Origin of the sequence: Acinetobacter sp. 826659 (assembly GCF_000588515.1) — a bacterium.
Taxonomy (GTDB): domain Bacteria; phylum Pseudomonadota; class Gammaproteobacteria; order Pseudomonadales; family Moraxellaceae; genus Acinetobacter; species Acinetobacter pittii.
Window position 1 is genome coordinate 346,027 of sequence record NZ_JFYD01000001.1, and the last position, 115,343, is coordinate 461,369.

At 38.4% G+C, this 115,343-nt stretch carries 105 protein-coding genes (2 of these 105 only partly in view); 52 read left to right on the forward strand and 53 right to left on the reverse strand.

Features of this window, described 5'->3' with window-relative positions:
* The 6 genes from J663_RS01670 to J663_RS19530 form a co-directional block, all read left to right on the forward strand.
* Positions 1-96: the 3' end of an aldehyde dehydrogenase family protein gene (locus J663_RS01670; protein WP_002119354.1), read on the forward strand. 1,416 nt of this gene lie to the left of the window's left edge; 96 of the gene's 1,512 nt are visible here — the last part of the coding sequence; its start codon lies beyond the left edge, outside the window; it ends in the stop codon at positions 94-96.
* A 220-nt stretch (positions 97-316) separates the two neighbouring features.
* The gene (gene eat, locus J663_RS01675) at positions 317-1,753 is read left to right on the forward strand and encodes an ethanolamine permease (protein ID WP_033847432.1); all 1,437 of its coding nucleotides are present in this window, start codon (positions 317-319) and stop codon (positions 1,751-1,753) included.
* Between the two features lie 13 nt (positions 1,754-1,766).
* Positions 1,767-3,152, forward strand: coding sequence for an ethanolamine ammonia-lyase subunit EutB (locus J663_RS01680; protein ID WP_033847434.1), 1,386 nt, complete (start codon positions 1,767-1,769; stop codon positions 3,150-3,152).
* Positions 3,153-3,162: 10 nt separating this feature from the next.
* Complete coding sequence (gene eutC / locus J663_RS01685) at positions 3,163-3,978, forward strand: ethanolamine ammonia-lyase subunit EutC (protein WP_033847436.1); 816 nt, start codon at positions 3,163-3,165, stop codon at positions 3,976-3,978.
* Between the two features lie 166 nt (positions 3,979-4,144).
* Complete coding sequence (locus J663_RS01690) at positions 4,145-4,867, forward strand: glutamine amidotransferase (protein ID WP_005073676.1); 723 nt, start codon at positions 4,145-4,147, stop codon at positions 4,865-4,867.
* A gap of 146 nt (positions 4,868-5,013) precedes the next feature.
* Positions 5,014-5,127, forward strand: coding sequence for a hypothetical protein (locus J663_RS19530; RefSeq protein ID WP_079284197.1), 114 nt, complete (start codon positions 5,014-5,016; stop codon positions 5,125-5,127).
* A 77-nt stretch (positions 5,128-5,204) separates the two neighbouring features.
* Here the strand turns inward: J663_RS19530 and J663_RS01695 are convergent, their stop codons facing one another.
* The gene (locus J663_RS01695; RefSeq protein ID WP_033847438.1) at positions 5,205-6,932 is read right to left on the reverse strand and encodes a glutamine--tRNA ligase/YqeY domain fusion protein; all 1,728 of its coding nucleotides are present in this window, start codon (positions 6,930-6,932) and stop codon (positions 5,205-5,207) included.
* A gap of 167 nt (positions 6,933-7,099) precedes the next feature.
* On the opposite strand from J663_RS01695, the gene J663_RS01700 reads away from it, so the two are divergent.
* The 3 genes from J663_RS01700 to nfsB all read left to right on the forward strand — a co-directional run bounded on the left by J663_RS01700 (position 7,100) and on the right by nfsB (position 9,152).
* Positions 7,100-7,609 (forward strand): peptidylprolyl isomerase, encoded by a 510-nt coding sequence (locus tag J663_RS01700; protein ID WP_002122280.1) that lies wholly within the window; start codon positions 7,100-7,102, stop codon positions 7,607-7,609.
* Positions 7,610-7,624: 15 nt separating this feature from the next.
* Positions 7,625-8,344, forward strand: coding sequence for a UDP-2,3-diacylglucosamine diphosphatase (locus tag J663_RS01705; RefSeq protein WP_033847440.1), 720 nt, complete (start codon positions 7,625-7,627; stop codon positions 8,342-8,344).
* A gap of 154 nt (positions 8,345-8,498) precedes the next feature.
* Positions 8,499-9,152: an oxygen-insensitive NAD(P)H nitroreductase gene (gene nfsB, locus J663_RS01710; RefSeq protein ID WP_033847442.1), complete on the forward strand. Its 654-nt coding sequence runs from the start codon at positions 8,499-8,501 to the stop codon at positions 9,150-9,152.
* Between the two features lie 41 nt (positions 9,153-9,193).
* On the opposite strand, the gene J663_RS01715 is transcribed toward nfsB, so the two are convergent.
* The 5 genes from J663_RS01715 to tsaE form a co-directional block, all read right to left on the reverse strand.
* Positions 9,194-10,051, reverse strand: a complete 858-nt coding sequence (locus tag J663_RS01715; protein ID WP_033847443.1) for a DMT family transporter — start codon at positions 10,049-10,051, stop codon at positions 9,194-9,196.
* Between the two features lie 141 nt (positions 10,052-10,192).
* Positions 10,193-10,705 (reverse strand): RNA chaperone Hfq, encoded by a 513-nt coding sequence (gene hfq, locus J663_RS01720; RefSeq protein ID WP_033847445.1) that lies wholly within the window; start codon positions 10,703-10,705, stop codon positions 10,193-10,195.
* A gap of 93 nt (positions 10,706-10,798) precedes the next feature.
* Entirely contained in the window at positions 10,799-11,743 is a 945-nt protein-coding gene (miaA, locus tag J663_RS01725; protein WP_033847447.1) for a tRNA (adenosine(37)-N6)-dimethylallyltransferase MiaA, read from the reverse strand.
* A gap of 6 nt (positions 11,744-11,749) precedes the next feature.
* Positions 11,750-13,699, reverse strand: a complete 1,950-nt coding sequence (gene mutL / locus J663_RS01730) for a DNA mismatch repair endonuclease MutL (protein ID WP_033847450.1) — start codon at positions 13,697-13,699, stop codon at positions 11,750-11,752.
* The gene (gene tsaE, locus J663_RS01735) at positions 13,692-14,165 is read right to left on the reverse strand and encodes a tRNA (adenosine(37)-N6)-threonylcarbamoyltransferase complex ATPase subunit type 1 TsaE (RefSeq protein WP_032005511.1); all 474 of its coding nucleotides are present in this window, start codon (positions 14,163-14,165) and stop codon (positions 13,692-13,694) included. Before tsaE ends, mutL begins: the two co-directional genes overlap by 8 nt.
* Positions 14,166-14,285: 120 nt before the next feature.
* Here tsaE and J663_RS01740 point away from each other — a divergent pair, with 120 nt between their 5' ends.
* The 3 genes from J663_RS01740 (at position 14,286) to J663_RS01750 (ending at position 16,155) form a co-directional block, all read left to right on the forward strand.
* Complete coding sequence (locus J663_RS01740) at positions 14,286-15,194, forward strand: pseudouridine synthase (protein ID WP_032052246.1); 909 nt, start codon at positions 14,286-14,288, stop codon at positions 15,192-15,194.
* Positions 15,195-15,304: 110 nt separating this feature from the next.
* Entirely contained in the window at positions 15,305-15,613 is a 309-nt protein-coding gene (locus tag J663_RS01745) for a type II toxin-antitoxin system RelB/DinJ family antitoxin (protein WP_005068595.1), read from the forward strand.
* A gap of 98 nt (positions 15,614-15,711) precedes the next feature.
* Positions 15,712-16,155 carry a GNAT family N-acetyltransferase gene (locus J663_RS01750; RefSeq protein ID WP_002122286.1) on the forward strand — a complete coding sequence of 148 codons (444 nt, stop codon included), beginning with the start codon at positions 15,712-15,714 and terminating at the stop codon, positions 16,153-16,155.
* On the opposite strand, the gene J663_RS01755 is transcribed toward J663_RS01750, so the two are convergent.
* Together J663_RS01755 and J663_RS01760 are read right to left on the reverse strand one after the other, a co-directional pair.
* Positions 16,148-16,852, reverse strand: a complete 705-nt coding sequence (locus J663_RS01755) for a pseudouridine synthase (RefSeq protein ID WP_017480869.1) — start codon at positions 16,850-16,852, stop codon at positions 16,148-16,150. The genes J663_RS01750 and J663_RS01755 overlap by 8 nt on opposite strands.
* A 102-nt stretch (positions 16,853-16,954) precedes the next feature.
* Positions 16,955-17,173, reverse strand: a complete 219-nt coding sequence (locus J663_RS01760) for a hypothetical protein (protein WP_002122273.1) — start codon at positions 17,171-17,173, stop codon at positions 16,955-16,957.
* A 250-nt stretch (positions 17,174-17,423) separates the two neighbouring features.
* On the opposite strand from J663_RS01760, the gene J663_RS01765 reads away from it, so the two are divergent.
* Positions 17,424-17,876, forward strand: a complete 453-nt coding sequence (locus tag J663_RS01765; protein WP_017480868.1) for a DUF441 domain-containing protein — start codon at positions 17,424-17,426, stop codon at positions 17,874-17,876.
* Positions 17,877-17,936: 60 nt separating this feature from the next.
* Here the strand turns inward: J663_RS01765 and J663_RS01770 are convergent, their stop codons facing one another.
* Both J663_RS01770 and J663_RS01775 read right to left on the reverse strand, forming a co-directional pair.
* A complete protein-coding gene (locus J663_RS01770) occupies positions 17,937-18,857 on the reverse strand; it encodes a LysR family transcriptional regulator (RefSeq protein ID WP_032052247.1) in 921 nt (306 codons plus the stop codon).
* Between the two features lie 287 nt (positions 18,858-19,144).
* Complete coding sequence (locus J663_RS01775) at positions 19,145-19,942, reverse strand: DUF4198 domain-containing protein (protein WP_033847456.1); 798 nt, start codon at positions 19,940-19,942, stop codon at positions 19,145-19,147.
* A 213-nt stretch (positions 19,943-20,155) separates the two neighbouring features.
* Between J663_RS01775 and J663_RS01780 the strand changes: the two genes are divergently transcribed.
* Positions 20,156-21,355 carry an MFS transporter gene (locus tag J663_RS01780; protein ID WP_033847457.1) on the forward strand — a complete coding sequence of 400 codons (1,200 nt, stop codon included), beginning with the start codon at positions 20,156-20,158 and terminating at the stop codon, positions 21,353-21,355.
* A 26-nt stretch (positions 21,356-21,381) separates the two neighbouring features.
* On the opposite strand, the gene J663_RS01785 is transcribed toward J663_RS01780, so the two are convergent.
* From J663_RS01785 to J663_RS01815, 7 genes are all read right to left on the reverse strand, one after another.
* Entirely contained in the window at positions 21,382-22,365 is a 984-nt protein-coding gene (locus J663_RS01785) for an ion transporter (protein ID WP_017385423.1), read from the reverse strand.
* A 116-nt stretch (positions 22,366-22,481) separates the two neighbouring features.
* Positions 22,482-22,916, reverse strand: coding sequence for a hypothetical protein (locus tag J663_RS01790; RefSeq protein WP_033847460.1), 435 nt, complete (start codon positions 22,914-22,916; stop codon positions 22,482-22,484).
* A gap of 229 nt (positions 22,917-23,145) precedes the next feature.
* Positions 23,146-25,785, reverse strand: a complete 2,640-nt coding sequence (locus J663_RS01795; protein WP_033848021.1) for a bifunctional aconitate hydratase 2/2-methylisocitrate dehydratase — start codon at positions 25,783-25,785, stop codon at positions 23,146-23,148.
* A 253-nt stretch (positions 25,786-26,038) separates the two neighbouring features.
* Positions 26,039-26,401, reverse strand: a complete 363-nt coding sequence (locus J663_RS01800) for a hypothetical protein (RefSeq protein ID WP_080759586.1) — start codon at positions 26,399-26,401, stop codon at positions 26,039-26,041.
* Between the two features lie 134 nt (positions 26,402-26,535).
* Positions 26,536-27,771, reverse strand: coding sequence for a lactonase family protein (locus tag J663_RS01805; RefSeq protein ID WP_033847462.1), 1,236 nt, complete (start codon positions 27,769-27,771; stop codon positions 26,536-26,538).
* 271 nt (positions 27,772-28,042) lie between these two features.
* A complete protein-coding gene (locus tag J663_RS01810) occupies positions 28,043-32,551 on the reverse strand; it encodes a translocation/assembly module TamB domain-containing protein (protein WP_033847464.1) in 4,509 nt (1,502 codons plus the stop codon).
* A 26-nt stretch (positions 32,552-32,577) separates the two neighbouring features.
* Positions 32,578-35,313, reverse strand: a complete 2,736-nt coding sequence (locus J663_RS01815) for an autotransporter assembly complex protein TamA (RefSeq protein ID WP_017385429.1) — start codon at positions 35,311-35,313, stop codon at positions 32,578-32,580.
* A 166-nt stretch (positions 35,314-35,479) separates the two neighbouring features.
* Between J663_RS01815 and J663_RS01820 the strand changes: the two genes are divergently transcribed.
* Both J663_RS01820 and coq7 read left to right on the forward strand, forming a co-directional pair.
* Positions 35,480-36,802 (forward strand): MFS transporter, encoded by a 1,323-nt coding sequence (locus J663_RS01820; protein WP_081404557.1) that lies wholly within the window; start codon positions 35,480-35,482, stop codon positions 36,800-36,802.
* Positions 36,803-36,805: 3 nt separating this feature from the next.
* Entirely contained in the window at positions 36,806-37,441 is a 636-nt protein-coding gene (gene coq7, locus J663_RS01825; RefSeq protein ID WP_002119684.1) for a 2-polyprenyl-3-methyl-6-methoxy-1,4-benzoquinone monooxygenase, read from the forward strand.
* Between the two features lie 45 nt (positions 37,442-37,486).
* Here coq7 and J663_RS01830 read toward each other — a convergent pair whose 3' ends face one another.
* Positions 37,487-38,035: a DUF2799 domain-containing protein gene (locus J663_RS01830; RefSeq protein WP_005073618.1), complete on the reverse strand. Its 549-nt coding sequence runs from the start codon at positions 38,033-38,035 to the stop codon at positions 37,487-37,489.
* A 407-nt stretch (positions 38,036-38,442) separates the two neighbouring features.
* Here J663_RS01830 and J663_RS01835 point away from each other — a divergent pair, with 407 nt between their 5' ends.
* On the forward strand, positions 38,443-39,867 hold the full coding sequence (locus J663_RS01835) for a glutamine synthetase family protein (protein WP_033847466.1): 1,425 nt from the start codon (positions 38,443-38,445) through the stop codon (positions 39,865-39,867).
* Between the two features lie 77 nt (positions 39,868-39,944).
* On the opposite strand, the gene J663_RS01840 is transcribed toward J663_RS01835, so the two are convergent.
* The 9 genes from J663_RS01840 to J663_RS01880 form a co-directional block, all read right to left on the reverse strand.
* Positions 39,945-40,661 carry a response regulator gene (locus J663_RS01840; protein ID WP_033847467.1) on the reverse strand — a complete coding sequence of 239 codons (717 nt, stop codon included), beginning with the start codon at positions 40,659-40,661 and terminating at the stop codon, positions 39,945-39,947.
* A gap of 11 nt (positions 40,662-40,672) precedes the next feature.
* Positions 40,673-43,327, reverse strand: a complete 2,655-nt coding sequence (locus J663_RS01845; protein ID WP_033847468.1) for a sensor histidine kinase — start codon at positions 43,325-43,327, stop codon at positions 40,673-40,675.
* Positions 43,328-43,365: 38 nt separating this feature from the next.
* The gene (gene kdpC, locus J663_RS01850) at positions 43,366-43,971 is read right to left on the reverse strand and encodes a potassium-transporting ATPase subunit KdpC (RefSeq protein WP_033847469.1); all 606 of its coding nucleotides are present in this window, start codon (positions 43,969-43,971) and stop codon (positions 43,366-43,368) included.
* Between the two features lie 13 nt (positions 43,972-43,984).
* On the reverse strand, positions 43,985-46,024 hold the full coding sequence (gene kdpB, locus J663_RS01855) for a potassium-transporting ATPase subunit KdpB (RefSeq protein ID WP_081404558.1): 2,040 nt from the start codon (positions 46,022-46,024) through the stop codon (positions 43,985-43,987).
* An 8-nt stretch (positions 46,025-46,032) separates the two neighbouring features.
* Positions 46,033-47,742 (reverse strand): potassium-transporting ATPase subunit KdpA, encoded by a 1,710-nt coding sequence (kdpA, locus tag J663_RS01860; RefSeq protein ID WP_033847472.1) that lies wholly within the window; start codon positions 47,740-47,742, stop codon positions 46,033-46,035.
* Between the two features lie 258 nt (positions 47,743-48,000).
* Entirely contained in the window at positions 48,001-48,438 is a 438-nt protein-coding gene (locus tag J663_RS01865; RefSeq protein WP_000993399.1) for a 2-amino-4-hydroxy-6-hydroxymethyldihydropteridine diphosphokinase, read from the reverse strand.
* Entirely contained in the window at positions 48,395-48,775 is a 381-nt protein-coding gene (gene folB, locus J663_RS01870; protein ID WP_033847474.1) for a dihydroneopterin aldolase, read from the reverse strand. Before folB ends, J663_RS01865 begins: the two co-directional genes overlap by 44 nt.
* Before the next feature lie 15 nt (positions 48,776-48,790).
* Positions 48,791-50,089, reverse strand: coding sequence for an ABC1 kinase family protein (locus tag J663_RS01875; protein ID WP_002119658.1), 1,299 nt, complete (start codon positions 50,087-50,089; stop codon positions 48,791-48,793).
* Positions 50,090-50,147: 58 nt separating this feature from the next.
* Positions 50,148-50,924, reverse strand: coding sequence for a HesA/MoeB/ThiF family protein (locus J663_RS01880; protein ID WP_004791496.1), 777 nt, complete (start codon positions 50,922-50,924; stop codon positions 50,148-50,150).
* A 169-nt stretch (positions 50,925-51,093) separates the two neighbouring features.
* Between J663_RS01880 and J663_RS01885 the strand changes: the two genes are divergently transcribed.
* Positions 51,094-51,672 carry a flavin reductase family protein gene (locus tag J663_RS01885; RefSeq protein WP_033847479.1) on the forward strand — a complete coding sequence of 193 codons (579 nt, stop codon included), beginning with the start codon at positions 51,094-51,096 and terminating at the stop codon, positions 51,670-51,672.
* 90 nt (positions 51,673-51,762) lie between these two features.
* On the opposite strand, the gene J663_RS01890 is transcribed toward J663_RS01885, so the two are convergent.
* On the reverse strand, positions 51,763-52,899 hold the full coding sequence (locus J663_RS01890; protein WP_033848027.1) for an acyl-CoA dehydrogenase family protein: 1,137 nt from the start codon (positions 52,897-52,899) through the stop codon (positions 51,763-51,765).
* Positions 52,900-52,918: 19 nt separating this feature from the next.
* Positions 52,919-53,689: a 3-hydroxyacyl-CoA dehydrogenase gene (locus J663_RS01895; protein WP_033847481.1), complete on the reverse strand. Its 771-nt coding sequence runs from the start codon at positions 53,687-53,689 to the stop codon at positions 52,919-52,921.
* 169 nt (positions 53,690-53,858) lie between these two features.
* Here J663_RS01895 and J663_RS01900 point away from each other — a divergent pair, with 169 nt between their 5' ends.
* From J663_RS01900 to J663_RS01910, 3 genes are all read left to right on the forward strand, one after another.
* Positions 53,859-54,887 carry an AraC family transcriptional regulator gene (locus tag J663_RS01900; RefSeq protein WP_033847482.1) on the forward strand — a complete coding sequence of 343 codons (1,029 nt, stop codon included), beginning with the start codon at positions 53,859-53,861 and terminating at the stop codon, positions 54,885-54,887.
* A 242-nt stretch (positions 54,888-55,129) separates the two neighbouring features.
* Positions 55,130-56,104, forward strand: coding sequence for an aliphatic sulfonate ABC transporter substrate-binding protein (locus J663_RS01905; RefSeq protein WP_033847484.1), 975 nt, complete (start codon positions 55,130-55,132; stop codon positions 56,102-56,104).
* A 3-nt stretch (positions 56,105-56,107) separates the two neighbouring features.
* Entirely contained in the window at positions 56,108-56,947 is an 840-nt protein-coding gene (locus J663_RS01910) for an ABC transporter permease (RefSeq protein WP_033847485.1), read from the forward strand.
* Between the two features lie 2 nt (positions 56,948-56,949).
* Here J663_RS01910 and prmC read toward each other — a convergent pair whose 3' ends face one another.
* From prmC to J663_RS01925, 3 genes are all read right to left on the reverse strand, one after another.
* Positions 56,950-57,765: a peptide chain release factor N(5)-glutamine methyltransferase gene (gene prmC, locus J663_RS01915; RefSeq protein WP_033847487.1), complete on the reverse strand. Its 816-nt coding sequence runs from the start codon at positions 57,763-57,765 to the stop codon at positions 56,950-56,952.
* The gene (prfA, locus tag J663_RS01920; protein WP_033847489.1) at positions 57,765-58,853 is read right to left on the reverse strand and encodes a peptide chain release factor 1; all 1,089 of its coding nucleotides are present in this window, start codon (positions 58,851-58,853) and stop codon (positions 57,765-57,767) included. The genes prmC and prfA overlap by 1 nt, the downstream gene beginning before the upstream one ends.
* Before the next feature lie 289 nt (positions 58,854-59,142).
* Complete coding sequence (locus J663_RS01925; protein WP_033848029.1) at positions 59,143-59,982, reverse strand: type 1 glutamine amidotransferase domain-containing protein; 840 nt, start codon at positions 59,980-59,982, stop codon at positions 59,143-59,145.
* 119 nt (positions 59,983-60,101) lie between these two features.
* Here J663_RS01925 and J663_RS01930 point away from each other — a divergent pair, with 119 nt between their 5' ends.
* The 5 genes from J663_RS01930 (at position 60,102) to J663_RS01950 (ending at position 64,210) form a co-directional block, all read left to right on the forward strand.
* On the forward strand, positions 60,102-61,004 hold the full coding sequence (locus J663_RS01930; protein ID WP_033847490.1) for a LysR family transcriptional regulator: 903 nt from the start codon (positions 60,102-60,104) through the stop codon (positions 61,002-61,004).
* Positions 61,005-61,196: 192 nt separating this feature from the next.
* The gene (locus J663_RS01935) at positions 61,197-61,616 is read left to right on the forward strand and encodes a glycine zipper domain-containing protein (RefSeq protein ID WP_033847492.1); all 420 of its coding nucleotides are present in this window, start codon (positions 61,197-61,199) and stop codon (positions 61,614-61,616) included.
* A 236-nt stretch (positions 61,617-61,852) separates the two neighbouring features.
* On the forward strand, positions 61,853-62,359 hold the full coding sequence (locus tag J663_RS01940; protein WP_017480838.1) for a hypothetical protein: 507 nt from the start codon (positions 61,853-61,855) through the stop codon (positions 62,357-62,359).
* Between the two features lie 133 nt (positions 62,360-62,492).
* Entirely contained in the window at positions 62,493-63,497 is a 1,005-nt protein-coding gene (locus J663_RS01945; protein WP_033847494.1) for an LLM class flavin-dependent oxidoreductase, read from the forward strand.
* Positions 63,498-63,646: 149 nt separating this feature from the next.
* On the forward strand, positions 63,647-64,210 hold the full coding sequence (locus J663_RS01950) for a hypothetical protein (protein ID WP_033847495.1): 564 nt from the start codon (positions 63,647-63,649) through the stop codon (positions 64,208-64,210).
* Between the two features lie 39 nt (positions 64,211-64,249).
* Here J663_RS01950 and pgaD read toward each other — a convergent pair whose 3' ends face one another.
* The 5 genes from pgaD to J663_RS01975 all read right to left on the reverse strand — a co-directional run bounded on the left by pgaD (position 64,250) and on the right by J663_RS01975 (position 71,442).
* Positions 64,250-64,708, reverse strand: coding sequence for a poly-beta-1,6-N-acetyl-D-glucosamine biosynthesis protein PgaD (pgaD, locus tag J663_RS01955; RefSeq protein WP_033847497.1), 459 nt, complete (start codon positions 64,706-64,708; stop codon positions 64,250-64,252).
* Entirely contained in the window at positions 64,705-65,952 is a 1,248-nt protein-coding gene (gene pgaC / locus J663_RS01960) for a poly-beta-1,6-N-acetyl-D-glucosamine synthase (protein ID WP_014207132.1), read from the reverse strand. Before pgaC ends, pgaD begins: the two co-directional genes overlap by 4 nt.
* Complete coding sequence (gene pgaB, locus J663_RS01965; RefSeq protein WP_033847499.1) at positions 65,952-67,778, reverse strand: poly-beta-1,6-N-acetyl-D-glucosamine N-deacetylase PgaB; 1,827 nt, start codon at positions 67,776-67,778, stop codon at positions 65,952-65,954. The genes pgaC and pgaB overlap by 1 nt, the downstream gene beginning before the upstream one ends.
* Positions 67,778-70,216 carry a poly-beta-1,6 N-acetyl-D-glucosamine export porin PgaA gene (gene pgaA / locus J663_RS01970; protein ID WP_033847501.1) on the reverse strand — a complete coding sequence of 813 codons (2,439 nt, stop codon included), beginning with the start codon at positions 70,214-70,216 and terminating at the stop codon, positions 67,778-67,780. The genes pgaB and pgaA overlap by 1 nt, the downstream gene beginning before the upstream one ends.
* A gap of 389 nt (positions 70,217-70,605) precedes the next feature.
* Positions 70,606-71,442, reverse strand: a complete 837-nt coding sequence (locus J663_RS01975) for a pyruvate, water dikinase regulatory protein (protein WP_002119749.1) — start codon at positions 71,440-71,442, stop codon at positions 70,606-70,608.
* Positions 71,443-71,589: 147 nt separating this feature from the next.
* Between J663_RS01975 and ppsA the strand changes: the two genes are divergently transcribed.
* The 12 genes from ppsA (at position 71,590) to alr (ending at position 84,009) form a co-directional block, all read left to right on the forward strand.
* A complete protein-coding gene (gene ppsA, locus J663_RS01980; protein WP_171072105.1) occupies positions 71,590-73,977 on the forward strand; it encodes a phosphoenolpyruvate synthase in 2,388 nt (795 codons plus the stop codon).
* A gap of 64 nt (positions 73,978-74,041) precedes the next feature.
* Positions 74,042-74,797, forward strand: a complete 756-nt coding sequence (locus J663_RS01985; protein WP_002119677.1) for an RDD family protein — start codon at positions 74,042-74,044, stop codon at positions 74,795-74,797.
* A 316-nt stretch (positions 74,798-75,113) separates the two neighbouring features.
* Entirely contained in the window at positions 75,114-76,166 is a 1,053-nt protein-coding gene (gene cyoA, locus J663_RS01990) for a ubiquinol oxidase subunit II (protein WP_002119579.1), read from the forward strand.
* Positions 76,167-76,169: 3 nt separating this feature from the next.
* Positions 76,170-78,161 (forward strand): cytochrome o ubiquinol oxidase subunit I, encoded by a 1,992-nt coding sequence (gene cyoB / locus J663_RS01995; protein WP_005068497.1) that lies wholly within the window; start codon positions 76,170-76,172, stop codon positions 78,159-78,161.
* 4 nt (positions 78,162-78,165) lie between these two features.
* Positions 78,166-78,786, forward strand: coding sequence for a cytochrome o ubiquinol oxidase subunit III (gene cyoC, locus J663_RS02000; protein ID WP_002119759.1), 621 nt, complete (start codon positions 78,166-78,168; stop codon positions 78,784-78,786).
* Positions 78,786-79,115: a cytochrome o ubiquinol oxidase subunit IV gene (locus J663_RS02005; RefSeq protein WP_000094534.1), complete on the forward strand. Its 330-nt coding sequence runs from the start codon at positions 78,786-78,788 to the stop codon at positions 79,113-79,115. Before cyoC ends, J663_RS02005 begins: the two co-directional genes overlap by 1 nt.
* Positions 79,116-79,125: 10 nt before the next feature.
* Positions 79,126-80,004, forward strand: a complete 879-nt coding sequence (cyoE, locus tag J663_RS02010) for a heme o synthase (protein WP_033847502.1) — start codon at positions 79,126-79,128, stop codon at positions 80,002-80,004.
* A 181-nt stretch (positions 80,005-80,185) separates the two neighbouring features.
* Positions 80,186-80,569: a 30S ribosomal protein S6 gene (gene rpsF, locus J663_RS02015; RefSeq protein WP_002119610.1), complete on the forward strand. Its 384-nt coding sequence runs from the start codon at positions 80,186-80,188 to the stop codon at positions 80,567-80,569.
* 11 nt (positions 80,570-80,580) lie between these two features.
* Entirely contained in the window at positions 80,581-80,808 is a 228-nt protein-coding gene (gene rpsR / locus J663_RS02020; RefSeq protein ID WP_000090661.1) for a 30S ribosomal protein S18, read from the forward strand.
* An 8-nt stretch (positions 80,809-80,816) separates the two neighbouring features.
* Positions 80,817-81,263: a 50S ribosomal protein L9 gene (rplI, locus tag J663_RS02025; RefSeq protein ID WP_000382591.1), complete on the forward strand. Its 447-nt coding sequence runs from the start codon at positions 80,817-80,819 to the stop codon at positions 81,261-81,263.
* A gap of 197 nt (positions 81,264-81,460) precedes the next feature.
* On the forward strand, positions 81,461-82,906 hold the full coding sequence (gene dnaB, locus J663_RS02030) for a replicative DNA helicase (protein WP_002119718.1): 1,446 nt from the start codon (positions 81,461-81,463) through the stop codon (positions 82,904-82,906).
* A 32-nt stretch (positions 82,907-82,938) separates the two neighbouring features.
* Entirely contained in the window at positions 82,939-84,009 is a 1,071-nt protein-coding gene (alr, locus tag J663_RS02035; protein WP_081404559.1) for an alanine racemase, read from the forward strand.
* A gap of 59 nt (positions 84,010-84,068) precedes the next feature.
* Here the strand turns inward: alr and J663_RS02040 are convergent, their stop codons facing one another.
* From J663_RS02040 to J663_RS02055, 4 genes are read right to left on the reverse strand one after another with little or no spacing between them, the layout of a single operon-like run.
* Positions 84,069-84,803 carry a proteasome-type protease gene (locus J663_RS02040; RefSeq protein ID WP_002119721.1) on the reverse strand — a complete coding sequence of 245 codons (735 nt, stop codon included), beginning with the start codon at positions 84,801-84,803 and terminating at the stop codon, positions 84,069-84,071.
* A gap of 16 nt (positions 84,804-84,819) precedes the next feature.
* Positions 84,820-85,599 carry a transglutaminase family protein gene (locus J663_RS02045; RefSeq protein ID WP_033847505.1) on the reverse strand — a complete coding sequence of 260 codons (780 nt, stop codon included), beginning with the start codon at positions 85,597-85,599 and terminating at the stop codon, positions 84,820-84,822.
* Positions 85,600-85,601: 2 nt separating this feature from the next.
* The gene (locus J663_RS02050) at positions 85,602-86,198 is read right to left on the reverse strand and encodes an alpha-E domain-containing protein (protein ID WP_033847507.1); all 597 of its coding nucleotides are present in this window, start codon (positions 86,196-86,198) and stop codon (positions 85,602-85,604) included.
* 22 nt (positions 86,199-86,220) lie between these two features.
* The gene (locus J663_RS02055) at positions 86,221-87,771 is read right to left on the reverse strand and encodes a circularly permuted type 2 ATP-grasp protein (protein WP_014207140.1); all 1,551 of its coding nucleotides are present in this window, start codon (positions 87,769-87,771) and stop codon (positions 86,221-86,223) included.
* Positions 87,772-87,996: 225 nt separating this feature from the next.
* Here J663_RS02055 and J663_RS19455 point away from each other — a divergent pair, with 225 nt between their 5' ends.
* Positions 87,997-89,004, forward strand: coding sequence for a helix-turn-helix transcriptional regulator (locus tag J663_RS19455; RefSeq protein WP_017385459.1), 1,008 nt, complete (start codon positions 87,997-87,999; stop codon positions 89,002-89,004).
* Between the two features lie 377 nt (positions 89,005-89,381).
* On the opposite strand, the gene mnmG is transcribed toward J663_RS19455, so the two are convergent.
* Positions 89,382-91,262: a tRNA uridine-5-carboxymethylaminomethyl(34) synthesis enzyme MnmG gene (gene mnmG, locus J663_RS02065; RefSeq protein ID WP_017385460.1), complete on the reverse strand. Its 1,881-nt coding sequence runs from the start codon at positions 91,260-91,262 to the stop codon at positions 89,382-89,384.
* A gap of 232 nt (positions 91,263-91,494) precedes the next feature.
* Between mnmG and J663_RS02070 the strand changes: the two genes are divergently transcribed.
* The 11 genes from J663_RS02070 to J663_RS02120 all read left to right on the forward strand — a co-directional run bounded on the left by J663_RS02070 (position 91,495) and on the right by J663_RS02120 (position 101,961).
* Positions 91,495-91,725, forward strand: coding sequence for a hypothetical protein (locus J663_RS02070; protein ID WP_002119672.1), 231 nt, complete (start codon positions 91,495-91,497; stop codon positions 91,723-91,725).
* A gap of 154 nt (positions 91,726-91,879) precedes the next feature.
* Complete coding sequence (prmA, locus tag J663_RS02075; protein ID WP_017480823.1) at positions 91,880-92,785, forward strand: 50S ribosomal protein L11 methyltransferase; 906 nt, start codon at positions 91,880-91,882, stop codon at positions 92,783-92,785.
* 12 nt (positions 92,786-92,797) lie between these two features.
* Positions 92,798-93,643 (forward strand): zinc-ribbon and DUF3426 domain-containing protein, encoded by an 846-nt coding sequence (locus tag J663_RS02080; RefSeq protein WP_002119660.1) that lies wholly within the window; start codon positions 92,798-92,800, stop codon positions 93,641-93,643.
* A gap of 376 nt (positions 93,644-94,019) precedes the next feature.
* Positions 94,020-94,289 (forward strand): DNA-binding transcriptional regulator Fis, encoded by a 270-nt coding sequence (gene fis, locus J663_RS02085; protein WP_001086304.1) that lies wholly within the window; start codon positions 94,020-94,022, stop codon positions 94,287-94,289.
* 85 nt (positions 94,290-94,374) lie between these two features.
* Entirely contained in the window at positions 94,375-95,949 is a 1,575-nt protein-coding gene (gene purH / locus J663_RS02090; RefSeq protein WP_025465553.1) for a bifunctional phosphoribosylaminoimidazolecarboxamide formyltransferase/IMP cyclohydrolase, read from the forward strand.
* Between the two features lie 123 nt (positions 95,950-96,072).
* Entirely contained in the window at positions 96,073-97,359 is a 1,287-nt protein-coding gene (gene purD / locus J663_RS02095) for a phosphoribosylamine--glycine ligase (protein WP_002119643.1), read from the forward strand.
* 487 nt (positions 97,360-97,846) lie between these two features.
* Positions 97,847-98,719: a MetQ/NlpA family ABC transporter substrate-binding protein gene (locus J663_RS02100; protein WP_017480821.1), complete on the forward strand. Its 873-nt coding sequence runs from the start codon at positions 97,847-97,849 to the stop codon at positions 98,717-98,719.
* 75 nt (positions 98,720-98,794) lie between these two features.
* Positions 98,795-99,820 carry a methionine ABC transporter ATP-binding protein gene (locus tag J663_RS02105; RefSeq protein ID WP_002119636.1) on the forward strand — a complete coding sequence of 342 codons (1,026 nt, stop codon included), beginning with the start codon at positions 98,795-98,797 and terminating at the stop codon, positions 99,818-99,820.
* Complete coding sequence (locus tag J663_RS02110; protein ID WP_002119707.1) at positions 99,817-100,512, forward strand: methionine ABC transporter permease; 696 nt, start codon at positions 99,817-99,819, stop codon at positions 100,510-100,512. Before J663_RS02105 ends, J663_RS02110 begins: the two co-directional genes overlap by 4 nt.
* A 152-nt stretch (positions 100,513-100,664) precedes the next feature.
* Positions 100,665-101,396 carry a hydroxyacylglutathione hydrolase gene (gene gloB / locus J663_RS02115; RefSeq protein ID WP_005068466.1) on the forward strand — a complete coding sequence of 244 codons (732 nt, stop codon included), beginning with the start codon at positions 100,665-100,667 and terminating at the stop codon, positions 101,394-101,396.
* 361 nt (positions 101,397-101,757) lie between these two features.
* A complete protein-coding gene (locus tag J663_RS02120) occupies positions 101,758-101,961 on the forward strand; it encodes a hypothetical protein (RefSeq protein WP_002119766.1) in 204 nt (67 codons plus the stop codon).
* Between the two features lie 160 nt (positions 101,962-102,121).
* Here the strand turns inward: J663_RS02120 and J663_RS02125 are convergent, their stop codons facing one another.
* Both J663_RS02125 and J663_RS02130 read right to left on the reverse strand, forming a co-directional pair.
* The gene (locus tag J663_RS02125; protein ID WP_002119617.1) at positions 102,122-103,420 is read right to left on the reverse strand and encodes a dicarboxylate/amino acid:cation symporter; all 1,299 of its coding nucleotides are present in this window, start codon (positions 103,418-103,420) and stop codon (positions 102,122-102,124) included.
* A 455-nt stretch (positions 103,421-103,875) separates the two neighbouring features.
* The gene (locus J663_RS02130) at positions 103,876-104,436 is read right to left on the reverse strand and encodes a TetR/AcrR family transcriptional regulator (RefSeq protein WP_032004692.1); all 561 of its coding nucleotides are present in this window, start codon (positions 104,434-104,436) and stop codon (positions 103,876-103,878) included.
* 137 nt (positions 104,437-104,573) lie between these two features.
* Here J663_RS02130 and J663_RS02135 point away from each other — a divergent pair, with 137 nt between their 5' ends.
* A complete protein-coding gene (locus tag J663_RS02135; protein WP_033847508.1) occupies positions 104,574-105,776 on the forward strand; it encodes an MFS transporter in 1,203 nt (400 codons plus the stop codon).
* A gap of 56 nt (positions 105,777-105,832) precedes the next feature.
* On the opposite strand, the gene J663_RS02140 is transcribed toward J663_RS02135, so the two are convergent.
* From J663_RS02140 to J663_RS02160, 5 genes are all read right to left on the reverse strand, one after another.
* Complete coding sequence (locus J663_RS02140) at positions 105,833-106,285, reverse strand: GNAT family N-acetyltransferase (protein ID WP_033847510.1); 453 nt, start codon at positions 106,283-106,285, stop codon at positions 105,833-105,835.
* 27 nt (positions 106,286-106,312) lie between these two features.
* Positions 106,313-107,686 (reverse strand): PQQ-dependent sugar dehydrogenase, encoded by a 1,374-nt coding sequence (locus tag J663_RS02145; protein ID WP_033847511.1) that lies wholly within the window; start codon positions 107,684-107,686, stop codon positions 106,313-106,315.
* A 171-nt stretch (positions 107,687-107,857) separates the two neighbouring features.
* Positions 107,858-108,277, reverse strand: a complete 420-nt coding sequence (locus tag J663_RS02150; RefSeq protein ID WP_033847512.1) for a PH domain-containing protein — start codon at positions 108,275-108,277, stop codon at positions 107,858-107,860.
* 66 nt (positions 108,278-108,343) lie between these two features.
* Positions 108,344-110,173 carry a DUF1302 domain-containing protein gene (locus tag J663_RS02155; protein WP_081404606.1) on the reverse strand — a complete coding sequence of 610 codons (1,830 nt, stop codon included), beginning with the start codon at positions 110,171-110,173 and terminating at the stop codon, positions 108,344-108,346.
* A gap of 99 nt (positions 110,174-110,272) precedes the next feature.
* Positions 110,273-110,878: an RBBP9/YdeN family alpha/beta hydrolase gene (locus J663_RS02160; RefSeq protein ID WP_081404560.1), complete on the reverse strand. Its 606-nt coding sequence runs from the start codon at positions 110,876-110,878 to the stop codon at positions 110,273-110,275.
* A gap of 291 nt (positions 110,879-111,169) precedes the next feature.
* On the opposite strand from J663_RS02160, the gene J663_RS02165 reads away from it, so the two are divergent.
* The gene (locus J663_RS02165; RefSeq protein WP_033847517.1) at positions 111,170-112,180 is read left to right on the forward strand and encodes an AraC family transcriptional regulator; all 1,011 of its coding nucleotides are present in this window, start codon (positions 111,170-111,172) and stop codon (positions 112,178-112,180) included.
* A gap of 94 nt (positions 112,181-112,274) precedes the next feature.
* Here the strand turns inward: J663_RS02165 and J663_RS02170 are convergent, their stop codons facing one another.
* The 4 genes in view from J663_RS02170 to J663_RS02185 are tightly spaced (at most 14 nt apart) and all read right to left on the reverse strand, a layout consistent with a single transcriptional unit that may run on beyond the window.
* The gene (locus tag J663_RS02170; RefSeq protein WP_033847519.1) at positions 112,275-113,285 is read right to left on the reverse strand and encodes a YeiH family protein; all 1,011 of its coding nucleotides are present in this window, start codon (positions 113,283-113,285) and stop codon (positions 112,275-112,277) included.
* On the reverse strand, positions 113,278-113,586 hold the full coding sequence (locus J663_RS02175; protein ID WP_081404607.1) for a Rieske (2Fe-2S) protein: 309 nt from the start codon (positions 113,584-113,586) through the stop codon (positions 113,278-113,280). Before J663_RS02175 ends, J663_RS02170 begins: the two co-directional genes overlap by 8 nt.
* A 14-nt stretch (positions 113,587-113,600) precedes the next feature.
* Positions 113,601-114,257: a DsbA family oxidoreductase gene (locus J663_RS02180; RefSeq protein WP_033847523.1), complete on the reverse strand. Its 657-nt coding sequence runs from the start codon at positions 114,255-114,257 to the stop codon at positions 113,601-113,603.
* Positions 114,254-115,343 carry the 3' portion of an MFS transporter gene (locus tag J663_RS02185; protein WP_033847525.1) on the reverse strand. Its footprint extends 260 nt past the window's final position, so only the last 1,090 of its 1,350 coding nucleotides appear in the window; the start codon falls outside the window, past its right edge; its stop codon occupies positions 114,254-114,256. The genes J663_RS02180 and J663_RS02185 overlap by 4 nt, the downstream gene beginning before the upstream one ends.

The following is a 115,343-nucleotide window of genomic DNA, read 5'->3' on the forward strand; positions in this document are numbered from 1 at the left end:
ATTGGCCGTGAAAATCATAAGATGATGCTAGATCATTATCAACAAACTAAAAACTTGTTGGTGAGTTATTCAACTAAACCAATGGGCTTCTTCTAAGTTTCGCACCAAGTTGATACCAAATTATCAACACCAGAAAGAAGTAAGATGACTACTTATATAAGAAGCCAGTAATTTAGATTGCTGGCTTCTTTATTTACGATTGTTAAGCTTGAATTTTTATCATCTAGAATAAAAAAGCTCCATCTACTCTCTAAAGTGCTTCATTTAGGCATTGCTTTTGCATTGATTCATACAAACCCACTCGCAGGAGTATTGTATGAATCAACCAGAAACAGCTTCCGTCATTTCTTCAAGCACAGAAGTTTCATCAGCAGAATATTTTGCTCAGCGTCAACTCAAACAAGGTACGGTTGGTTGGTTACTCCTGATTGGTTTAGGCGTAGCTTATGTGATATCGGGTGATTTTGCTGGCTGGAACTTCGGCATTGCTCAAGGTGGTTGGGGTGGCATGTTTATTGCCACTGCCCTCGCTGCAATCATGTATCTGTGCCTATGTCTTTCTATGTCAGAAATGTCCACCATGATGCCAACAGCAGGTGGCGGTTATAGTTTTGCCCGTGCTGCCTTTGGACCTTTTGGGGGCTATTTAACAGGTACAGCCATTTTAATTGAATATGCGATTGCTCCTGCGGCGATTGCCGTATTTATTGGCGGTTATTGCGAATCTTTATTTGGCATTAATGGCTGGATGATTTACCTCGCCTGCTACGCTATTTTTATGGGCATACATCTGAAAGGTGCCGGCGAAGCCTTAAAAATTATGTTCGCAATTACCCTTGTCGCTGCTATTGCCCTTATTGTGTTTATTGTCGCAATGATTCCACACTTTAATGCACAAAATTTGTTTGATATCCCAGTTGGTACAGGTGTTGGCGCAAGTCTTTTTTTACCTCATGGCTATTTGGGTATCTGGGCTGCAGTTCCTTTTGCTATCTGGTTTTTCCTAGCAGTTGAAGGTGTGCCATTAGCAGCCGAAGAAGCAAAAGATCCAGCCAAATCCCTGCCACGCGGTTTAATCGGAGCAATGCTCATCTTAACGGCGTTTGCTATGCTCATTTTATTCTTAGGTGCAGGTGCAGCGGGTGCAAGTACTTTACAAAACTCTGGCGCTCCCCTCGTCGATGCTCTGGTTAAAGTTTATGGCACCAATACTTGGCTTGCGACTTTTGTTAACTTTGTGGGTTTAGCAGGTTTAATCGCGAGTTTCTTTTCAATTATCTATGCCTATTCGCGTCAAATTTTTGCACTCTCTCGTGCTGGTTACTTACCTACTTCACTCTCTTTAACCAATAAAAATAAAGCCCCTTATCTCGCAATTATTATTCCGGGTATTATCGGGTTCTTGCTTTCACTCACCAAAGAAGGCGATTCACTGATTTTAATTGCCGTGTTCGGTGCAACTATTTCTTATGTGTTGATTCTTTTGTCCCACATCAAACTACGCCTATCTAAACCCGACATGCCTCGTCCTTATAAAACTCCAGGGGGAATCGTTACTTCAAGTATTGCCTTGATTCTAGCAGTCGCTGCTGTAGTCGCAGGCTTCGTTGTCAATCCGAAAGTTTGGTTTATTGCTGCCGCTATTTATATCGTATTTATTGCTTACTTTTTATTCTATAGCCGCTATCATTTAGTTAAAGGTACACCAGAAGAAGAGTTTGCAAATATTAAAGCCGCAGAACAAGAACTATAAAAAGGATGCAACTATGAGTTATCGCAATATTGTCGCCAATCAACAGTATCACTTTGCTGACTTGAAGACCTTGATGGCAAAAGCAACGCCGTTACGTTCAGGAGATGAATTAGCAGGTGTAGCCGCCAGAGACGCAACTGAGCATGTTGCGGCACAAATGACTTTGGCCGATGTACCGCTTAAAGCGTTTTTAAATGAAGTTGTAGTCGATTACGAAACTGATGAGATTACCCGTTTAATTATTGATGAACATGATCTGGCAGCCTTTGCCCCTATTTCACACTTTACAGTAGGCGATTTTCGAAATTGGTTACTTGGTGAAGATGCGACTGCACAAAGCTTAAAAGCTTTAGCATCAGGTTTAACTCCAGAAATGGTGGCTGCAGTCAGCAAAATTATGCGCAATCAAGATTTGATTTATGTCGCCAGCAAATGCGAAGTGGTCACCCAATTTCGTAACACAATCGGTTTAAAAGGCCATCTTTCTACACGTTTACAACCGAACCATCCGACCGATGATGTGCTCGGTATTTCTGCCAGTATTTTAGATGGTTTAATGTATGGCAATGGTGACGCCGTGATTGGCATCAACCCCGCAACGGATAACTTGCATAATTTATCAGAGCTACTGAAGTTACTTGATCATGTGATTCAGGAATATCAAATCCCGACGCAATCTTGTGTACTCACACATATCAGCTCAGGTATTCAACTAGCTGAAAAAAATGTGCCAATTGATTTAATGTTTCAATCAATCGCTGGTACACAGCTGGCTAATGAAGGTTTTGGAATTTCACTCGATTTACTACAAGAGGGATATGAAGCCACGCTCGCACTTAAACGCGGAACCATTGGACAAAATGTTATGTACTTTGAAACGGGTCAAGGCAGTGCTTTATCCAGCAATGCTCATCACGGCGTTGACCAGCAAACATTAGAAACACGGGCTTATGCAGTGGCCCGTAAATACAATCCGCTTTTAGTGAATACTGTCGTCGGTTTTATTGGCCCCGAATACCTCTTTAACGGCAAACAAATTATACGTGCAGGCTTAGAAGATCATTTCTGCGGTAAGTTGCTTGGTGTGCCGATGGGCTGCGATATTTGTTACACCAACCATGCTGATGCTGACCAAAATGATATGGATGTTCTCCTTACTCTATTTGGCGCCGCGGGCATTAACTTCATTATGGGAATTCCGGGTTCAGATGATGTCATGCTCAATTATCAAACGACCTCGTTCCATGATGCCCTCTATTTAAGACAACTCCTCGGTTTAAAACCCGCTCCTGAGTTTTCAGCTTGGCTTGAACAGCAAGGTATTTTTAAACAGCAAAACTCTCAAATTTGTTGGGCAGACCACATGCCCGACCAATTCTCTCGTCTACTGATGAATTAGGGAGAACGTTATGAAACTTAATCGTGATATTCAATACCCTTCCTCTACCCATCAAGATCAGTGGGACAAACTTAAACAATTTACTGATGCACGCATTGCATTAGGACGCGCTGGTTGTAGCATCCCAACACGTGCCTTACTTGAGTTCCAGTTGTCTCATGCGCAAGCAAAAGATGCGGTTTATCAAGAGATGGATGTTTCTTATTTGTCCGAGCAATTAGCGCAAAGACAGTTGCAAAGTCTTCATGTCCAAAGTAACGCCCCTAATAAAGAAATTTATCTTAAACATCCAGATTTAGGTCGTCAGCTTTCAAACTCATCAAAAGAAGCCTTAATTAAGAAGTATGCAGAAAACACGCAAGAGTATGATGTTTGTATTGTGGTCGGTGACGGTCTCTCCGCAAGAGCGATTGAAGCGAATGCTATCTCATTCATTACAATGCTGAATGAACAAATTCAGCAAGAAAACTGGACTCTTGCACCCATTGCACTGGCAACAGGCAGTCGGGTTGCTCTTGGTGATGAGGTTGCTGAAATCTTTAAGGCACCCATGCTTGTGATGCTCATTGGTGAGCGTCCGGGTTTAAGCTCTCCTGATAGTATGGGAATTTACTACACGTTGAATGCATATTCAGGCTGCCTCGATGCTAAACGTAATTGTATTTCCAATGTCCGTTCAGCAGGCTTAAGTATTCCTGTGGCAGTACAACGGTTAATCGCTTTAATGAAAAAATCCAAACAACTTGGTTTCTCAGGAGTTAATCTAAAAGATGAGCATCAACTTTCAAATATAGAGTTTGAAGAAACTCAAAAGCTATTATTTTAAGCAATGGAATATGCAAAGAGATTTATTGGAAAATAGATAATCCATTGCATAACGATATTATCTTAACGAAAAATATCAATTTTCAGGTATTGACGATTTATACAGATATTTTCTTCTTTATATTTATCGCTATACTCCACCTATTGATCTTCTATGAATCATTTGTATGAACACAACAAACGCCTTCCCTAAAACTATTTATGCCATTCAGCATCTTGCTTTCGAAGACTTAGGTTCATTAGAAGATGTCTTTTATCAACTTGGATTTCGCGTCCGTTATTTTGAAGCGGGTGTTGACGATTTAACTGCTGCTTTTGCACACGATGGATTAACTATTATTTTAGGTGGCCCAATCGGAGTTTATGAAACTGAAGATTATCCATTTTTAAAAGACGAAATTGCTTTACTTAAACAACGTCTAGCAGCAGATAAACCTACACTTGGTATTTGTTTGGGTGCACAGCTTATTGCCCATGCGCTTGGCGCAAAAGTATATGCGGGGCATCAGAAAGAAATTGGTTGGGGACCACTGAGCTTAAGCCTACGTGCCAATCAGGTGTTATCTCCTTTGCTTAATAATGTCCATGTTCTACATTGGCATGGCGATACTTTCGACCTCCCTGAAAACGCGGTGTTATTAGCTAGTTCAGAGATTTATACCAATCAAGCATTTGAAGTTGGAAATAATATTCTCGCGTTGCAGTTTCATATTGAAACAACAGAAGAAAATTTTGAGAAATGGTTAATTGGCCATACATGTGAACTTCGTAATGCCAAGATTTCGATTCAGAAACTTCGCGAAGAAAACTTGCAATATGCCCAAGCACTCGAACATGCTGCATTTGAAGTAATTCAAAAATTTCTAAAACGCATTGGATATAGTGGTTAATCGCTTTTTACTACTATAAATAAGTTCAAATGCTTTTTTATTAACCAAAAGGTAGAGTAAAAATCTATCTTTTGGAACATTTTATATTAAATTAAGTCTAATGCTTCACGCTACTTTTACTCACAAATATAAATAGTTAAATCATTATGGAAATCCTGAAATTTATCAAAAGCTTTAATACGGTGAATACCTATTTATCGCTAGCGTCTATTCTTCTTCTAACAACAGTTATTTATTTTTATGTGATTAATCCTACTTAGCCATACGCAAAAGTAATCTTTAAAAGTAAATATCAACCTAAATAAAAAGCCCAACTGAGTTGGGCTTTTTATTTCTCTTACTTTTTCTCAGGCTTGAAGCTATCTTTCAAATCAAGAATACGGTTGAAAACCGGTTTCTCTGATGAATGATCATATTGATCAGCGACAAAATAGCCTTCACGCTCAAATTGGAAACGATCTTCAGGATTCGCTTGTGCCAAAGCTGGCTCAATGACAGCTTGTACCACTCTCAATGATTCAGGATTAAGATTTGCCAAGAAGTCATCGTCTGCATCAGGTGCGGCTTCGGTAAATAAACGATCGTAAATACGCACTTCAGCAGGAATCCCTTTAGTCGCAGATACCCAGTGAATCACGCCTTTAACCTTACGGCCTTCCGGATTCTTTCCTAGAGTTTCAGGGTCAATTGAACATTTCAGTTCAATCACTTCACCATTTGCATCTTTAATGACTTCATCACATTTAATCACGTAAGCATGGCGTAAACGCACTTCACCGTCAGGAATTAAACGTTTAAAGCCTTTTGGCGGTACTTCTTCAAAATCTTTACGATCAATATAGATTTCCTTAGTTAAAGGAATCACACGATCACCCATATCAACATTAGGATGGCGAGCATGCGTAAGATCCATATCTTCAGGTAAATTAGTTAAAGTCACTTTAAGTGGACTTAAGACAGCCATACCACGCGCAGCAGTATTTTCTAAAGATTGACGAATACAGAACTCAAGCATTGCAACATCAACAATACCGTCAGTTTTTGACACGCCTACACGCTTACAAAAATCACGTAAGCCTTCAGGAGTAAAGCCACGACGGCGCATACCGACTACGGTTGGCATACGTGGGTCATCCCAACCATTTACATACGCACCTTCCACCAATTTACGTAATTTACGTTTTGACGTAATGGTGTAATCCACGTTTAAACGTGAAGATTCGTACTGATGTGGAACAGCTTTAGATTTTACTTTTTCAACAATCCAGTCATAAAACGGACGGTGATCTTGGAATTCTAATGTACAAAGCGAATGGGTAATCCCTTCAATCGCATCAGACAATGGATGAGCATAGTCATACATTGGATAGATTTTCCATTTATCGCCAGTTTGGTGATGCTCTGAATGCAATACGCGATATAAAATCGGATCACGCATATGTACATTTGTACTTGCCATATCAATCTTGGCACGTAAAACCGCTTCACCCTCTTTAAACTCACCGCTACGCATTTTTGCAAAGCGAGCAAGATTCTCTTCAATAGATGCATCACGGTATGGAGAGTTTTTACCTGGCTCAACAAAGCTACCGCGGTTTAACTTAATTTCTTCTGGTGATTGTAAATCTACATATGCATCGCCTTGTTCAATAAGTTGAACTGCCCATGCATATAATTGATCAAAATAACCCGATGCATAGCGTGGTTCACCATTCCAGTTAAAACCAAGCCATTTCACATCGTTAGTAATACCGTCAACATACTCTTGTTCTTCAGCATCAGGGTTTGTATCGTCAAAACGCAAATTACACAAACCATTAAACTCTTCAGCCACACCAAAGTTCAAGCAAATCGCTTTTACATGGCCAATATGTAAATAACCATTTGGTTCTGGTGGAAAACGCGTTACGATCTGTTTTGCACGTCCTGTAGCCAAATCATCCGTAATGACTTGGCGAACAAAATCTAATCCAGCCTGTTGTTCTTGCTGCGCAGAATCGACAGAGGCATGAGTATTCGGTGTCGGGTTATTTGGCAGGTTCGAGACAACATCATTAGGCTTCATAGTGTATCAATCACTTCTTTGTAGATAAATTTCGAAAAATTTAAACGCTATCTTCATTTTTCACAAAGATTTTAACGTTTTTTACTTGCCTTGTAGTTTACAGTTTGCTTATGCTTCTCTCAACCAAAAACCCATGGTCATAAGCCCATGTTTAGGAGATTAATGTAATGAGTTTTCCTCAAGTCGAATTAAACACCAATAAAGGTCGTATTGTTCTTGAACTAAATACTGAAAAAGCACCAAAAACAGTAGCAAACTTTTTAGAATATGTACGTGACGGTTTTTATGACGGCGTTATTTTCCACCGTGTCATTGATGGCTTCATGATCCAAGGTGGCGGGATGGATGAAAACTTCAAAGAAAAAGCAACTCGTGATTCTATCGAAAACGAAGCTGACAATGGTTTAAGCAATGACGTTGGTACGATTGCTATGGCACGTACTCAAGCACCTCACTCTGCTTCTGCACAGTTCTTCATTAACGTAAAAAACAACTCTTTCTTAAACCATACCTCTAAAACTGCTCAAGGTTGGGGTTATGCTGTATTTGGTAAAGTTGTTGAAGGTATGGATGTTGTTGAAGCGATCAAAGGCGTTCGCACTGGCAACCGTGGTTACCACGCTGACGTTCCTTTAGAAAACGTGGTAATCGAATCTGCTAAAATTATTTCTGAATAATTTTAGGAATAAGCTGTGACCTATCTGTTTATCTCTGATTTACACTTGTCACCTGAACACCCTCGACTTGTTCGAGGGTTTTTAGATTTATTGGTGCATTATCAAAATAAACAAACACAGCTTTATATTTTAGGTGACTGGTTTAATGCTTGGATTGGCGATGATTACTCGGCACCATGGCTCGATGAAATTATTGAAGCATTAAAACACTTTAACAAAAAAGGAAATCGGGTTTACTTTCAAGTAGGCAACCGTGATTTTGCTTTAAATCAAGTATTCCTCAATAAGTTTAATGGTGTATTACTACCCGATATTTATTATCTCACTATTGCTGGACATCAGTACCGCCTAGAACATGGTGACGCACTATGTACAGATGATATTTCCTATCAAAGATTTAAAAAAATTATTAGAAATCCGCTCTTAGTCTCTTTTTTACGCCGTACACCACTGAGTTTTCGCACCAAACTGGTTAATGGTTTTCGAAAAAGAAGCTCCGCAGATAAACAGCAAAAAAGCTATGAAATTATGGATGTGAATGAACAAGCTGTTATTTCTGCTTTAGCAGATATAGATACACTTATTCATGGTCATACACACCGCCCTTCAATTCATAAATTACAACATAAGCAACGTATCGTACTTGGCGATTGGAGAGAGCATCAAGCCCAGATTTTGGAAATTGATCCTACTGACAATGCTCCACAGCTAAAGTTAATTGACTGGACATACTAATTTAGAAATATATATTTATAAAAAAATATTTAATTTCTATATTACTGCAATACATTTTTTATCAAATTAAAGAGCAAATATCTTTGAATAAAATAGCGTATGATGCCAAAGATTAAAGTCTCTCAATTGCAATAAGATTGATATGGAGTAAAGTATGGATTTATTAAATACGGTTAAAAGTCGCTACACAACAAAAGCATATGATCCTGAAAAGAAAATCCCTCAAGAAAAACTCAATAAATTATTAGAAATTTTACGTTTTACCCCTTCCTCAGTGAATATTCAGCCTTGGCATTTCGTAGTGGCAGATAATCTTGCAGCTAAAGAACGAATCGCAAAAGCACTAACAGGTAAATATGCTTACAATGCACCTAAAGTACTCGAATCATCACATACACTTGTATTCTGTACAAAAACAGACATTTCATCTGAGTACTTAAAACAATTGCTTGAACAAGATGATTTAAGTGGCCGTTTTAAAGATGAAAAAGCAAAATTAGGGCAAAAAGATACTCGCCATGGTTATGTCGAATTTTATAGAAATGAGCAGAAAAATTTATTTGGATGGATGGAAAATCAAACATTCATTGCTTTAGGACAGTTACTGTTTGCTGCCGGTTTAGAGGGCATTGATGCAACTCCGATGGGGGGATTTGATGAAGAAGTTCTAAATACCGAGCTCGGTTTAACTGAAAAAGGTTTACGAAGCTCTGTAATCGTTTCTTTAGGCTATCGCAGTGAAAATGACTTTAATGCCAAACTTCCTAAATCACGACTGCCAGATGAAGTAATTTTTACCTATTTATAATAAAACCTCTATAGTTCAAGAGATTCTATTCTCTTGAACTATCAAGCCATTGCGCTAGCTAAACACACTACTCCGCTTATTCCTAAAAGAATCCCCAAAATAGTAGGCCATTTTAATTTTTCTTTATATAAAATCACTCCGCTTAGAATTCCAAATAACACAACAAGAATATTCATGCTTGCAAAAACAATTGCAGGTGAATCTTTTAAAAGAATATGAGCTTTTACATATAAAGCAATATTTGAAAAATTGAGTATGCCTAATATTAACCCAGCTATCGTACTTTTAAACTGCCACTTTTGAGTCTTCTGTAGTAATAAATATGAAATCGACAATATAAAAGCTGTAATAAAAATAAGATTTAAAGTAAGTGTAAACTGAAGGCCTAAACTACTTGTATATTTTAAAAGAATATCTACTGCCGCATAACCACACCAAACACTTAATAAAGCAAGAATTGCTTTTCTAGATTGATGATTGGAAAAAGACTTCATTTGTCCAAATAAAACAAGTAAAACTGCAAGAATTCCTAAACCTATTCCCCATAGTTTTAATGCATTAAATTGCTCATGGAAAAAGAAATATGCTGCGAGCAAAGAAAGAACAACTGAAAGGCGCTGTGCAAGTTCAGTTTTAACAATTCCTGCATATTCTAATGATTTAGCAAGGCATAAAAAAATACTAGGTAAAATTACCCCCAAGGCAAGGATTAACCACCATGGAGTATGCACTATTGAAACATGTTGGATATCGGGCTGAAACCACAAAAAGCAAAGAAGACTAGCACTTGCATAGTTCCATGCAATCATCTGTAATGGCTGATAACCTTTTTTCTTTAAATTTTTTAATAGGATAGACACCAAGACACTGCTCAAAGCAGCAGCTAATATTAATATCATTAATTAAAGCCCTATCTATTTAAATATATTAGTCATCATGGCCAAATCGCTATCCATGACCGTTTAAATGCTTTGGATTAACTTTTAAATACACATAAAAAAACCAGTCATTATCTGACTGGCTTCTTTTTTAGATTTCAATTAACGATTATTTTCGTCGTCTTGACCATCTTCAAATTTAGAATCGTTGTCAAAACCACCTTGATGACCACCGAAGCCGCCTTGGCCGCCGAAGCCACCTTGACCACCGAAGCCACCTTGACCACCAAAGCCACCGCCTTGACCACCGAAACCACCTTGACCACCGAAGCCGCCTTGAGCGCCACCGAAGCCGCCTTGAGCGCCACCGAAGCCACCTTGTGTGCCGCCAAAGCCGCTACCTTGACCACCAAAACCGCCTTGAGTGCCGCCTTGTGCTGGGAAGCCTGTACCTTGTGCGCCTGCTGGACGTGGATTACGTGCTGGAACAACAGTTGAAATCGCGTGCTTGTAAACCATTTGACTTACAGTATTTTTTAATAAAACAACATATTGGTCAAAAGATTCAATATGACCCTGCAATTTAATACCGTTCACAAGGAAAATAGAAACAGGGATACGTTCTTTACGGAGAGAATTTAAGAACGGATCTTGTAAAGTTTGACCTTTAGACATTTTTAACTCCAAAAAAAATTTTTAAATCAGCGCAAAAAAACTATCTTTATTTTTCAACTAAAAATTATAAAAAGACAGTGTGCAAATTTTGCTTTATCCATAAGAGTTTCGCAAGTCTTCTTTCGCCTGCTTTATCGTCAAGTAAGTTTTAAAATCGTGTATTTCTTGCAAAGAACGTAACCACGTATATTGACGTTTGGCAAGTTGTCGTGTTGCAAATAAAGCTTTATCCTCCATTTCACGTTTACTTTTGAGACTTAAGTCACTTTTTAATAGAAATTCTAGTGCTTGTCGATAACCCACCGAACGCATTGAGGGTAAATTTTCATCTAAATCGTATTTTTCAATTAGAGCTTCAACTTCACTCAAAAAACCGATATCCCACATTTTGCTTAATCTTTGCTCAATGCGTTGATGTAATTCTACCCGATCTGGAAGTAAAGCGTAGTTATGAAATATGTATCGATATGGTACGTTTTTGGGTTGTTCTGCCTGCAATTTAGTGATTGGTTCACCCGTAATTTTATAAACTTCCAGAGCCCGAATAATTCGTTGCTTATCAGTTACATTAAACTTTATAGCGGCAGCAGGATCTACAGAAACCAGTTCATCATAAACCGCTTGCCATCCTTCGTTTAACGCTTTTTGTTCAATTGTTGCCCGAACTTCAGCATCAGCACTTGGTAAATTACCAGATAATCCTTCTAACAATGCCTTGAAATATAACATTGTCCCTCCTACTAAAATAGGAGTTTTCCCACGTGAATGCATGTCATCAATTAATTTGCAGGCATCATCAACAAACTGAGCAGCTGAGTAAACTTCAAGAGGAGTAATAATATCAATAAGATGATGAGGATAGAGTTCTTGCTCTTCACGAGTTGGTTTAGCCGTGCCAATATCCATATCTTTATAGACAAGAGCGGAATCAACAGAAATTAGTTCAAAATTTCCTCGCTCGTATAATTCACATGCCAAAGCGGTTTTCCCGCTCGCAGTTGGTCCCATTAAATTGATGACGGGCAATTGATTTGACATGTAAAACTACTCTCCTCGAGCAAATAATTTATCTAGTTGAGATAATGGAAATGCACGCCAAGTTGGCCGCCCATGGTTACATTGGCTCGCAAATTCGGTTTGTTCCATTTGACGAAGTAAAGCATTCATTTCTGAAAGGCTGAGTTGTCGATGTGCGCGCACTGCCCCATGACATGCCATTCCCGCTAACAACTCATCTCTTTTTTGAAGTAATCCTTGTGCTTCATCATTTGGATCTAAATCATTTAAAAGCTCTGGAATAAGATTTTCAAAATTAGCTTTTTGTAATATGGCTGGCACACCGCGAACAATAACTTGCTCATCACCATATAAATCAATTTCCAAACCTAAGCGCTCAAGCTGAGGTTTTAGTTCTTCGACCCTAACAGCTTGCATACGGCTAATAGAAATCACCTTAGGTATAAGCAGTTGCTGAGATGTCCAAAATTCAGGTTTATCCCAAGCATTTTTCATTTGCTGTAATAAAATACGTTCATGTGCCGCATGCATATCAACAATAATAAGCCCTTCTGTATTCTGAGCTAAAATATAAATTCCATGCAGTTGAGCAATTGCGATACCTAATGGAAATTCATCTACTTTAGCAACTGGCTCAACATCCTCATTTACCGAAAAACTAGCAGGTTGTTCGCGAAGTGGAGCTAAATAAGTTTTTAAAGCATTATTTAATTGAGCAGAACCATTATATTTTGGTGTTTGATCTGCATAGTGAATAGCTTGCGGACGACTAGCGTTAAAATCCGTTAATAATTCTGTCGGTGCATGCTGGGTTCGTGCTTCACTGTCTGAATTTAAAGTTTCATTTGCGCGGTGCAATGAAAATTGTTCTTGATATTTGGGCTGAGGTTGTACTGAATAATCTGAGCTTTCATCCGCTTTCATCGCTTGAGCTAGATCAGCACTCGCTGTCTGAAATTGTGCGAGAGTTTCTTTTGCGTAATGCCTTACAAACTCATGCACTTCTCTTTGATTTAAAAATCGAATCTCATGTTTGGTCGGATGAACATTGACATCAATATTCTCAGGATCAACTTCTAAAAAAAGTAAATAAGATGAATGCTGATGGCCATGTAAAATACCATCATAGGCCATGCGTAGCGCATGCGAAATTGTTTTATCTTTGACAATACGACCATTTACATAGACATATTGCATATCAGCCTGTGCACGTGCATCTGAGGGATGGCCTAGCCAACCCGATAAACGCATGCTAATACTTTCGGCATCAATCCAATATGCATTTTGAACAAATTGCGAACCTAATAATTGCTGAACTCGCTGAAAACGTAGTTCCCCACTATCTGCTATAGGTAAATTAATTCTAATATTATCATTGTGCTCAAGCACAAACCGTATATCGAAATGTGTTAGAGCCAGACGACGAACAATCTCTTCAATATGACCAAATTCTGTAGTTGGTTTTTTTAAGAATTTACGGCGCGCAGGAACATTAAAAAATAAATCCTGAACACGAATATGGGTGCCCTTTTGAGCAGCAACAGCTTGTACTTCTTGATGATCAAATGCTGTACCATTTACTTCAACTTGATGACCAATACCACTTTCATCTTGGCTACTAGTCAAAGTCAATCTTGAGACAGCAGCAATCGAAGCAAGAGCTTCCCCGCGGAATCCCAAACTCACAATAGCATGTAAATCCTCAGCAGTTTTAATCTTACTTGTAGCATGACGCATGACAGCAAGTGCTAAATCATCCGGGTGAATACCATGCCCATTATCAATGATTTCGATTAAAGTCGAACCACCTTGAGCAATCCTTACAATCAGTTCAGTTGCGCCAGCATCAATTGAATTTTCTAATAATTCTTTGACCACAGAAGAAGGTCGTTCAATTACTTCACCTGCTGCAATCTGGTTCGCTAACGCTGCGTCTAATGTATGAATACGACGTTGTGTTAGCTTTTTATCAGTCATGAAGCTGTTCCTGCAAAGTCTGATACAAATTTTCTGTTGGTAAAGTTAACATTACTAAACGAGTCAACTCATCATCTGACTTCTGAATGTCAATGATGATATCCGCTTGTGGAATTTCATCACCACCTTTAGAAGGCCATTCAAATAGAAATAACGCATCTGTGATATCTAAATAATCACGGATTCCCATTAATTCAAGTTCGTAGGGGTCATTCAAACGATATAAATCAAAATGAAAAATTTCTTTATCATTAATTTTATACGGCTCAACAAGCGTATAAGTTGGGCTTTTAACAGAACCTTTATGACCCAAAGCCTGTAAGAAATAGCGCGTAAGTGTGGTTTTACCCGCACCTAGGTCCCCAATTAAATAAATTACACCCGACTGAACATGCTGCGCCAAAGCTTGAGCTAAACGCTCAGTATCTTCTTCATGATTTAAGACCAATTTCAATGAATACGACATAGCACACATAACATGATTCAAAATAATCGATATGATAACATTGCCCTGCCTTAAAAGCCTACTTAAGCCCTAGAAGTTGGCTTTTTTTATATCAATTTTCTTAAATATTCACACTTTTTTATGTCTAGTCCAAACGAATTTCTACCGCCCATGATTGATGGAGTAAGTGCGAGTCAAGTCTATCTTCCTGTACAAACAGATGCTCAAACGATTTATGAGTATCTCTGTGGTCACTTTCCACATATTAAAACTGAAGAATGGGAACAAAGATTTCAGGACGGCCTTATATATGCAGCAAATGGGGATAAATTAACTTTAACCAGTCCGTATGTCGGCAACACCCATATTTTTTATTATCGCTTTCTTGCATATGAACCACATGTACCTTTTGAGCATCACATTTTATTTGAAAATGATGATTTACTGGTGGTCGATAAACCACATTTTTTAACAATTAGCCCGACAGGACAATATGTTCAAGAAACGCTTTTAGTACGGCTAAAAAAACAAACAGGCAATGAATTTTTAACCCCTATTCATCGCTTAGACCGCGAAACCGCGGGTGTTGTTCTATTTTGCAAACGTGTTGAATCGCGTGGTATATACCAACAATTATTTGCAGAGCGCCAAGTCAATAAAATTTATCACGCTATTGCAGCTTATAGAAAAGATTTAAATTTTCCTCAAACATTATATTTGCATTTAGATAAAGGCCATCCTTTTTATACTATGCAGGTTATAGAAAATGCGAAAGCCAATACCCAGACTGATATTGAGCTTATCGAGCACAATCAGATTTGGGCAAAATATCGCTTAACTCCTACAACGGGGAAACAGCACCAACTTCGAGTGCATCTTAATTATTTAGAAATTCCGATTAAAAATGATCCATTTTATCCAGTAGTTCAGCACAAAGCTGAAGATGACTTCTCGGAACCATTACAGCTTCTGGCTAAGCATATTTCATTTACAGACCCCCTCACAAAAGAGGGAATGTCTTTTAATTCCGAGTTTGAATTGACATTGTAATGTAACCGTAATGACAAAAAGATTATTTTTTATGCCAAAAAGCATTGAAATTACATTGCGATGGTTTAAAATAAATTCCTAAAAATTAAAATCATTTGGTTTTGTTATTCATGCGAAAAACAGAAGTTTATCAGGTTCGACTTGACTCCCAAGAAAAAAAGCAGGCTTTTGCTGTTTTTAAACAACTGGGAATTACCCCTGCCCAAGCAGTACGACTTTTTTTTAAACAGGTCGTATTAACTAAATCTATTCCTTTTGCTATCGAAAATCAGAATATTAATATGGAACAATTATTAAAACTGAGAAAAGCAAAAGCATCTTCATTAAACCAAAACTCATCAACTATAGCTGAAGATGATGACCATGAAGATTTATTTGAAGAGTTGAATGCACTTCTTGGTGAAAGCGACAAAACTTAACACTGTTGCATTTATAAACAAGTTTTAACGTCAAAAAGCTCTTTTTTTCGTTATGCTCTCTTTGTAAAAACATAATGATAAGTTACAAGGAGTGCCAAATGATCGTTAGACGAGCGACTTTTGAAGATTTAGAGCAACTCGCCGTTTTATTTGATGAATATCGCCAATTTTATGGGGCCTCTTCTAATTTTAATGAATCACTTCACTTCCTAAAACAACGTTTTGAGAATAGAGAAAGTGTGTTCTTCATTCATATTAAAGACGATAAAATTACGGGTTTTATTTTACTCTATTTAGGTTTTTCTTCAGTTGCTTGTTCAACTTACTATATTTTAGATGATGTATATGTTACGCCCGTTTTTCGTCGTCAAGGTTCTGCTAAACAGCTAATCGATACAGCAATCTTATTTGCAAAGCAAGAGAATGCTTTGCGGATTAGTTTGGAAACTCAAAGCAACAATCATGAATCTCATCGCTTATATGAACAAATGGGATTTATTCGAGATAGTGAGTTCCAAACCTTCCATTGTTTTCTCAAATGATATTTTGAGCAAGCTGTTTTTGTTGTTCAGATAAATAAACCCACTCACCATCTTCAAGTTCAGGTAAAACCAATTGCCCGACTTGATGGCGATGTAATGCTTCTACTTTATTTCCCACAGCTGCAATCATTCTTTTTACTTGATGATAAACACCTTGATGAATCGTCATGGTTAATTGATGCGTTTCTAATATCGCTACATCCGTTGCAGAGAAAACACCTTTTTCTTGATGTAGGCTCACGCCTTGGCTCAGCATTTCAATTTGCTCAGGTGTAACCGGATCTATGGTCGTAACATGATAAACCTTTGGAACATGCTTACGGGGATGAGTTAAAGCTTGAAGATATTTACCATCATCGGTAAGCAAAAGTAAGCCTGTTGTATCTTGATCTAGACGGCCAATGGCTTGCACACCACGTTGAATCATGATTTCCGGTAAAAGGCTAAACACGCTTTGATGATGGTGAGGTTGGTGTGAACATTCAAAACCTTTCGGTTTTTTTAGCGCAAGATAAACTTTTTCTCGATATTGATAAGTTTCCCCGAAAAGAGAAAATTCTAAATTTTCTGGAGAGAATTGCTTTTTAAGGTCACTTACAACCTCTCCATCAATACTTACAGATCCATTTTTTATTAACTGCTGACAATATTTACGAGAACCAAACCCTTGTGATTGTAAAATTTTTTCCAGCAGCATGAAGTTTTCTCATTAGAACTAAGCTGTTATTTTAACGTAGTTTCCATTTTTTACTAAACACTACTCGCTACTGTTTTCATCTACTTGAACTAGCTCGCACCCTTACTCTTCAACGACTCGATAAATATTTTCGTTCTGTTCGCTTTCAAATAATAATTCGGTAGTAGGCAAAATAATTTCATTATCAACAATAATATGCTCAATACGTTGGCTTAGCTTTAAAGATTCATTTTCATGTTCCACTAAATTTTTCTTTAGTTGTGCTTTTGCATCATGAATCTTATCAAACTGATCTTTGATCTTGATATCTATAATGTCCATAAAAATATCCCGTACTCATGAGTAATGACTATTTTTATATCATAATTTTTAAACACTATAATTTTTAACTTGTTAATTTATATAACATTGTGTCCAAGCGTAACCAAAAATTAAAACTCCTTATCATTGAGAGATATACACTCAATTTTTAATTAAGAAGAGCTGAAATCAGCTGTATCTTTTAAAGCTTTCACATTCCAACTCTTAAATATTATACAATTCCATTTATTTATAATGCCCTCCGCTCGCCATGCTTGCCCAATTTGATGTTAATTTAGTTGTTCTACTCGTTCTGCTTGTCTGCGGCTTATTAAGTCAAAATGCAGCTGTAACTATTGCAGCAGGTGTGTTGATTGTCGTTAAAATCACACCATTAAATGAGTTTTTCCCTTATATTCAAGCTCATGGTCTTAATTTAGGAATTCTTATTTTAACCATTGGCGTACTCACTCCAATTGCCAGTGGGAAACTCAGTGGAGAGAGTATTTTAAAATCCTTTATTAGTGTTAAGTCTATTATGGCTATCGCAATTGGCCTGTTAGTCGCCTGGCTAGGTGGTCGCGGAGTAAAACTAATGTCGAGCCAACCTGACGTGGTTGCAGGTTTACTCATTGGTACAGTTGCTGGCGTCGCCTTACTCCGTGGTGTACCAGTCGGTCCTCTAATTGCAGCAGGCTTACTCTCTTTATTTATTGGCAAATAAAAAATCAACATGAAAAAGGTGCAATAAAGCACCTTTTTAAGACTTAGGCTAAATTATTTTTTAGCCAGAGTAATAGGCGTTTCGTTTTAAAGAGAACTTTTCCAACTGCTTTAAAAAGCCTTCAAAATAACTTTTCTCTTTTTCTTCAGTTCGGTAGCCTGCATATAAAGTTCGTCTTAAACCTGTAGGAGAAACACAATCTAAACGACGACTAGTAACCCATCCCTTTTGTTCATATTCATTGACTACCCAATCAGGTAAAGCAGCAATACCTCGTCCACTTGCAACGAGTTGAATAAGCATTTGAGTTAAATCTGTTGTCCGTATTTGTTTAGGCTGAATATTCGCGGGGATGAAAAGTTTAGACATAATATCTAAACGGTGCTTATCAACCGGATAAGTAATTAAAACTTCTTCGGCCAACTCTTGAACTGTAATATTTTCAGCCCGCACCAAAGGGTGAGTATTTGATAAGACTAACCGTGACTCATATTCAAAAATCGGAAAATACTCAATTCCTTTTAACGCAATTGGATCAGCTGTAATCAGTAAATCAAATTCTGCATTTTGTAAGAGTTCATGTGGATTAGCTTCAAACCCCGTAGCAAAGTCTAAATCGACGTCAGGATATTGCTGGCGATACTGATTTAATAAAGGCATTAACCAGTCAAAGCAACTATGGCATTCCGATGAAAAAATAATTCTACCTGTCTGTCCATGCACAATGCGTGTGATATCACTATGTGTAATCTGGATTTGTGGTAAAACATCATCAGCCAATTTTAATAAACGCTGTCCAACATTAGAAAAACTAACAGGTCTACTTCGACGATTAACTACTTCCACCCCGTACCAATGATCTAATTCTTTTAATTGATGGGAAATAGCAGATGGCGTCAAACAAAGGTCATTAGCTGCGGAAACTAATGAACCATGCTCACGTAAAGCAACTAAAGTTTTAAGGTGGCGTATTTCTAACATGGGCCCAAGCCTAAAAAACAGATTTATCTATAAATGGATAAAGCTCATCTTTGCTTTTCCATAAAACTTTCGACAAATCTTTATTAATGAATTTTATTCACTTTAACATAAAATTAGTTAGTTTGTCTCAACATGGATTTTATTTCATTATCTTTTACTTGCAATGAATTTTTGTTTCCTCTGAAACTAAAGTGAAATTAAACGTTTTAATGAAGTTTTTTTAATGAGTAAGAATATGAAAACTAAAAATAGGCCTAATAAAGACCTATTTTTTAAAACACTAAAAACTATTGCGCTAAAACATTTAAGCTAATAATCGTATAGCTCTGATCTTTAGGTTTTAATTTCAAATTTAGAGGAGCTGTTACTTCTACTAGGTACTCTCCAACTTTTGGAAACGTAAGTTCGACTTGACCGTTGCCTCCCGCCTTAAACTGCTGCACTTGCTTGTCAGTTGCACCCTTTTCTCTTAAATTCACTTCAGCATAAGCTAAAGGCTGTCCTTTTTCAGTTATGGTTAATTTAACAGGTTGAGCAGCTTTAATCTGGTTAGGATGTACAGAGAAACTAACTTTAATCGGTGTATTCGGAAGCTGAATATCTGAAACTTTTCCTTTAGAAAGATAACTCTGCAATATCCACTCACGTGTTACTTGTTCTGTTTTAATTGTTTTTGTTTTAAGGTCAGTCGGAATCAAATATTCACGTTCTGCTTTCGGTGGAGCTTTATCAGCTGGCATATCAAAAAATAAATGCCATGCTTTTTGGTCGTATACATATTTCAAAGGATAACTTGCCTGAGTTTGAACAATGTATGTGCCTTCTTCAGGTAAATCTACATCAAAAACAGTAGCAGACTTATGCAGGGCTTCTGAATTGACGGTTTTAAGCTCATTTTTAGGTGTAATTACAGTAAGCTTAGCATCCTTTAAAGCATATTCACTATTTAATGCTTCTTCCGCATAACCAGCAATTACCGGCACTTGGGTTTGTTCTGTTTTATAAGCTACAGGAGCTACATAAGGTTCATGAGCAAAGCCTGTTGTACATATCAATGCAAGTGACGTCATTAGAAATCTATTCATTATTAAAAAATCCTGTTGTATAAAAAGTTAAAAATTTCAGACAAAATATAAGCGGATACAGTATACATAAATAAAAATAATTCTTATTATCATTAATGAATTTAATTTTACTTTAATAAGAAATATGTAATCTTTCTCTCAATTTTTAGTTTTTTATTATTCTGTTCTCTTTTCCCTTATACTTCTCTTTTTTGTGTCTTCCTTTAACTTATTATGGCGTCCCCGCAACCTCCTCTTTCCACACCTCAACATTACTCTCTCTTTTTAGCAATTTTCTCAGTCGCTGTAGGTGGTTTTTGTATTGGAACCACTGAATTCGTCGCAATGGGACTGATTCAGGAAATTGCAAATAATTTAAATATTACAGTACCTGAAGCTGGTCACTTTATTAGTGCCTATGCATTGGGTGTAGTTATTGGTGCTCCTATCATCGCTATTCTTGGAGCTAAAGTACCTAGGAAAACTTTATTGCTCGGCTTAATGCTTTTTTATGGTGTTGCGAATGCCTGTACTGCTTTAGCTCATACACCTGAAACTGTTTTAGTCTCACGTTTCATTGCAGGTTTACCACACGGAGCATATTTTGGAGTCGGTGCGTTAGTTGCAGCTGAACTAGCGGGTCCGTCAAGAAGAGCTTCTGCAGTTGCCCAAATGATGATGGGCCTTACAGTGGCAACAGTAATTGGAGTTCCTCTAGCAACTTGGTTAGGCCAAAACTTTGGTTGGAGAGCAGGTTTTGAGTTTTCAGCAACTATTGCTTTCGTCACTTTAATTGCTGTTGGCTTCTTTGTACCCAATATCCCAGTTCAAGCTACTGCCAGTATCAAAACTGAATTAGCTGGCCTTAAAAATATCAATATGTGGTTAACACTAGCAGTGGGTGCAATCGGTTTTGGAGGCATGTTTTCAGTTTATAGCTATGTTTCACCAATTTTGACTGAATACACAGAAGTTAATATCCAAATCGTTCCTATCGCTTTAGCTATCTGGGGTATTGGTATGGTTATTGGTGGTTTAGCAGCAGGATGGCTTGCAGATAAGAACCTTAACAAAACTATAGTGGGTGTCTTAATTAGCTCAGCTATCGCTTTTGTTGTCGCTAGTTTTTTAATGAGTAATATCTATACTGCCATCGCATCTTTATTCTTAATTGGTCTCACGGTAATGGGGTTAGGTGGAGCATTACAGACTCGTCTAATGGATGTCGCAGGTGACGCCCAAACTGTAGCTGCCTCACTCAACCACTCTGCATTTAATATGGCCAATGCATTAGGTGCATTTTTAGGGGGCTGGGTACTCAGCCACCAAATGGGTTGGATTGCTCCAATCTGGGTAGGTTTTGTTTTAAGCCTCGGCGGTCTAATCATTTTACTTATCGCTTTTGCAGTAGAAAAAGCCAGCAAAAAAGCTTAATTAAAGAAAAGGCTAACTTATTACTTCTAATCAGTTAGCTTTCCACCACAGTGTGGGCAATAACATTTTTTCTCTCGGACAGACTCTTCTTCCTCTAATACTTTTTCACGCATAATTTGAATAATCAGGTTATGCGCTTGCTCTTTTGGCAATCCTACTTTTTGACGAACCCGCTCTATTTCAATTTCATCATGTAAAATATCAATACCTCGTGCTTGAAGTAGCTCACGAAACTCTTGCTCTAGTCTCTGATTCCGTTGATTAAGCTCATTGGCAAGTCCAGACGCCAAAATACCGGCAGGCAATGCTGCAATACCCACACCTAAAATAGTAATAAGCGCCCCTAATAACTTTCCTAGGCTAGTTACAGGAGTGACATCGCCATACCCCACTGTAGTTAAGGTAACCACTGCCCACCACATAGATTTAGGTATTGAACTAAAAGCTTCTGGCTGAGCTTTGTTTTCAACCACATAAATTCCAGAAGCAGTCATAATAATCATGATAATTAAAATAAAGATAACTGCTTGAAAAGATCCCTTCTCGCGTTTAATCACACATAACAATATCTGTAGTGAGATAAAATAGCGTGTTAATTTTAATAAACGAAGTAGACGTAAAATCCGAAGCATACGAAGATCGATTCGTACAAAGAAATTCAGGTAAGCTGGCAAGATTGCCATCAAATCAATAATTGCTTCCCCACTTTTCATCCAATTCAAGCGGGTTTTCCATGCCGATTGTGTCGTATCTCGATCTGCCACACTCCACAACCTTAATAAATACTCAATACTAAAAATTGCGATTGAAACATTCTCAAAGTAGTCAAACCAAATACGATAATTTGAGTACAAATCATTTACTGTTTCCAATAAAACAGCAGCGACGTTACCAATAATTAAAATAACTAAAAAATAGTTAATGCATTTACTTACCGTCGTTTCATAGTCATGGTTATGAAGATTATTATAAAAAAACTTACGTAATCCCTTCCAAGCTGAATTATGCATATTGATCTGACCAATTAATATTGTAGATATAGTAAGCTCATAGCCTCTATTCACCAATATCGTCTCTAACAATTTTTGTTTTACTTACCCCAATATTTGAGCCTTAATTTTTTTCATCAATTCGTGGCTACACATCGAAATTCATTCTCTTCCCACCACATCACATCATAGATGCCTGGATGCGATTTTAAGATAATATTTATATAATTTTGCAACACCATAATATGATGAGTAATATCAATTTTTCTAAATAGAAATTTTCTTAAAATCGGAGTATTTGGAGAAATAAAAATTGCAAATCCATTACTATATTCTTCATAAACACTAATTCCGAGATACATTGTTATTTCAGCTAAGGGAATCTCAATTTCCCACCCCCAGCTTTCACTATATAACTCTACATTTAAATGATATCTATTCTTTAATATACTAAAAATATATTGTGCAATATCTTCAGTTTTTTGAACTAAAATACCACCTTCATCAGCATAAGTTTTTTGGCCATATAATTGATAATCATCAAATTTAAATTCAACAATTGTCTTTAACATTCTTAAGTTCCCTATATAAAATACTCATATTTTTTTTAATTATTATTAAGTTCGTTCAATTATTTTAAAACAAAAATCAATTTAATATCTAGAGTAATATTTATTTTTACATTTTCATTAAATAAAATTTGATCTATTTATTATTTTCTAAGTCTAATAATGTACAAAGTCTCATTTAAAATAAAAAGGAGCTGAATAATCAGCTCCTTTTTTGTACTAAATCGACGTATTAAGTCAATTGAGCAGCTTGGATTTTCTTAGTATCAACTTGATCAGCTTCTTTAGTATATTCGCTCATCTTGTCGAAGTTTAAGTATTTGTAGATGTCAGCAGAAGCGCTGTCGATTTGCGACGCGTACTGTTGATATTCTTCTGGGCTTGGTAATTTACCAAGAACCGCAGCTACAGATGCAAGCTCAGCAGACGCTAAGTAAACGTTTGCACCTTGACCTAAACGGTTCGGGAAGTTACGAGTAGAAGTCGATACACAAGTTGTGTTCGGCGCTACACGTGCTTGGTTACCCATACATAATGAACAGCCCGGCATCTCTGTACGTGCACCAGCACGGCCATAGATGTTATACAAGCCTTCTTCCATTAATTGGTGCTCGTCCATACGAGTTGGTGGAGCCAACCATAAACGAGTAGACAATGAACCACCAGGTACTTTGTCAAGCAATTGACCAGCTGCACGGAAGTGACCGATGTTAGTCATACAAGAACCAATGAATACTTCATCAATCTTGTCGCCTTGTACGTCAGAAAGAAGTTTCGCGTCATCTGGATCGTTCGGGCAGCAAAGAATTGGTTCTTTGATGTCAGCTAGATCGATTTCGTAAACTTTTAGGTATTCTGCATCAGCATCAGCTTTTAACAAGCTTGGGTTATCTAACCACTTCTGCATGTTTTCAGCACGACGAGCAAGTGTACGTGCATCGCCATAACCTTCTGCGATCATCCACTTCAACATCGTGATGTTAGAACGTAGGTATTCAGCAACTTTCTCTTCAGAAAGTGTGATTGAACAGCCAGCAGCAGAACGTTCAGCTGACGCATCAGAAAGTTCGAATGCTTGCTCAACAGTCAAGTCATTTTCCATTTCTGATAAATCGATCTCAAGGATACGACCAGAGAAGATATTTTTCTTACCTTTCTTCTCTACAGTTAAATCACCCGCTTGAATTGCGTAGTAAGGAATTGCATGTACAAGGTCACGTAAAGTGATACCAGGTTGCATTTTACCTTTAAACTTAACAAGTACAGATTCAGGCATATCAAGTGGCATAACACCAGTTGCTGCTGCGAACGCAACAAGACCAGAACCCGCTGGGAATGAAATACCGATTGGGAAACGAGTATGTGAGTCACCACCAGTACCTACTGTATCTGGAAGTAACATACGGTTTAACCAAGAGTGGATAATACCGTCACCTGGACGTAAAGATACACCACCACGGTTCATGATGAAGTCAGGTAATGTATGATGAGTTGTTACGTCAACTGGTTTTGGATACGCAGCAGTGTGACAGAAAGACTGCATCACTAAGTCAGATGAGAAGCCCAAGCATGCTAAGTCTTTTAACTCGTCACGAGTCATTGGACCTGTCGTATCTTGAGAACCAACTGTAGTCATTTTAGGTTCACAGTAAGTTCCTGGACGGATACCTTGACCTTCTGGTAAACCACATGCGCGGCCAACCATTTTTTGAGCTTGTGTGAAGCCTTTGCCAGTGTCAGCAGGTTGTACTGGAGTACGGAACAATGTAGAAGGTGCAAGACCTAGTTCTTCACGTGCTTTAGCAGTTAAACCACGACCAATGATCAAGTTAATACGACCACCCGCACGTACTTCGTCTAAAAGTACTGGAGTTTTAAGGTCAGCTTCTGCGATTTGAGCGCCATCTTTAAAAGCAGTTACTTTTGCAGCAGCATGGTCAATTTTCAATACTACTTCGTCGCCCATATTCATGTTAGCAACGTCGATTTCTACAGGTAATGCACCTGCATCTTCCATAGTATTGAAGAAAATTGGAGCGATCTTAGAACCTAAGCACACACCACCGTCTTTTTTATTTGGAATGTGTGGAAGTTCATCACCAAAGAACCAAAGAACAGAGTTAGTTGCAGACTTACGGCTTGAACCCGTACCAACAACGTCACCAACGTAAGCAACTTGATTGCCTTTCGCGATAAGTTCTTTAATTTGGCTTAATGGACCAACTTCACCTGGTTTTTCAGGGTTGATACCATCACGCTCGTTTTTCAACATTGCATTTGCGTGTAATGGAATGTCTGGACGGCTCCAAGCATCTTGAGCTGGAGACAAGTCATCAGTGTTTGTTTCACCAGTTACTTTGAACACAGTGATTTTGATTTCTTCTGGAACGTCAGGACGGCTAGTGAACCATTCTGCTTCAGCCCAAGATTGTAAAACAGCTTTAGCGGCTTCATTACCAGCTTTTGCTTTATCTGCTACGTCATGGAATGCATCAAATACAAGAAGAGTTTTCTTTAATGCTTCAGCAGCTAAACCTGCAAGTTCGGCATTATCAAGAAGTTCAACAAGTGGTGCTACGTTATAACCACCTAGCATAGTACCAAGTAAGTAAACTGCACGTTCTTTAGAAACGAGTGGTGAAGTTGCTTCGCCTTTTGCAATCGCTGCCAAGAATGCTGCCTTTACGTAAGCTGCTTGGTCAACACCTGCAGGAACACGGTTTTCAAGCAAATCTACCAAGAACGCTTCTTCGCCTGCTGGTGGATTTTTTAATAGTTCAACAAGCTGAGCTGTTTGAGCGTCATCAAGTGGCTTCGGTGGGACTCCGAGTGCGGCACGTTCTTCAACGTGTTGGCGGTAAGCTTCTAGCACGGTGTTCATTCCTCTTTTTTTGAAAAATTACTTGCAAATTCCAGCTTTCTTAAAAGCTTCACAAGTAATATGGACTACAAAAGTTTACTAGAGTTCAAGGTAAAAGTTAATGAGCGCGGGGTGTTTCTCCGTGATGCCCATTATTTTGTATCTAAATACCTGTGTTCAAATAATGAGCATATTGGGCTAAATTGAGCTATTTTTAAGCAAAATGAGCTTCAGCCAGATGAAAATTCAATAACCTCATCCACAATTAGAATGATTTATATTTTGGCATTTTGTCATGAGGGGTTGCCAAACATTCATCCATCATTTGCTTTCTAACTTTTTCTTGAATTGCTTGAGGATCTTTTGTCAGTTCTTCTTTTGGAATTGCATAAACTTTTTCAATAACATTAAGAATGAATTTTTTAGTTATCTCATCTTCAATCTTATTTGCATGCTCAACTGCCTGCGTTTTTTCAATTGCTTGCTGACGATCAAAAACAATACTTCTTGCAGCATTTCCTACACTAGTACAAAAGCCATGCCACTGCTCTTCTGGTGTTAATGGTTTCTTTTCTGAACAACCCACAAAGAGCAAACTCATTGCAATCAATAAAATCTTTTTCATCATTTCACTACACTAATTATTGCTGTCCATATCATACGGAAAATCATCGTTTTTGCCAAAACCGCTATAAAAAATCGAGATCACAAAATCTCGGTCTTTTGTATTAAGCATTAGACATGCCTGTTTCATGATTTGAATTAATTAAAGAATTTGATATCCGTAGGTGTTGATATTTTTGCTGCATCGCCAGCTGGTTTTAAGGTGCCATTTTTTGCATCAAAACGGAATAAACTAATATTATTAGTATAAACATTGGTTACATATAGGTATTTACCAGTTGCATCGAATGAGAAAGCACGTGGTTCAATACCATTCGCTTTATAAACAACTGGCTTAGCTAGCAATCCATTCTGTTGGATTTTAAATACTAAAAGTTTGTTGTCTGCACCTCGATTGGCAGCAATCACATATTTACCATTTGGGCTAAGGATAATTCCACTCGCACTCTTAAATTCAGGTGTTTTATCCTCGTGGATTAGTTTTAGCTCAGCCACTTTTTTCAAATGACCATCTTGCACGTTAAATGTCACAATTTCACTTCGCATTTCTGCGGTAACATACGCATGTTTGCCATTTGGTGAAAAGACCATATGACGTGGGCCAGAACCATGTGTAAAAGTTACATCGCGGTTGGTATCCGCTTCAAGTGGCTGAGCCTTGTTCGGGTTATAACGAAATGCATAGACTTTGTCATTTCCAAGATCGCTAGCATATAGATACTTACCATCCGGACTAAAAGTTGTGGAATGAGCATGTCCACTTTCTTGGCGACCTTTAACGTGGCCAGAACCTTCCTCAAAAACAATATTTTGTACTTTTTCACCCAAATGGCCATTTGGTAAAATTGGCAAAACAGCCACACCACCACGGCCTTTATCGAACGCTGAATAGTTCGACACAAACAGGAACTTACCATCTAAACTAATTGTTGCATGTGTTGGATGTCCACCATGACTATCCACTGTGTTCAACACTTCCACCTTTCCATTTTGAATAGATAATGCGGTCACCGCACCTTCGTTTTCTTCATTAGTGGTATATGCAAAACGACCATCTTTCGATTTCACAATCCAAGAAGGACTTTTCATTTTCAGCACTTTAACAGGAGTTAAAGTTCCATCCTTATTCACTTGAAGCTGGTACAAACCTTCACTGGCTTGTTTTGGTTTTTGCGCAAGCAGTGCATTAGGAATTGATGTCCATGTTCCTACTAAAGCAATTTGTTGTTGTGCAGCATTTACGGTGGAGCACCATCCAAATGACAAGAGCGTCAATGACAATGTTGCTGTTAATTTTTGAATTAGGCCACGATATTTAACGTTGATATCGTTTTCCTTGCCATTTTTAATTTCAACATAAGTATCTATATTCACTACTATATCCTTGAAAAAACCCACCTTATTTGCATTTATCAACAAGGTATATCAATCTAATTTCATTTAATGTTTCTGAAAACTAATTTATAAAACAGCAATTTTCAAGTGAATTTTCTTTAATCAATACCTATCCAAGGCTTCTTTACTCTTAAGAGAAGCGATACTTTAAATCATAAATACTAAACTTTTTTAAATGTTATGAAGACGTTATTAAATTAAAAGCCCACAATAGTGAGCTCTTAATTCATTCATTATTAGTTTCAACTAACTAAAAGCGCCAGTTGTAGAAAAGATCGATCGCTCTTTCTAGAGATTGACTTGCTTCTAAATATAAACGTCGATTCATTTGATAACGTAAAGTGAGTTTGTTTACAGGAGTAAACACCCCAACACCATAGCGAATAAACAGATCTGGTGTGATATAACCCGTTAAACTCACTTGCGTATCATCACCTGTACCTTGTGCATCTAAAGCTAAACCGCTCAAACCAAACGTACGTCCAATCTGGTTAGTTAAAGCACGTGTACCACCCAAGCCCATACTAATACCTGCAGCTGCAATGGTGTTGTTTACATCAGATTTAAAACCTTCTGCATTACTCAAGCCACTCGAACCTTCATTAATACGACCAGTCACAAGCGCATTTAATGCTTCTTGCTCAGATAAGCCTGCATCGTTATAGACCTGAATGTTTGGTGATGTCGCAGTACCTGTAACACGTACCCCAACCATACTGCCCTGAACATTTTTGTTCGCATCGATATCTAAAGTCGGGTTAGCCAATGGTCCATTAAAACGGGCAATTGCTCGGTTCAAGTCTAGACTTTGTCCATAGGCTTCAATTTTCACTTTTTGGCTGACACCAATTGCCCCATTAGCTCTCATCGCAGTTTCATAACCACGTTGGCTTAAGTTGAGACGACCAACTAAAGGAATATTACTATTAAAGCCTTGGAAGATGACTTGTTTTCCAATATTAACAGCAATGTCAGCTCGAATATCCCAAGGTTTAGCTGCCCGTAAAATTGCAAGTGGGTCTTGACCTTGGCGTACGATACGAACATCTGATGACGTATTAATGATTGGAGCAGTTGTTTCTGGCATTGATATACGTGCACGAGGAACATCTACTGATCCTTTTAAGCTTAAACGCTTATCAAAAGGATACATATCAAGTGTCAGATTCGGATTGGCAATTGCAGTAATTAATGGCGCTTGGCGTACTAGTAAATTATCACCTTTAAGATTTAATTGAAGGCGCGGCGCATCTTTCCATTCAAAACTACCTTTAAGCAAGCCTACACCTTGCCCACTGTTAAATGCCCCATCAATTGTTGCCATATCCTGACGAATTGATGAATACACCTGAACATTAGTTAAATTTACTGGCAGAGAAATCATGCTGATTGCACCATTTTTCAGACGCATTTCACCAGTAAACTGAGGTTGAGTTAATGTACCGTTGACTTTACCAGCCAAAGCTAACGTCCCACTCATTGAGCGAACATCTTGAATAAATGGTTTCAAGACTTTTAATTGGACATCATTAAAGGCCACTTCACCATGCATTGGCATTGAAGACTGGAATGGGTTGATAATAACGTTCGCATAACCCGTACCAATATCTGGTGTTTTAACATCTACACGGAATAGCAGACCCTCTGATACACTTTTTGCAACCACCCCTAACTCATCATAAGCCAGAGTAGTTGCAGGATCTTGTGGATCCTCAGCAGCTAAACCAATTTCACCTTTACGTGTAATTAAACGTGCATCAAGTTTTGGATTGCCTCCATTTACCCACGATGCCTTAGCGTAACCATTTAATTGTCCGGTCATTGCCAAACCTTCTGGCATAAATGCCGCAAAGTCGCTTAAATCCATGTTTTGAGTTACAAAGGAAATATTACCTCGCGCTTTACTCACCCGTACAGGCTGATCAAAACAGAGCTGACTGTTGGTACTTTGCCAGCAATGTTGACCCACATATAGCTCAGATTTCGCCGAAGAAAAAATTACCGGAGCATTTTGATTTTGTGCCAGACGGATTCGTCGTGAATCAAAACTTCCTTTCTGGATTTGTCCTAACCAATCATTATTTTGGTTAAACCCGCCTGCCAGCTGAACATAGAACTTGGAAATACTATTATTGCCAAGCACTTTCAATAAATGGGCTTTTCTTGTTCCTGTCAAATTCACTTCAGCAGATTGAATTTGTCTATTTCCACTACGCAAATTATCTAATTTTGCGGTTAATTGAGTTGGTGTTGTTTCCGATGTTGGAAGTTCACCCTGAATACTCAATCTCTTCACACTTACGAGTGTATTAAAAGCAAAATTATCTACGGCAATATTGGCTGTTGCTTTTAAACGTGGTTGTGATTGAACATTCAAATCACCATAAGCTCGTCCGCGCAGTCCTGGATATAACTCGTAGAGTGCTGGCGCATTCAGCTTAATTTTTAGATTTTGTGCATTGCCAGTAGCTTGTAACTGGTTCTGTCCATACACTAAAAATAAGTTATTCGCTTCAAATTGCTGAGGTAAAAAGCCATTTTGATTAGAATCCATCAATAGAGATAGATTACCCTTACCCCGAACAGGTTTATTATTTAAAAAGCCTGCAAGATTCAATTGTTGAATATTAATTCGCTTCAAGTGATCAGACCAAACCCCTTGAGTTTTCAGATTTCCTGAAATTTCACCTTTAACAGTTGAGGCAAAATATTGAGGCTTAAAGCGTACTAATGAACTATTAATATCCCATGCAATGCGGTCTTTTAAATTGACAGAACCAGTAGCATAGATTTTTCCAGCCACACCATCGTGTTGTAACTGGCTAATTCGAATAAAATCTGGCGTACCCGCTATAGAAAACTTCAACAAACCATTTGCCTGTTTTAAGGCTTTTAAAGACCCGTCATAATTAACCGCAAAGCCTTTAAAACCGCCCCCAGCTTTAACATCATGAAATAATAATGCTGCTGTACTTTTCCCACCTAAACTTACAGTTTCTTGACCTGCTTGAGCCAATCGACCAGTTAAATCAATTTTCTCAAACTGAATAATTTGCTGGTTTGGTTTAGCGAAACCATTTGCCTTAATCGAACCGTTTAATAGATTGACCGGCGCTGCTGCATGAATACTTTGCGGATTAAAATCTTTTGCATTTAATAAAGCATTCCAAGCCAGCTGTCGTTTTTCAGTAGGTAATAAAACTTTAGCCTGACCTGTTAAGCTACCTTTTTCAGCAGCAAAACTAAAATTAGGAACATTTAAGATATTATCTTTAACATTCAGGTTGGCTAGATACTGTCCTGCTGGCAATAAAGTTTTTTCATGCTGATATACTTTTGTAGCAACCTTAATATCTTGTTGACCGTCACGTAATGTTAAATCGACTTGACCATTATCACTACTTAACCATCCAATATAAGGCATTGCACGGTCTATATTCGCCCACGCCACATTCATGAGCATTGGTTGAGGTTTATTATTTTTTTCAGGCGCCTGATTAAGCTTGAGTTTCCAAGACTCATAACGGTCAAAATCAACGTTAGCAAATACTTCTGTGCCTTTTTCCAAAGAACCAGTTGAAGCAATAGCAGCATCTAAACTTGGCGGTAAGAAGTCTTGAACCACCTGAGGAATCGCTTTGTCTTTAGGATTAATGCGATCTAAACGACCTTTGATGTCCCAAGTCACATGATCTTTCCAATTCACCAGACCTTTAAGATTAACGGCACCTTTCATAACTTGGCCATTGAAATCGGTAATATTAAGCTGATGAACTAAATCAGTATTCATTAAAGCGTTGTACTGACCTTCAGGTAAATTCTCACCCTTTAAATCTGTATCAAGTGCCAAATTAAGCTGTTTAATATCACCTTGAAACTTGATCACGCCATTTTTTGCAAAGAGTTTTTGTTCTTGAAGCAAAGGTAAATGATAGTTTTTTAATAATAGTTCACCTTGCATTGGAACTTCATCGCGAACAGGATGCAATATTACCCAACCTGTTAATAGATCGGGAGTGGTTGTTGCAACCCCAGCTTTTATAGTATCTAAGCTTCCCCGAGCAGCAACTTTAATATTTTGAATATTTAAACTTTTTAAAGATGGGATTCTTAAATCTGCTGTGGCATCTAATGGATATTTACCACTGAAATCCATTTTACCTGTTGCGTTGTGGACCGAAAGATAGCCCATATCCATACTAGATTTTTCAAATTCCAGTTTGGTCTCTGACCAAAGTGCATCCTGCAAATGGACATCATGAAAACTTACATCTGAGGTTGCTAACTTAATTTCTAAATGATCAACATCACCTTCATCTATACGTAAAACGAATGGCAATTTGATTGGTTTAAATTCAAACGGTTTACCAGAAGGCGGAGTTTTATTAATAATACGTAAGTTGCGTACATCTGCATGGCTTAAATGCACTTCTTTTTCTAATAATAAAGAGCGCCACCCTAAGCCTACATCAGCTCGATCTAATGAAACATCAACGTCTTTTAATTGCACCAACACATTTTTGAGAATAATGCCTCGCAATAAGTTGCCGCCTTCATATTCATATTTAATTATTTTCTGAGCTTCTAAACCCCGATCTAATAAAAAACGGCTTCCGCGATCCGTTGACATCATGATGACTAACGAAGAAGCCAATAATAACAATATGATCAATATCGTCAGCAAGAAGCTACGCAAAATGCGACGCTTCTTCTTAGGAGAGCTTGGTGCCGAAGTGGGCTGCTGTTCTACTTCCGCCATAAAATAAACCTAATAAAATTTTATTTTTAAAGTTGTGGGCCTATAAAGAAATGTAAACGAATCGGATGATTCTCATCTGAAATACCCGAAGCGACATCTAAACGGATTGGCCCAATTGGAGACTTCCAGCGAATTCCGACCCCAACACTATAAGCTGCTGGATTACTGAAATCTTTATCGTAAGCATTACCAAAGTCAGAGAAAACAGCTGCTCGCCATCCATCTTTGAACTGATAGTTATATTCTAAAGAACCTACAGCTAAAGCTTGGCCCCCAATTTTATATCCATCTACTTCAGGAGAAAGACTTTTATAGTCAAATCCACGAATCGTTTGGTCACCACCCGTAAAGAATCTAAGATTGTATGGAACTTTGTCAAAGTCATCTGTAAAAATATAACTAAGGTCAGATCTTCCGACGAATTGGTGATCATCATTTTCACCTAGAGAATAAATAAATCTCCAGCCTGCACTCGCAATTGCCATATTGGCATCTGACAGTAAACTCTCGCTGCCTAATTCTAATTTATAAGTTTGTTTAAAAGCTTTTGTTGGGTTTAAACGTGTATTACTTGAGGTTTTAGATGTTTCATAACTAAACAATAATGCTTCTTGCTCAGATGCAGCTGTTTTAAAAGCATCTGGTAATTCAGAAATATCAACATTACCTTTTTGGGTCAAACGGTCTAAACGATAACGAACACCAATAGTATGCTGCCAATTTCCTAATGGACGTTTGATTACGCGCTCCCCGCCCACAACAGCAGATTCGGTTAACAGGCTTACATCTGGACCAATATCATCCCGTGTTTCACGCTCATAACCGCCAACGATATTGAAATAGTCATTTAACGGATGTTTATAGGGAATACTATATCGACCATCAATCGATTGACGAATTTCAGAAACTTCTAAGTTGGCATCAAAAGAATGGCCATATTTATTTACGATAGAACGGCGATATTGACTACGTAAACGCGCCCCCGTATCGGTTCCATAACCAATACCAGTTTCCAAACTATTTAGCTTGTCAGCATTTAAAGTCACAATAACTGGAATTCTTTTTGTTTCACGTGCTTGAGCTTGCAAACGATCCTGTTCAGTTTCCTGTTCATCATGCTGAGCTGCGGCGCTTTGCAACATCGCAGTTTGAGGCTCTGCCTGTTTTGCATTTTGTGTTCCAGCAAACTGTTTTTCATCGACTACGTTTTGCGTAACTTCTTTATTGGATGTCGCTAATTGACGTGCTTTCGCAAGTTGTCGTTGTTCTGGTGAAAGTAAATTAGACTCATCAACATCAATATTTTGCTCATCGACCAAAGCTTGTAAATCTGGCGGTAATTCAAGTGGCTTTTCAATTGGATCTGGCTTAATGCTATCAACCAAGGTGTAATTAAAATAACGCGAGTTGGTTAGGTTATTCGCGAGCACATTTACACGCCAGAAAGCATAGTCATCACCTTCTTTCCAAGGTGCCATACTTTCTAAGATATTTTGATTTAATGGCAAAGGTTTCGAAGGATCGCTCATACGAAACTCGACCTTATCTAATTTATAACGCTCACCTGTCTCGTAGCGTAAATTAATATCGGCCTTATTTTCTGGCTGACTTACTTTTACATCATGCAATCGCCAATAAGCATCAAAATAACCGTTATCAGATGCTGCATCGACAATACGGGTTTTAGTGGTTTCATATAAACCGTGATTAAAGATATCACCAACATCTTGATCAGGAACTAAACGAATAACCTGAAATTGTGGCTGCTTTTCACCTGGACCTGTAAATTCAATATTTTGCTCATTAATCCGTACTGGCTCATTTGGCGTAACTCTGACACGGACACGACTCGGACTTAATTTTTCAAATCGGAACTCAGCATTATAGTAGCCAACAGCTTGAGCAGCCTGATTACTTAATGTTCTAAGCTGAGGTAAAGCAGCATTAAAGTCTTCAAAAGATTCTTGAGTAAAAGTTGACAACTTACCTTTAATATTTTTAGCTAACACATCTGAAGCACCTTCTACCTCTGCGCTAATACGCGGTACTTGTTCCATCGGAATTGCACGCGGTGGACGTACTTTATTTAAAATACGCTTAAAGAAACCAGCTTGCTCAGGCGGTTCTTCGGCCTCTGGTGTCAATTCAGGCAGTGTTTTTCCAGTCTCATTGGCTTCCACTACAATCTTACTATCAGACTTAATCTCTTGCATAAGCTGATCAATATTTACAGGTGCCTGATTAATTTGATTTAATTCAGATTGAGTTGCATCGCTTACTGTAACTTCAGGGAGTTTCTGAGTCCCATTTTGAAAGTTCTGTGCTTCATTCTTCGCTTCTTCCGCTACCCTATAAATTTCATTTGCCATGTTTTGATCAACAGGCATATCGGGTAAATCTTCAAGATTATCAAGAGTAATTGGCTTAAATTCATCAATTTGATTTGGAAATTGTTCTTGTTGTTGCAATATAGCCAAGCTATCTTGTTGCTGCTGAGCTTGGGTTACAAGTGTAGCGATATCTGTAACTGGAGCAGTATATTGCTCGTTAACCTGAGCTGATTGTTCAGTTGACTCATCAGATACTGTCTGGTTTAAAGTTGTTGATGAACTATTCTCAACAGAAGTTTGAGCAAAACTTGGTGTTACGCAAACGCTTAACAACAAGCTGCTACAAATAAGTTTAGGAATGCCCTGCATTTTTAAAATTAAATGCATAGAATGTGAGAGAGTTGACTGTTTAAACTTAATTTTAGAAGGCATAGAAAACTCTAGACTTATTTTTTAATAAAACGCACCAATGTGAGTGTAAAACTCACTCAAAACCATTGATTTTTCATTTAATCAAGCGTTAAAAATATCATACATGGTTTTCGATGCAAATTAACACTCGGTCACATTTTTTTATAAAACACAATGAAGTTTGCACATGATGAAACAAGATGAGCACCTGATGACCTCACGTCGGTTTGTACCGATGTTTTTTACCCAGTTTTTTGGCGCATTAAATGATAACGTTTTTAAGCAAGCTTTATTATTGGTGATTACTTATGGATGGATTCAGCAACAATCTGCTCCCGTAAGTACTCTTAATAATTTGGCAGCCCTCTTGTTTATTCTGCCATATTTCTTTTTTTCAGCCACAGCTGGACAAATCGCCGACAAATACGAACGATCTCAACTCGTCCGTGGTATTAAAATTTTAGAAATCATCATTATGCTCATCGGTACTGCGGGTTTCCTGTTAGGAAACTTATGGCTACTTCTTTTTGCTTTATTTTTGATGGGGACACATTCGACATTCTTCGGCCCCATTAAATACGCAATTTTGCCTGAAATCTTAAAACCGAACGAGTTAATGTCTGGTAATGCGCTATTTCAATCCGGCACATCCATGGCGATCTTGTTCGGAATGATCTTAGGTGGTGCCGTAATTGCCTCATCAGATGGTAATTTATTGTGGATTAGTATCACCGTAGTGGCTATTGCTTGCATAGGCTATTTATTTAGTCGCTTCATTTTGCCGCAAAAAGTTGCTGCACCTGACTTAAAGATTGACTGGAATTTTATCCGTACCAGCTTTCAAACCATTAAATATGCCAAAAGCTTACCGCTAGTATTCACAATTTTGCTAGGCAACTCATGGTACTGGTTTTATGGCGCGACTTATTTAACTCAAATTCCGCAGCTTACCCAGCAAAACCTTCATGCATCAGAAAATGTCGTTAGCCTGTTACTGACTTTCTTTTCAGTCGGTATTGGTGTGGGTTCTCTTCTTTGCCGTAAAATTGGTGGTTCAGAAATTAATATTAAAATGGTGCCGATTGGTGCAATTGGCCTTACTGTTTTTGCGCTCTACCTTGCTGCCAGTTTAGCTTTTGTACCAGAAAGAACTGGGGCATTACTTACCTTAAAAGATATTTTTACCCAAGGCTGGGTTTACTACCATGTCATGATTGCTGTGACTTTATTGGGTATTAGTGGCGGTTTTTATATTGTTCCCCTATATGCCATGATGCAGGCTTATTCACCACGTTCACATCGTGCACGTGTTGTTGCAGCGAATAACATTTTAAATGCTGTATTCATGGTTTCTTCTGCAATTTTTTCAATCTTAATCTTAAGTGTTTTAAAAATTGATATTAAAATACTATTTATTATTACAGCTGTACTTAGTGCAATCTTTAGTATCTGGCTTCTCGCTAGACTAAAACCAATGCTTGCCACAGCCCACCTTTCTTTAGAGGACTAATTTATGCGCCACTATACTGGAATTGATCAACTTATTAACTCATTTGATCAGGCATTGCGTAGTCTTGTTCCGGGTGCAACCGCAGCACAGCGTCAAAATCCAGCTGAAACAGTAGAAACAAAACTTGGTGTAGAAGATGCTCGCCATGTCGCAGGTTTAATGCGTGTTAACCACAGTGGAGAAGTATGTGCTCAAGCACTTTACCATGGGCAAGCATTAACAGCGAAATTGCCAAATGTACGCCAAGAAATGCAACAAGCAGCGATCGAAGAACAAGATCATTTAGCTTGGTGTGAAGATCGTTTAAAAGAATTAAACAGTCATACAAGTTTATTGAACCCCATCTGGTACGGGTTGTCATATGGCATGGGTGCCCTTGCTGGTATTGCAGGTGATAAATATAGCTTAGGTTTTGTTGCTGAAACTGAGCGTCAGGTTAGTCTGCATTTGCAAGATCACTTAAACCAGTTACCCGCTCAAGATGAACGTTCTCGTAAAATTTTAGAGCAAATGAATGAAGATGAATTGCATCACCGTCATACTGCACTTGAAGCAGGCGGTGTTGAATTACCATATGCAGTAAAAATTACGATGACTGCTATTTCAAAGTTAATGACAAAAACCAGTTATTATCTTTAAAAAACCAAAGGATTGATCTCATTCGGATCAATCCTGTTTTAAATATTATTTTAAGCCGTGATCATATTTGAAACGTTCGATATCTCGAATTGAATTCCAATAGTTTCTGTTAATACGGTCACGATCAATTTGTAACTCTCTTAAAAGCTTACGATAACGCTCACGCTCTTCTGGCTTTAATTTTTCGTTATAAGCACTATCAGAATATTGCTTAAACTTTTCATCATAACGGTCATATTCATTTTTTGCATTGTAGTAATCGGAAGCTGCTCGATAATAAGGTCTTAAACGATTACGCTGCTCGATTGGGCATACATTAATATTGCCGTTACCCTCTAAAGCGTTATAAAAAATATTTGATGGCTGGCAATAATACCCTAAGCCTTCTTTATATCCACGTTCATATGACTTTTGATCTGGAACAATATTGGCTTTTCCACACGCTTTATAATATTGATCTAAACGTGGCGAAGACCCCTTTGAACCATCTTTCTCACCCACTAATGACCAATTCGCAGTCTTACATTCTTCTACGCTCATTGCAGCACAACCTGAAAGGCTAATTGCTAAAATGGCTAAACCGATATTTTTCATATTAAGAGAACTCAAAAATAAAATTTAAAAAAACGCAAAAAATAAAATTCCAGTACATGTGCCATATAAGCCTTGCCCAATTCAAGATTTATAAATAAATGTTTAACTGGATAAGCATTTAAGTTTAAAGCAGTTTGACCATCTCACCAAATGAGAAGCTTAAATTTTTAGCTTTGTTTAATTTTAAAAAGAGAAATCAGTAGAATTTTATAATGCGCTGACTGCTCTTATACGCTAATTTTACTTTAAAAATTGATTATAAACATGAGACTCAATGTATTGATTATAAATATAAAAAATCAAATTACTCATAAAATATTGTTCAACCATCTTTACTCTTTTTTTACGCGATTTCCTTCAAAGGCTAAGGTAGGATTTTAGCTAATTAACCACCAAGGTTTTTTATAATGAGTACACTTATTTACCCAAATTTAAACTTAAAAGATCCTCACTTTAAGGCATTTAAAATATCAGATAATTTTATTCCTCCGACACAATCTGGTACTTTCCAATCAGATCTTTTTTTAAAAGAAGTTAATGAATATTTAAGTTTATATCCTCACACTCAGCACATTGATATTTGTCTACATGACTTAAACGGGCATATTCGTGGCAAACGTATTGACGTTAAGAGTCTGAAAAATCTATCTAATGGATGTTATTTTCCTCTTTCTGTTTATGCCATGAGCCTTGATGGAAAAGTGATTGAAGAAACAGGCCTGGGAAAATATATTGGTGAACCAGATAGACTTTGCCTGCCCATTTTAGGCAGCTTGCAACCAAGTGCCTTATCCCCAGAATTAAATGCTCAGCTTTACCTATCAATGCAAGAAGAAGATGGTTCAGACTGTCGCTATGAACCACGTAATATATTAAAAAAATTATTAAATCAGTTAAATGCCAATAATTATTTCCCTGTCATGGCTGCCGAGCTAGAGTTTTACCTTTTCTCACCTCAGCATCAATTCGAGACATGTTCAGAAAACCAATGTTTTGATATAGATGCGCCAAATAACTATCAACAAGTCCTAGATGAAGTTGAAAAAGCAGCCTTACTACAATCAATTGAAATTACCGCAATTGTTGCGGAATCATCCCCTGGACAATACGAATTAAATCTTCAACACAGCCATGACATTTTAAAACTCTGCGATCAAATTCATGCTTTAAAAAGAATTGTAAAGCAAGTCGCAAGAAAACATGACTTAACTGCTTGTTTCATGGCGAAACCGAACTTGGCAAAAGCTGGTAGTGGCATGCATTTTCATATGAGTATGCTTAATCAATACCATGGAAATATATTTAGCTCAGAAGAAGAAAAAGATGAGCTTTCTACCAAATTACTCAGCGCGATTAGCGGACTCATTGAGTTAATGCCTGCATCTATGGCGATTTTAGCGCCTAATATTAATTCTTATAGACGTTTTAAAATTGGTCATCACGTGCCATTAGAAGCCAATTGGGATACCAATAATCGTAATGTTGCAATCCGAATTCCATGCTCAGATATACAAAATCAACGCTTAGAATATCGGGTTGCTGGAGCTGACTGTAACCCCTATCTCGTTACAGCGACTATTTTAGCGGGCGTATCTTACGGCTTATCTCATAAGTTACCGCTGCCAAAACCTGCACATCTTTTAAAATTTCAAGATGAGCACATTTTATTAGCCAACAATCAGCCGGAAGCCTTAAAAATATTTAAAGGAAGTCTTATTTTAAAAGGGTATTTAGGGGCAGACTTCGTCGAACATTGGTACACGGTTAAACAGGCTGAATATCAAAACATTTATAGTCAAATGACTGAAGCAGAACAACATTGGGATATATAAATAAAAAGAGCAAAAAAACTATAAACCACTTTGCAAACCCTTAGGGAGAAATACCCTAAGGTTTTTTTTATATCTAATTAATGATTTTTCTGTTTAGCTAAAAAACGTAACCCAACACCTGGTTCAGTAGCAATATAACGTGGCTGAATTGCGTTATCCCCCAGCTTACTGCGTAACTTGCCCACTAAAATACGTAAATAGTGCGTATCTTCCTGATGGGTGGGTCCCCATAGCTCTTTTAAAAGCTGAGGCTGTGTTAAAAGCTGCCCTTGATAGCGCATTAATAACGTCAAAAGTTGAAACTCTTTTCGAGTTAAAGTAATTGGCTGTTGCTCGATCCAAACTAATCGTTGCATGACATCAACCTTGAGATAACCATCGTCATATACATGGGCTTCTTGCTGAATCGGTTGATTTCTTAAAACGACACGTATGCGCGCCAAAAGCTCTTGCACACTAAAAGGTTTGGTCATGTAGTCATTTGCACCTGCGTCTAGCAAGGCAACTTTTTCATATTCATCAGCACGTACAGATAACACAATAACGGGAACATTCGACCAGCTACGTAATTCTTGGAGGACTTCTTTTCCGTCTAAATCAGGTAAACCTAAGTCTAAAATAACCAAATCAGCCCCTTGGGTTGCCAATGCCTCTAGGCCTTTGTAACCCGTTTCACAGAGCGTAGTTTTGTATTTTTGAGTTCTTAAAGCAATGTCTAAAAATTTACGGATTTGAGGCTCATCATCAATAATCACAATACGTGTTTCTACAGGTGAGGTTTCGGAACTTATCATGAATTTACAACTTATTCTTTTACTGGATGAATGGGTAATTTGATTTGAATTAAAGTACCTTTATTTTGGCGCCCTGAAAATGCTTCTATTGTACCCATATGAGCACCAATAATCGCTTTTACAATTGTTAGCCCTAAACCTGTACCGAATTTTCCACGGTCTCCACGCTCCATAGTATAAAACATATCGAAAATACGATGTCTTTCGTCTTCAGGAATTCCCGCTCCTCTATCTTCAATTTCAATTTTTACTTCATCTTCTGACACAAGATGAGTACGAATCATAACTGGCTCATCTGGAGGTGAAAAGTTTGCAGCATTTTCTAAAACATTAAAAATAGCTTGCTCTACCAGTGCTGGGTGAACATATAAACTAATCTGTTGCTCAGGTAACTGAACTGATACTTGCGTATCTGGTTTATAGCGCTTTAAACGGCGAGTTGCCGAACCAATTAATTCATCTACCCCAATCCAGTCTCTTTTTAAAGTTAGACCTTCGTGGCCCAAACGGGTCATATCAAGCAAGTTCTGAATATAACGGTCTAAGCGCTCACCTTCCAAATGAATTGTTTCAAGTAAATCTTGCTGGTCTTGTTCTGACATTTCAGCTTTAAAATTGGCAAGTGTGTCTGCTGCCCCAATAATAGAAGCGAGTGGCGAGCGTAAATCATGCGATACCGAAGATAATAAAGCAGAACGTAAGCGCTCTGTTTCACTGGTGACTTTTGCTTGTTCAAGCTCATTCACCAATTGGGTTCGAAGTACCGCCTGCGCAATATATTCGATTACACTTTCCGTCAGTTTCTTTTGCTCAAAATTTAAGGAAACCACTTCATCCTTAAAGTAAATTCCTACAATACCTAAGCTATTTTTTTGTTCTAAAAGAGGTAAAAACCACCAGTTTGACTGGCTGAGTGTATCAGTAAAACGCCCACACGGCTGCCTATGTTTCAAACACCATTCTGCGGCTACTTTTTCTTTATCATTTAGCTCAATATCAGATGAAATTACCTTATCTCGAATAGAAATCCACACTTTAGTTTGAAGTTGTGTTTCTAAAGTCATACGTCCTGTTTGCATGACTTCTTCAAGGTTTACTGCACTAGAAAGCTTACGCGCCAAGCCTTGCATTACCGTAGTGTAAGCATTCGCAGCTTTTAAAGACAAAACTTGCTGGCGTAACTGAGAAGCTAAACGGCCAGCAATTAAAGCTGCTGCAAAAAAAGCAACAACGGTGACTACCCCTTGGTGTGCTGAAATCTGAAAGGTATAACGTGGTGCAATAAAGAAAAAATTATAGGCCAAGAAACATATTAAGGCTGCCACTACGGCAGCTAACATTCGAGTTTTAGTTGCAACAATTAAAACAGAAATAATAAAGATGACAGAGAAGTCTTCAATACCAAATAGAACTTCGGCGAAGTGAGCTAGAAAAATGCTACCGCAGGTCACAGCTAAAACAAAAATGCTTTCTTTTAATGATAAAAATGAAGGTTTTTCGAGCTGATTAATCTTTTTAGTGCCCTGTTCTGGGTACAAAATGGTTAAAGCAATCGAGTTTTCTTGATTTAATAATTGCTGAGCTAAATTTTTCTTAAATAACTTTAACCACCACGGTGAAATACTTTTACCAATGACTAGATTGGAAATACCTCGGTCAACGGCGGCATCCATTAACACTGACGCAACTCGATGCCCATATAAAACTTCAGTTCGACCACCTAGTTGTCGAGCCAACTCAAACGCACGGTCAATCTCAATGTATTCTTTTTTATAAGAACTCACTGAACTCTGCCCAAAGTCCAAACTTCTAGCAACATTTACTACAGTCCATGTAGCCCCATTACGTTCTGCTAAGCGGCAGCCTGCTCGCACTAAATATTCAGAAGAGCCTTGCCCATCTATCGCAATCATCAATTCATTTTGCAACGATATAGATTTCAAACCCTTTGAGGCATAACTCTCTTTTAAGTCTGAATCGACATGCTCAGCAACGCATTGCATTGCCAGTTCACGTAATGCCGTTAAATTTGAAATGCTAAAAAAGCCTTGTAATGCCAGATTTGCTTGCTCTGGTACATAGACTTTTCCTTGATGGAGCCTTTCAATGAGTTCACTGACGGGTAAATCAATTAAGCGAATATCTCGAATACGGTCAAATACCCGATCTGGTACTGTTTCATTTACTCGAATGCCTGTAATCTGGTACACCACATCATTTAGGCTTTCTAAATGTTGAATATTTATAGTGGTGAATACATCAATACCTGCGTCTAGCAACTCATTAACATCTTGCCACCGTCGTTCATGACGACTATTTGGGACATTGCGATGAGCCAATTCATCAACCAAAACGATTTGCGGATGCCTAAGTAAAATAGCATCCAAGTCCATTTCTTCTAAAGTATGCCCCTGATATTGCATTTCTTTTCTAGCAATCTGAGGCAACCCTTCCAAAATTTTTAGAGTTTCGATTCTTCCATGGGTTTCAACAATACCAACAACAACATCTGTGCCCTGTTGAAATAATTCTTTGGCGCGGGCGAGCATGGCATAGGTTTTTCCTACACCTGGTGCCGCACCGAGAAAGACCGTTAGTCGACCGGCTTGATATCTGTTGACATGATTTAATAAGGCCTCAGCCTGATTTTCGCGATTGCTTTGCACTTGATATCATCCGGTAAACTAATAACTTTATTTTTAAGTTAATGTGTAGATTGTAATTGATCTAAAGCAATATTGAGCTGTAATACATTAACACGAGCTTGCCCCAATACACCAAACTGCTTCGGTTCAACATACTTTTGCAAAAGCTCTTCCACAACCTTAGGGTCTAAATGACGAGCTTGAGCCACTCGAGCAACCTGTAACTGAGCAGATTCAGGACTAATATGCGGATCAATACCACTACCAGATTTAGTCATCAAATCACTTGGTATAGGTGTATTGCCCGTGTGGTCTTGTTTTTTTACCGCAAGAATCTGAGCATCAATTTGTTGCTGTAGCTCAGGATTAGTACGCGCTAAGTTTGTACCTGCCATCGCCATCGGGTCATAAGCGACTGCTGAAGGACGTGGATGAAAATAAGCCTCTCCAACAAATGGCTGAGCAACTAATTTTGACCCTAAAACTCTATGATCTATTTCAATCAAACTACCATTCGCTTGATTGTTAAATAACACCTGTCCCGCACCTGTAGCGATAGCACTATAAGCAGCTCCACAGCCAACTAAGGTAAAAATTAATAATCCCAAAGATGCTCTTAAGGTCTGACCTAAATTTGCTTCTGAATTTTGTACATAAGTTTTCATTTCAAACTCCAGATTACAAACCAAATAATTGAACAATCACTACATCAATCGCTTTAATGACAATGAATGGCAGAACCACACCGCCTACACCATAAATCAACATATTTCGACGTAATAACTGAGTTGCCGTTGAGGGTTTAAATTTCACGCCCCGGAGTGCGATCGGAATTAATAGCGGGATAATAATCGCGTTAAAAATTAATGCAGATAAAATCGCGCTGTTTGGGCTTGCCAAGTGCATTACATTCAATACTTGCATTTGTGGAATCGCAGCAGCGAACAATGCAGGCAAGATGGCAAAGTATTTAGAGACGTCGTTTGCCAACGAAAATGTTGTTAGAGCACCACGGGTAATCAGCTGCTGTTTCCCAATCTCGACCACAGCAAGTAGTTTGGTTGGGTCTGAGTCTAAATCGACCATATTGCCAGCTTCTTTTGCAGCTTGTGTACCTGAATTCATGGCTAAGCCAATATCGGCTTGAGCTAATGCTGGTGCATCGTTGGTTCCGTCACCGACCATTGCAACTAAACGGCCTTGTTGTTGTTCGGTGCGAATACAAGCTAATTTGTCTTCTGGTTTTGCTTCGGCAATATAATCATCTACACCAGCTTCAGCAGCAATCGCGGCCGCAGTTAATGGGTTATCACCTGTAACCATGACAGTTTTAATACCCATTTCTCTTAAACGAGCAAAACGTTCTTTAATACCATGTTTAATCACATCTGAGAGTTCAATCACACCCAACACATGATGTTGATTAGCGACGACTAAAGGTGTTGCTCCTTTTTTGGCAACTTGTTCAACACGCGCTTTTAATTCTAAATCTTGAGAATAATCCTCATCTACAAATTTCAAGATTGCATCTAATGCACCTTTACGAATTTGGTCACCATTCGGTAAATTCACACCAGAAATTCGGGTAGAAGCACTAAAAGAGATAAATTCGGCTTGCTCAGGTTCTTGCTGTTTTAGCCCTTGCTCTTTTGCTAACTTAACAATCGATTTCCCTTCTGGTGTTGGGTCGGCAAGTGAACTTACCCAAGCAGCAGCTCTCAACTCAGACTCGGTTACCGAAGTTAAAGGATAAAAAGAGGTCGCTTGACGGTCACCATAAGTAATGGTTCCTGTTTTATCGAGTAAAAGCACATCAATGTCACCCGCAACTTCGACAGCTTTACCTGATTTTGCCAAAACATTGGCTTTGAGTGCACGATTCATCCCCGCAATACCAATCGCAGGTAACAAACCACCAATGGTTGTAGGAATCAAGCAGACCAATAACGCCACGAGCACAACTGGATCAAGTTCAATATGCAAATACTTGGCAATAAATGGCAGGCTAATCACGACAATTAAAAACGTGATTGTCATCACCATTAACAAGAAGCCAAGTGCAATCTCATTCGGAGTTTTCTGGCGATTTGAGCCTTCAACCAAAGCAATCATACGGTCTAAGAAACTTTGACCAGATTCAGCAGTCACTTGCACAACAATACGATCTGTCAGAACTTTGGTTCCACCAATAACACCTGAACGGTCTGTTCCAGCTTCACGTAACACAGGTGCTGACTCACCTGTAACAGCCGATTCATTAATAGTGGCAAAGCCTTCTACAATCTCACCGTCGGCTGGAACAAGCTCACCTGCATGTACTTCAATAAAATCATTTAAATGAAGTTCAGTCGCTGCAACTTGAGTCGCTTGACGGTCTGTCAAAGAGTTGATTCTTCGAGCTGTTAAATTTTCTCTTGCTGCACGTAGTGAAGATGCCTGCCCACGGCCTCTGGCCTCTGCAACCGCTTCAGCATAATTAGCAAATAAAATGGTAATAAACAGAATTGCTGTAACCGTGAAACCAAATAACAGCGTGGTGTAACCCAAGACTGTACTAAATGCTGTAACCACTGTTCCAAGCCATACAATTGCCATCACAGGGTTTTTAATTGCATGCTGCGGTAGCAGTTTCACAAATGCATTTTTCCAAACTTCAAAATTTAGCACTGCCATGGTTTGTTTATGGCTATTTACATGAGTTTGTGTATTCATTTTCACTCGCCTCCTTAGCCTTTAACCAACAAAAGTTGATCGGCAATAGGCCCAAGGACAAGAACTGGCATAAATTGTAATAAGGTAAGCAACACAACAATCGTAATCAGCGTTAAAGCAAAGGTTGGAGTTTCAACTTGAAGACTACCTGCTGTTTCGGGTGCTTTTCTTTTTGCTGCTAAACGTGTTGCAATCATTAATGGCAAAATTAAGGTTGGAAAACGTCCTAACAGTAGAGCGATACTACAAGTAACATTCCACCATACAGTGTTGTCTCCAAGACCTTCAAAACCTGAACCATTGTTTGCAAATGCAGAAACATATTCGTAGAACACTTGGCTAATACCATGTGGTCCCGGATTACTAATTCCAGATATTCCTGGAATACTGAGGCTTAATGCGGTAAATGCAAGAATGACTAAAGGTTGAATCAAGATAATAATCGCGAGCAACTTAATTTCTGCCGCTTCAATTTTAAGTCCAAACAATTCAGGGGTACGGCCTGTCATTAAACCTGCAATAAATACGGCAAGTAACAGATAAATCATAAACTGTTGCAGACCACAGCCCACACCACCCCAAATCGCATTAATCAGCATGTTAATGAGTTCGACTAAACCGGTAAGCGGTGCAGAAGAATCATGCATCATATTGACCGAGCCGTTATTTACCTGTGTAGTAAGCGCTGCCCAAACTGCTGATGCTGCTGGTCCAAATCGTTGTTCTTTACCTTCCATTACGGCAAATTGAGATGCTGTCGATGACATACTTTCAGACCAGACAGCCGCTGCACCTGAAATAATCGACATGAAAAGCATGCTACCAAAGACAAAGTAAGCAAACTTTTTACGCTGAGTAAAATGCCCAACCATAAAAATGACTGTGATTGGAATAAGTAAGATCGCAATCATTTCTAGTAAATTAGAAAATGGTGTTGGATTTTCTAAAGGCACAGAACTATTTGGACCGTACCAACCACCACCGTTACTACCTAATTGCTTAATCGCCACCATTGGCGCAACTGGTCCTAAAGGAATTTTTTGAGTTTCAACACTATTGGCTTTATCAATAAGCTGTACTTCTGGCCCACCTTGGAAAGTTGCTGGCACGCCTTGGCTGTTAAGCAACAATGACCAGACAAAACAGAGTGGAAGCAAAAAGCGGACTGTAGGACGAATTACATCTGCCCAATAGTTACCAATTAAAATTTGATCTAGCTGCTCGGCAACATCAGCCGCAATATGGCTTGGACGCTGATAAAAGAAAGCTCTTAATGTCGCAACAACCAAAGCCAGCCCCATCATTGGAGTAATGACTTGCAGACCCATAATACCTGTCATTTGCGACAAATAAGATAACTGAGCCTGACCAGAATAATGCTGTTGGTTTGTATTTGTTAAAAATGAAATAACAGTGTGTAGCGCTAAATCCCAACTCATATTTGGTGCATGATTTGGATTTAATGGTAGCCATGCTTGCGTCATAAAAATAGCAAGAATAGCCACTGCAAGAAAAATACAGCTCACAACAAATGCTAGAGAATATTGTTTCCAATTCATTTGTTGTTGTGGAGATACACCTAATAAGCGGTATACAGGATTTTCAATCCAACGAAATAATCCATCACCCCACATCGGCTGATTTGCCATCACTTTGGATAGATATTTACTGAGGCACCATGCTAGAAAAATAGCAATAAATAAAACAAGTATAAGTTCTAACATGGCTATTCTCCTCTATACCCCTTGGCTTGATTTGCCAAACTGGAAATAAGGAGAGATGGAGAAATATCATTTGTTTTAAGTCCGCATAAGACAATGCCAGACTGATGCAAGATGCGCATTTGAGAATTTATAAGCATCTTTATTGTCCTGAAATAACACTAATTTAGTGAATTTCAGTATCGATAAAATGCCCGTAAATTCTCTATTGAGGAAGTCAAAGCCCGCGTAAAGTTTGCGTAAAATTTAGTTTGAAGGGCATTAAACTTTAAAATTAACGACTGGATAAATCATGCTATCAGCCTTTAAGGTTTCACAATGCCAAAGTTCATATAAAGGAATTTTTACATCGAGTGCCAAAGGTAGCTTTTTAGAATTAAATTGCATATGGTCCAGATCACTTCCCCATGCAATCAAATCTACATCTAAAGAAATATGATGCGACGGACGAACACGCCCCGAATCTGACTCAAGTTTCTTTAGAAAAGATTCAATTTGTTCACACGATAAATTGCTTTTTAATAGACATGCCGAATTCCAATAATCATCTCCAATACCATCTCGGCATGGAATTTGATAAACAGATGAAAACTGCACTTTCCCCAAAGTTGCCAATTGCGTATAAGCAAAAGTAAAGTGCTGATCTGCGTCTAAATTACTCGCTAGGGCGAGCGCAAAAATTGTTTCTGGTGCGTTCAAGACGAATTCCTACAGCATTTGCTTCTGCAATTATGGCTGGCTTACGGATGGTTATGGTAATTTTTTCAATTGATGGAAAGGGTTCAAACAAACATTGTAAAACCAGATGTGCTGCATGCTCGATTAATTCAGGTTTGGCTTGTTGAATGGTTTGAGCCGATAACTCACAAATCTGCGCGTAGTTGAGAGTGTCCTCAAGCTTGTCAGACTCTGCTGCTCGGCTCAAATCATTATGGATGGTTAAATCCAACATTAAAGGTTGAATGATTTGTCTTTCCCAGTTGAAACAGCCAATCACTGTCTCAACCTTCAAGCCTTCAATAATAATGGCATCCATAAATTTAAACTGACCTTAGTGCTTTAATAACGAAGCAGGTTCCATATTTTGAACCATTTTCAAACGCTGGTCTGCATAAATATCAGTATATGGCGCGAGTACGCGCATAAAACGATCGAAATAAAGCATTTGCTTAAATAATAAAGCAAAATCACGTGGGAATTTAATCCCATGACGCTCACCTACACCTACCATATCCATCATAATGTCATTTAAATCGGCTGGATTTGAAGACAATATCTGTTGCGGATCGGCCATTAATACGCCATTAAACAAACGCTCTAGATCTTGAGCCAACACCTGAACGTCAATTTTGTTATGGGTCATACCCATTTTCAGCATATTTTCAGCCATTGCCTGATAATCAGTTTTTTGTAAGGCATCCATAAATGCAATACATGCAGTCCAAACTTCAGGTTTTAACTGACCGACGATGCCAAAATCAATAAAACCAATACGCCCATCTTCAAGTAACATTAGGTTCCCAGCATGTAAGTCAGCATGGAAACTCTTACACAGCATGAGACTACCAAACCATGTATTCATGGCAGTAATCAATACTTGCGATGGATCTTTAGCATATTGTTTTACAACACTAAAGTCTGTCAAAGACACACCGTATAAACGCTGCATAGTTAAGACACGGCGTGTAGAAAACTGATGATAAACTTTAGGCGCTGTCGCTGCTTTATTTTGTGAAATATTAAGATATTCCACAAAATCATCTAGGTTTTGTGCTTCTTCAATGAAATCGACTTCACGGACCATACGGCTTTTAATTTCATCTACAATTTCAGAAAGAGCTGCGAATTTGATCTTTGGTACAGCACGTTCGAGCAGCTTGGCAGCCCAATGTACTACACTTAAGTCTGTATATAAAATGGTTTCAACACCAGGCTTTTGTACTTTAATAACAACATCTTCACCTGTAGTCAGTTTAGCTGCGTGAACCTGAGCAATTGATGCAGAAGCTAATGGCTTTTCATCGATATAGCTAAAAATCTGGCTTAAATCACGCCCTTCAAATTCAGACGCAAGCACACCTTGAATATAACTAAATGGGAGTGTTGGTGTCTGGTCTAAACAACCTTGAAATTCTTCTACATATTCTCGCGGGAAAAGCGATGGAGTACTCGCAATAAACTGACCAAGCTTAATATAAGTTGAACCAAGTGACTCAAAAGTCTCTCGCATGAGTTTGGCATTACTTGGTTTTTCAGTTGCGTATTTAATTCCAGCTTTGGCCGCAACCACTGCTGTTTCACCAATGCGGGCGACGGAACGTAACCCATCAAACAAAATATTTTTTTTCATATTTCTTCAAAACCAAATCATTCAGGTTGAGTGTAGCAAATTTTGTTTCATTTACTGATTAGCTTGCCTGACAAAGTGGGCAATTTACATCTTTATCAAAACTAACAATACGTTGTGTCATATTTAAACCATCCCACAATAATAGTTTCTGCTTTAAAGGTGTGCGATTTAACCCTAAATACAGCAATGTGTGATGTGCTTGTAATGACGCTATCATTACAGGAGTAGTTGCAAGTACCCCTGACTCTGCACAGCGCAGCCCTTCATTGCTATGCTGTTCTTTCGGAAAAAGGCACTCATAACAAGCTGAATCTCCTTCAACCATGAACATTTGCGCCTGAAAACCAATTGCTGAAGCGCTAATTAATGCGACTTGATGTTTCTTACAAGCTGCGTTTACCAAATAGCGAGTTGTAAAATTATCACAGCCATCTAAAACCACATCTTGGTGTTCAACAAGTCTATCAATGTTATGTTCGTCTAAACGTTCGTTGTAGTATTCAACACAGATATAAGGGTTAATTTTCTGTAACCGTTTAGCTAGAATTTCTGCTTTATAGCGACCAATATCTTCATGACCAAATGCGATTTGTCGTTGTAAATTACTTATCTCGATCGTATCTGCATCAATCAGTGTAATTTTCCCAACCCCGGCTCGCGCTAGTAGTTCTGCACTGCTACAGCCTATTCCCCCAGCACCAACAATCAGTACATTAGCAAGTTTGAGTTTTTCCTGAGCTTCAATATCCCATCCATCAAGTAAAATCTGACGGCTATAGAGATGCATTTCTTCATCACTTAACTCTACAAAATCGATATCTTGAAGCTCGGTCACGCGTTAATCCTTTCACTTAGAAGCCAAGTGATTTTATGACTAAGTTAATCATTATGAAAGCTATAAAATGGAAACAACTTTTTTATTCGGTTAATACCCTATCACATTACTTCTTTCACACTTTCTGCAACAATAAGACTATCTATTTTCTGTATTACTTAGGCTAAATATGATGCAATCATATATTGCACCTGTAGAGTTAGAAAAAGCTTATCGTTTATTAAATCATGGCCCAACTGTGCTTGTTTCCGCACAACATGGAGACGACCGCGATGTAATGGCTGCCGCTTGGGCATGTGCCTTAGAGTTCAAACCAGCCAAAGTGTCCGTTGTTCTCGACAAAAGTACTAAAACCCGACAGCTCGTTGAGCAAAGTGGCTATTTCACACTACAAGTTCCCTGCTATGCACAGCTCGATCTAACTCATCAACTTGGCACCATTAGTAAGTTGGATGATCCACAAAAACTTGAGCATTGTAGTGTTGAACTATTTTATCAAGAAGGTCTTACTAGCCCGCTTGTATCAGGTTGCATTGCATGGCTGGTTTGTAAGCTTATTCCAGAACCGCATAATCAGTCAGCTCATGATTTATTTATTGGTTCTGTTGTAGGTGCATGGGCAGATAGCCGTGTCTTTAGAGATGGGCACTGGCATTTTCAAGATGCACCGAAAGAACTTCGAAGTCTGCACTATATTGCTGGAGGAACCTTTTATTTAATTGGTGAGGAAGTCAAAGCTCAAATTTAATCATTAAAAAGTGAGTTTCATTTAATTGCGAAAAACCGCATAAGAATTGCGGTTTTTTGCAGCCAGTGACTCTTTTTTAAAATCTAATATTTAAACTTGAGCCACTTCGCGAGCAATCACCAAGCGTTGAATATCAGAAGCACCTTCATAAATCTGGCTTACACGAACATCACGATAAATTCTCTCTACAGGGAAATCACTCACGTAGCCATAACCACCATGAATCTGGATTGCATCCGAACACACTCGCTCAGCCATAGTAGATGCAAATAGCTTTGCCATTGAGGCTTCTTTTAAACAAGGCAGCCCAGCATCTTTTAAAGTTGCAGCATGCAAAACCAACTGATGCGCAGCTTCAATCTGGGTCGCCATATCAGCTAAACGGAAACCAACCGCCTGATGCTGAACTAATTCGACTCCAAAAGCTTTACGCTCATTTGCGTATTGGACAGCAGCATCAAAAGCCGCTCTTGCCATACCAACCGATTGAGCAGCAATACCAATACGACCGGCCGCTAAATTAGATAATGCAATTTTATAACCTTCACCCTCTTGCCCCACCAAATTTTCTAAAGGAATTCGGCAGTCCTCAAAAGTAATGGTCGCTGTGTCTGAAGCATGTTGACCCATTTTGTCTTCAATACGAGTGACCAAGTAACCTTGTGTATTGGTCGGTACAAGAAAACACGAAATCCCTTTTTTACTCGCTTGTTTATCGGTGATCGCAAACACCAAAGCCACTTGAGCATTTTTACCACTGGTAATAAATTGCTTTACGCCATTGAGCACCCAATGGTCGCCATCGCGCTCAGCTTTACATAAAATCGCGCTTGCATCTGAACCGACATGTGGTTCAGTTAAACAAAAGCATCCTAGCCATTCGCCAGATGCAAATTTTGGTAAATATGTTTGTTTTTGCTGCTCTGAACCGTATGCCAGTGTAATACCGCAAATCAAAGAGTTTTGTACGCTTACAATTGTCGAAATAGCACCATCGCCTGCGGCAATTTCCTCAATTGCGAGTACCAAAGATACATAGTCCATTCCGGCACCGCCCCATTCATCGGGCACAGTCATCCCCATAGCGCCTAGTGTACCTAAATCTTTGAGTTCCTGAGCTGGAAATTCATGAGTTTTATCGCGATGTGCAGCAGTTGGTTTTAACTGATTTTGCGCATAGTTACGCATCATCTCCTGAACCATGCTTTGTTCAGCATTTAGAATCATTTCAACATCCTTATTTTTATTATTTTGCTGCCATACGAATTGCACCATCTAGACGGATGACTTCACCATTTAAGTAAGAATTTTCAGCAATATGTGCCACCAAACGAGCGAATTCTTCTGGTTTTCCTAAACGAGATGGGTACGGCACCATTTGCCCCAAAGCATCTTGCACATTTTGTGGCATACCCTTAAGCATTGGAGTTTCCATAATCCCCGGTGCAATAGTCATAATACGAATGGCATGTCGCGCTAGCTCACGAGCAATTGGCAATGTCATCGCAACAATAGCGCCTTTTGATGCAGAATACGCAGCCTGACCAATTTGACCATCAAATGCGGCAACAGACGCAGTGTTAACAATGACGCCACGGTCTTCTTCATCTTCTTCAACCGTGTTTTTACTCATTGCATCTGCTGCAAAACGCAGCATGTTAAATGTACCTGTAACATTAATATTTAAAGTCTTTGAAAATAATGCCAAATCATGTACGCCTTCACGACCAACTACTTTCGCAGAAGGGCCAATACCGGCACAGTTCACCAAACCATGTAAATGACCATGTTTTGTCAAAACATCCTTAAAGAAATGTTCAGCAGCAATTTCATCGGTCACATCAAGTTTTACAAAGTCAGCTTTTGGCCCCAACTGTTTTGCTTGTTGCTCGCCTGCTTCTACATTCATGTCTACCAAGGTAACTGAAGCACCTTGCTGGACTAAATACTCAGCTGTTGCAGCACCCAAACCAGAGCCACCACCTGTAATGACAAAATGTTTCCCTTGAATTTTCATTATTTACGATCCTATAGAAATGTTCTTTAAACTTAGTAGTGAGAGTAAAAGTTGTTGTTTTCCGATACAATTTCAAAAAGCCTCAAAATGCTTGCAGCTTTTGATCAATCCAAATTTTAAATATGCAGTATTTCACTTGAAATATATGAAGAAAATATGAGTCTTTGACATGGTTGTCCAATCATCTTTAAGTAAAGGCACAATTTCGATTGCACTAGTACATGAAGCACTGAGTGCGGCTTATGCCAAAGGCCTAAATACACAAATAATTCTAAATAAAGCAGGCATCCCCGCTGAATTACTGATGTCTCCAAAGGCACGTGTGCCTGTTACAACCTATGCCCAATTGTGGATAGAGCTTGCCAATGCCATGAACGATGAGTTTTTTGGGATGGATAGCCACCCCATGCGTCGTGGAAGCTATAAATTACTGACTAAACTCGTCAGTACGGCTGAAACTTTAGAAAAAGCACTCTACGATATTTTGAAGTTTTTTAACTTTGTTTTAGATGATATGCATGGAGAACTCATTCGAGAACAAGAAAAAGCTTATTTAGTGATTCATGATCATGAACAACCTAAACGTATGTTTACCTACGCAACCTTTTTAATATTAGTACACGGACTTATGTGCTGGTTGGTAGACCAGCGAATTGGTTTAAATACTATTATGGTACGTTGTCCTAAACCGAACGATATTCAGGACTATTTAGTTCGTTTTGGTGAAGATATTCAATTTAATGCTGAGATAAATCGAGTTGAGTTCGATGCCCACTATTTAGATATTAAAATTAAGAAAGATAAAAAAGCGCTTTATGATTTTTTAGAGCAAACTCCGCAAAATCTTTTAGTTCGCTTTAAAAATGAAAATGCCTTAAGTGTACTTATTCGTCGCCATTTATTGAAACTCCACCCTGCACAATGGCCCGAACTTAAAGATGTAGCTCACCAACTCAATATTTCAGAAGCCACCGTTCAACGTAGACTGAAACATGAAGGTGTAAGCTATCAACAAATTAAAAATGAAATCCGCTGTGATATTGCTGTTCAACGCTTAAGCAAAACGGATGACTCAATTCAAGATATTAGTGAAGATTTAAGCTTCCATGACCCAAGTGCCTTTCACCGTGCTTTTAAAAAATGGACTGGCGTCAGCCCAGGTGCATATCGAGATAATTTAACTGGACACAAGCAATAACATATACATCGAATGAAGCTTAAGGCGTTAGAATTTAAGCTTATGATATTTATGTATTTTAAATTCAATATTTCAGATAAATGCATTATTTAAAATTTGATAATAGTCATAAAAACAGTGATTTATAATTTTACTCAAACTTTTATCTTTCAAACTGATTTATAAATCAAAATAACTAAGTTCATAAGCCTCTAAACACGTGAAAGGATGAACTCCTATTTCATTTCGGTTTTATTTTTATCATGTCTTTAAAATCAAAATTTTCTCTACCAAAGACTTTGTTGGCATCAACATTGGGGTTTGTATTTGCTTCATCTGCTTTTGCAGCAATTCCGACTACGCTTAAGCTTGATTATGCTTACTATGCACCAACCAGTTTAGTCGTTAAAGATCAAAAACTTCTCGAAAAAGCACTGCCAAATACCCAAATTAAATGGGTTTTTAGTCAAGGTAGTAACCGCTCATTAGAATATCTCAACAGTAACAGCATCGATTTTGCTTCTACCGCTGGATTAGCTGCTGTATTAAGTCGAGCGAATGGTAGTCCAATTAAAACGGTTTATGTACAAAGCCAACCGGAATGGACCGCGCTTGTTGTCGCAAAAAATTCAACAATTAAAAGCCTAAAAGATTTAAAAGGTAAAAAAATTGCAGCTACCAAAGGAACCGATCCTTTCTTATTTACACTACAAGCACTAGATACAGTCGGTTTGAGTAAACGTGATGTACAACTGGTTCATCTACAACACCCAGATGGAAAAACTGCATTAGAGCGTGGCCAAGTAGATGCTTGGGCTGGACTTGATCCATTAATGGCTTCAGCTCAAATTCAATCGGGTGCAAAATTGCTTTATCGTAATGTTGGATTTAATAGCTATAGCGTACTGAGCGTTAAAGAAGATTTTGCAAAGCAAAGCCCTGAAGCGGTAGAAGCCGTTATTAAAGCCTACGAACAAGCCCGAAAATGGGCAAAAGCCAATCCAGATAAAGTGGCAGCACTTTTAGCTCAAGAATCAAAACTTCCCCTACCTGTGGCTAAACTACAACTGAGCCGAACCAACTTCGATCAAAGCATTCCATCAGCAACTCAAGCACAAGCGCTAAAACGTTCTGGGAAAATTTTGACAGAAGAAGACTTGGTTAGAAAAGGTACCAACGTCAATCAAGTGGTTGATCAGTTGTTAGACCCACGTTTTGCTCAAAAAGTCGTGAAATAGTATATGAGTGATTCACTTAACAAAGCTGAGCTAAATCAATTCTTAGCTCAGCAGGCTTTAAAATCTCAGAAAAAGCATCTAAACCACAAATTTACACGGTGGTTTAAAGCGCTACTCATTCCACTTATCTTTTTAACGGCTTGTGAGTTTTTTGTCAGAAATGGCTATATCGATGCTTATCTACTCCCTGCACCGTCTAGTTTATGGCAATCTTTTTTAGATTTAGCTCATAGCGACCTGTTTGCCCATATTTATATTAGTACATGGCGTGTTCTGTTGGGCTTTATTATAGGAAGCGGTTTAGGTTTAATTTTTGCGATTTGGGTTGGATTAAGTAAAGAAGCAGAAGCATATTTAGAACCAACTTTTTCAGCCATTAAATCGATCCCAAGTCTTGCTTGGATTCCACTGTTATTGCTTTGGTTGGGGATTGATGAAGGGTCTAAAATTACATTAATTGCAATCGGAGCATTCTTTCCAACCTATACCAATACAGTTGCAGCAATTCATAATGTAGATAAAAAGCTCATTGAAGTTGGAAAAGTTTATCGACTTAATGCTTTTCAGCGGATTATATCTATTATTTTACCGGCAGCCTCTCCCGGCATTTTAACGGGTTTACGCAACAGCTTAAGCTTATCGTGGATGTTTATGATTGCAGCTGAACTGATTGCGGCCACACAAGGGATTGGCTATTTACTCAGTGATGGCAGAGAAACGTCTCGACCTGATATTGTTATCATTGCAATTATTTTATTGGCGCTATTGGGTAAAGTAACCGATACCTTAATGAAACTTATCGAAAACTGGTTGTTACGTTGGCGTGATACGCTACAAAAATAACTTTAAATCCAGCATGCCAAAGTGACTCGATCATTTTGGCCATAGTCTTGAATGCTTTTAATCTCACTAAAACCATGCTCAGCAAATATATTTCGAACAGCTTGCCCCTGATCATAACCATGCTCTAGTGCAATCCAGCCTTGCGGTTTTAACCAATTTTTCCCTTGAGCAATAATAATCTCAATATCAGCCAGTCCCTGATGATCTGCAACCAATGCACGGCGTGGTTCTGTAGCCAAAGCTTGCATGTGTTCATCTTCAGGGTCAATGTACGGCGGATTAGAAACTATTAAATCAAACTTTTGTAGTTCAAGTGCCTCAAACCAAGCGCCGCAGGCAAATTTCACACGTTGCAAATTATGAACTTGTGCATTTTCTTTTGCGACTTCTAAAGTAGGCGCATAAATATCAGTTGCCGTGACTTGCCAATCTGGACGTTCACTTGCTAATGCAAGCGCAATTGCACCTGTTCCCGTTCCCAAATCAACAATATTTGCAGTATTTGGCAAATTTAGATTTAAAACGGTTTCAACTAGAATTTCAGTATCAGGTCGTGGCACTAAAGTATCAGACGTTACTTTTAAATCGAGTGTCCAAAATGGCTGTGAACCCGTCACATAAGCTAAAGGCTCACCATTTTGGATACGTTCTAGACCAGTCAAGTAATCTTGCTCTTGTTGGGCAGTTAACTCTTGCTCAAGTCTAAACTTTAATTCAAGCGAATTGATTTTTAGAAAATGCTCAAGTAACCAAGCATTTTCTTGCCGTTCATAACTGTCAGGCTCACCACGAATTGCAAGCGCTTGAGCAATATTCATTAGCCGCCGTTTTCCTGTGCAAGCATTGCAAGCTGATCTGCCTGATATTCACGATGTAAACTATCGAGCAATTCAGTTAAATCACCTTCCATAATCGCGTCTAACTTATATAAAGTTAGGTTAATACGATGGTCCGTCATACGACCTTGTGGGTAGTTATAAGTACGGATACGTTCAGAACGGTCACCAGAACCAACCAAATCACGGCGCATTTCAGAAGTTGCTGCATCTGCTGCTGCACGTTTAGCATTTTCTAAACGCGACACTAACAATGCCATCGCCTTAGCTTTGTTTTTATGCTGTGAACGCTCTTCTTGACACTCAACTACTGTACCGGTTGGAATATGAGTAATACGCACCGCTGAATCGGTTTTGTTAATGTGCTGACCACCCGCACCTGATGCACGGTAAGTATCGATACGTAAATCTGCCGGATTAATTTCAACATTGGTATCAACATCAATTTCAGGCAAGATCGCAACTGTACAAGCTGATGTATGCACACGACCTTGTGATTCAGTTGCTGGCACACGTTGTACACGATGCGCGCCACTTTCAAACTTTAAGCGACCATAAACGCCATCACCATCTACACGGCAAATAACTTCTTTAAAGCCACCATGCTCGCCTTCATTTTCAGAAAGGACTTCAATACGCCAGCCTTGTGTCTCGGCATATTTGCTGTACATACGGAACAAATCACCAGAGAAAATCGCAGCTTCATCACCACCTGTTCCAGCACGGATTTCTAAATAAGCCGCATTAGAGTCATTTGGATCTTTTGGAATCATCAAAATGTTGAGCTGGCTTTCTAATTCTTCAAGCAATATTTTATTGGCTTGAATTTCTTCTTCTGCCATATCTTTAAAGTCTGGGTCAGACTTCATCATTTCAGCAGTTTCAATATCTTCTTCTGCTTGACGGTATTTGCCCCAAACTTCGGTAATTTCAGATAAATCACTATGTTCACGAGACAATTTACGGAAACGTTTGTTATCGGAGATCACTTCAGCATCTGCAAGCAATGCAGTAAGTTCTTCATGTCGATCACAGAGTTGATCAAGTCGTAAACGGAGTGACGCTTTCATAAGAGGAAATATCTCAAAAGTCCAAAAAGCTTATCGAAGGCTATGTAAGTATAGAAGATAAGCAAAATCGTAAAAATAGCGCATAGTTTACAGATTATGCTGCTTAAATGACATATATAATCAGCCAATTCATCAACTTTCCCAATAAGTAGAGGCGTATAAATATAATGATTTCGAATAAGATTTATTACTTGCCTATAATTTGGCTGTTCTGTAGAAAATAATAAGTTATATTTTCCCTCTATATGACAATAGAGGCTTTGTTTAAAAAACCTCTTTGCCAGCCTACTTATTTTAATTTTTCTAATAAGGTTTTGCCCACCAAAACAGCCGACGCTGGATTTTGTCCTGTAATAAGTTCACGGTCCACCACCACATTTGGAGTCCATGCAGTGGTATTACTTTGATACTTACCGCCAAGTGACTGTAAAGCCGTTTGTGGATAAAACTTCATTTCTCCACCTTTTAATAAAGCTTTAGCCTGCTCTTCTTCCTGATTACTAATCACCGTCATTCGATAATTTTTATAAATCCATTCGCCAGTTTTGACTGTTTTACCTTGTTCTAGTTGACCAACTACTTCCAAGGCATTAGGTAAAGTAGACATCAACGCAATAGGACCGTGACAGACCAACGCAGTAGGTTTACCAGCTTTATGGAAAGCTGTAAGTACTTTTCCAAGTTGTTTATCTTTTAATAGATCTTGCATAGGTGCATGCCCACCTGGAATATAAATAGCATCAAACTGACCCGCACCAATTTGCTCAATACGAGATAGGCTCACAACTGGAGAATCTTGAGCAGATGTTAATTTTAAATCATGTAATAAATTTGCATATTGCTTTAATGCTTTTTCATCTTGGTTAAAATACATCGCATTATTTGATGATTCATCTAAGGTTGGAGCTTTTCCTTTTGGTGTAGCGAAAGTTACTGTATGACCTGCATCTAAAAGCATTTTTGTAGGTTGCATCAACTCATTTAAGTAAAAGCCTGTTTTAAAAATATGACCTTTTTTTAGCTCTAAATGCGCCTCATCAGACAATACAACCAACACATGAGCAGCATTTGCACTGAATGCTGCTGAAACGGCAACTACTGCAAGCATTATTTTATTTAGAGATTTCATCATTCGACCTTCATTCCAACCATTTGCTGGATTTATATTTTGGATGGATATATTCTATTTTTGCCAATCAGGTAAATAAACAACTACCTTTGCAAATCTTTTTTGCGTTTGAGGACAAAATGTCTCGCCAATTTGACCATCTTGCCGATGTTGAAGTGTTTTTAATCGTGGCTGAAAAGCTTTCTATTAGTGCAGCTGCAATTGATTTATCTACAACGCCTTCGGTCATTAGTAGAACAATTACAAGACTCGAGAAAAAATTAGGTATACAGTTTTTTAGAAGAACTACTCGTCATTTAAGTCTGACCGAAGCAGGTCAACTTTATTATGAAAAGATGCAACATGCTTTTCAGTTAATTGACCATGCTGAACGCGTGGTTCAAGGTGAACAACTACAAATTTCTGGAAAAATTAAATTAAGTGTACCTACGACTTATGGGCACTATCGTCTACCCCCCTTATTAGAAAAATTTCTTTTGAAATATCCGGACATTCAAATTGAAATTAGTATTTCTAATCGAAACGTCGATTTAATTGCGGAAGGATTTGATTTAGCTATTCGTCAAGGTCAGCTTCCTAGTAGCACTCTCATTGCCAGACCTTTGGAGCTTGCCCCTCTTCAACTTGTTGCCTCACCTGAATATTTAAAACGTATGGGTGTTCCTCAAACCTTGGAAGACTTAAACCATCACCAATGTATTGCCTTTGAATTACCGAGCACAGGTAAGGTCACTCCATGGTTTTTTAAAAATGGTGATAATGAAATTCAATGGATACCATCAAATCGGATTTTAGTAAAAGAAGATATTTTGGGAGTAGTTTCTCTTGCTGAAAGTGGATTAGGAATATGTCAGAGTTATAGCTTTATTGTTAATGAAAAGATCCGGCAAGGAAAATTGCAGCCCCTACTTGAGGGTTATGCAGGTCACACACGGCCCTTTTCTTTACTGTACGCACAACATAAACATATGTCGTCTGCGACAAGAGCTTTAATAAATTTTCTATGTTCTGATCGTGACTAACCCCGTCAAAACTAAATAAAGCTTAATTTATCTATATGAGTATTAAATATTCTATTTTAATAGAAAACATACAAACCAGACACTAAACTGCAATAATCAAAAGATGGTTCTCCATATTTGGGGAGAAGTGTTTTGTTACATTTGCCGTAACAAAAGATATAGGGTCCTGCAACTAGGGACATGGAGTCAAAAATGAAATTAAATGCTTGGTTATGTAGCGCTGTTATCGCAACTTCAATGGTTACTGTGGCACATGCTGACAATACAACACATGTAGCAGCCGCTTCTGCTTTAGGTAGCGTAGCAGGTACTGCAATTGGTAAAAGCATGGGCGGTACATCTGGCGCAACAATTGGTGCTGCTTTAGGTGGTGCGGGTGGTGCAGCTGTTGCAAGCGATCGTCGTAACCGTACTGAATCTGCGATTGGCGGTGCTTTAGGTGGTGGTGCTGGTTATACGGTTGGTAAAAGCATGGGCGGTACAAATGGTGGTTATGTCGGCGCTGCTTTAGGTGCTGCGGGTGGTTCTGCTTTAGGTAATAAAATCTCTAAAGACCGTTATACAGAAAAATCTTCTAAACACTGGAAGAAAAAACACCGTCGTCATCACTAATCAAATTTGACGAACAGATATTTAAGCACCTTCGGGTGCTTTTTTATTATGAGTGATTAAAAGCTAATTTGTCGTATGCTCATGGTTTATCCACAAATTAATACAAACACTACAAACAGACACAAAACACTTGTATCACCCTTGGGGTTCTCCATAATTATCACGAAATTTTTTATTACATTTACCCCAAGATAAAGATAACTGTCCTTCCAGTAAAAAGGACATGGAGTTCTACGATGAAAATGAATATTTGGTTGGCTAGTGCATTAATTGCAACATCTTCTATGGTAACAGTTGCACATGCTGACAATGGTACACGTGTTGCTGCAACCTCTGCTTTAGGTAGTGTAGTGGGTACTGCAATTGGTAAAAGTATTGGTGGTACCTCAGGTGCAACAATCGGTGCTGCTTTAGGTGGTGCTGGTGGTGCAGCAGCAGCAAGTGATCGTCGTAATCGTACAGAAGCTGCAATTGGTGGTGCTTTAGGTGGTGGTGCTGGTTATACAGTCGGCAAAAATATGGGCGGCACCAACGGTGGATACATCGGTGCAGCAGTAGGTGCAGCTGGTGGTTCTGCATTAGGTCGTAAAGTTGCTGAAGATCGTAATTACGATGACCGTTATGATCGCGGTCGTTACGATCGTGATGACCGTAGATATTACGATGGTGACCGTCGTTATTATAAAGGCGGTAGCCGTCGCCATGACAATGGCTTACACCGTGGTTGGTATAAAAACCGCTAATACACAAATGAATCAAAAGAGCACCTTCGGGTGCTTTTTTATTGAGGGGTAAAAGTTAATATCGAAAAAAAACGATATACATCTCACCCTATATATCGTATTATTTCGATATATCCTTATTCGAGAATATCGCATGCGATCACTTCAAGATACCAAGTTCTCTATTTTGGAACTTGCTCCTATTCGTAATGATAAAACCATCGAATTCTCATTACGTCACGCATTAGAATTGGCACAACATGCAGAAAAACTAGGTTATGAACGTTTCTGGCTTGCAGAACATCACAACATGGATGGAATCGCAAGTTCAGCTACCGCTGTCTTACTCGGTTTTATTGCAGCACATACACAGCATATTCGCTTAGGTTCAGGCGGAATTATGCTTCCTAACCATGCCCCTTTAGTTGTCGCAGAACAGTTCGGGACGCTTGCTACTTTATATCCAAATCGTATTGAACTTGGTTTAGGCCGTGCTCCCGGTACAGATCAACTCACCATGCGAGCTTTACGTCGTGGCCATCAAGAAACAGAAGATCAGTTTCCTCGAGATGTTGTCGAAATCTTAAAATATTTCGATGTACCTCAAGCAGGACAAAAAATTATTGCAACACCAGGGCAAAGCACCCATGTTCCTGTTTGGTTACTTGGATCTAGCCTATTTAGTGCACAACTCGCCGCAAAACTTGGACTTCCCTACTCATTTGCATCACATTTTGCACCACGTATGTTAGGTCAAGCGATTCAACTCTATCGAGAGAACTTTGAACCTTCTGAGTATCTAGATAAGCCGTATGTTTCAATGGGTGTGCCTGTTGTCGTTGCAGATACAGATGAAGAAGCACAATTTTTAGCAACTAGTGCTTACCAACGCGTATTAGGTTTAATCCGTGGTGAAAGCTTAAAGCTGAAACCACCAGTTGAATCAATGCAGGGATTATGGAATACAGCAGAACAACTTTCTGTCGAAAACTTTTATGCAATGGCGCAAATTGGTTCTGTAGATACGGTTCGCTCTGGCTTACAAAAGTTATTAGCGACATACGATGTTGATGAATTTATTTTTACATGTGATGTATACGATACAGCTAAACGTTTAGAAAGCTTTACACAACTCATGAATGTAAAAACAGGATTATAAAATTCTACTTCAAGCTCCCATACTTGAATTGATTTCGAGTATGGGATGACCATCTATCTGAAAAGACTTTACCCCAACTTCCTGCTTGGTTATTTATATTAAAACGATAAAAACATCATGATTTAAAAAACCAAAAGGACTTTTGGAAAATGAGTATTAATATTAAAAATAACACTTCAAAATCAGTAATTTTTCAGAATATCTCTCAAGATTTCGAAGATTTTACTGGTCAAGTGATTTCCTCAACGTCAATTAAAGATTTTGACTTTTCACATTCATCTGTCGCGATTATTGGTACAAATCAAGATAGCGTGACTCATCTTGAAAAAATCTGTCAGCAAGCAAAATTTGTGACTGTCTTCCAAATCACCCCTCATTTTATTTTGCCCCATAGTCAGATGGGTACACATAAGTTAATTACTCACCCACTTATTATCAAAAACCGCAGGTTATTTAACAATCGTGTTAAGAGCATTCTGGCATTGCGGTTTCTAGAAACTCAAGTAAACGAACCATGGCTTAAGCGTCTTTTGACTCCCAATACTGCAACCACCAAAAAAGTATTTTTTAAATCCGACAGTTATTATGCAGCACTTCAAAAACCCAACTGTAAATTGCAAACATGGCCAATTGTTAAAATTACCAATAGATCTATTCACAGCATGGATGGTATAGAACAACCCGTTGATATTATTATCAGAGCAATGCCATAAAAGTAAAAAAAAGCATGGTTTTAGGCCATGCTTTTTTATTTACTCATATTTTTGCAAATTACCATGATCATCGTAATGCAAAATGATGCGCTGTTTTTCTTGCAAATCATTTAGCATGTCGGAAGTAACTGAAAATTGGGCCGCTAATAATTCTACAGAACTATTAGGTGCCTTAGCACGTCGGTCCTCACCACTAAACCTAATCCAGTTATAACTTGCCCATAAAATTAAAATAAGCGCGCTAATTCCGATCATTAATGCTAAATGTAATAAGGTCTTAACTTCTGATAAGTGGTCTACCCAGACGTAATCATAAATTAATTGACCTTCAAAAACCCATAAAAATAGTGAAACCAACGGGAAAAGCAACCACATTAAACAAATCCAGCCAATGGTTTGTAATGTATAGTTTGCTGTTTTATTTTTGACATATTCCGGCTGATCAATATATTCAGGGATATCTAAAGTCTCTATATCCTTATTTTCCTCAAGTTTCATGGGTTATCTCCACGGAAGCCTCGATCTGGACTTACCCAACGGGCACGTTTTTTTGTGTTAAATAAAGTTTTTGGTACCGCAACAACACTTGTAAACAAAGTTAGTAACCAGAAAAATAACGGGTACCAAATCACCCAAAAGTAATTTCTAAAAAAACGCCCTCGGTCATAACGATGATCAATCCACAAACTCACTAAAAACTGGATCAAACATGTTCCGCCTAGTATTACACCGTACCACTGTGGCATAAGCGTTTTGATCTGCCATTGCTGAGGCAGCTCAATAAACAATCCCACAAAAAATAGCGTGAAGATCATGATCATCACATAAGACCAGATAATACTGACTAGCGCCTCAATCATGACCGGCCACATTCTTCGAACACGCAATTTGAACATTTGTGGAATATATTCTATAAGAACCTCTACTCCACCTTGCGCCCAGCGAAGACGCTGTTTCCATAGACCTTTAAATGTCTCAGGCATATAGATATAACAAAGCGCTTGTGGAATATACTGAATATCCCAATGGTCGAGCTGTAACTTCCATGAAATATCAATATCTTCGGTAATTTTATCGTCTGACCAAAACCCGACTCGAGCGAGTGCAGTTTTACGAAATGCTGCAATCACACCAGATACGGTAAAAATACGACCATATGTACGTTGTGCACGTTTAATCAAACCAATAATCGAAGAAAACTCACCAACTTGTAATTTTCCTAAAATACTAGATCGGTTTAAAATTCGTGGATTACCAGTTACAGCACCAATTCGCGGGAAGTTAATAAATGGTTGCATTAACCAAAGTACCGCATGCGGATGCAACAACGCATCTCCATCAATACAAACAAGATATTCGTATTTACTAACCAGTACTCCCGATCTTAAAGCTACGGCCTTACCCTGATTTTCTGCTAAGTGTACAACACGAAGTCGTGAATCTTGCGCTGACAATTCATCGAGAATTTCGGCGGTCCTATCACTACTTCCATCATTAACAGCAATGACTTCAAAATTAGGATATTTGGTTTGTAGCGCATAACGAATTGTTTGGCGTACTTGGGCTTCTTCGTTAAAACACGGAATGATGATACTGCATCCTTCACCTGTAGGTTCAGGAAGCGCTTGTTCGCGGTATTCTCTTTTAAAGAAAAACCAAAGTCCCCCTACCATCCATGTCCAAGCCATCAGTAAGGGATATAAAAAGGCAAAAGCAAACAGAATATCGAGTAATACTCTCATTACTTTTTCCCCTCTACCAATCCAGCAAAAGGCTGATACATCACAGGGCTAGTATTCAGACTAAGCGGATTATATAGATATTTATGAACATCTTTTGATTTTTCAAAGTCATAGCGATCAATACCGAATTTCTGGATTCCTACTCGCTGAATAGAAAAGAGTCCTTGCTGAACCTCTTCCCAAGCATTTTTTTGCGAATTTTCTGGTAATACTAAAGTCAGCATTATTCTTTGCTTATCATTTTGATCAAGTGTATTTAAGAGTGTTAACAACTGATTAAATTGTTTTTTCTTACCAATCACATCAAACTTCAAATTGACTAAATCATGTTGCATTAAAAGCGTTTTTATAAGCTCAGGTAGATTTTCCACATGATCTAAATCAGGTGTAAGCAATAAACTAAACTGTGCCTGATTACTCATATTTAAATAAGGTTTGACCGCTTCTTTAGTCAGTTCACTCAGTTGTTCGAGCTGTTTTGATTGTTCAATGCAACTGCTTTCTTGCACGGTTATTTTTTGCATTGCGCAATTTAAAGATGATCCTGCATTAAGCTGAACACCGCTTAAATTACTATTGAAACGTGCAATATCTTTAGCCAAATCTACAGCTAAAAATGGTTTATCTTTTTGCGGATAAGCAGGCAATTCTAATATTACAGATTGGCCTGCACGAGTTTGAGCCTGCCATAAACTACGATTTAAAATATCTTGTTGAACAGACATTTTATTTGTAGGGAAATAAGCAACATCATATTGTCCATCTCCATCTGTGTCTTCCAAAGGCTTTAAGATTAAAGCGTTGTTTTTTAAGCTATACAGTTTTGATAACAACTGCCCAAGTTTTTCATCAGTTTGAGTATTTTGCTGCGCTGCTAACTGCTTTAAATCCATACTCACAAAATGACGTGGCTGCTTAAATAAATCTGACTCTTCAAAGTTCAGAATATTTAACATACCTTCTGTCAGTTGTTCGGCTGTTGGGTTATTAATGACTAAGCTACGCTTAAAAGTTGAGTCACTCACGCGATTCATACCATCACGTCCCAAACTGAATGAAAACTGGAAACCTGCCTGTTGTGCTAGCTTCTCTAACTGTTCATTCACGGCGCCATAAGGCCAAATAATTGCTTTAGGATTAACCCCTACTTCTTTTTTCAAAACTGCATAAGATTTTTTTAAATCCTGCAAAATACGTTGTTGATATTCCGCATCGGTTTCATAACGTGATTGCGATTTTAAATAAGAATAAGAAGTAGCAGCAGGTTGCTCATTGCCTTGAGGATTGGCTAATACCCCATGATGTAAATCATCGCTATGGCTTGCAAACTCGGCTAACCCAGATGCTTGCATTTCACGAACTTGAGCCCAGTTCACCAAGTTACCTTGACCATAGGCTTCATAACCCGCTTTTGTATTACCATTTAACCAACTTGTTGGAAGAGCAAAAACTGCTGGAATCTGATATTGCTTCAGCAAAGGAAATACTCGGCTATAACTACTTAAAGCACCATCATCAAAGGTCAGTAGAATAGAGTTATGAGGTAATTCTTTACCTTGCTTACGTGCCTCTTCAATGTCTTTTAGACGAATCGGTTTCCAATCCGACTGACTAAGCCAATCGAGAAACTGTGCCAGATTATTGGTCTGAATCGCATAAACATCGCGGTCACCTTCCTTGAGCACATCATCTCGCACATCATGAAAAGTTAAAGAAACCGTATGGTTTTTTGGTAGTTCAGTTTCAATGCGGGCATAGGCAAATTGTACGGGTAATAACGTTGAGGCAAACACACAGCTCAACATTTTTGACATCATATTATTCATTAAAAACGCCCTTCAAATCCGAAAATACCGTAGGTATGTTGTTCATCATGACCATCGTATGGATGGTATTGCCAACCAATTCCATAATTAAGTTGCCAAGTCCGTGAGAGCTGCCATTGATGTTGATATTGCAAAGAGTATGTTGGTCGAGCTGAGTAATCTGCTTGTTTATATAGCCCTACTCCAGCTTCAAAATGTTGTTTAAATGAGCGTTCGTACTCTCGCCAAGTGACCCAGTCATGGCTTAAATTCAACTCGGCACTGTAATGATTGCTTGGGCTAAAGTAAGCAGTCTGATCTTGGCTATTGCTGCCATAAAATCCACGAACGGTTCCGTAAGTAATATGGTGAGGCGCATCAAATAATCGCTCACGCCAAAAAGTAGAAAATTCTTGTTGTTTATTACCGTCACTTATATCGGTTAAGCCATAGCTCGCTCCAATTTGGCGTGACTCATCTTTTTGCCATGTCAAAGCAGCACGGTAAGCTTGTCCATCCTCACCAGCATCAATTGCTTGTAATGGAATATTAGCCTGACTGTCATATTGCAATTGATATTGCCAGTGGTCGTTTAACCATTGCGACCAATCAAGACGAGCACCTGCTTGGCTACCATCTGTACTTTGCGACAAAATTGCCGACAATGCCTTACGGTTTGCTTGCCACTCAGCACCAACACCATAACGTTGGTCATGCACATCACCAAAACGGTATTCACCATAACGATCTTGATGCCAAGCAAATAGACGATAATTGTCTTTAATCCAAGGGCTATTAATACGAGTTTCCATTTCTCGATCTTTTAAGCCATTTTGCCCACTCACAGAATCGCTATTTTCTGCTTTACTCTGGCCCCAAGTCGTTGAGTGCGAGATGGTTGCTCTATCACGATCATCCAACTCTTTTCGACTTTTAACTACACCGCTATCTTCAGGATAATATTGCAAAAGACTTTCTGTACTTTTGCGCCATTCAGGAATATCTCCTAAAGCCTGAGCATTTTGCATTTGATTAATACGTGTATCTTTAGCAACTGGCGTTAAGCCATTTAAACGATCAATTGTTTTCTTCGCCTGTAACGGTTTATCTCTCCAGCGCTCAACACGAGCAAGGTTGTTAATTAAACCTTCATTAGCAGGTGCAAGATCTACTTGTTTTTGAAAATGCTTTTCTGATTGATCCAAATGATTTGCATAAGCTAAATGCATGCCTTGTAAAGCAATATAATCATCACGATCAGGATGGCTTGATTTATCCACCCCTTTGGCTTGACTATATTTATACATAGGGATCAACCTATCAACATCATTCAAAAGTTGATCAGCTTGTTTATATTTTTCTTGTTCAATATAAGAATAATAAAGCCCCGTATATACCGTCATATCTGAGTAGTTTTTTTCGGTAAGTAAGGTTTTAAAAGCGAGTTCAGCCTGCTTCGGTTGTCTTTCAGCTAAATAACTATCAGCAATCGCATGACGTACATAAGCCGGTAGCTTTTCTAACGGTACATTTAATTTAGTAAATTCATCTAATACCGTACGGCTACGCCCACGGAAGTCCAACGCATATAAATAGTCATAATGAAATCTTGAATAATTAGGATCTGACGGTTGAATCAAAGGCTGTATTTGCTCACCTTGTTTCAACACAGCATCAAGCTCGGCAAAGCCTTCACTGTCCGACATGCCTTCACGATTCAAATATTTATAGCGAGTAATTGCGTTATTTACACGTTGAGAAAACTCACTGACTTTTAACCAGTGTTGTAACGATTCTGTTTGCGTATTTTTATCGCTGGAAAGCAGCAACTGCTGAGCTTTTTTATAAGCGCCTACAGCCGCCAAGTCGTAACTATATTCTTGCAAAACCGCAAAAGATTTTGGTTGTTGTTGATAAGCTTGCTCGATTGCAGATAAAGCATCTACAGGTGAATTAATAAGTCGATATGCATAAGCAATTTGAACAAATTGATCAGCTGTAAGATTTTTACTCTTAATACCTGATAAATGCACCTTAGCATTTACAGGGTCTTTAGCCTCAGCATATAGAACCGCTAATAAAATCTGCCCATCAAATGTCTTTTGAATATTAAATTTATTCGACCAATCAATTGCATCTTTAAAGTGTTTAAAATCACGAAAATTACGTATTAATGGTAGTTGCCCATATTCTGGAAAATTCACATAATTAACATTTGCTAAATGCTGAGAAAAGGTTAATAAATCTCTTTTTTCACTTGACATGACAACTAAATAATCAGCTAGTAATTTTTGGTCATGCGGGTACTTATTTAGCAATTGTTCTAATTGCAATATTGCTTGTTGAGTATGCCCAGTTTTGTAAGTGTGAATAGCCTGCTCTCGCAATTCATCTACTTGAGCAGCATATAAATTAAGAGGCAAGATATATACCAATGAAAAAACACATTTTTTTAGCATTTTGATAATCGGATAGTCCCATATCGAGGTGGGAAATTATAATTAAAATCAAAAACCAATCACATAACACCAAAAAAGTGTGATCTATTTAACATTTTATAAATTGTGGATTTTTCATGAATGCTTTTCTAAAATATTTATAAAAAATAAAGAATTACTATTTTTATGTGCAATAAAAAACATACACTTCTTTTCAATAGTGTTATTTAAATTTACAAACGAGTTTCAAAATAACTACGGGCTTATAACCAATAAGAACTATTTAATAATATTTAGTTTTATATATAAAACTTTAATTTTTCTCTGTGATATATATTAAAAAAAACCATTCAACTTATCTATAAATTCATATACAAAAATTGAATGGTTAAAATAAACAATTGATTAAATTAACCAATACGACGTTTTAATCCCGTCATTTGTAAAATACGAGTTGAAATCTCTTCAATCGACATTTCGGTCACGTTTAAATATTTAATGCCTTCTGAAATATAAATCCCTTCAATTGCTCTTAGCTCCATTTGGCATTGGCTAAAACTTGCATAACGGCTATTCGCTTTACGTTCACTACGAATTGCGACCAAACGCTCAGCATCAATCATCAAACCAAATAACTTGCTACGATGAGCTCTTAATACTGCTGGTAAACGGTTATCATCTAAATCTTCTTCAGTTAATGGATAGTTTGCAACGCGAATACCGAATTGAAGAGATAAGTAAATAGAAGTCGGTGTTTTACCCGAACGGGAAACTCCAATTAAGATTAAATCCGCTTTATCGTAATGACGAGTACGTGCCCCATCATCATTATCAAGCGCAAAATGAACAGCATCGATACGGGCTTTATAATATTCAGAATCGGTTACAGCATGAGTCTGCCCGACCAATGTTGTTGGTGGTGTTCCAAGTTCTTGTTCAAGTTTACTAATTAAACCTTCAAACACATCCAGATTAACCGCTTTAGCCGTGTTAATAATCTCTCGCACATGCGGATCGACTAAAGTATCAAATACTAAAGGTAGGCAACCGTCTTTGGTTTGGCATCGATTAATCTCAACCACCACATCCATTGCCGCCTCTTCAGTTGTAATATACGGCATGATGTGAATATCAAAATCTACATTGGGAAATTGTGCTAATAACGAATGTCCAAGAGTCTCGGCAGTAATTGCAGTTCCATCAGAAATAAAAAAAACACTCCGCTTAAATTGTTTACTTTCTGACATTAAAATTCTCCTTAAACATTTGTCTTAGTGCTATATAATCTTTATAGTAAACTGATCTTACATGACTGTCGCTTAGTATAATTCTCAACTAAGCACTTTATTTTTATAATTTCATGCCAAGATAGACATTAATACTGCAAAAGTGGAGTGAAAACTTTGGAAGCGCGCGTAATCGGTCTAGAAAAATTAGGGAAACACGATGTCGAACTCGTAGGTGGGAAAAACTCATCTTTGGGTGAAATGATCAGCCATTTATCAAATGCTGGTGTATCGGTACCTGGTGGCTTTGCAACTACTGCTGCTGCCTATCGTGAGTTCTTAGACCAAAGTGGTCTTAACGCTCGAATTCAAGCAGAACTTGCTCAACTCAACGTCGATGACGTAAATGCTCTTGCAGAAACAGGCGCTAAAATTCGTCAATGGATTGTAGAGACTCCACTCACTGCAACCTTAGAACAAGAAATTCGCGCCGCTTTTACAGCACTTTCTAACGGCAACCCTGATATCGCGGTTGCCGTTCGTTCATCTGCAACTGCTGAAGATTTACCAGATGCTTCTTTCGCGGGTCAACAAGAAACTTTCTTGAATATTCGCGGTATTGATAACGTACTTATTGCGATTAAAGAAGTATTTGCTTCTTTATATAATGACCGTGCAATTTCTTACCGTGTGCATCAAGGTTTTGATCATGACATCGTTGCACTTTCAGCGGGTGTTCAGCGTATGGTTCGTTCTGAAACTGGCGCTGCGGGTGTAATGTTTACACTTGATACAGAATCTGGTTTCCGTGATGTTGTATTTATCACTGCCTCTTACGGTTTAGGTGAAATGGTTGTACAAGGTGCCGTTAACCCAGATGAGTTTTACTTATCTAAACCATTATTAAATGCAGGAAGACATTCTGTTTTACGTCGTAACCTTGGCTCTAAACACCAAAAAATGATTTATGGTGAAGAAGGTTCTGCGGGTAAATCTGTTGTTGTTGTTGATGTTGAAAAACAAGATCGTCAACAATTCGCTTTAAATGACCATGAGTTACAAGAGTTAGCTAAACAAGCGCTTATCATTGAGCAGCATTACGGTGCTCCAATGGATATCGAATGGGCAAAAGACGGTGATGACGGTCAAATTTATATTGTTCAAGCCCGTCCTGAAACTGTAAAAAGCCGCCAAAATGTAGGCACTATGGAACGCTATCTTCTCAAACAAAGAGGTACTGTTCTTTGTGAAGGTCGTTCAATTGGTCAACGTATTGGTTCTGGTAAAGTCCGTATTGTTAACTCAATAAAAGAAATGGACAAAGTTCAAGAAGGCGACGTTCTTGTATCAGATATGACCGATCCTGACTGGGAACCGGTAATGAAACGTGCTGCTGCAATTATCACTAATCGTGGTGGTCGTACATGTCACGCAGCAATTATTGCACGTGAACTTGGTGTACCAGCGATTGTAGGTTGTGGTAACGCAACAGAAGTATTAACTGATGGTCAAGAAGTAACTGTTTCTTGTGCTGAAGGTGATACAGGTTTCATTTACGAAGGTGCTTTAGATTTCGAAGTTCAACGCAACTCAATCGAATCTATGCCTAAGCTTTCGTTTAAAATTATGATGAACGTAGGTAACCCTGACCGTGCATTTGACTTTGCTCAAATTCCAAACGAAGGTATTGGCCTTGCTCGTCTTGAGTTCATCATTAACCGTATGATCGGTGTGCACCCTAAAGCCCTACTCAATATTGATAGCCTCCCTCGTGAAACTCGTGCTGCGGTTTTAACTCGTACAGCGGGTTATGCTTCACCTGTAGATTTCTATGTTGAAAAATTGGTTGAAGGTATTGCGACTCTTGCTGCTGCATTTGGTGACAAGCCAGTTATCGTTCGTATGTCTGACTTCAAGTCAAACGAATACGCAAACTTAATTGGTGGTAAGTTATACGAGCCTGAAGAAGAAACCCCGATGCTGGGTTTCCGTGGTGCAAGCCGTTATGTATCTGATAACTTCCGTGATTGTTTCGAATTAGAATGTCGCGCACTTAAGAAAGTTCGTGATGAAATGGGTCTCACCAATATTCAAATCATGATTCCTTTTGTACGCACAGTATCTGAAGCGAAACGTGTTATTGAATTACTTGCACAAAATGGCTTAAAACGTGGTGAGAACGGCTTAAAAGTAATCATGATGTGCGAATTACCAACTAACGCTCTGTTAGCTGAACAATTCTTAGAGCACTTCGATGGTTTCTCTATTGGTTCTAATGACTTAACTCAGTTAACGTTAGGCCTTGACCGTGACTCAGGTATTGTTTCACACTTATTTGATGAACGTGATGCAGCTGTTAAAGCTCTTCTTTCAATGGCAATCCATGCCTGCCGTAAAGCAGGTAAATATGTAGGTATCTGTGGTCAGGGTCCTTCAGACCATCCAGATCTTGCAAAATGGTTAATGGAACAAGGTATCGAATCTGTCTCTCTTAACCCAGACTCAGTTTTAGATACATGGTTCTTCCTTGCTGAAGAAAAAATCAAGCAAATCTAATATGTTATAAAAAAAGGCCCATCCGTGGGTCTTTTTTCATCTTTAGAATAGAGAATTTTTATTTATGCAAATTTACTTGGCACGTAATAATCAACAAGCTGGGCCTTATACTTTAGAACAAGTAAATCAAATGTTGGCTAGCCAACAAATTTTGTTAACTGATTTAGCTTGGCATGAAGGCATGACAGAATGGAAAGCTTTAGGAGAATTAACCCAAGGTAAACTTGTATATCAACCTATCGGTTATTCTGTACCTACAATAAATACGAATACATCAACTAATGAAACTATTCGTCAAATTCGTGTAGAACCTAAAGTTCATGAACTTGCGTCTATTCCGGCTCGGGCTTTAGCAAAAATTATTGATTTATTGCTTTGGTTACCAATCGCTGCAATTCCTTCTTTTTTCTTTAATGAAGCTCAATATAAGCAATTATTCGAGTTACAAAAACAGATGCAATCTGCCGAAGTCGCATCGACTAAAGCTGCAGAATTGCAACAGCAACTTTTTACTTTAATTCCAATAGAAGCTTGGCATTCAATGCTTCTTTACGTCGTAATTATGCTTGCAATTCAAGCCGTTCTTTTAACAAAGTTTGGTCAGAGTATAGGTAAGAAAATCGTTGGAATTAAAATTGTAGATGCTGAGGACAATAGCAAGGTTAATTTAACTCGCATCTTCTTATTAAGAAGTATTGTTTTTATCATATTAAACTTACTGTTTATGCCGATCAGTACAATTATTGACTATGCTTTTGCATTAGGACAAAAGCGACAAGCTTTACATGACAAAATTGCAAGAACAAAAGTGATCAAATGATAGTGAATGACTCATTCATTTAATGTCTAAAAAAAGAGGAGGCACCCTGCCTCCTTTTTTCTATAGGGAGTTGATATTTAAATAAAAGCTCTATTGAAATTAGATACCCTACAAAAAAAATCGGGTTTTAAAACAATTATTTCAGCCTACTTTATGTATAGCTTAGTTTGTCGATATGAGGCATAATGCCCTACAACGTAGCGGTGTCATATAATTGAGAAGTCTAAATTTAAGGATTAGCGTTCTCAATCATGCGACACTTTAATCGCTATCCCATATTTAATTAGGGAATGGGACTCTTCACCGAGGTTGTAAAATGAGACAAACGATTTTAGCTGTATTGTCTTTATCAACGCTTGCCGCACTTTTGACTGGGTGTGGTGGTGATATGGTACTTCTAAACTCTAAAGGTCCAGTTGGTCAAGGTCAAAGTGACCTTATGATGACTGCGATCTATTTAATGTTACTTGTGGTGATTCCTTCAATCATCATGGCATTATGGTTTGGTTGGAAATATCGCGCGTCAAATAAAGATGCAGACTATAAACCTACATGGGCACACTCAACTGCAATTGAAGTTGTAGTATGGGGTATCCCTGTCATTATTATTGGTATTTTAGCTTGGTTAACTTGGTGGGGTTCCCACAAGTATGACCCATACCGTCCTTTAGAATCAGATAAAGCACCTTTAACTATTCAAGTTATTGCTGAACAGTTTAAGTGGATCTTTATTTATCCTGAACAAAACATTGCAACAGTTAACGAAGTACGTTTCCCTGAAAAAACTCCGTTAAGCTTTAAAATCACTTCTAACTTTACAATGAACTCATTCTTCATTCCACAGTTAGGCGGCCAGATTTATGCAATGGCAGGTATGCAAACTCACCTTCATTTGTTAGCAAATGAAACTGGTGTATATCGTGGTTTCTCTTCTAACTACTCAGGTTACGGTTTCTCTCAAATGCGTTTCAAGGCGCATAGTGTTACAGAGCAACAATTCAACGAATGGGTAGCAGCGGTTAAAGCAGGTAATGGTTCAACCATTAACCCAGAAGCAGTTCAAAAAACTACGCTTGACCAAGCTGAATTGGCAACCTTACGTGATGGTAACCGTTCTAAGCATCAGATCGAGCATTTAGTAAATCGTGCTAAAGCTGCTGGTGATGAAAAAGCAGTTGCTGAAGCTGAAGCTATGAAACCGTTCCCGACTAAGCCACACCCTGTGACTTATTACTCTACTGTTGAGCCTAAATTGTTTGAAACAATTATCAACCACTATATGAGTAACTATCATGGTGTTGACCACTCTGCTGAACACGCAACAGCTGACACTCATGCTGCAGCTGAACACGCTGCTCAAGGGGAATAAGACATGGATATGATTTTTGGTAAACTGGGTTGGGACTCTATCCCGACAGAGCCAATCGTACTTGTCACCATGGTCCTTATGGCAATTGGTGCAATTGCAGTGCTTGGCGGTATCACCTATTTCAAAAAATGGGGATATTTGTGGAATGAGTGGTTTATTACGGTAGACCATAAAAAGATTGGTATCATGTATATCATCGTATCTGTTGTCATGCTTCTGCGTGGTTTCGCCGATGCGATCATGATGCGTTTACAACTTTTCCTCGCTAAAGGCGGCGGCGAAGGTTATCTACATCCTGACCACTATGACCAGATCTTCACCGCACACGGTGTAATCATGATCTTCTTCGTAGCAATGGGTCTCGTTGTAGGTATGATGAACATCTCTGTACCTTTACAGATTGGTGCTCGCGACGTTGCTTTCCCATTATTGAACTCTTTAAGCTTCTGGTTATTCGCTGGTGCTGCTGGTTTGATGATGCTTTCACTTGTGTTAGGTGAATTTGCTGCGACTGGTTGGATGGCTTACCCTCCTCTATCTGGCATTCAATATTCTCCTGGTGTAGGTGTTGACTACTATATCTGGGCACTTCAGGTTTCTGGTCTAGGTACGCTTTTATCTGGTGTTAACTTCTTCGTTACCATCATCAAAATGCGTGCACCTGGCATGAAATTAATGGATATGCCTATTTTCACGTGGACTTCACTTTGTACGGCTGTATTAATCATTGCATCATTCCCTGTATTAACAGGTACACTTGCAATGCTTACTCTAGACCGTTACTTCGGCTTCCATTTCTTCACAAATGAGCTTGGCGGTAGCCCAATGCTTTATGTGAATTTGATCTGGACATGGGGTCACCCTGAAGTATATATCTTGGTATTACCAGCATTTGGTCTATACTCAGAAATCGTTGCAACCTTCTCTCGTAAAGCGTTGTTCGGTTACAAGTCTATGGTGTATGCAACTATCGCGATTACTGTTCTTGCGTTTGTTGTATGGCTTCACCACTTCTTCACCATGGGTGCTGGTGCGAACGTTAACGCGTTCTTCGGTATCATGACCATGGTTATTGCGATTCCTACTGGTGTGAAAATCTTCTCTTGGTTATTCACTATGTATAAAGGTCGCATCACCTTTACTACTCCAATGTTATGGACGCTTGGCTTCCTTGTAACATTCGGTATCGGTGGTTTAACTGGTGTACTTATGGCTGTTCCACCTGCGGACTTCTTGGTACACAACTCATTATTCTTGATCGCTCACTTCCATAACGTAATTATTGGTGGTGTGGTGTTTGGTATGTTTGCCGGCATCATTTACTACTGGCCAAAAATGTTTGGTTGGAAGCTCAACGAAGCATGGGGTAAAGCTGCGTTCTGGTTCTGGTTCTTCGGTTTCTATTTTGCATTCATGCCACTTTATATCCTTGGTTTCATGGGTATGACTCGTCGTTTGAATACATATGACAACCCTGAATGGGATCCGTACCTTGCGATTGCATTATTTGGTGCTGTTCTTGTTGCGATTGGTATTGCATGTTTCTTAATGCAAATCATCGTTGGTTTCTTACAACGTAAAGACAACATGGACCTTACTGGCGATCCATGGGATGCTCGTACGCTTGAATGGGCGACCTCTTCCCCTGCTCCGTTCTATAACTTTGCGCATGAACCAGATGCAAGCGGTATCGACCGTTTCTGGACTGACAAAGAAAATGGTGTAGCATACGCACGTAACACTAAATATGAAGACATCCACATGCCGACTGATCGTGCTGCTGGTTTTGTCATTGCAATGTTCATTACTCTTCTTGGCTTTGCACTCATCTGGCATATTTGGTGGCTCGTTGTTGTTTCATTCGTTGCAGCTGTTGTTAGCTTGATCGTAAGCTCATTCACTAAGAATGTTGATTACTACGTTCCTGCTGCTGAAGTTGAGCGTATTGAAAACGAACGCTATGCTTTACTTGAAAAACACTTGAAGAAGGACTAAGGAAATGGCTGAAGTACTTCATCACGACAACCACGGCCATGACGGTCATCATGAACATGATGATACAGACTTAACGGTTTTTGGTTTCTGGACATACTTGATGAGTGACTTGATTCTTTTCGGATCACTCTTCATTGCGTTCGCTGTATTAAGCAGTCATGTTCCAGCAGGCACTCCAAGTGCATATGACCTATTCCATGACTCATTAGGCTTCGTGTTAACTGAAACATTTGCCTTATTGATTTCATCGGTAACCTTTGGTTTTGCTGTACTTGCATCTTATAAAAAGAATGTAAATCAAGTGATCACTTGGTTATTTATTACATTCCTTTTTGGTGCATCGTTCATTGGAATGGAAGTCTATGAATTCCATCACCTTGTACATGAAGGCCACGGTCCAACTCACAGTGCATTCTTATCATCGTTCTTTACTTTGGTTGGTACACACGGTATCCACGTAACTTCTGGTTTAGTATGGATGCTTGTATTAATGTATCAAATCAAAACTAAAGGTTTGACTTTACCGAATACACGTCGTCTTGCTTGCTTAAGCTTGTTCTGGCACTTCCTTGACATCGTTTGGATCTGTGTATTCAGCGTCGTTTACTTACTGGGAGTTCTCTAATGAGTAGTCATGAGCATAATGCTGCTGGTGCGTCACACGGTAACTTTAAGCAATACACTGTTGGATTTATCCTTTCTGTTATCCTCACCATCATCCCTTTCGGGATGGTGATGGCGGGGGGTTTCAGTCGTGGTCTTTTAGTTACAGTGATTGCAATCACTGCGGTTGCTCAGGTTCTTGTACAACTTGTGTACTTCCTACACATGAATACATCATCTGAACAACGTTGGAATATGATTGCATTCATCTACACAATCCTATGTATCGCCGTACTTTTAATCGGTTCTGTGTGGATTATGAATTACCTTCACTACAATATGATGATCTAAACTGATTGTCATGTTGAGAAAATATCTATTCCTGACTAAACCAGGAATTCTCTTCGGTAATTTCATTACCACCTTGGGCGGCTTTTTCTTAGCCGCCCAAGGCTCTATAGACATCTTATTATTACTTCTCACCCTACTTGGAACAACTTTAGTTGTGGCTTCTGGTTGTGTGGTTAATAATGTTATAGATCAAGATATTGATACAAAGATGCAGCGCACTCAAAACCGTGCACTTGTTACAAAAACAATCTCTCCTACTGTTGCGCTGATATATGCATTAGTGCTTGGTATAATTGGTTTTTGCATTTTGTGGTTCGGTGTAAATGGTTATGCATTTTTGTTTGCAATGATTGGTTTTATTGTCTATGTCGGTTTTTATAGTTTGTGGACCAAACGTACTTCAATCCATCAAACCGTCATTGGTAGTATCTCCGGAGCGAGCCCTCCTGTTATTGGTTATACAGCAGTAACTCATCAATTTGATGTGGCAGCCTTGCTTTTGTTTTTAGCATACGCTTTATGGCAAATGCCTCACTCTTGGGCAATTGCAATTTATCGTTTTGATGATTACAAAAATGCGGGAATTCCAATTTTGCCTGTAGCACGTTCTATTTATCGTACGAAAATTGAATGTGTAATCTATATCCTATTATTTGCAGCTGTTTTGAATGGGTTATATTGTTTTGGCTACACCAATATATTCTTTTTAATTACCTTTAATGCTTTGACTGCATATTGGTTATATTTATCAGTTATTGGATTTAAAGCCGAAAATGATCAATTATGGGCTAAACGTTTTTTCCTGTACTCGGTCATATTAATTACCCTGTTAAGTTTGAGCTTTAGCTTTACCTATCAATCCCCTGCTCCAAATCTTCCTCTCTTTTAAACAAGAGAGGATTTCCTCTTTATAGTAAAGAAGTTTTACTTTTCTGATCAAAAGATTTGTTTTTAGTCGAACTTTTACCTATAATTCAGCCTTCGCAAATTTTGCGACATAACTTATTAAGTTATGACTCCTTGCTTCTAATTTTTTTATTAGGGGCTGTTTAAACCGTAAGGAGCTGACAATGCGTCATTACGAAATCGTACTTTTGGTACACCCAGACCAAAGCGATCAAGTTGTAGGTATGGTTGAACGCTATATCTCTCAGATCAAAGAAGCTGAAGGTCAAATTCACCGTTTAGAAGATTGGGGCCGTCGTCAATTGGCTTACCCAATTAACAAAATTCACAAAGCGCACTACATTCTTATGAACGTTGAATGTGGTCAAACTACGCTTGATGAGTTAGAAGAATTATTCCGTTATAACGACGCGATCATTCGTAACCTTATCATCCGTCGTGAACACGCAATCACTGAAGAGTCATTGCTTGCTAAGAGTGCTGAAGAAAAGCGTGCGCGTAAAGCTCAACGCGAAGAAGCACAGCAAGTTGCTCAAGAAGCTGAATAAGGAGAACATCAATGGCACGTTTTTACCGTCGTCGCAAGTTCTGCCGCTTTACAGCTGAGAATGTTGCGTACATCGACTACAAAGATATCGACACTTTAAAACAGTACATCACTGAAAACGGCAAGATTGTTCCTAGCCGTATCACTGGTACTAAAGCTCGTTATCAACGTCAATTAGCACTTGCTATCAAACAAGCTCGCTATTTGTCTTTGATTCCGTACACTGACAACCATAAGTGAGGTGATCTGTGGACGTTATCTTATTACAACGCATTAAGAACCTTGGTAAATTAGGCGATAAAGTATCAGTTAAAGCTGGTTACGGCCGTAACTTCCTTATCCCTCAAGGTAAAGCAGTTGCAGCTACTGAAGCTAACACTGCTGCTTTTGAAGCTCGTCGTGCTGAACTTGAGAAGCAAGAAGCTGAAGTTTTAGCTGCTGCTCAAGCACGTGCTGAACAATTGAATGAAGTTAACATCGTTATCACTGCTAAAGCTGGTGACGAAGGTAAACTCTTCGGTTCTATCGGTACTCGTGACATCGCTGACGCATTAACGAATGCTGGTCTTACAGTTGACCGTGCAGAAGTTCGTTTACCAAATGGCGCGCTTCGTCACACTGGTGAATTCAACATCGCAATCCAATTGCACCATGATGTTGTTGCAGAAGTTCTCGTTACTATCGTATCTGAGTAATTTCTCATCAAAAAAAGAGCATGCTTTTGCATGCTCTTTTTTTATGTTTCAAATTTTAAAATAAGATATATTAATTCCTGATCAGTTCTTCAGTTTAATTGGTTTTTTAATTAGGTAGTTTATTTAATTTTGTTTTAAGATAGTTCTCGGCTTTACAGCCTCTTTGTGTACACCTTTCTTTATCATCAGGTCTAATTATGTCTCAGGCGAATGCCACTTCTTTAGCGCTTTCATCTCCAACAGAAAATAAAACGAGTGAATCAGGCCAACTTAAAGAGTTTCGCACTCCCCCACACAATTTAGCTATTGAACAGGCTGTTCTAGCAGCCCTGATGACAGTTGCCGAATCTTTCGAACAAGTTAACGATGTACTCAAAGAAAATGATTTTTACGCGACTCGCCATAAATATATTTTTCGTGCAATCGAGAAATTAGCACAAGAAAACTCACCCTATGATGCTGTCTTAGTAAGTGACTGGCTCTTAAAACAAAATTTACTTGATGCTATCGGTGGCGAAGAATATTTAATGCAGCTCATGGCTGACTCACCTTCAAGTTTCTATAACTTAGAAACTTATGCCACTAAAATTAAAGAATTTTCTACGCTTCGTAGCATGATTAAAGTTAGTACTGAAATTTTACAAAATGCTTATGACACGAAAGGCCGCGGTGTTAGTGAAATTTTAGACTTAGCTGAAACAAGTATTTTCTCATTAGCAGAACAGCACAATAACAATAAAAAAGATGCTGGTCCTAAATCTATTAGTTCTGTTACCGCAGACGTAATTAGTAAGCTTGATGAGCTTTCAAAATTAGATGGCAATATTACAGGTTTAACGACAGGCTTCTTAGAACTTGATAATAAAACATCTGGTATGCAACCTGGTGACTTAATTATTGTTGCTGCACGTCCATCGATGGGTAAAACTACTTTTGCCATGAATCTGGTTGAGAGTGTTTTGCAATATAATAAGTTACCTGCTCTGGTCTTTTCAATGGAGATGCCAGCAGACTCGATTGCGATGCGTCTTATTTCCGCAATGGGTAAAGTCCATCAAGGACATTTACGTTCGGGGAATTTAGATGCAGATGAATGGACCAAGGTGACTGGTACAATTTTGCAGCTTCAGCAAATGCATTTGTATATTGATGACTCATCAGCCCTACCTCCAACTGAACTTCGTGCCCGTGCTCGTCGTGTTGCCAAAATGCATGATGGTAAAATCGGTTGTATCATGGTCGATTACTTGCAGCTCATGAAAGTCCCAGGCATGGGGGATAACCGTGTAGGCGAGATCTCGGAAATTTCACGTAGCTTAAAAGCATTAGCGAAAGAGATGCAATGTCCTGTTATTGCACTTTCCCAGCTTAACCGAAGTCTGGAAAACCGTCCAAACAAACGCCCTGTAATGTCCGACTTACGTGAATCCGGTGCGATCGAGCAGGATGCCGACTTAATTATGTTTATTTACCGTGATGAGGTTTATAACAAAGAGTCAAAAGAAGCCGGCACTGCAGAAATTATTATTGGTAAGCAGCGTAACGGTCCAATTGGTTCAGTTCGTCTTGCTTTTGAAGGTCAATATACTCGATTTAGTAATCTCTCTCCTGAGTATTACAGCCAATATGATGATGAAGAATAAGCTCTATCTCTAGCCCAAAGGAGTAAATGAGGGTGCGCCAAGCAACAGTTTATATTGACCGCAATGCACTTCAATATAACTTAAACCGTGTCAAACAACTCGCAACAAATTCAAAAATTGTAAGTATGGTAAAAGCCAATGCTTATGGACATGGAATCAAAGACTGTTTAGCAGCCTTAAATGCATCAGATGCCTTTGGTGTCGCCTGCCTACAAGAAGGTTTAGAAATTCGTGAATTAGGATTTCAGCAGCCTGTTACTTTAATTGAAGGGGTATTTTGTGAAGATGAAATGCCAATTGCAATTAAACAAAAATTTGAATGTGTCATTCACCATCAACAACAGTTTGAATGGTTGATTAAACACAAACAAGCGTACATCGATCAAGGTTTAAAAGTCTGGGTTAAACTTAATAGTGGGATGAACCGGTTAGGTTTTAAAAATCCAGAAATTATTGAAGTTATTAAGACTTTAAAATCTGAAGGATTTACTTGTGTACTTGCAATGCATTTCGCAAATGCAGATGTAGACCATCCACTTAACGAGCAACAAAAACAACAATTTCTACAAGTTAAACAAGCTTGTGATCCAGTTTTAGCTTCTTGCTGTAACTCTGCTGCTATTTATAAATGGCCAGAGTTACATTTTGATTATGTTCGTCCGGGTATCATGCTTTACGGCGCCTCGCCTTTTGCAGATCAAACAGTTCATGATCTTGACTTAAAACCAGTGATGACTTTTTCAGCAGAAGTGATTGCACTCAATCATATTCAAACTAATGAACATGTCGGTTATGGATCAACTTTCTGCGCTACGCAAGCAATGGATATCGCGATTGTTTCTATAGGTTACGGTGATGGTTATCCACGAGCTTATATTAAACAAAACTATGTCGCTATCGATAAACAACCCTGTGCGGTTGTAGGGCGAGTGAGTATGGATATGATTGCAATCGACGTGACAGGCATGCAAGTAAAATTAGGCACTCCTGTTGAACTCTGGGGTCCGCATCGCTTAGTTGATGATGTTGCGGATGCAAACGGAACGATAGGATATGAATTACTCTGTCGATTAAGCAATCGCCCCACTCGTAAAAGCACTTAAATAATAAAATATAAAAAAATCCAAGCATGCTTGGATTTTTTTATGTAAAAATTCAAAATTTATCGCCAGTAATCATCTGTAGGCTTTGGCATTTCCTGTAATCCCCGACGAAGAGTATCTGACCATTGTTTACTAATCTGTGAGAAATAAGGATCATCTTCAGTTATTCGTTTTCCCATAGGGATAACAAAGCTATCTTTAATGTATACCAATGCATCAAGTGGTAAGCCAACCGAAACATTTGAACGCAAAGTCGAATCAAAAGAAATCAGGCTACAACGTAATGCGTCGTCTAGTGGCATTGCATAATATAAAGCTCGATCCAGAATAGGCTTTCCATATTTACTTTCACCTATTTGGAAATAAGGTGTATCTGTAGTTGCGCAAATGAAATTGCCTTGTGGATAAACATTATAAAGTTGCATGTCACCACCCTTAATCTGCCCACCCACCAAAATACTACAGGCATAATTCATTTGTTCTTGGGTATCCGAACTAATATCCTCTAAAACAGTTTTTAAGGTTTTACCAATTAGTTCAGCCGCCTCAAACATCGTATTAACACTATATAGATTAGGCTCTTGCTGCAAAGTCAGGGCATTTTGTAAATGACCTATAACAGCTTGCGTTGTTGCTAAGTTACCTGCAGTTTGCAAGGCAATAAAACGTTCTCCGGTAACGCCGAAAGTATGCAGTTTTCGGAACACAGAAATATGGTCAACTCCTGCATTGGTTCTTGTGTCACTAATAAACACTAAACCTTGTTCCAATCTTAACGCACAACAATAGGTCATTTCATTCTCTTTACATTCAACATGCCAACACTTGAACCACAGACATCATGTTCTCAACTCCACCTTGCTCTCTTACGCCACGAATAGGTGCCACATCGAGATAGTCACGTCCTACTGCAAGGTAGATATGATGTTTGGGTGTAAACAACTGATTGCTTACATCAAAACAATACCACTGATTTTCTAAAAATACCTCCGCCCAAGCGTGACTGGCCAGGTGCGGATAGTTTTGGTCAAATAGATAACCAGAGACATAACGTGCAGGTAATTGTAGCGCACGACACATCGCAATTAAAATGTGAGCATGATCTTGGCATACACCTTGACCCGCATGAAATGCTTCAATCGCAGTTGTCTGAACCGAAGTACTCTCAGGCTGATAAAGTATTTTGTGCAAGATATATTCGCTTAATAACGCAATATGCTGTCGGTCCTTGACCACTACAATATTTTTGGCAAAGTCCAACATTTCCGAATCACATCGAGTTGCACCTGTCATCTGCAAAAACAAATTGGTAGGTGTAGAGAGATTTACACAACCTAGTTCTACATTTTGAAGCTCAACAATTCCTTGGGCCATAAATGTAAGATGTTGGTATGGATAACGCTGACTAGCCGTCATCCATACATTGTTAAATATATCTCTCTTTATTGTTTTATCACCCGGCACGCTAATTGCCCAATTCATAACATGTTGGTGAGGCGATGTTTGAGGCATCATTTTAATATACTGAATGCTGTTCCGAGCAGTTTCAGTATAGCTATAATGCGTTTGATGATTAACCATCAATTTCATAATCAGCCCTCAAACATATTTTCCAACTGCTGTGTAAAAGTATAGTAAGCGTCCCACGTAAGTTGCTGCTTTAGTGCTTGCCAATTTTCATCTATATTTTCCCACTTCAAATTAGCGAGCTGTTGCACCACAGTATCTAGCTCTGATATGAGAACAGATAAATCTTCTCCAAAACGCAGTTCTATATCAAATTGCTCTATTTTTTGGCCTAAATACAAAAATAAACGAACATCTTCATGTTCCGCTTCTAGTATTTGTGTGCATTGTTCGACCACTTTACTCAATGCATCAGGTTGAGCTTGAAGCGTATTAATCACATTATTTAATTCTGCATAAGCATGTGATGACAAAATACCTCTTAGTTCCTGAATATTATCTTTAGCAATAATGAGCTGGTTCAGTAATGAAAATGTTTGCTTCTTGTCTAACATATAGTGATTTAGTAATTCAGCATTTTCTATGACCAAACCAAATGCTGTTGCAAATCTTGTTGCTTTCTCATCTTCTATAAAGGGTAAATGAGAGGCTGCAAATTTAACTCGCATCAAATATCGACCCAACCAATATATTTGATGCGCACTCGAATTGAGTAAAACCATAAAGTTCCTCTTTAACCCACAATCAGGAATGTAATGTTTCAACAACCCATGTATCTTTTATACCGCCACCTTGAGACGAATTTACAACTAAAGACCCCGCCTGCATGGCCACACGTGTTAAGCCTCCAGGCACAATCTCTGTACGATAAGGTGAACTCAATACAAATGGACGCAAGTCAATATGACGTTCCGCTACTCCGCCTGTTGTTAAAGTTGGAGCGACAGATAAAGCCAAGGTAGGCTGTGCAATATACATATGAGGCATCGCAATCAATTTTTTTCTAAACTCATCAATTTCGCATGAGCTTGCTTTAGGTCCAATCAACATACCGTATCCGCCCGAACCTTGTGCTTCCTTAACGACTAATTGATCAAGATTAGAGAGTACGTAATCTAAGTGTTCTTCTTTACGGCACTGATAAGTGGGTACATTTTTTAGGATTGGTGTCTCATCCAAATAATATTGAATCATTTGGTCTACATAAGGATAAATAGATTTATCATCAGCCACGCCTGTTCCAGGTGCATTTGCAATTACCACATTTTTCTGCAAATAAGCAGACATAAGACCTGCTACGCCTAAAGCACTGTCTGGTCGAAATGCTAAAGGATCTAGAAAATCGTCATCTAAACGGCGGTAAATTACGTCTACTTTTTGACGCCCACGAATAGTTTTGACAAATACTTGATCATTTTCTACAAATAAATCTCGATTTGTAACCAATGGCACATCCATTTCACGTGCTAGAAAAGCGTGCTCATAATAAGCACTATTAAAACGCCCTGGTGTTAGCACCACAATAAAAGGTTGATCTGCAGAAGAATTTTCTTGCAATATTTCTTTTAAAAGTTTTGGATAATGCTCAATCCCCTGTAAATTATTAGCTGTACATAGCTCAGGCATTAATTTCTGGCTAATATTTCGGCTCTCAATCATATAAGACACCCCAGAAGGTGTTCTCAAATTGTCTTCTAATACAAAAAACTCCCCTTCACCATCACGGATAATATCGATCCCACTAATTTGTGAATAAATTTTTCCTTTTAAAGAATGTTTAAGCATATGGGGTTGGAAAGCATCATTTCCCATAATTTGTTCTTCGGGAATGATTTGTTCTTTTAAAATATGCTGTCCATGATAAATATCATCTAGGAAATAATTTAACGCTTTAACACGCTGTGCACAGCCTGAGGCAATTTTTTCCCATTGTTTTTTCTCGATAACTCTTGGAATTAAATCAAAAGGAATAGTGCGCTCCGTTCCTTCTTTATCACCATAAACATTAAAAGTAATCCCATGATAAAGAAAATGCTGTTTCGCTTGGGTATTTAACTCCTTTAACTCATCTAAAGTACGGATGCTCAACCATTGTTCAATTTTTTTAGAAGCTGCACCATTTGACGTTACATCATCAAGCATCTCATTAAAGAACTGTGATTTGAGTTGCTCAAAGAGATTGGTTTGCACAGAAATATGTTCTAAAAAAGAGGTTGGGTTAATAAGTGCTGTTGTTGTCTGCTCTTGTATAAAAAAATCATTATCTAGATGTAATTCATGCTCTTGTTCTGACATAACCACCTCGTCTTATCATTTATCTATATTTCATTTTTAAATAAGCAATTTCAGTGCCACTTATATATCTGTAATACTTATACGGCATCATTGTTATAACTTTCTTCTAAATCTTATCATCGTTTACCCAATGGGCTATAAACTGAATCTGACAAACTTGCTAAATCTGTAAAGATTTTTTATTGTGTTGACACCAAAGCAATTGGATATAGATGTATTACGCTTATGTCTGTAATAGAAAAAGAAACTTCGAATAGTTTATATCGCCAATGGCAGATCTTGTCTCGCCTACCGACCGGCAAATGGATCGGGACTCGAGAATTACAAGAAATGCTTGAGCGTGAAGGTATTGATATTAGTTTAAGGACTATTCAGCGTGACTTAAATCAAATTGCTCAGCGTTTTCCGATAGAGAGCAATAAAGCCGTACCTCAAGGCTGGCGGTGGCAATCCGATGCACCTATTCAAAGCTTACCTCACATGACAAGTTCTCAAGCGGTAACCTTTATGATGGTTGAGGAGCACCTTAAGCACCTCCTTCCTCCGAGCCTGCTTGATGAGATGGGACCATGGTTCGATTTGGCCAAACGTAGTCTCTCTACTCAAAATAATGTGAGACAGTGGATTAACCGTGTACGTATTGTTCCGGCAAGTCAACCTCTTATTCCACCTGTAGTGGATCGTGCCGCTCAGCAGGCAATTTATGAAGGTCTACTACAAGACAAACAGATTGAGTGTGTTTATCGGGCACGGGTCAATCAGGGTGAAGACAGAACTTATGTTTTAAATCCTTTGGCTTTGGTACAAAAAGGTGCAGTCATTTATTTAATTTGCACACGACATGACAAAACTGAAGTACAAACATTTGCTCTGCACCGTTTTAAATCAGCAAAAGTATTAGACAGCCGAGCACTGCATCCAGTTAATTTTGATATTGATCATTATATTGATTCAGGGGCCTTAGGCTTTAGAGTGGACTATAATCAACCAACTGAATCAATTCAGCTCACCTTAACCATGACGGAACAAACTGCGAAAACTTTTTATGAAAGTCAGTTGAGTAAAGACCAAACGATTACTCCGCTTGAAGAAAATATTGTAGAAGTTTCAGCGACTGTACCTTTTACATCTCAACTAGTATGGTGGCTACGTAGTTTTGGTAAGAAATTACTGCATATTGAGCCAGTACAAGTACATAATGCTGTACGTGAAATTGAAACTGATAGTAAGTAGATATAAAAAAGAGAACCATAAGGTTCTCTTTAGATTTTGAATTATAATTTTCTTAATTTTATATTGTTCTTATTTTTTTTACTGTTTTCAGATCAATGTGTTCTCCCCCATCAAAACTGATCTGCCCTTTCTTTTGCGCTATTTTGAACATGAGCATTGGCATGCCATTTCATATCCATTGTAGCGAATTGATTTCATTGTCATGATTAAAGCCCTCTTGTTTGAACGTGAATTCAATATAACTGGCGACTTAAAATATGTGAAATAAGAAAAAAAGGAAGCAAAATCTCTTTTCTTCCTTAGGAAATTTCCATATATTTTTTGAACAGAAAATAAAAAAGCCCAGTCTTAACTGGGCTTTTTGTACATTTAAATGATTAAGCTGTTTTCTTAATCATATTGTTTTTACGAATTGTGATCATTACAAGCTGAACTGCTGCTGGTGTAACACCAGGAATACGGCTTGCTTGAGCTAAAGTTTCTGGAAGAACTGTTTTTAACTTCTGCGTGATTTCACGTGACAATCCAGACACGACATCATAGTCAAAATCGGCAGGAATTTTGGTTTCTTCAAGACGCTTTAATTGAGCAACATCTTCGTGCTGACGGTTAATGTAACCTTCATATTTCACAGCAATTTCAATTTGCTCACCCACTTGTTCTGAAACTTCAGAACCAGTAAGTTCAGCAATTTGACCGAAGGTGATATTAGGGCGCTTAAGCAAATCAATCGCACTACATTCCTTGCTCAAATCAGCACCCGTCATTTCAACGAATTTTTTACCCATAGGGTTATTTGGTGCTGCCCATAAATGTTGTAAACGAGAGGTTTCACGCTCAACCGCTTCCATTTTCTCGCAATAAGCAGCCCAACGTACATCGTCAACCAAACCAAGTTCACGACCGATAGAAGTTAAGCGCTGATCCGCATTATCTTCACGTAACATCAAACGATATTCAGCACGTGAGGTAAACATACGGTACGGTTCTTTAGTACCTAACGTAATGAGGTCATCAACCAACACACCCATGTAAGCTTGGTCACGTTTAGGCGTCCATTCTTCTTGCTCCCACGCACGGCGTGCAGCATTTAAACCTGCAAGTAAACCTTGAGCACCAGCTTCTTCGTAACCTGTTGTACCATTAATTTGACCAGCGAAATACAAGCCATTAATCGCTTTAGTTTCGAGGGTAAATTTCAAAGCTTGCGGGTTGAAATAATCATATTCAATTGCATAGCCTGGACGTAAGATATGAGCGTTTTCCATACCACGGATTGAACGTACAAGCTCGAACTGAACATCAAACGGTAAAGAAGTCGAAATACCGTTTGGATAAAGCTCATGTGTATCTAGACCTTCTGGTTCCAAGAATACTTGATGTGAGTCTTTATCAGCGAAACGATGAATCTTATCTTCGATTGATGGACAGTAACGCGGACCTACACCTTCAATAACACCAGTGTACATTGGTGAACGGTCTAAACCACCACGAATAATATCGTGGGTTTTTTCATTTGTATGAGTGATATAACAGTTTACTTGTTCAGGGTGCATAGAAGCATCACCCATGAATGACATCACTGGAGATGGGAAATCACCCGGCTGCGGAATCATGACTGAAAAATCAACTGACCGTGCATCAATACGTGGCGGAGTACCAGTTTTTAAACGTCCCACTGGTAATTTTAATTCACGTAAACGTTGAGCAAGTGCAATAGAAGGAGGATCCCCCGCACGGCCACCGCTTGATTTTTCTAAACCAACGTGGATTACACCACCCAAGAATGTACCTGTAGTCAACACAACAGTTTTAGCATCAAAGCGAATACCCATTTGGGTAACAACACCTTTAACGGTATCGCCTTCAACAATCAGGTCATCAGCTGCTTGCTGGAAAATGTCAAGATTTGCTTGATTTTCCAAAGTATCACGAATGGCAGCTTTGTAACGAACACGGTCAGCTTGAGCACGTGTTGCACGCACAGCTGCACCTTTACGCGAATTTAAAATACGGAACTGAATACCACCTTTATCGGCAGCCAGAGCCATTGCACCGCCAAGTGCATCAATTTCACGTACTAAGTGAGACTTACCAATACCACCAATTGCTGGGTTACAACTCATTTGGCCCAAAGTCTCAATGTTATGGGTCAAAAGCAAAGTCTGTCGTCCCATACGCGCAGCAGCAAGGGCCGCTTCCGTACCTGCGTGACCGCCACCGATAACGATAACATCATAAACTTTAGGATAGTGCATGAGTACAAAAACACCAGAAAAAAAAGACGGAACATTATAGCAAAATTATCTGCTTATTGATGTACATAATTACAAAATTGTCTTCACATAATTTACGCTATGCCACATGATTTGACATTTTGTTTCATGAATTCAATACAAAGTGAATGTTTTTAAAATTAATTCATCTTAGAATAAAAAATGTACAGCACTTCTATGACTTTAAAATTAACGCAACGAGAAGGAATACAAAATGAAAACGACCATGTTAAAAATCTTAACTGCATCTCTAATTTGTTTTTCAGGCGTAACTTTTACCCATGCTGCTGACACGAGCAAAGCCGAAATGCAAAAACAAATTCGAGTCTGTGCAAAAAAACAGCAAGGTGAATGGGTTTCTTACAATCACAACGGTGTAACCTTTAACGGTACTTGCCAACCAAACGAAAATGGCAAGTTACAATTTAAGGCCCCTGCCCCTTAATCTGTTTTGACATAGGTATAGAAGAAGTCATTTATTTTCTGCTATATCTCATCAGTATTTTCAAAGACGGTCCATTAAAGATGGGCCGCTTTCTTTTTTAAAATGGTCTAGTCCGCTACAATACGCCTTTAAATAAAATTTTTAGGTCCTTTTCGTGAAGTGGTTACAAATACACATTACCGTTGATCAAGAACAAGTTGAGTTCACAGAAACACTTTTAATGTCTCTAGGTGCGGTAAGCGTAACGCTGGATGATGCTGAAGATCAGGCTTTACTTGAACCATTACCGGGTGAAACACCTTTATGGAACAAAGTTATTGTGACAGGCATCTATCAACAAGACGAACAAGACCCAATTGATGTCGACACTTTAGAAGCTTTCTTAAAAGCTCAACTTCCAGATGTTCCTATGCGTCATGAAGAACTTGAAGATCAAGTGTGGGAACGCGCATGGATGGATTACTATGAGCCAATTCAGATTGGGGAAAAGTTCTGGATCGTGCCTGAATGGCTAGAGCCACCAGAAGCGGACGCAACTAACATTAAGTTAGACCCAGGTCTTGCATTTGGTACAGGTAATCACGCAAGTACTTTCCTATGCTTACAATGGCTGGGTAAAACTGACGTTAAAGATAAAATCGTGATTGATTATGGCTGTGGTTCAGGCATTTTAGGCGTAGCCGCTTTGTTACTAGGCGCTAAAAAAGTATATGCCACAGATATTGACCCGCAAGCTGTTTTAGCAACGAAACAAAATGCAGAGCTTAATGGTGTATTAGATCGACTATATGTAGGTCTTCCTGAAGAGTTTGATCAAGAATTCAAACCTAAACAAGCCGATGTTTTAGTTGCAAATATTTTAGCAGGACCTTTAATGATGCTTGCGCCTGAATTTGCAAATTTAATCAAATCTGAGGGCGAGTTCGCACTTGCTGGTGTGATTGAAGAGCAAGTTGCTGATGTTTCACGTGTTTATTCTGATTTTTTTGATATATTAGATGTCGAAAAGCGCGAAGAAAACTGGTGTCGCATTTCAGGAAAACGTAAAACAATAAATTGAGATTTTTAACTCATGAATGAAAAACAAACCCGCTGCCCTAAGTGTTTAACAGTTTATAAAGTATCTCTTACTCAATTGACTGTCGCTCAGGGTATGGTTTGTTGCCCTAAATGTAATTCAAGCTTTAATGCCCTAACCCATCTAATCAATATTGAACAGCCAGTTATGGTCAACTCAACGACTCTAGCCAATGGTTCAATGCAGACAAGATATATGACGCATTCTCACGTATTAGATATCTTTGACCAAAAAGTAGAAAACTCTAATATTGATCTTTTAACTTACCTCAACAACTTAAATTACTTTCACAACGAACCTATTAATGCTCTACCAAACCTTAATTTAGCTGAGCAAGCATCCCCACAAGAACAAGAAAACAATAAAAAGCATAGTTGGCTTTACTATACGCTCTGGAGCTCTGCCAACCTTATTTTAATTTTAGTTTTTACTTTTCAAATTCTCTGGTTTAACCCTAAGCTCATGCATGCAAGCCCAACCGTTAGCCATGCATTTAATTACGTTTGCCAAATACTACACTGCAACAAGTCAGCAGAACTTTATCAACTTATCTATATAGAAAAGTTAAAAGTCCGCAAGATCGATGCGAACCATACCCAGTTCTCAGGCATATTGCTCAACCAGAATGATAAAAGTATTGAGCTTCCTAACCTAAAGTTGATTTTTGCAACAGAACCAGACAAAACAGAGGAAATCATATTAACTCCTCAACAATATCTAGTTGAAAACCTACGGGGTATTCAACGCATTCCATCAAACACTCCTTTCCGATTCCAATTTGAGCTAAACAAAAGCAAAAAAAGGCTAGTAAATTATCGATTAGAAATTGTCCACCCCTAAAATGTAAAAAAAGTGAAAAAAAAATAAAAAAAAATGCAGTTAATTTGCTCACTTTTTCCTAGACAATGGTATGATACGCGCCACGAAAGCTTTGACTCATATACTCCTCGCTCTCAATCCAAAAAAAATACTGTTAAGCATGTGTGCTTTTCTACTTTAAGCGCATAGCCTAACTTTTTTTGTTTTTGAGGGGGCTGTAACAAATATTTAATTATTGTTACGCTTATTTTTTATTCAATACGAAGAAATATGGCAAGCTAATTGTTCTTATGTTTTAGAGTCACTGTTTTAGGATCTAAAACAGGACTCCGTATTTTTAGACCACATTTATATACTACTTTACCCAAGCTAGTATTTGATTTTCGGATTAACTCGCATGAATAGCAAATCTCCTATTTTTACTGCACAATCTGATGTTGCTCTTCGCATCCACGTGGATCGCGCAGTTCGCCATTATTTTGCACAATTGCAAGGTGAGCAACCATCTCAGGTATATGACATGGTGCTAGCAGAAATGGAGAAACCTCTTTTATCTGTAGTTCTTGAATATACACGTGGTAATCAAACGCGTGCTGCAGAAATTCTTGGACTCAACCGTGGCACTTTACGTAAAAAGTTAAAAGCTCACGGTTTAATGAGTGAATAAATGATAAAATGCTCACGACGTCGTGGGCATTTTTTTATGCTTATTGGTTTTAATCCGTAGACTTGAAATTGTTGAATTAAACATCATGACTATTAAACGTGCTTTGATTTCTGTATCTGATAAGACAGGAATTGTCGAATTTGCTCAAAACCTTGCAGCTCTAGGGGTAGAACTATTATCTACAGGCGGCACATATAAGTTGCTTAAAGATAATAATATCGCGGTTGTAGAAGTATCTGAACATACTGGCTTCCCTGAAATGATGGATGGTCGTGTTAAGACCTTACATCCAAAAATTCATGGCGGTATTCTTGCTCGTCGTGGTTTAGATGAAGCAGTTATGGAAGAACACAACATCGATCCGATTGATCTTGTTGTTGTAAACCTTTATCCATTTGCTGCAACTGTTGCAAAACCTGACTGTACTCTTCCTGATGCAATCGAAAATATCGACATCGGTGGTCCTACAATGGTTCGTGCAGCTGCTAAAAACCATGCTTCAGTAGGTATTGTAGTTAATGCTTCTGATTACGACACTGTAATTAATGAATTAAAAACTGCTGGTTCACTTTCTTATGAAACGCGTTTTGATTTAGCAGTTAAAGCATTTGAACATACAGCTCAATACGACGGCATGATCGCTTCTTACTTAGGCGCTCGCGTTGGTAAGACCGAAGGTGAAGCTGACTTATTCCCTCGTACATTCAATACTCAATTGAACAAAGCACAAGATTTACGTTACGGTGAAAACCCACATCAATCGGCTGCTTTCTATGTCGAAGCTAATGCAAAAGAAGCATCAGTTTCTACTGCAAAACAGTTACAAGGCAAAGAATTGTCTTATAACAACATTGCAGATACAGATGCTGCACTTGAATGTGTTAAATCATTCGCAAAACCTGCTTGTGTCATCGTGAAACATGCTAACCCTTGTGGTGTTGCGGTTTCTTTAGACGGCATTAAAGCTGCTTATGATTTAGCTTATGCAACTGATCCAGAATCTGCTTTTGGCGGTATTATTGCATTCAACCGTGAATTAGACGTTGCAACTGCTCAAGCAATTGTAGAGCGTCAATTCGTTGAAGTAATTATTGCTCCAAGTATTGCTGATGGCGTACTTGAAGTAACTGGCGCTAAGAAAAATGTGCGTGTTTTAGTATGTGGTGAGTTACCTGCAATTGATGCACGTGCACCGCAACTCGACTATAAACGCGTAAATGGTGGCTTACTTGTTCAAGATCAAGACTTGGGCATGATCACTAAAGATGATCTTAAAGTAGTTACTAAACGTGCGCCAACTGAACAAGAAATTGATGATCTTATCTTTGCTTGGAAAGTTGCAAAATATGTAAAATCAAACGCAATTGTTTATGCTAAAAACCGCCAAACTATTGGTGTAGGTGCAGGTCAAATGAGTCGCGTTAACTCAGCACGTATTGCTGCCATTAAAGCTGAACATGCTGGTTTGGTTGTTGAAGGTGCTGTAATGGCTTCTGATGCATTCTTCCCGTTCCGTGACGGCATTGATAATGCTGCTAAAGCTGGCATTAAATGCATCATTCAACCAGGTGGTTCTATGCGTGATGAAGAAGTAATCGCTGCAGCAGACGAAGCTGGTATTGCAATGGTGTTCACTGGTATGCGCCATTTCCGCCACTAATTTAAATTTAGTCCTCCCTAACCCTCCTTTCATTCAGGAGGGTTTTCCACAATAATGGAGCTAAACTCCACCTTGAGGAATAGAGGGGGATGAAAAGGATTAAAGTTAAGGAACAAATTAAAAATGAATATTTTAGTTTTAGGTAGTGGTGGTCGTGAACATGCTTTGGCATGGAAAATCGCGCAAGATACCAAAGTTACTCAAGTTTTCGTTGCACCGGGAAATGCGGGAACTGCAACTGAAGACAAATGCGTTAATGTTCAGCTTGATATTTTAGACAATCCTGCAATTATCGCTTTTGCTAAAGAAAATAATGTTGAACTTATTATTGTTGGTCCAGAAGCACCTTTAGTGAATGGTGTGGTAGATGCTGCTCGCGAAGCAGGTCTAAAAATTTGGGGACCAACTCAATATGCTGCGCAGCTTGAAGGCTCAAAGGCATTTGCTAAACATTTTTTAAAGCGTCATAACATTCCAACTGCTTTTTACGAAGTATTTACGGAAGTTGATGCAGCTAAAGCTTATGTTGAAAAAAATGGTGCACCAATTGTAATTAAGGCAGACGGTCTTGCTGCTGGTAAAGGTGTAATCGTTGCAATGACCAACGAAGAAGCTTTTGCAGCAATTGATGACATGCTTGCAGGCAACAAATTCGGTGATGCTGGTTCACGTGTTGTAATTGAACAGTTCCTTGCAGGTGAAGAAGCTTCTTTCATTTGTATGATTGATGGTAAAAACATTTTACCAATGGCAACTTCACAAGATCACAAGCGTATTTTTGAAGGTGACCAAGGTCCTAATACTGGCGGTATGGGTGCTTACTCTCCTGCTCCGGTGGTAACTTCTGACATTTTCGAACGTGTTATGACCGAAATCATGCGTCCAACTGTTGAAGGTATGGCTGCTGACGGACATGTCTACACTGGTTTCTTATATGCTGGCTTAATGATTGATGAACAAGGTCAACCCCGTGTGATCGAGTTCAACTGTCGTTTTGGTGATCCTGAAACTCAGCCAATCATGATGCGCTTAAAGTCATCTCTTGTTGAATTGGTAGAAGCTGGTATTGCTGGCAATTTACCAAAAGAAGCTGAATGGGATGAGCGTAAGTCAATCGGTATCGTACTTGCAGCCGAAGGCTATCCTGATAGCGTACGCAAAGGTGATGTAATTTCAGGTATTGGACAATCACCTGAAGATACTAAAATTTTCCACGCAGGCACTGCAACTCGTGAAGATGGTCACATCGTGACTTCTGGTGGTCGAGTTCTTTGTGTAACTGCGCTAGGCGACAGCGTGCTTGAAGCACAAATTAATGCACTTGAAGTATGCGGACAAGTGACCTTTACTGGTATGCAATATCGTAGTGACATTGGCTATCGCGCAATTGCACGAGAAAAAGCTGAGTAAAAAACTCTCAACTGATAAAAAGCCGTCTATTACAGAGGGCTTTTTATATTTCATTCTTATTTATCAGAAAATCTTATATAAACCCCAGTTTTTATTCACTTCCAATCAATAAGATCGAAACATGTCCACTATATTGAATATGTTTTTATTGATATGATTAGATAAAGCGTTGGAACTTTCCACAAAGTTATTGTGCCTTTAAATATTAAGGTTCATCATCTAATTCTGTTAGGGATAATAGTTATTTTTAACATTGAATACTTTTAGAAATCGCTTAAAGACTGTCAACTTATGATAGAACTGTTGTGAAAATAGTTTTATTGAGTACAGATCAAAAACGATAAAATAAGTATCTGAGGAATTAGAAAAGAGCTAAAAGTTATAACTTTTAGCATTCAAAACTTTGTGACGTGACAACAAAACTCATTCTCTTTTCTAGAGAGCCAACTAAATAGTTGATATCTCTCTTAATCAGGACTTTTTTTACATGAAAAAGCTGATCAGTCTTTTTTTAAGCGTGTCTGTACTATTACTTGCAGCTTGCGGTAAACAACAAAGTGAACCACAAGCTGGAAAGAGTGGTGATTCATCACAACCTCAAACTGTGGTTATTGCCTCAACTGGTTCTGACGCTGATATCTGGCGTTATATTTCGACTTTACCAGAAACTAAAGCTGCTGGTGTTAAGCTTGAGGTGAAAAATTTCACTGATTATGTTGCAATGAATACAGCTGTAGCAAATAAAGAAGTCGACTTAAATGCATTCCAATCTTATGCATATTTGGTGGCTTTCAATGCATCAAATAAAGATAAAATTGCTCCAGTTGCTACAACTTATCTTGAGCCAATGGGGATCTACTCAAGTAAACATAAAAAAGTAGAAGAATTCCAACAAGGTGCAAGCATTGCAATTCCTAATGATGCTGCGAATGAAGCTCGTGCATTATTGTTATTACAAAGTGCTGGCTTAATTAAACTTAAAGCAGACTTCGACCCTGCTAAAGGCACACCAAGCGATATTATCGATAACAGTAAAAAAATTGATATCAAACCAATCCAAATGGCGACAGCTGTACGCGTAAAAGATGAAGTTGATGCAATTGTTTTGGGTAATACGTTAGCTTTAGAAGGTGGTTTAAACGTACTTAAAGATTCTATCTACTATGAACCTGTTGACCAAAGCACTAAACTGAATGTAAACATCCTTGCAACAGCTGAATCTCGCAAAGATGACCCAATTCTTCAGAAAGTTGGTCAGCTATACCACACTGAAGCTGTTAAAAAATACGTTGAACAACACTTTGGTGGTACAAAAGTTGACGTGAATCAGCCAATCAGCTACCTCACGGAAGCTAAATAGTAATATAATAGCTGCAACGCGAAACAGGCAAAGACTCTTTGCCTGTTTTTTCTTTTTAGCATAGTTTTTGACGACATGATTCAATTTAAAAACATTTCAAAGCACTATCAGCTTAAAGGCCAAACCATACGAGCTCTGGACCAAATTAATTTGGAAATTCCTGAAGGGAGTATTTTTGGCATTATTGGCTATAGTGGTGCAGGTAAAAGTACTTTAATCCGCCTGATTAACTTACTTGAACGACCAAATGAAGGTCAGGTTATCATTAATCAAAAGGACTTCACTGCTTTGGATGCGCGTTCATTACGTCAGGAACGTGCAAATATTGGTATGATTTTTCAGCACTTCAATTTGCTACAAACCAAAACGGTTGCTGAAAATATCGAAATGCCAATGCGTCTGCTGAATTACAATAAAGCAGAACGTGAAAAGCGCTTAAATGAGTTATTGGAGTTCATTGATCTTAAGCATAAAAAAGATGCTTATCCTGATGAACTTTCTGGCGGCCAAAAGCAACGTGTCGGTATTGCTCGTGCTTTGGCAAATCATCCAAAAATTCTTTTGTGTGATGAAGCAACCTCTGCCCTAGACCCGCAAACAACCAAGTCTGTTTTAGAGTTACTCAAGAAAATCAATCAAGAGCAAAAAATCACAATCGTTATGGTGACCCATGAAATGGATGTCATTGAAACTGTTTGTGATCATGTAGCTGTGATGGAAGCTGGTAAAGTCATTGAACAAGGTTCAACGATTGATATCTTTAGTAATCCTCAACATCCGACGACTAAAAACTTTATTCAAACTGTGTTACATCAACAGTTGCCTGTAAATATTTTAAATCAACTCGAGAATCAGCATCACCATAGCATCTACTGTTTACAGTTTTTGGGCCGTTCTGCTCAAGAACCTGTAATTCAGTCACTGATTAAACAATTTGATATTAGTTTAAATATCTTATTCGCTAACATGACTGAAATTAACGGTACTGTCATTGGTCAAATGTTTGTACAGCTTCTAGGTGAGCCTCAGTTGATTAAACAGGCTATCGAGTTTTTAGAGAAAAATGAAGTGAGTGTAGTTCAATCAGGAGATCAAGTATGAGAGATTTAATCGTACAGTGGTTAACTGAACTAACTCAACCTTTCTGGCACAGTTCCCTTTCAATTGACCAGTTTGTAACAGCTCTACAAGAAACATTTCACATGGTGTTTTTTGCGCTGTTATTTGGTGGTATTTGGGGTTTCATTCAAGGGGTTATCTTGCTTGTAACTCGCCCAGAAGGTATTTTGCCAAATAGATTCGTCTATCATTTACTCAACCCGATTGTAAATGCGTTACGCTCTCTCCCATTTATTATTTTACTTATTGCAGTGATTCCTCTTACCAAGTTATTGGTAGGTACTTCAATTGGTACGTGGGCAGCGATCGTTCCTTTAACAATTTACGTTGGTCCATATATGGGACGTCTGATTGAAACTTCCCTACTCGAAGTAAATGAAGGAATTATTGAATCTGCTCAGGCGATGGGTGCTACACCTTGGCAAATTATTTACCGCTTTATTTTGCCAGAAGCACGCAGTTCACTCATTCTAAATCTCACAACAGCCACAATCAGTTTGATTGGTGCAACAGCAATGGCTGGTGCAGTGGGCGCAGGTGGTATTGGTGACTTAGCAATCTCTTATGGTTACCAACGTTTTGATACAAGCGTTGTAATTTTAACAGTAATTGTTCTATTGCTCTTAGTACAGATTGTACAGACGCTAGGTAACTGGCTCTCTAAGATCCGTTAAATTACTCATATAAAAAGCTCCCTAAATGGGGGCTTTTTTGTTTTACATACATCATTTTCATAAAAAGGTTGAGTGAGTGGCTTAATACCATTTTCTGTTATTATCAAAAACAGCGATTACTTACTCTTTGGATTTGGTTTTAGGATAAAACAATGCGTTATAGAATTCATTTTATTGATGTACAGAATGCCCTCCAAAACTATATCTGGATTTTAGAAGATACTGAAACCCAAGAGGCTGTTGCAGTTGATCCAACAGAAGCTGATCTTGTGACTCAATTTTGTCAAAATTATCAACTCACTTTAAAACAAATCTGGCTCACTCATTGGCATAAAGACCATATCGGTGGTGTAGCGGATTTAACGGCTGGCCAAAATATTACTGTCTATGGTCCACGTGATGAGCTCTCAAAAATTCCGGGAATTACTCACCCCTTACAACATGACGATCATTTAAAATTTAATGATTTAAAAGTAGAGATTATCGCGACCCCAGGTCACACCTTAGGGCACATTGTGTATTTTATTGAAGAGTTAGAAGCTGTATTCTGCGGTGACACTTTGTTTGCAATGGGATGTGGACGATTATTTGAAGGTACGGCTGAACAAATGTATCACTCACTTAGTCGTTTAGCAGCGCTACCAACACAAACCAAAGTTTATTGTACGCATGAATACACGCTTTCAAATGCCGAATTTGCCTTAACGGTAGAGCCGCATAACCACGCCTTATCTGAACGAGCTGAAGAAGTTCGTGAGCTACGTAAACAAGGATCAATCACCCTTCCGAGTACGATTGAACTAGAATTAGCCACCAATCCTTTTCTTCGTGCAGAAAGTGCTGAAGACTTTGCTCATTTACGTGCACTTAAAGATAACTTTTAAAGGTAAAGCTTCTCCTTTTAAGAGATACAGTTTCATTTTAAGAACTGTATCTTTTTGCATAGCGCACGTTGATCGTAATTATTTTTTACATTTACTTTCTTCATATTTATTCATCTTTTTAAAAATTCCCTCAAATTTATATTTTCTTAAAAACACGCCAATAAACAACTCATTAAGTAAAAAGTTTTTATTTTTTAGTTACATAACACCACCATATTTTTATAAAAATGAAAACTGTTCTTTCTCTATCTTACTTTTTTTACAAGTTGCAAAATAAAACAAAGTTTTCCCCCTTTAAAAAATCTAATTAAAACCCTATTAATAAATAAGATGTAATGCCACGGATAGAAGGAGTTCTCACGTGAAAAAGGTTGTTAAAGCTAAAAATTTGATTGCGTTTCGTATTTGGTTAGAAAAGTTAGGGTATTCAGTTAAAAATCTTGCTGATGGAAAAGGTTTTACTTTTAGTTTTAAAAAAGAATATGGTTTAGTGACCTGTGATTTAGCAGGTAATTCATTAGCGATGCAATTAGGTGAAGAGTTTGAGGATCACTTAAAAGCATAATTTTTTACGACTCGATTTACAGTATTGTCTTTTTGAAAGATAAGTAATATTGCAGAACTTTAGAATGGTTTAATTAAAATATATTGTTAGATATTAAACAAAAAATCTGTAGCGGGGCTACTCTCCCAAATTGCCCTCAGCTACAGATTTTTTTATAAGATTATTCTGCTTTAGGGTTCTTTAAAGCTTTATCTAAAAGATCTTTATCTAAAGCTTTATCCCATCGTGCTACAACAATTGTTGCGCAAGCATTACCAACTAAATTTGTTAATGCACGGCACTCAGACATAAAACGGTCAATACCAAGAATTAAAGCCATACCTGCTACAGGAACCGCCGGTACAACCGATAGAGTTGCAGCCAGAGTAATAAAGCCTGCGCCAGTCACCCCTGCTGCACCTTTAGAACTTACCATTGCCACAAGAAGCAATGCAATTTGTTCACTAATTGATAAGTCAACATTACACGCTTGTGCGATGAATAGAGCCGCCATAGTCATGTAGATATTTGTACCATCGAGGTTAAATGAATAACCTGTCGGAATCACCAAACCTACCACCGATTTTTCACAACCTGCTTTTTGCATTTTATCCATTAAAGATGGTAAAGCTGCTTCAGAAGAACTTGTTCCTAAAACTAACCAAAGTTCATCTTTGATATAACGGATTAAATGAATAATTGAGAAGCCATTGTAACGGGCTACGGCTCCTAAAATCACTATGACAAACAATACCGCTGTAATATAGAACGTCATAATTAATAGTAATAAATTACCAATTGATTCGATTCCATACGCACCGATGGTAAAAGCCATTGCACCAAAAGCACCGATTGGAGCAAGCTTCATTAACATACCAACAAGGTAAAAAACTGGAGCTGTTAAGTTATTTAAGAAGTCGGTAATTGGACGTGCACGGTCACCCAATGCAGCCAAAGAAATACCAAATAATACCGCCACAAACAGAACCTGCAAAATCTCGCCACCTGCCAGAGGGCTAACTAGAGTTTGCGGGATAATATTCATGAAGAAGTCAGTAATATTTGTTGCATGTGCCTTTTCAACGTAAGTATTTACTTTGTCGTTGACTAAGGTAGCGGGGTCAATATTAAGACCTTTACCTGGTTGGATAATATTTGCCACAATCATACCAACCACAAGCGCCAAGCTTGAGAAGGTAAGGAAATAAAGCATAGCTTTACCAGTTACACGGCCGACTCGGCTCATGTTTGTCATACTGGCAATGCCTGTAACAACTGTTAAAAAGATGACGGGAGCAATAATCATTTTAACGATCTTGATGAATGCATCACCAAGCGGTTTTAAACTTTCGCCAAGTTCTGGGTAAAAATGACCAATTAAAATGCCCAAAATAATTGCAAAGATGACCTGTACATACAAAATTTGGTGAAACTTCTGTTTTTTCTGTACCGTTTCTTGGTCAAGGGTATTGAAATCCATTATCTAAATACCTTTTCGATGGGGATAAAAAAATAAAATATAAAGCGTGCACCACAAGCTGCTTTATCAAGGAAAAGCCATTGTAAAGAATAAAAAACGGCCTGTGTTATAAATTTAAAAAATGACAAATTGAATAATCATGCAATAAATTATATAAAATCATTTTAATTTTCTAATTTTAAAAAATAAAAAAACAACCAAAATTCACTATAAAGCATTATTTAATCTTAATATTTTAAGTAAAAACATGCACAAAAATGGCTGTAGAAGTTTAATTATCTCATACCAGCACAACATTTATTAAATAAATGATTTTATAAAAAACATGTAAATTATAAATTATGAAAATTTAGTTTAAAAATAATAAGAAAAATTGATATATAATTTTTTAACAAGATAAAGTGTCTCGTTCTTGTTAAAAAATTACACTAATAGGCTTTGATAATTAATTCAAATTAGGGGGTGTTAAATAACCGTTCCAATAAAATATGGACATAATCTAAACTTAATGTACGTTCAGTGAATAAGATGCGAAATAGCATAGGGGCAATCACAGCTTCGATAATTTCTTCATTATTTATAGTGGGTTCATTACGCGATTTAGCTCTGGCTTGAATAATATCAAGTTGTTGAATAATTAAGGCTTCACATTTTCTCGCATTTGAAGCGTCGGCTGTATATAGCACATCACGTAATAATGTTTGACCAACTTCAGAAGAATACTCCTCAAAATATTGTTCAATCCATGCAGTGATATCCAGCTGAAATGAACCTAAATCTTTTGGTTCCATATCAGGTTTAAGTTCATTTAGGGCTACATCTGAAAATAGCTGATTAATATCGCCCCAACGGCGGTAAATTGTCGAAGGTGTTACTCCTGCCTCATGAGCGATCATAGGTATGGTAATCTGGCTTTGCTCTAAGGTTTTTTGAAGCTCTTTTACCGCTTGGTGCACCGCAGTTTGAATTCTTTCACTACGACCGCCAGGACGTAAGCCAGTAACAACTTTTGCCATTTATAAACTCTGTAAAGGGATCAAAAAATTTATAAATATTTATATCTATATACAAAATACACTAAAGCTAAGGATTTGCTTTAGTGTGAAAATAATGTATAAAAGCTAAATATTCGCTTTTATGTTATTCATCTTATATGAACAATTCAAGTTCAAAACGGTCTGGATCAGTTTTTCAGTTAGATAGTGCAAGTGCATTAACACTCAATACAATCACGCTTATGACTTTTATGGCGGCGTCTAGTGCACCGACTCCACTTTATCGTCTATACCAACAGCTTTGGCAATTTTCACCTGTCACTTTGACTTTAATTTTTGCAACTTATGCTTTTACTCTGCTGGGTTCATTACTGATTATTGGTTCTTTGTCTGACTATATTGGACGTCGTCCTGTCATTATTGCAGCCATTTTTCTGCAAATTATTTCGATGAGCTTTTTCTTATTTGCTTCAGATGTTTCGATGTTATTTATTGCACGGGGCTTACAAGGAATCGCAACAGGGCTTGCTGTCTCGGCTATAGGCGCAGCAATTTTAGATTTTAGTAAGCTTCAGGGTTCGCTTATTAATAGTATCGCACCAATGGTCGGCATGGCTGTTGGTATATTTCTAACTTGTTCTATTTTGCAATTCTCTGCCCAACCATTACAGCTTGTTTTTGAATTTTTATGTCTTCTTCTTATTTGTGAACTCATTTTAAGTTTTTTTACTCCTGAAACAGCCCAAAAAAGATCGGGTGCACTTGTCTCTTTAAAACCCAATATGGCTATTCCGCCACAAACAAAAAGTGCTTTATTGAGTATTAGTCCAATTAATATTGCTCTTTGGATGGTCAGTGGTTTTTTCTTATCACTTATGCCCTCTTTACTGGCAAAAATTTTCCATACTTCATCAGCATGGCTAAACGGTATTATGTTTATGGCGCTAGCACTCTCAGGTGCGGTAGGTATATTGACGCTTAGAAAGTCGACAAATTACCGTATTTTATTAACAGGTACTCTTTCAATTGCTATTGGTTCAACTGTTTTATTTTTAGCAATTAATCTTACAAGTGCAGTAGTTTTATTTCTCGGTTCTATTATTACTGGAGTTGGTTTTGGTACAGCTTTTATGGGCGCAATCCGCACAGTAATGCCTCTAGCTTTACCAGAAGAACGTGCAGGTCTTATGGCTGCATTTTTTGTTGAAAGTTACTTGGCATTTAGTATTCCTGCAATTTTAGCTGGTTATTTTGTTGGGAAAATTGGGCTGATGAGTACAGCAAATAGTTATATTTGTTTTATTATTCTACTATCGTTTGTCGCACTTCTTCTGATTTTTAAAAACTTTAAAAGTAAATAAGGATTAAAAGACAGCCTCTATTGAGGCTATTTTTTATAGATGCTCTTTAAATTCTATTAAAAAGTATCTGCTACATACATACGTACCATCTCGCCTTCCTCATCCTTTACCAACATTAAAAACCGCCAACCACATTTTTCATAAAACTCGGTATGGTCTGTTATTAAATAAAGTGTTTGGATGCCCTGATTACTCAAGTCTTCACGTATAAAATCTAAAATGTGCTTTGCAATATTTTGGTTTCGATAGTTCTCTTCTACAAATAAAGCACATAAGTTTGGTGTTAAATCTTTACGCTCATGGAAGTCATTATCAATGACTCCTGCTCCAGCAATTAAATGCTTATCTTCATTTAAAACAATGTACCACTGTGGAATAGCATGCTTTTGATCAATGGAAATCTGAATGCTATCAAGATAGGCTTCCACAGGGATTTGCCATTTTTCAGAAAACCACTCTGCAGCCATTTCTTTGTATTGAGGGTAATCAGATAACCGTAATATTTGCATAAAATAAACCTATTTTGTCCAACCTTTTTAAGGTTGAGTCACTGAACTACTAATGGATTGCTGGGTTGGACTCTCATAAGTTGTCTCTGCAACTGGCGAAACGCGCCAAATCGTATTGCCCACATCATCTGCAACTAACACAGCACCTGAGAAATCAATTGCTACACCTACAGGACGACCATACGCTTTACCTTTATCGCTGAGGAATCCTGTTAAAATATCTTGCGGTGGACCTGAGGGCTGACCACTTCTAAATGGTACAAAAATGACTTTATAACCACTGTGAGGTTTACGGTTCCAAGAACCATGCTGACCGATCAATGCCCCACCTCTAAATTGTGGCATCAGTTCGGCTGCATAAAATGCGAGACCTAAAGAAGCCGTATGGTTACCTAGTGCATAGTCGGGTTTAATTGCACGAGCAATCATTTCAGGATTTTGCGGTTTTACTCGCACATCTACATGTTGACCATAGTAGCTATAAGGCCAACCATAAAAAGCACCGTCTTGAACCGAAGTCATATAATCGGGTACTAGGTCACTACCTATTTCATCGCGCTCATTAACCACCGTCCAAAGTTTACCGCTTTGAGGTTGCCAAGCCATACCATTTGGATTACGTAGGCCTGTTGCAAATGGGCGAGACTGACCACTTGCAATATCAAACTCTGTAATTTGTGCACGACCTTTTTCTTGATCTAAACCATTTTCAGCAACATTACTGTTAGAACCGACACTAATGTAGAGCTTTGTACCTTCGCGATTGGCAATTACATTTTTTGTCCAATGATGGTTTAAGGCACCACCCGGTAAGTCCAATACTTTAGTTCCACTGGCCGTAATTTGAGTTTCACCTTCCTGATAAGGAAAACGCACCAGTGCATCTGTATTGGCGATATATAAGTTATTACCTACCAATGCCATACCAAATGGAGAATTTAAGTTTTTAAGGAATACCGTTTTCTGGTCAGCGACCCCATCTCCATTAGTGTCACGAAGTAAACTAATACGGTTTGCGCTCGGATGAGATGAGCCTGCACGTCTCATCACAAAAGTCATGATTTTACCTTTAATACCTGTGCTGTCTTCCGGTTTAGGTGGAGCATCTGTTTCAGCAACCAATACATCGCCATTTGGTAATACATAAAGCCAACGCGGGTGCTCAAGTCCTTTGGCGAAGGCTTTGACCTTTAAACCTTCTGCTGGAGTTGGCATAGCGCCATTTGGCCAGCCCTCTGCTGGGGCTATATTAACGGTCGGTAATAAGCTCGATTTAGGCTCAGGAAGTTTTGGTTCTGGACCATAACTCTCGGCAATCGGATATTGAGATGATGATGCACATCCTGCAAGTACACATACAACCGTAATGCCTAAAGTTGGCTTCAAAAAATCGTTAAGCATCTTTTATCTCCATTTTATTTATTCGCAATAAATACAGGTTAATGCTTTAGAAGAGAGACTTATAGTTGATTTATTTAACTGTGCTAAGCATTACAGACCGTATTTTCAAAAATCTAATACATAACTGAGTATTTATTAGGCACTTAATTTACTATCTTCATTAACTATCAATTAAAACTTGGTCCCAGAACTATTGTTTAAAGTATTTAAAAAGCTCTCTTTATCTTTGGGCGAGATCATTACTGTAGCCATTCTTCCATCTTTCATATAATAAATTTTAAGTCGATCTAGCGATAATGCTGGAGAAGAAAGTGGATTATGGGTAGGTTCTATTTGAGTAATATCATTGATATTAATTTTCCATCGAAATACCAAGCTCTTAATGATTAATGTGTTGTTTTCTACTACGTAATACGTGTTAAAAACCGGAAGCCAAATAACCAAAATGACTAAACTATAAATGAAGAGGTGCTGAAAATTTGAAGCTAAAGAATAATGATGATTTGCTTCATAAATTTTCATAAGGATATTGCCAGTGATCACAACAAATATTAATAAAAGCCACCAATCAATTTTTGATCTAAATTTCAAAGTTATCCTCCACGTATAAATATCATTTATAACGAGTCTTTCTATATTTTTTATAAAATAATTGAACTAAAAATTAGCTTTAAATGTTAATGATACAAAATCTCGATCATCTATCGTGCTAAACTCATTAGAACCAAAAAAGTTATTATAGGCAATCTCTGTTGTATATTTTTGCTGATAAGTCATAGATAAAGCCGCAGTTACACTCATTTGCCCTTTTTGAAAGTTTTGGCTATATCCATAAACATCGTGTCTAAAACTAAGACTTGGCGTAATCACGGTAGAAGGTAAAATATCTTGGTAATTTAATGCTCCACGTAATCGGTAACCAAATGACCATTCATTAAAAAAACCGTTTTTATTACAAAAGCGTTCATTTAAATTGTCTATTTCTGCATTGGTAAGATGAGCTGTACCATACGGCGTACATTTAAACTCACCTGTTTCAGGATTATAAGCACCTGTTGAAAGCTCACTACGGCCAAATGCACCTGTCCGACCAATCCGATGATTACCAATATCCGCAATATGGTTTAAGGCAAACTCTGTAGACCATGTCAGCGAATTTGCCCCCCAAATATTCAATATGCTATCAGTTGCTCCAACCGAAAATTGTGTTACAGGTAAGCGTACATATCCTTGAATATATTGACCCAATCCAACAGTTTTTTCTGGCGGCGCAAATGGTGTTCCTTCCGATAGCACTTGAGCATAGACAATGTCTGTGCCGTTTAGTTGCAAAGGTTGATTAGGTTTGTGGGTTAACTCACTAAAAACGTTTGTTGTTCCAACTTTACCAGTCAAACTTAATCCAAACATTTTGATATTTTCAGGATAGATAGAAAAATAACTCGCGCTATTAAAATGTTCGGGTCCTGCAGCTGTTACGGCCGTTCCATCAAAGTTTGCATTACGGCTATGGTAATTCGCATAGTAAATACCTAACTCAGCATTATTTAAACTGGGTAATGTCTGTTTTAAAGCAATACCATATTGGCCGTTATCCTTTGCTTTTCTACTTTCTGCACGTGGAATATAGGTACGTAAACGAATTGCGGTATCCGATAATTTATCTCCACCTCCAGCAATCAGAACTGGACCTGCATTTTCGGGCACAAAGTCTGAAATCTCAAAGAAAGTTCCGTTACCATCAACAACTGAAGGTCTAAATTTAAATTGATAGAACCCTTCTATTTTCAAATTTTTATTAATGCTTGTGTCGAATGAAAACATTTCGGTTGGAATGATTCTTTCTTTTGCATCACCACCCGGTCGGTTAATTGCAGCAAAATCAAAAGCACTCACCGAATTTAAACCGTTTTGAAAAAACTGAGATTTCCCCCAATTTAAAGTCTGTTTGCCTAATTTTAAATTGATGCTTTTTCCATCGTCTGATTCAAAATCTTTCCATATATAGGCATTCCATAAATCGATACCTTTGAACTTTGCGAGCCTTGGCCACGCTGAATCATTAAAAGGTTTAAAGTCTCCTTGCCCTGTCTCATAGGCATGGTCATACCAGTATTTAGTGCTAATAACCGCACCCTGCTGTTTTCCATTTAGCTTAACTTCAGTTATGCCTCTGATGATCTGTGAAATGGCATCATATTTACTAAAATTCATACGCCCATCATCACCATTTACATCAATGCTAGCGCCTTGTTTGCCTATTTCGTTTGTATCTGGCCGATAAAGTAATGAAACGGATGGATCTTGCGTACTCCAACTGGCTCCTAAGCTTAATGTCGTTTTTGTATTAACCTTCCAGTCTTTATCAATATCAAAACTGGCTGTATTTGCTTTAGACATAAATAAAATTAGGCTTAATGAAACACCTATTTTTTGAATATATAAAACGTGATTATTTCTTTGTTTTAAATAGACGTAATGACCCATCATATTATCTCCCTATAAATATGATTTTTTTATTTATTGCTTATTACTCAAAGCCATCCATTGGCTTTTAAATGGTTTACATAAGCAGGTATTTTTGTACTAGACAGGTTGTTCGACCTGATCTAATTGTTGAATGAATTGTTCAGCTAAAGGCCAATAGCCAAAGCCAGATGCAGGGTTTAAATGTCCTACTTCACCCAAATTTACGAGTTGACTACCCCACTTTTCTGCCATTTCACTTACAGCTTCATAACGAGCTAAATGGTCATTGGTGCTTGCAACCAAAATGCTGGGAAAAGGTAGTTCTTGATCTGGTAAAGGACTCCACCCTTCTTGATGAAGTACAGTTGAGCTTGGATAATTTTCTGGCCAGCTTTCGTTTAAGTCAGGTGGAGCCACAAGTAGAGCTCCTTGAATTGGTCTTTGATATTTTGCAACCCAGTGTATTGTCATCAGCACGCCTGCGCTGTGTGCAACCAAAATGACAGGCCCTTGTATTTGTTCGAGTTGTGCCTGAATAGCAGCAACTCTATTTTCACAATTGAGTTTATTGGTTTGCACAGGTGGTACAGAGCGAACCTTTGCTAGCTTTGTTTCTAAGATTGTTTGCCAATGCTCGGGAACATGATCGCGTAACCCCGGAATAATTAAAATTGTTGCTTTGGTTTGTATTTTTTTCATTTCAACGCCTGTGAATTTTGCCATCTAGGATGCATAAGAATTTTTATAAAACTCCACTCACAATAAAGGCTCATTTCAGTTAATGGTGTACATAAGACGTCACGGACTTTTCATTTGACGACACATTTTTTTAAAATTTCGTAAATTAATTAAAATAGTTTTTGTAATTACAATTTAATATAAAGAATAGATTTTAAAATTGATTCGACATCATGATTAGGCGCTTAAATAAAAGCTTTTGTAATGTGGATATTTTAGTTATAACTAGATATGAGCTGTAAGGAATATGGCTGATTAAGAACAGGAGATAATAAAATGGTGCCTCTTGCGCATACCGCCTCTTTAAAAAATTATTTGGCAGTTGCTCAGCAATTAGATCTAAATCCCTACCATTTATTATCACGTGTTGGGCTTAGCCAAACTCAATTGAATGATCTTAAACAACGTATTCCTGTAGATAAAGCCATTACCTTGCTTGAAGACTCAGCCCAAATGAGTAATTGCGATGTTTTCGGTTTACATATGGCAGAGCAACGCGAAATCGCGGATTTTGGTGAACTGAGCTTATTATTAAGCTACCAATATACCTTGAGAGAAGCGCTACAAACGATTGTTCGTTATAGGAATTTACTCAATAACTCACTTGAAATATATATAGAAGAAATTGACGATACAGTAGTTATTCGAGAAGAAGTTGTGACAACAACTTGCGGATATAGTCGCCAAGCGACGGAACTTGCTTTAGGAATCACCCATCGTTTTTGTGCAGCACTCATGATGCAAAAATGGCGGCCGTTAAGTGTACACTTCACTCATAACTCGCCTAGTGATTTAACTTTGCATCGGCGGATTTTTGGCTGTGCACTAGAGTTTGGCAGTGACTTTAATGGCATTGTTTGTACAGCAGCCGAACTTGATACAACAAACCCTCAAGCAAATCTGGCGATGGCTAACCATGCACAGCGTTATTTAGATATTTTGCAGAATAGTAATGAATCGACCATGATTTTTGATATTCGTAAAAGTATTTATCTTCTTTTGCCAATGGGCCGCGCTACGATTGATCAAGTCGCTCAAACACATGGTATTCACGTGCGGACTTTACAGCGTCGATTAGAAGAAGCTCAGACGAGTTTTAGTGATTTAATGAATGAAGTACGCAAAGATCTCGTATTTCGTTATTTAAAAAATCTAAATTATTCACTTGCTCAAGTGTCTGATATTTTAGGTTACTCAATGCCGAGTTCTTTTACCCGTTGGTTCATTAGCCAATTTGGTATGTCACCGAATATGTGGCGTAGTCACAATAAAGCCCTGCTCAATTAATTTCTCTTTATTTGACACCCCATGAAGTCATTTAAAATGTAAGGAAGCTGTGGAGAACCACTCTATAGCTTCCTTAAAAATCTAATTTTTGAAATTAAAACCACAAGCGCATAAGCCCAAGAACCAATACCACTAAAAAGATGCTTTCGCCGATCATTAAAAGAATCGGTTTAATGCCGACAGATGCTAATTCTTTTAACTGAGTTTTCATTCCTAAAGCACTAATTGCGATAACTAAAAACCAGCGTGATAAATCATTAATTCCATTTTGAACCATTGTTGGCACCCATCCTGTACTGTTAATACAAGCGAGTAGTAGAAAGCCAATGGCAAACCAAGGCAGCAATGGTGGCCGCTCTCCTGTTGAATCTGCTCCTTGCATACGGGTAATCATGGCTGCACAAACGATTACTGGAAGCAGCATTGCCACACGCATGAGCTTAACTACAGTCGCCGTATCGCCTGTTTGAGTAGACATGCTATAACCAGCGCCGACCACTTGCGCCACATCGTGAATCGTAGCACCAAGAAACACACCAGCCGCTTGTGGCGATAACTCTAGCCACTTCGCGATCATCGGATAGACGATCATTGCAAAGGTTGAAAGTGCCGACACGCCAATCACGGTAAACAAAGTCGCCTTTTCTTTTTGCGGATGATTTGGAAAAGCAGCGGATAGCGCCAGTGCGGCTGAGGCACCGCAGATTGCCGTTGATCCACCAGTGAGCATGCCAAATAGTTTTTGGAAGCCTAAAATTTTAGCGGCAATAACAGAAACTGTAATTGTGACAACAACCAAAGTGACAACTAACGCAACTGGTTGCCAACCTAGTGCGGTAATTTGTCCTAAAGTTATACGCATACCGAGTAACGCGATGCCCATCCGCAGCACACTACGTGCGGTAAACTCGATACCTGCCTTACATTTACTTTCAGCCGCTAAAAAATTCACGCTCATGCCGAGCAGTAGTGCAAATAGCATAACTGGCGCGCCATAGTGCTCTGATAAAAAACAGGCAGCCGCTGCAACGACCGAACTGACCACAAAACCTGGTGCTAATTCTCTTGTACGCTGGGAAAAATTTTTCAAAACTAAACTACTCATGATTTTCCCCACAACCGATCACAATAAATACCTTGTCCTCGATCACTTCTACGGGATAGGTTGCAACTTTGAGCTGAGCAGAATTAACCAAACAGCCATTTGTTAAATCAAAGCGTAGACCATGGGCACAACACTGAATCACTCGTCCTTCTAGACGTCCACTAAATAGCGATGCGCCCTGATGAGGACAACTGTCATCGATTGCATAAAATTGAGTCGCAACGTTAAATAGTGCGAGAGTTTTATCTCCAATTTTAAAAAAAGCCCGCTCACCTGAATTTGGAATTTTTTCAAAAGGCACTTGAAATCGGTTGGTCATATCAACTCTCCTTGTGCCAGCATTGCCTCTTGCATCGCTTGATAAAGTGCATCTGCTGATTGCGCGCCCACCAAGGCAGAAGCCCGATCAAAAATAAAGTAAGGCACGCCATTACCTCCTGTACTTGCAGAGATAAAATCTTGATGATCTTGAATAAGCAAATCTTTGATCAGTTCACGCGGGAAACCACAGCGTTTGGCGATTTTGTATAAAGTAGTGGTATTTCCGATGTCTAACCCATCATAAAAATATGCAGCAAAGAGTTGTTCTAACAACGCATTGCACTGCTCAGGATTTCCTATCTTTAAAGCTTTATCAAATAAGCGATGAGCTTTGGCCGTATTTGGCATTCGTTTAATTTGCTCAAAATCGATCTTGAGCCCAACTTTATTTGCAGCTTTATTGACCTGTTCTTGTCTCATACGAACTGCTGTCAAGCTACCTAACCGTTTCAAATAAAACGTTTGAAAAGGTACACCTTCAACAGCTAAGTCAGGTATAAGCTGAACACCTCGCCAGTGCACGATAACTTTGACTTTGGGGTGAAGCTGATAAAATCTATTTATAGCGATCAGTAACTGACGTTTTCCGATCAAACACCAAGGACAAATAAAGTCAAAAAATACATCAATGTGTAATTGCCGAATCATCATTTGTTATTCATCCCGCATTTTTGTATTTGGTTACCTGAATGATTTTTAAGCTCAGTTATTACTTGCTGCTCAAAGCGTGAGATATCTTTGTGATAATGGCGTTTGGCATAAAAAAATATGGCTGCGGCTGCAATACTGACCAACGGCATGAGTTGAAATGCGCTATGTAAACCAATCACATCAGATACTTTGCCAACGACTAAAGGACCAAGCGCTAAACCAAGAAAATTGTTAGCTAAAGTGAGTGTTGCAAATGCAGAGCCATGAACTGAGTTATGTGTGAGATTGGCCACCATGGCACTAGATGGCCCATTGGTTCCTAGTGCAATAAACATTCCGAGACAAATGAGAAGTAACTGATTACGTCCCGCAGGCACAGCAAAAGCAATTAATAAAAGAACGCAACCGAGCAAGCAGTATGTAATCGCTAAACTGACCTTACGATCTGGACAGTTACGGCCCAAATAATCACACAACATGCCGCATAGAATTGTGCCTACTGCACTACATAGCAGAATGACCGCTGCCATCACACCTGCCTTGTCGGTACTCATGCCGTAATAGCGATTGAGATAACTCGGCATCCAGACAATCACTGTGCCACCAACAAATAATTGCAGACCACTACCAATGTAAGTGGCAATGACTGAACGACTTGAATATAAAGTTTTTAAAGGGCTTTTAATGTGCTGGGTTTTACTACGAATTTTATTTTGAGGTGTTGCGTTTATTCTGTTTTCTTTCACTAAAATTGGATATAGAAAAGCCAAAATGAGACCAAATAAAGCAATTCCTCCAAATGCCCAACGCCAACCGAAATGCTGTGCGAGTAGACCACCTAAAGCCACACCCAAAAACGAACCAAATACACCACCCGCCATAAAAGCACTGGCGAGTGTTGCACGCATTTCTCGTGGAAAAACAGCCACAACCACTGCGATACCAACGCTGCCATAAGCAGCCTCACCCACACCAACCATAAAACGAGCAATAAACATCTGCTCATAATTTTCAGCAAGCGCACATCCTAAAGTCGCCAAACTCCATAAAGCCGCCATAATGGCCAAGCTTTTAACCCGTCCAAAA

Bases quoted from the DNA above. Each gene is read 5' to 3' on its own strand.
- eat (WP_033847432.1), top strand. From the start codon at position 317: ATGAATCAACCAGAAACAGCTTCCGTCATTTCTTCAAGCACAGAAGTT.
- J663_RS01680 (WP_033847434.1), top strand. From the start codon at position 1,767: ATGAGTTATCGCAATATTGTCGCCAATCAACAGTATCACTTTGCTGAC.
- eutC (WP_033847436.1), top strand. From the start codon at position 3,163: ATGAAACTTAATCGTGATATTCAATACCCTTCCTCTACCCATCAAGAT.
- J663_RS01690 (WP_005073676.1), top strand. From the start codon at position 4,145: ATGAACACAACAAACGCCTTCCCTAAAACTATTTATGCCATTCAGCAT.
- J663_RS19530 (WP_079284197.1), top strand. From the start codon at position 5,014: ATGGAAATCCTGAAATTTATCAAAAGCTTTAATACGGTGAATACCTAT.
- J663_RS01695 (WP_033847438.1), bottom strand. From the start codon at position 6,932: ATGAAGCCTAATGATGTTGTCTCGAACCTGCCAAATAACCCGACACCG.
- J663_RS01700 (WP_002122280.1), top strand. From the start codon at position 7,100: ATGAGTTTTCCTCAAGTCGAATTAAACACCAATAAAGGTCGTATTGTT.
- nfsB (WP_033847442.1), top strand. From the start codon at position 8,499: ATGGATTTATTAAATACGGTTAAAAGTCGCTACACAACAAAAGCATAT.
- J663_RS01715 (WP_033847443.1), bottom strand. From the start codon at position 10,051: ATGATATTAATATTAGCTGCTGCTTTGAGCAGTGTCTTGGTGTCTATC.
- hfq (WP_033847445.1), bottom strand. From the start codon at position 10,705: ATGTCTAAAGGTCAAACTTTACAAGATCCGTTCTTAAATTCTCTCCGT.
- miaA (WP_033847447.1), bottom strand. From the start codon at position 11,743: ATGTCAAATCAATTGCCCGTCATCAATTTAATGGGACCAACTGCGAGC.
- mutL (WP_033847450.1), bottom strand. From the start codon at position 13,699: ATGACTGATAAAAAGCTAACACAACGTCGTATTCATACATTAGACGCA.
- tsaE (WP_032005511.1), bottom strand. From the start codon at position 14,165: ATGTCGTATTCATTGAAATTGGTCTTAAATCATGAAGAAGATACTGAG.
- J663_RS01740 (WP_032052246.1), top strand. From the start codon at position 14,286: ATGTCTAGTCCAAACGAATTTCTACCGCCCATGATTGATGGAGTAAGT.
- J663_RS01745 (WP_005068595.1), top strand. From the start codon at position 15,305: ATGCGAAAAACAGAAGTTTATCAGGTTCGACTTGACTCCCAAGAAAAA.
- J663_RS01750 (WP_002122286.1), top strand. From the start codon at position 15,712: ATGATCGTTAGACGAGCGACTTTTGAAGATTTAGAGCAACTCGCCGTT.
- J663_RS01755 (WP_017480869.1), bottom strand. From the start codon at position 16,852: ATGCTGCTGGAAAAAATTTTACAATCACAAGGGTTTGGTTCTCGTAAA.
- J663_RS01760 (WP_002122273.1), bottom strand. From the start codon at position 17,173: ATGGACATTATAGATATCAAGATCAAAGATCAGTTTGATAAGATTCAT.
- J663_RS01765 (WP_017480868.1), top strand. From the start codon at position 17,424: ATGCTTGCCCAATTTGATGTTAATTTAGTTGTTCTACTCGTTCTGCTT.
- J663_RS01770 (WP_032052247.1), bottom strand. From the start codon at position 18,857: ATGTTAGAAATACGCCACCTTAAAACTTTAGTTGCTTTACGTGAGCAT.
- J663_RS01775 (WP_033847456.1), bottom strand. From the start codon at position 19,942: ATGAATAGATTTCTAATGACGTCACTTGCATTGATATGTACAACAGGC.
- J663_RS01780 (WP_033847457.1), top strand. From the start codon at position 20,156: ATGGCGTCCCCGCAACCTCCTCTTTCCACACCTCAACATTACTCTCTC.
- J663_RS01785 (WP_017385423.1), bottom strand. From the start codon at position 22,365: ATGCATAATTCAGCTTGGAAGGGATTACGTAAGTTTTTTTATAATAAT.
- J663_RS01790 (WP_033847460.1), bottom strand. From the start codon at position 22,916: ATGTTAAAGACAATTGTTGAATTTAAATTTGATGATTATCAATTATAT.
- J663_RS01800 (WP_080759586.1), bottom strand. From the start codon at position 26,401: ATGATGAAAAAGATTTTATTGATTGCAATGAGTTTGCTCTTTGTGGGT.
- J663_RS01810 (WP_033847464.1), bottom strand. From the start codon at position 32,551: ATGGCGGAAGTAGAACAGCAGCCCACTTCGGCACCAAGCTCTCCTAAG.
- J663_RS01815 (WP_017385429.1), bottom strand. From the start codon at position 35,313: ATGCCTTCTAAAATTAAGTTTAAACAGTCAACTCTCTCACATTCTATG.
- J663_RS01820 (WP_081404557.1), top strand. From the start codon at position 35,480: ATGATGAAACAAGATGAGCACCTGATGACCTCACGTCGGTTTGTACCG.
- coq7 (WP_002119684.1), top strand. From the start codon at position 36,806: ATGCGCCACTATACTGGAATTGATCAACTTATTAACTCATTTGATCAG.
- J663_RS01830 (WP_005073618.1), bottom strand. From the start codon at position 38,035: ATGAAAAATATCGGTTTAGCCATTTTAGCAATTAGCCTTTCAGGTTGT.
- J663_RS01835 (WP_033847466.1), top strand. From the start codon at position 38,443: ATGAGTACACTTATTTACCCAAATTTAAACTTAAAAGATCCTCACTTT.
- J663_RS01840 (WP_033847467.1), bottom strand. From the start codon at position 40,661: ATGATAAGTTCCGAAACCTCACCTGTAGAAACACGTATTGTGATTATT.
- kdpC (WP_033847469.1), bottom strand. From the start codon at position 43,971: ATGAAAACTTATGTACAAAATTCAGAAGCAAATTTAGGTCAGACCTTA.
- kdpA (WP_033847472.1), bottom strand. From the start codon at position 47,742: ATGTTAGAACTTATACTTGTTTTATTTATTGCTATTTTTCTAGCATGG.
- folB (WP_033847474.1), bottom strand. From the start codon at position 48,775: ATGGATGCCATTATTATTGAAGGCTTGAAGGTTGAGACAGTGATTGGC.
- J663_RS01875 (WP_002119658.1), bottom strand. From the start codon at position 50,089: ATGAAAAAAAATATTTTGTTTGATGGGTTACGTTCCGTCGCCCGCATT.
- J663_RS01885 (WP_033847479.1), top strand. From the start codon at position 51,094: ATGATGCAATCATATATTGCACCTGTAGAGTTAGAAAAAGCTTATCGT.
- J663_RS01890 (WP_033848027.1), bottom strand. From the start codon at position 52,899: ATGATTCTAAATGCTGAACAAAGCATGGTTCAGGAGATGATGCGTAAC.
- J663_RS01895 (WP_033847481.1), bottom strand. From the start codon at position 53,689: ATGAAAATTCAAGGGAAACATTTTGTCATTACAGGTGGTGGCTCTGGT.
- J663_RS01900 (WP_033847482.1), top strand. From the start codon at position 53,859: ATGGTTGTCCAATCATCTTTAAGTAAAGGCACAATTTCGATTGCACTA.
- J663_RS01905 (WP_033847484.1), top strand. From the start codon at position 55,130: ATGTCTTTAAAATCAAAATTTTCTCTACCAAAGACTTTGTTGGCATCA.
- J663_RS01910 (WP_033847485.1), top strand. From the start codon at position 56,108: ATGAGTGATTCACTTAACAAAGCTGAGCTAAATCAATTCTTAGCTCAG.
- prmC (WP_033847487.1), bottom strand. From the start codon at position 57,765: ATGAATATTGCTCAAGCGCTTGCAATTCGTGGTGAGCCTGACAGTTAT.
- prfA (WP_033847489.1), bottom strand. From the start codon at position 58,853: ATGAAAGCGTCACTCCGTTTACGACTTGATCAACTCTGTGATCGACAT.
- J663_RS01925 (WP_033848029.1), bottom strand. From the start codon at position 59,982: ATGAAATCTCTAAATAAAATAATGCTTGCAGTAGTTGCCGTTTCAGCA.
- J663_RS01930 (WP_033847490.1), top strand. From the start codon at position 60,102: ATGTCTCGCCAATTTGACCATCTTGCCGATGTTGAAGTGTTTTTAATC.
- J663_RS01935 (WP_033847492.1), top strand. From the start codon at position 61,197: ATGAAATTAAATGCTTGGTTATGTAGCGCTGTTATCGCAACTTCAATG.
- J663_RS01940 (WP_017480838.1), top strand. From the start codon at position 61,853: ATGAAAATGAATATTTGGTTGGCTAGTGCATTAATTGCAACATCTTCT.
- J663_RS01945 (WP_033847494.1), top strand. From the start codon at position 62,493: ATGCGATCACTTCAAGATACCAAGTTCTCTATTTTGGAACTTGCTCCT.
- J663_RS01950 (WP_033847495.1), top strand. From the start codon at position 63,647: ATGAGTATTAATATTAAAAATAACACTTCAAAATCAGTAATTTTTCAG.
- pgaD (WP_033847497.1), bottom strand. From the start codon at position 64,708: ATGAAACTTGAGGAAAATAAGGATATAGAGACTTTAGATATCCCTGAA.
- pgaC (WP_014207132.1), bottom strand. From the start codon at position 65,952: ATGAGAGTATTACTCGATATTCTGTTTGCTTTTGCCTTTTTATATCCC.
- pgaB (WP_033847499.1), bottom strand. From the start codon at position 67,778: ATGAATAATATGATGTCAAAAATGTTGAGCTGTGTGTTTGCCTCAACG.
- pgaA (WP_033847501.1), bottom strand. From the start codon at position 70,216: ATGCTAAAAAAATGTGTTTTTTCATTGGTATATATCTTGCCTCTTAAT.
- J663_RS01975 (WP_002119749.1), bottom strand. From the start codon at position 71,442: ATGTCAGAAAGTAAACAATTTAAGCGGAGTGTTTTTTTTATTTCTGAT.
- J663_RS01985 (WP_002119677.1), top strand. From the start codon at position 74,042: ATGCAAATTTACTTGGCACGTAATAATCAACAAGCTGGGCCTTATACT.
- cyoA (WP_002119579.1), top strand. From the start codon at position 75,114: ATGAGACAAACGATTTTAGCTGTATTGTCTTTATCAACGCTTGCCGCA.
- cyoB (WP_005068497.1), top strand. From the start codon at position 76,170: ATGGATATGATTTTTGGTAAACTGGGTTGGGACTCTATCCCGACAGAG.
- cyoC (WP_002119759.1), top strand. From the start codon at position 78,166: ATGGCTGAAGTACTTCATCACGACAACCACGGCCATGACGGTCATCAT.
- J663_RS02005 (WP_000094534.1), top strand. From the start codon at position 78,786: ATGAGTAGTCATGAGCATAATGCTGCTGGTGCGTCACACGGTAACTTT.
- cyoE (WP_033847502.1), top strand. From the start codon at position 79,126: ATGTTGAGAAAATATCTATTCCTGACTAAACCAGGAATTCTCTTCGGT.
- rpsF (WP_002119610.1), top strand. From the start codon at position 80,186: ATGCGTCATTACGAAATCGTACTTTTGGTACACCCAGACCAAAGCGAT.
- rpsR (WP_000090661.1), top strand. From the start codon at position 80,581: ATGGCACGTTTTTACCGTCGTCGCAAGTTCTGCCGCTTTACAGCTGAG.
- dnaB (WP_002119718.1), top strand. From the start codon at position 81,461: ATGTCTCAGGCGAATGCCACTTCTTTAGCGCTTTCATCTCCAACAGAA.
- J663_RS02040 (WP_002119721.1), bottom strand. From the start codon at position 84,803: ATGACCTATTGTTGTGCGTTAAGATTGGAACAAGGTTTAGTGTTTATT.
- J663_RS02045 (WP_033847505.1), bottom strand. From the start codon at position 85,599: ATGAAATTGATGGTTAATCATCAAACGCATTATAGCTATACTGAAACT.
- J663_RS02050 (WP_033847507.1), bottom strand. From the start codon at position 86,198: ATGGTTTTACTCAATTCGAGTGCGCATCAAATATATTGGTTGGGTCGA.
- J663_RS02055 (WP_014207140.1), bottom strand. From the start codon at position 87,771: ATGTCAGAACAAGAGCATGAATTACATCTAGATAATGATTTTTTTATA.
- J663_RS19455 (WP_017385459.1), top strand. From the start codon at position 87,997: ATGTCTGTAATAGAAAAAGAAACTTCGAATAGTTTATATCGCCAATGG.
- mnmG (WP_017385460.1), bottom strand. From the start codon at position 91,262: ATGCACTATCCTAAAGTTTATGATGTTATCGTTATCGGTGGCGGTCAC.
- J663_RS02070 (WP_002119672.1), top strand. From the start codon at position 91,495: ATGAAAACGACCATGTTAAAAATCTTAACTGCATCTCTAATTTGTTTT.
- J663_RS02080 (WP_002119660.1), top strand. From the start codon at position 92,798: ATGAATGAAAAACAAACCCGCTGCCCTAAGTGTTTAACAGTTTATAAA.
- fis (WP_001086304.1), top strand. From the start codon at position 94,020: ATGAATAGCAAATCTCCTATTTTTACTGCACAATCTGATGTTGCTCTT.
- purH (WP_025465553.1), top strand. From the start codon at position 94,375: ATGACTATTAAACGTGCTTTGATTTCTGTATCTGATAAGACAGGAATT.
- purD (WP_002119643.1), top strand. From the start codon at position 96,073: ATGAATATTTTAGTTTTAGGTAGTGGTGGTCGTGAACATGCTTTGGCA.
- J663_RS02100 (WP_017480821.1), top strand. From the start codon at position 97,847: ATGAAAAAGCTGATCAGTCTTTTTTTAAGCGTGTCTGTACTATTACTT.
- J663_RS02105 (WP_002119636.1), top strand. From the start codon at position 98,795: ATGATTCAATTTAAAAACATTTCAAAGCACTATCAGCTTAAAGGCCAA.
- J663_RS02110 (WP_002119707.1), top strand. From the start codon at position 99,817: ATGAGAGATTTAATCGTACAGTGGTTAACTGAACTAACTCAACCTTTC.
- gloB (WP_005068466.1), top strand. From the start codon at position 100,665: ATGCGTTATAGAATTCATTTTATTGATGTACAGAATGCCCTCCAAAAC.
- J663_RS02125 (WP_002119617.1), bottom strand. From the start codon at position 103,420: ATGGATTTCAATACCCTTGACCAAGAAACGGTACAGAAAAAACAGAAG.
- J663_RS02130 (WP_032004692.1), bottom strand. From the start codon at position 104,436: ATGGCAAAAGTTGTTACTGGCTTACGTCCTGGCGGTCGTAGTGAAAGA.
- J663_RS02135 (WP_033847508.1), top strand. From the start codon at position 104,574: ATGAACAATTCAAGTTCAAAACGGTCTGGATCAGTTTTTCAGTTAGAT.
- J663_RS02140 (WP_033847510.1), bottom strand. From the start codon at position 106,285: ATGCAAATATTACGGTTATCTGATTACCCTCAATACAAAGAAATGGCT.
- J663_RS02145 (WP_033847511.1), bottom strand. From the start codon at position 107,686: ATGCTTAACGATTTTTTGAAGCCAACTTTAGGCATTACGGTTGTATGT.
- J663_RS02155 (WP_081404606.1), bottom strand. From the start codon at position 110,173: ATGGGTCATTACGTCTATTTAAAACAAAGAAATAATCACGTTTTATAT.
- J663_RS02160 (WP_081404560.1), bottom strand. From the start codon at position 110,878: ATGGCAAAATTCACAGGCGTTGAAATGAAAAAAATACAAACCAAAGCA.
- J663_RS02165 (WP_033847517.1), top strand. From the start codon at position 111,170: ATGGTGCCTCTTGCGCATACCGCCTCTTTAAAAAATTATTTGGCAGTT.
- J663_RS02170 (WP_033847519.1), bottom strand. From the start codon at position 113,285: ATGAGTAGTTTAGTTTTGAAAAATTTTTCCCAGCGTACAAGAGAATTA.
- J663_RS02180 (WP_033847523.1), bottom strand. From the start codon at position 114,257: ATGATGATTCGGCAATTACACATTGATGTATTTTTTGACTTTATTTGT.